This window comes from Streptomyces sp. NPDC012510, from assembly GCF_042955065.1.
Classification (GTDB): Bacteria; Actinomycetota; Actinomycetes; order Streptomycetales; family Streptomycetaceae; genus Streptomyces.
This window is the reverse complement of record NZ_JBIBEN010000004.1, coordinates 115344-230686: the sequence shown is the minus strand read 5'-3', so window position 1 is coordinate 230686 and position 115343 is coordinate 115344. Positions and strand designations below refer to the sequence as shown.

Sequence of the window (115343 nt, the reverse complement as noted above, 5' to 3'; positions counted from 1 at the left end):
TCCCGTGTCGCAGCGAGCCGGACAGAGCGGCTCAGGCACGTTTCACGTGAAACATGGGTCGTGGCAACAGAGGGGACACAGTGGTCCTCGGTGTATCCCAGGTGCGTACGGCAGGATGTGCGGCATGCCCAGTGCAGAGACGACGCGAGTGAGCGTGGACGAGCCGGAGCCGGTGCGGCCGACCAAGGAGGACGAGGTCGCTTCGACCGGCAGTGAGCTGATCGGCGGCCCGATCGGCCGACGTGCGCTGCTCGGTGCATCCTGGTGGACGCCGGTACGAGTCGTCGCACTCGTGGCGATCGGCATGTTCGCGCTCGGCATGGTGCAGAAGCTGCCTTGCTACGACGGTGCTTGGTTCTTCGGAGCCAGCTCCCAGTACACACACGCCTGCTACTCGGACATCCCGCATCTCTACCAGGGCCGTGGCTTCGCCGACGGGCTCGTGCCGTACTTCGACGAAATCCCCGGCGACATGCAGTACCTCGAGTACCCGGTGCTGACCGGTGTCTTTATGGAGGTTGCCGCCTGGCTCACGCCGGGCAGCGGCACCATCCAGGAGCAAGAGCAGTGGTACTGGATGGTCAACGCCGGGATGCTGATGGTGTGCGCGGCGGTCATCGCCGTCTGCTGCGCGCGGATCCACCGCCGGCGCCCCTGGGACGGCCTTCTGGTGGCCCTGGCGCCCGCCTTCGCGCTGACCGCCACCATCAACTGGGACCTCCTGGCCGTGGCCCTGCTGGCCGCCGCCATGCTGATGTGGTCTCGCCGACGTCCCCTCGCCTTCGGCGTGCTGATCGGGCTGGCCACGGCGGCCAAGTTCTATCCGTTCCTGGTGCTGGGACCGCTCTTCATCCTGTGCTGGCGGGCAGGTAAGTGGCGCGCGTACATGACCGCGCTGCTCGGCACCGTCGGCGCTTGGCTCGCGGTGAACCTTCCGGTGATGCTTCTGGCGCCGGACGGCTGGGCGAAGTTCTACCGCTTCAGTCAGGAGCGCGGCGTCGACTTCGGCTCGTTCTTCCTCGTCATCTCGCAGCGGGTGAACATCCAGATCACCCCCGAGACGGCGAACGCCTACGCGATGGTCGCGATGGTGCTCATCTGTGCAGGCATCGCCGCGCTCACGCTGACCGCCCCGCGCCGTCCGCGTTTCGCGCAACTCGCATTCCTGATCGTCGCGGCCTTCATCCTCACCAACAAGGTCTACTCACCGCAGTACGTTCTCTGGCTGATTCCCCTCGCCGCGCTGGCCAGGCCGCGCTGGCGGGACTTCCTGATCTGGCAGGCGTGCGAGGTCGCGTACTTTCTGGGGATCTGGATGTACCTCGCGTACACGACCAGTGGTGATGCCCATAAGGGCCTGCCCGCCGAGGGATACCAACTCGCCGTTATGGCCCACCTGTTGGGGACCCTCTATCTGTGTGTAGTCGTCGTGCGCGACATCTTCCTGCCGGAGCGGGACCCGGTGCGCCGGGCAGGTGACGACGATCCGTCCGGCGGGGTGCTCGACGGTGCGGAGGACGTCCATGTGTACGGGACGGCGGCCCACCCCCCGAGGCACGCGATGCACTTCGAGGGGCCACAGGTCGAGTGGGGAAGTCGTGGCCCGGAAGACAGTTCGCCCTGAGCGAACAGAGCGGGCGGGTGAGACGCGAATAGGCCGTACACGAGGTTCTCGTGTACGGCCTATTCGCGTCCGAAAAGCGGCGGTGGCCTCAGCGGTCGACTATCCGGTCGAACTGCGTGGTGGTGTGCCGCAGATGGGCCACCAGCTCCTCACCCACCTTCGGCTCCGGCGAGTCCGACGGCACGAAGAGGATCGACACCTGCATGTGCGGCGGCTCGGCGAACCACCGCTGCTTGCCGCCCCAGACGAACGGAGAAAGGTTCCGGTTGACCGTCGCAAGACCCGCTCGGGCGACGCCCTTGGCGCGCGGCATGACGCCGTGCATCGCCTTCGGGGCCTCCAGACCCACTCCGTGCGACGTACCGCCCGCCACGACCACCAGGAAGCCGTCCGAGGCCGCCTTCTGCTGTCGGTACCCGAAGCGGTCGCCCTTGGCGACGCGTGTCACGTCCAGCACGGCCCCCCGGTACTGGGTCGCCTCATGGTCGCCCAGCCACAGCCGGGTGCCGATGCGGGCCCGGAAGCGGGTCTGCGGGAACTGCTGCTGGAGGCGGACGAGTTCCTCCGCCTTGAGGTGGCTGACGAACATGGTGTGCAGGGGGAGGCGGGCCGCGCGCAGACGGTCCATCCAGCCGATGACCTCCTCGACGGCGTCGGAGCCGTCGGTGCGGTCCAGCGGCAGATGGATGGCGAAGCCTTCCAGGCGCACGTTCTCTATGGCCGCGTGGAGTTGCGGGAGCTCCTGCTCGCTCACGCCGTGCCGCTTCATCGAGGACATGACCTCGATGACGACTCGGGCGCCCACGAGGCCGTACACGCCGTCGACCGACGACACGGAGCGGATGACGCGGTCGGGCAGGGGTACGGGCTCTTCGGCGCGTCGGTAGGGCGTCAGCACCAGCAGGTCGCCGCTGAACCAGTCCTTGATCCGGGCGGCCTCGTACGTGGTGCCGACAGCGAGGACGTCCGACCCGAGGCGCGTGGCCTCTTCCGCCAGCTTCTCGTGCCCGAAGCCGTAGCCGTTGCCCTTGCAGACGGGGACGAGTCCCGGGAACTGCTCCTGAACGTGCTTGTGGTGTGCCCGCCAGCGCGCGGTGTCGATGTAGAGCGTGAGCGCCATGGCCGGTCCCGGAACCTTTCTGGTGGCTGCGGTGTATCAGAGGTATGGAAGCAAAAACGGGGGCGTCAGCGGCGCGACATGTAGATGTCGAGCGCCTTGTGAAGCAGTTTGTTCAGCGGGAAGTCCCACTCACCGAGGTATTCGGCGGCCTGGCCGCCCGTGCCCACCTTGAACTGGATCAGGCCGAAGAGGTGGTCCGTCTCGTCCAGCGAGTCGGAGATGCCACGCAGGTCGTAGACCGTTGCGCCGAGGGCGTAGGCGTCGCGCAGCATGCGCCACTGCATCGCGTTCGAGGGCCGGACCTCACGGCCGATGTTGTCCGAGGCGCCGTACGAGTACCAGACGTGCCCGCCCACGACCAGCATCGTCGCGGCGGACAGGTTCACGCCGTTGTGCCGAGCGAAGTAGAGCCGCATGCGGTTGGGATCCTCGGTGTTGAGGGCCGTCCACATGCGCTGGAAGTACGACAGAGGGCGCGGCCGGAAGCGGTCGCGCACGGCCGTGATCTCATACAGCCGCTGCCACTCCTCCAGGTCGTGGTAGCCGCCCTGGACGACCTCGACGCCGGCTTTCTCGGCCTTCTTGATGTTGCGCCGCCACAGCTGGTTGAAGTTTTTGTGCACCTCTTCCAGGGAGCGGTTGGCGAGCGGCACCTGGTAGACGTAGCGGGGCTGTACGTCACCGAAGCCGGCCCCGCCGTCCTCGCCCTGCTGCCAGCCCATGCGGCGCAACTTGTCGGCCACTTCGAAGGCGCGCGGCTCGATGAAGTCGGCCTCGATGTCGCGCAGTCGCTTCACGTCCGGGTTCTGGATGCCGGCCTTGATGGAGGTGGCCTCCCAGCGCCGGATGATCACCGGCGGACCCATCTTCACCGAGAAGGCGCCCTGGTGCTTCAGATGCGCGAGCATCGGCTCCAGCCAGTCGGTGAGGTTCGGCGCGAACCAGTTGATGACCGGGCCCTCGGGCAGGTAGGCGAGATAACGCTTGATCTTGGGCAGCTGGCGGTACAGCACCAGGCCGGCACCGACCATCTCGCCGGTCTTGTCGTCGAACCACCCGAGGTTCTCGGAGCGCCACTCGCCCTTGACGTCGGCCCAGGCCGGGACCTGCATGTGGCTAGCCGCGGGCAGGCTCTGGATGTACGCCAGATGCTGCTCTCGGCTGATCGTCCTCAGGGTCAGGCTCATTCGGGGCGCTCCTCGGGCTGGTGTGTCCCCATGGGTACAGGGGCTCCGGCTCTCGCGCCGAAGCCTACTGCGCCCTGCGGGCGCCCCGAATGGCCGTATGGAACCTGGAGCCCTGCCGGTACAGGGTCAGGACTTCAGGTGGTGTTATTCGGCCGTTTGGTCCGATGTGAGGCAGTGGACGGCGAGGGGCACGGTCCGCCGTCCATGCGGCCGGGGGTACGGAGTCAGCCGAGCAGACCGCCGAACAGGCCTCCGTGGGCCATGCCGAGGAAGAAGCCTACGGCTGCGGCACCGAGACCCACGATCAGACCGAAGCGTTCACGGGTCGTCTCCGAGATGAACTGCCCGTACGCGCCGGTCAGGATCCCCACCAAGCCCGTCCAGGAACTGAGCAGGTGCAGATGGTGGAACATCCCCGCGATGAAGGAGACGGCGCCGAGCACAAGCGTCACGGCCAGCAGCGTGTCCTGCACAGGATGGGGCTTGTTGTCGGTGGCGAGCAGAGAGCCGGAGATGTTGGGTCGCAATGTCTGTGCCATAGGGCACCTCCTGCGGAAGGCGGCGCATCGTAGCGCCATACACACCCGATGTGTACAGACTGACGGTCACCAGGACCGGATTTCAACCGGAAGCGGGTGTGCGGGTAGTCTTTGCCGTCTGCACTGGTGTCTGCCCAGGCCATGACAGGGCCCCTCAGCGGGAACCCCGATTGTCACTGGTGGCCGATACCGTTGCGTACGCATCACAACCCTCCTGCCACGGAACGACCGTGGCCGCTGAGTCCAAAGGAGGTGGGTTCTACATGCGTCACTACGAGGTGATGGTCATCCTCGACCCCGATCTGGAGGAGCGCGCTGTCGCCCCTCTGATCGAGAACTTCCTCTCCGTCGTCCGTGAGGGCAACGGGAAGGTCGAGAAGGTCGACACCTGGGGCCGTCGTCGTCTCTCGTACGAGATCAAGAAGAAGCCTGAGGGCATCTACTCGGTCATCGACCTGCAGGCCGAGCCTGCGGTCGTCAAGGAGCTCGACCGCCAGATGAACCTGAACGAGTCGGTCCTCCGGACCAAGGTCCTCCGTCCCGAGACCCACTGAGCTCTTCCGCTCAGCTGGTTCCGGGATCCGAGTAGCAGCACAAGCAGCCAGCAGCAAACCCGCCGAGAGGTTCCCCATGGCAGGCGAGACCGTCATCACGGTCGTCGGCAATCTTGTCGACGACCCCGAGCTGCGCTTCACCCCTTCCGGTGCGGCGGTCGCGAAGTTCCGTGTCGCGTCCACCCCTCGCACCTTCGACCGTCAGACCAATGAGTGGAAGGACGGCGAGAGCCTGTTCCTGACCTGCTCGGTCTGGCGTCAGGCGGCGGAGAACGTCGCCGAGTCGCTTCAGCGAGGCATGCGCGTCATCGTGCAGGGCCGGCTGAAGCAGCGGTCCTACGAGGACCGTGAGGGCGTCAAGCGCACGGTCTACGAGCTGGACGTCGAGGAAGTCGGCGCCAGCCTGCGCAGTGCCACGGCCAAGGTCACCAAGACCGCGGGTCGCGGTGGCCAGGGCGGTTACGGCGGAGGCGGCGGCGGTGGCGGCCAGGGTGGCGGCGGTTGGGGTGGAGGCCCCGGCGGCGGTCAGCAGGGCGGCGGCGCTCCCGCTGACGACCCGTGGGCCAGCGGCGCTCCCGCCGGTGGCAACCAGGGCGGTGGCGGTGGCGGCGGCTGGGGCGGAGGCTCCGGCGGCGGTGGCGGCTACTCGGACGAGCCTCCCTTCTAAGCCTCGTAGGGCCGGAACACCGGTCCTGGAGGTCGAGGGCGGGGCCGTACCCCACACTTCTTGATCACACAGGAGAAACACCATGGCGAAGCCGCCTGTGCGCAAGCCGAAGAAGAAGGTCTGCGCATTCTGCAAGGACAAGGTCACGTACGTGGACTACAAGGACACGAACATGCTGCGGAAGTTCATTTCCGACCGCGGCAAGATCCGTGCCCGCCGCGTGACCGGCAACTGCACGCAGCACCAGCGTGACGTCGCCACGGCCGTCAAGAACAGCCGTGAGATGGCGCTGCTGCCCTACACGTCCACCGCGCGCTAAGGGAGGGTGACCTACCAATGAAGATCATCCTCACCCACGAGGTCTCCGGCCTCGGCGCTGCCGGCGACGTCGTCGATGTCAAGGACGGCTACGCTCGCAACTACCTGATCCCGCGGAAGTTCGCTATCCGTTGGACCAAGGGCGGCGAGAAGGACGTCGAGCAGATCCGTCGCGCTCGCAAGATCCACGAGATCCAGACCATCGAGCAGGCCAACCAGGTCAAGGGTCAGCTGGAGGCCGTCAAGGTCCGTCTGGCTGTCCGCTCCGGCGACGCCGGTCGTCTCTTCGGTTCCGTCACCCCGGCCGACATCGCTTCCGCGATCAAGGCTTCCGGTGGCCCTGAGGTCGACAAGCGCCGCATCGAGCTGGCCGCTCCGATCAAGACGCTGGGCGCCCACGAGACGTCCGTGCGTCTGCACCCCGAGGTTGCCGCCAAGGTCAACATCGAGGTCGTCGCGGCCTAAGGGTCGCGCTCGCTGAAGCGGTATATGGGGCCGTACCCGATGAAGGGTGCGGCCCCATATGCGTTGCCGGATCCTTCGTCGACCGGTGGCGTGTGGGCAGGGGCGCCTGCCAAGCAGGTGTTTCACGTGAAACAGCGTGACCTGTCGATGTTTCACGTGAAACGCGGCGCTCGCGATTCAACCTTCTCGCGATCAGCGCGTCGCTCCGGTGACGAGCCAGAGGCCGGAGCGCGAACGCAACCACAGTGTCAGCAAGCGTGTCGTCATCATCAGCGTCATGGCGCCCCAGAGGGCGGTCAGACCGCCACCGAAGGTGGGTACGAGCAGCGCGGCGGGGATGAAGACCGCCAAGGTCAGCACCATGGCGCGGGCGAGGTAAGGACCGTCCCCCGCGCCCATCAGCACCCCGTCGAGCACGAAGACGATCCCGGAGATCGGCTGGGCCAGCGCCACCACGATGAGTGCGGGTAGCGCGGCTTCCTGGACTGTCGGGTCGCCGGTGAAGAGCGGGATGAACAGAGGGCGGGCGACGATCACCAGAAGTCCGAGTGCGGCACCTGTGGCGATCCCCCACTGCACCATGCGGCGACATGCCTCGCGGGCGCCGTGTGCGTCTCCCGCGCCGAGGTAGCGGCCGATGATGGCCTGCCCAGCGATGGCGATCGCGTCCAAAGCGAAGGCGAGCAGGCTCCAAAGCGAAAGGATGATCTGGTGCGCGGCGATGTCCTCGTCCCCGAGCCGGGCGGCCACGGCGGTGGCGATCATCAGAATCGCGCGGAGCGAGAGCGTACGGACCAGCAGAGGTACCCCGGCCTGAGCAGAGGCACGTATGCCAGCGGCGTCGGGGCGCAGTGAGGCGCCGTGCCTGCGCGCACCGCGGACGACGACCCAGAGGTACGCGACTGCCATGCCGATCTGGGCGATGACCGTTCCCCAGGCGGATCCGGCGATACCCAGGTCGGCGCCGTAGACAAGGCCTGCGTTCAGGGCGCCGTTGGTGACGAAGCCGGCTACGGCTACGTACAGAGGGGTCTTGGTGTCCTGGAGGCCTCGGAGCACACCGATGGCGGCGAGCACGACGAGCATGGCCGGGATACCGAGTGTCGAGATCCGCAGATAGGTCGTGGCATAAGGAGTGGCCGTGTCCGAGGCGCCGAAGAGGGCAACGAGACTGGGTGCCGCAGGGACGACGATGGTGACGACCGCGGCCCCGAGCAGCAGGGAGAGCCAGATGCCGTCCATGCCTTGGCGGATGGCGGCACGCAGATCGCCGGCTCCGACCCGTCGGGCCACGGCGGCCGTGGTGGCGTACGCCAGGAAGACGAAGACGCTCACGGCTGTGACGAGGAGGGCCGAGGCGACGCCGAGCCCGGCGAGTTGTGCGGTACCGAGGTGGCCGACGATGGCTGTGTCGACCATGAGGAAGAGAGGCTCGGCGACGAGTGCGCCGAAGGCCGGAACTGCCAGCGTGACGATCTCTCGATCGTGCCGTCGACGAGTGGCCTTGGGGGTCGCGGAAGCCTGTGTCATGACCACCAATCTAATCTTCCACAGGTAAGAGATGCAATCCGCCTGCACCTATTACAGTTCGCTTGATCGGACATGCTGTCGGGCGGTGATCGTGGCGATCTTGATCCAGTCGGGAAACTTTTTCTTCTGCACAGCCAGTGGACGGTAAAGCCGCAGCTCAATAGGGGTGCACCTGGCTGGGCGAGGTCTTGTTCACAGGCCTGTCCACCGAGTCGTGCACAGGTTTTGCAGGGTTCTCCACAGCATCTGGGCCGTCGTCCACATGGCCTGTGGATAACCGGATTGGCTGACGGTGCAGACGGGCCTACGGTGGTGCGGCGCCCGCTCCTTGGCAGAACACGGAAACCTCGCAAAACCGACGCGCCAGAACCGGAGACGGGCCTCTCATTTGTCAGTGTCGTGCCGTAGAAAAGAGAGGCACGGCGAGGTCCGCTCGGCGGACGGGAGGAGGTCGCCCGGTGAGCATTTCCGAGCCCCTGGACGACCCATGGGCCGACAGTGGGCCCAGTGATCGTCTGCCCTCCTCCCGTCGGCGCCCCGACAGTGGCCGGAGCAGGGACGAGCAGCACGACCGGGGCCGGGACAACGGGGAGTGGGACGGCGGAGGTTCGGCCTTCGAGCGGGTGCCACCACAGGACCTCGACGCCGAGCAGTCCGTTCTCGGCGGCATGCTGCTGTCCAAGGACGCCATCGCCGACGTGGTCGAGATCCTCAAGGGCCCCGACTTCTACAAGCCGGCGCACGAGACCATCTACCAGGCGATCCTCGACGTCTACGCCAAGGGCGAGCCCGCCGACCCCATCACCATCGCCGCCGAGCTCACCAAGCGCGGAGAGATCACCAAGGTCGGCGGTGCCTCCTATCTGCACACCCTCGTCCAGACCGTGCCCACGGCGGCGAACGCGGAGTACTACGCGGAGATCGTCCATGAGCGCGCCGTCCTGCGCCGCCTGGTGGAGGCCGGCACCCGCATCACCCAGATGGGATACGCGGCCGACGACGACGTGGATGAGATCGTCAACAGAGCTCAGGCCGAGATTTTCGCGGTCACCGAGCAGCGCACCACTGAGGACTATCTGCCGCTGGGCGACATCATGGAGGGCGCGCTCGACGAGATCGAGGCAATCGGTTCACGGTCGGGGGAGATGACCGGTGTGCCGACCGGCTTCACCGACCTCGACCAGCTCACCAACGGTCTGCACCCGGGCCAGATGATCATCATTGCGGCCCGTCCCGCCATGGGTAAGTCCACGCTGGCGCTGGACTTCGCGCGCGCCTGTTCGATCAAGCACAACATGCCGAGCGTGATCTTCTCGCTCGAAATGGGCCGCAACGAGATCGCGATGCGTCTGCTGTCAGCCGAGGCACGCGTGGCCCTGCACCACATGCGGTCCGGCACGATGACCGACGAGGACTGGACGCGCCTTGCCCGCCGCATGCCGGACGTCTCGGCCGCGCCGCTCTACATCGACGACTCCCCTAACCTGTCGATGATGGAGATCCGTGCCAAGTGCCGGCGCCTCAAGCAGCGCAATGACCTGAAGCTCGTCATCATCGACTATCTCCAGCTCATGCAGTCCGGAGGAAAGCGGTCCGAGAGCCGCCAGCAGGAAGTCTCGGACATGTCGCGAAACCTCAAGCTGCTGGCCAAGGAGCTGGAGCTGCCGGTGATCGCGCTGTCCCAACTCAACCGTGGTCCTGAGCAGCGTACGGACAAGAAACCCATGGTCTCCGACCTTCGCGAGTCGGGATCGATCGAGCAGGACGCGGACATGGTGATCCTGCTGCATCGCGAGGACGCGTACGAGAAGGAGTCGCCGCGCGCGGGTGAGGCCGACATCATCGTGGGCAAGCACCGTAACGGTCCGACGGCCACGATCACGGTCGCTTTCCAGGGCCACTACTCACGGTTCGTGGACATGGCACAGACCTGATCCGGAGGAACGTAGGGTCTCAAATTTCGCTGCACAGTCTCACGATCTGCTTCATATTGGCCGCACTTGTGAAGCGGCCGCGAGACAAGCGGGTCGGCGCGTCACTCTTTCGGGCTGCTTGGCTCCAAGCTCAGGCGTCTGCTCTCGACGGCGGGCAGCCTGGTCGTACGGACCATGCTTTGGGTGGGAGTACGTCGTGGGCATTGCTGCGGAATTCCTGGTCAGAGTGCGCCGCCATGATGGCGACGAGGCTGAGCAGTATGCCTGGCCCGCCGCTTCCAAGGAGAACGGGCGCGACACGACTCTGGCCCAGACCGGCCGCCGCACCATCCGCCTGGGACTGCGTCCGTTCACCATCGACGCGGAGGCCGGGCGACGGGAATGGCGGCAGATGCTGCTGGCCCTCGAACAGCGCGTCGTGCTCACCGACAAGCACCCCGGCATGCTCGCGGACGACCTGTCGGACTACCTCTTCGCCCGCAGCACCGGCCACATCGGTTCGCTGATGACGCTGAACAACCGCGGCTGCCAGCGGGCGGTCCGCACCGGCGCTGAACGGCTGGACCAGGAGCTGATGGACCAGGTGAAGAACGATGAAGCGTCCGAGGCAGCCCGCCTCGAACTTCAGGCCGCCCTGAAGAAGAAGCGGCTGACCAGCCGCCCGCGACCCCGGGCCGACGAGCCGCATGAGACCGCCGACCCGCACCCTTCCGATCCGGCTGCCTCCAATGCCCGGCGAGGCACTGCCTGCGTTCCGCGTAATTCAGCGTCCTAGAGTCACGAATCTGGGGTCTGACCTGCGCGGACATGAGTGAGGGCGCCTGAGAGGCATTTCTCTAGGCGCTGGTGTTCGTGCTGGTCAGCGGGGTGCGGGTTCGAGCGCGATGATCTGCTTCGGTGCGGGGATGTCGAGCTTGGCCAGCAGGTCGGTTTGGGGCTTGGTGAGGGCAGTGACCTGGCGGAACAGGCCGGTCGGGCCGGTGAACGTACCGAGGTGGAGCCGGTCGAGCTCGCGGCGGACGGTCGTCCAGGTCGCGTCGGCGGTGGTCTCGATGATGCGGATCAGCAGGAGGGCGAGCCAGCAGAGGACGACGTGTGCGCGTATGCGTTCCTCGAGCCGGTGATAGACGGGCCGCAGGTCGATGATCTGCTTCATGTCCCGCCAGCCCCGCTCGACTTCGAGGAGCTGCTTGTATCCGAGCGCGATGTCCTCGGCGGACAGGTCCGGGTCGGAGCATCGCAGCAGGTACTTGCCGTCGAGGTTCTCCTCGATCTTGATCTTCGCGGTGTCGATGCGGAGCTTGCCGGACGGGGTGGTGCGGAGGTAACGGTTGAGGCCGGGCTTGTCGGCGATCTTGCCGCGGAGTTCGCCACGTTTGAAGTCGCTGAGCTTGTCGGTGTCTTCGATCAGGGTCGTGAGCTGGGAGACGAGCTGTTCGCGTATGTGCTGGTCACGGGTGGCGGCTTCGGGGTTGTGGCAGATCACGAACCGTTCGGTGTCGGAGATCCGCACCTCCTTGACCCGCATGTTCTGGGCGATCTCGCCATAGCGGCCCTGGCGGGACAGGGCGGCCTTCACCTCCGGGCTGCCTGAGCGGAGTTTCTCGCCGACGATGTAGGCGTTGTCGCCCTGGCGGAGGTAGCGGCGGTTGCGTTCGCTGGAGAATCCCCGGTCGGTAACCCACACGATCTTGCTGAGGGTCCAGTCCCGCATGTCGTCCTTGACCTGCCGGATCAGCTTCTGGTCACCGGTGTTGCCGGGCCAGGACCAGACGCGGACCGGGATCCCGTCCCTCGTGACGGCCATCCCGATCACGATCTGCGGCAGGTCATCGCGGGAGTCCTTCGACTTGCCGAAGGTACGGAACCCGGCCTGATCCGCGCTCTCGCCGTCCTCTTCAGCGGGTGGGCGGCCGTCCGTCAGGAGGCGGTCCTTGTCGTCGCGAGCGACGGGTTCGTCGGCCTCCTCCAGTTCGAAGTAGGTGCTGGTGGTGTCGAAGAACAGCAGGTCGACCTCGAGGTTGAGGAGGTTCGCGACCTCGTCGAACACCCGCTTCTCCAGGTCGTCGGTCACCTCGTGGAGCCAGTCCATCGCCCGGTAGCAGGCGTCGTCGTCGATGGCCGGCAGGCCCTCGACATGCACGTCGTGCGTGACCCAGTCCGCGGCGGCCAGCTTGGACAACGGAGCCAGGGCCCGGTTCGCAACCAGGGAGAACAGCACCCGCTCGGTCATCGACATGTCCCGGCGCCGGCCCCGTTTGGGCTGCCCGACCTGCCCGACGATCCTGTCGATCCTCAGCCGCCGCCAGAGATGATCGAGGACATAGGTGCCGCCGAACGGGACCGACGAGACGAACTCCAGGTCACCCGCCGCCGTCGACGCCAGTGCCTCACCCGGCTCCAGCAGCCTCGATAGAGACGCGACCAGGCGCCTCACCGCGTCCCGGTCGAGGTCGTCCTCACGGCCGAACGTGAACAGGACCTTCGGGACCGCCCGGCCCTTCACCGGATCCCACTCGTTGTGGGCCAGGTGCAGGTACCGGACCGTGCCGGACTTGTTCTCCCGCTTCGTCGTCTTCACATACACGACTCCAGACCCTACGGAGCAACTCCAGGTCAGCGCAGGCGAATCCGCAGAATCGCGTCTCTAGGTGAATCTGCCCGCGTCACCAGCCTCCAGCCCACTGACCTGCACCTCCAGCCCGGTAGGGACTCCAGAGCCCCCGAATTACGCGGAACGCAGGCACTGGACTCCTGGCTGGAGGCGACAGCCAGGCGGGTGGACACCACACTCGGTGATGTCCTGCTGCCCTTCGGTTTCCCGGTCCGGCAGCGGGCCGGAAACCAGTTCCGGGGCATCCCGACGGACTGGACGATCTTCTGACGAGCGGTTGACTGCTGCCGTCGCCCACGCCACCGGGACGGCCCCGGAGGCGGTCACCGCCCTGACCCTGGCGCACTACGACGGACGGGCCCTGCAGATGAGTGCCGGAGGCCGGGCTGTGTCACGGCATGTCCTTTGGGGACGTGCCGGGGATCCCGGTTCTGCCCGGACTGCCTCCACTCCAGCGGTGGGCGCTGGCAGTTGTCCTGGAGGCTCGGTTTCTCCTTCGCCTGCACCCGGCACCGCCGACTGCTGGCGGACCGCTGCCCGCACTGCGGCCGGGTTCCGCGGCAGCGCCCCGGTTCAGGCCGGTCCGTCCCTCGTCCTGAACTCTGGGGCAATCCGCCGATCCGCTCTGGCGGCCCGGTTACGGCTGGCTGCGGCACCGATCTGACCCGTGCTGCGACGCTTCTCCTGCCTCCTGGCCATCCGGTTCTCATGGCGCAGGACCGGGTGATGGAGATCATCGACGGGCCGATGGCTGCCTTCGGCCCCTACCGGGCTGTCCCTCAGTCGGCACCGGCAGCGCCGGCCGATATCCGGGCCCTGGGCATCCGCGTCCTGAGCACGGGCCCTGGCCTCCGTCCTCGCAGCCCTGCTGCTGATCCCGGACAGCCGCACCTCCTTGGAGCAGGCCGCCGGGCTGGTCGGCGACGTCACCGACGGCATCGAGATCTCACCTCCTCCAGGAACTCGACGACCTTCCGCAATGGCCGGACATCGTCACCGCCCTGGACCGGCTCGCCGACCACCTCGACGCCAACGGCACCCCCATCGACTACGGCCGGCGCCGACTCCTGGACTACACCGGCCTGCTTCCCATGGCCGCTGGCTGGAGATCTGCCACCGCACCGGAACGCCGCCGGAGCACCGCCGGAGACCGGCCGGCGCGAACGCATCGCCCGCAGCCAGCTCTTCCGACGTCTCAGCGGCCTGCCTGCCGAGTCTGCCCCCGACGACCTGAGTGGGCTCGACAGCGCAAGGTTCCGGGCTACGTCCTTGCACTTCACCGCGCTTCAGACCCCCGAACTCGCACACGCCCTCCAGCAGGAAGCCCTCGAATTCCTCGCCTCGCACCACATCCACGACGAGCCCGTGACCTGGCAGCCTCCCACCACCTTGCTGGCGGGCCTCTCTCTTCCCGGACCCGACCCGGCGCATCGCCCTACCGCGCCTGCACCAGATCGTCCGAGAACGTCAGCACCCCGTTCAGCACGCCGCCCAGGTCCGAGGCACGACCGTCGAGGCCATCCGGCATGTCCTCGACGAACACCCAGCCCCCGCACCCCCGCTGACGAAGCACGCCGCCAGAGCCACCGGCCGCATCCGGCAACAAGCCCGGCAAACCGTGCCGGAAGAGCGCTTCACTCCATCTCCGCTCTCGCGGCGGAGCCAGCCACCCCACCGCCCTCCGCAGCCCCGAGTAGGCCGCATATGCCCCCGCCATCCCGTGTGACGCCCTGACCAGCACAAATGCCCTGCAGCAACTCGAACGCTTCGCTTCCGCCCTGCCCTACCCCACCGTCGCCGAAGCCGCCCGAGCGCTCGGCATGCACCAATCGACACCGACAACCCAGATCAACCGGCTCGAAAGGGACCTGGGTCGACCCCTGATCGAACGTGCTGAACGGGGCCGCAGGATGCGGCCCACTCCCTTTGGCAGGAAGGTGGCAGCGGCCACCAAGCGTCTCACCGACCCAGACTGACGGCCGCAACAAGACGGGCAGTCACTCGCCGAGAGTCCTTCCTCGGCGAGTGACGGGAAGAGAGCCATGGAGGCACAAGGTCACGAGATGATCGCGTCATGACTGAGATCGTCTTGATGTCCGACGCGAGAGTCACAGCCGTGCCTGTTCGCGAGTGTGGTGAACGGCTCGTCGATGTGCGACGGGACAACTCTCTGCTGGTCGATGAGCGAAAGTGGCAGGCCGCAGGCGCCTTCGCCTACCTGCGGCAAGGAGTGCTCGATCGACTCCTTAAGGCCCAGGCACAGCTGCCTCAAGGATTACGGTTGTTGTTCGTCGAGGGGTATCGCCTGCCGTCCCTGCAACGTCACTACTTCGACGAGTACGGAGATCAACTGCGGGCCGATCACCCGGACTGGTCCGTTGAGCAGGTACGTTCGGCAGCCAGCCGCTACGTGTCCCCGCCTGAGATCGCACCCCACAGCGCCGGCGCAGCCGTTGACTTGACGCTCGCAGACGCCGACGGCCGTGAACTTGACATGGGCACCCGCATGAACGCGACTCCTGAGGAGAGCGCGGGCGCCTGTTACATGCAGGCCGACAACATCAGCGACGAGGCCCGCTCCAATCGAGACATCCTGGGCATCGCGCTTACTGCTGCTGGCCTGGTCAACTACCCCACAGAGTGGTGGCACTGGTCATACGGAGACCGTTACTGGGCCTTGATGACAGGAGCGGATGCCGCCCACTACGGGCCCAAGGAGCTGGATTCGGCATGACCCGGGATCGGGTAGTTGAAGCGTTTGGTCTTGAAGCTGGGCAACTCGCGCGGGCGATGACCGAGGTTTCGGAGGCTGAGTGGCGTCTGCCGACGCGGTGTGAACCGTGGAAAGTATGCGACTTGCTGGCGCATGTTCGCGTGGTGATTGCCTGGCTTCCCAACATGCTGACCGCACCGGCGCCGACCCGTGCCGAGGTCTCGGCAGCGGAGTACTACCGGCCCGACGACCGATTCGCTCCGGAAACCAACGCGGCTCGGATCTCTCTGGCCCAGGCTCATGCGGCCGAGCAACTGAGTGGCACCGCGCTCGTCGAGGATTTCAAAGCCACTTGGCAGCGTGTGGACCGACTATGCCGGGCTGAGCCGGAAGGGCGTGTGGTTTGCACCAGGCATGGTGATCCGATGCTCCTGTCGGAGTTCCTGCTGACGCGAGTGGTTGAGGTTGCCCTGCATGGCTTGGATCTGGCCGACGCCTTGGGACGCGAGCCGTGGCTGACTTCCCAGGCCGCAGATCTGGTGCAGGATCTTCTGCTCGACCCGGATGGCGTGGCGGCACTGGAGAAGCTGGGCTGGGGGCAGCTTCTCTTCCTGCGCAAGGCGACCGGACGCGAGCCGATCACAAGGGAAGAAGCGCTTGACGTCGACCGCCTGGGCATCCGGTGGCTCGCACTGGGGTGAAAACGTCGTTGGAGTGGATCTGCAAAGGGCGTCGGGCCGGGGGACCGTGGCCGACGCCCGAGGAAATGACACGTCCGTGAGACGGAAGCCATGTCACCCAGCGTGAGACACCGTGAGAAGCACCAGGTCAGAGCGGTGGGCCGTGACACAGAATTCGAGACCCTACAGGAATGCGCTCGACGGGCCATGCCGGGCCCGATGAACTGGGCGCATGACAACACCTCAGGAAGAGCTGCTCCCCACCACCTGCCGGGCCCTGCTGCACCGTATCGCCGTCGCTCAGGCCGAGGGGCGGACGCCGTCGCTGGTCGCGGCGGTGGTCCGGGGCGGCGAGACTGTGTGGGACGGGGCGCGATCCTCGGTGGAGGGGCACGCGCCCGACTCGAACGTCCAGTACCGGATCGGTTCGATCACCAAGACCTTCACCGCCGTTCTGGTCCTGCGGCTGCGGGACGAGGGCCGACTGGACCTCGGCGACCCGTTGGAGAAGCATCTGCCGGGCACCGGCGCGGGGGAGGCGACCATCGCCGAACTGCTCGCCCACACGGGCGGACTGGCGGCCGAGTCACCGTCACCGTGGTGGGAACGCACCGCGGGTTCCCTGCGCCCGGAACTCGCCGACGTGCTCGGCGAGCAGCCCCACCGCCATCCCGTCGGTCGCCGCTTCCACTACTCCAACCCGGGTTTCACCCTGCTCGGCGCACTCGTCGAACAGTTGCGGGATGCTCCTTGGGAGGACGTCCTGCGCCGTGAGGTGCTCGAACCGCTCGGTCTGCACCGCACGACATGGAACCCGGAGGCACCACACGCCGGTGGCTGGGCGGTGCATCCCTGGGCCGATGTGATGTTGCCGGAGCAGGTGGAGGACCTGGGACGAATGGGCCCGGCGGGTCAACTCTGGTCCACGGCAGCTGACTTGGCGAGTTTCGCGGCCTTCCTGACCAAGGGGAACGACCGGGTGCTCAGCGCGGAGTCCGTCCTGGAGATGCGGACGCCGGCCGCGCCGGGGGAGGCCGCCGATGTGTCGGCCGGTGTGTCCTATGGGCTCGGGATGCAGCTACAGCACCGGGACGGCCGATTCCTCGTCGGCCACGGAGGTTCGGTCCCGGGCTTCCTCGCACAGCTCACCATCAGCGTCGAGGACGACGTGGCAGCCGTTGTGCTGACCAACTGCACCTCCGGGCCAGTGGTCTCGGACGTGGCCGCCGACCTCGTGCGCATCGTGGCGGAGGCGGAGCCCCGGATCCCCGAGCCATGGCGTCCGCTGCCCGAAGTGAACCGGTCGGTTCTGGAGTTGGCAGGGCCTTGGTACTGGGGGACGTACTGCTTCGTGTTGCGGCTGGTCGCCGACGGTGGTGTCTCGCTGGAGCCACTCTCCGCCACTCTGCGCAGCGCTCGTTTTCGACGCAACGAGGACGGGGGCTGGACTGGGCTCAACGGATACTTCGCCGGCGAGCTCCTACGTGCCGTACGAAGGCCCGACGGGAGCGTGAGTCACCTGGACCTCGGATCGTTCGTGTTCACGCGTCAGCCGTACGAGGAGGGGGCTCCGGTGCCGGGTGGAGTTGATCCCGAGGGATGGCGGGGGATGGTGTAGGCGTCGTTCTGGCGAGGAAGGGGCGCTCACGCGATGTTTCACGTGAAACAGGGCCCCACCCGTGTCATGGGGGCCGTTTTTCAGAGCGGCAGTTTGAAGCCCACGTGGGTGGCCTCGAAGCCGAGCCGTTCATAGAAGCGGTGGGCGTCGGTGCGCGTGGCGTCGGAGGTCAGCTGCACCAACTGGCAGCCCTGCCGCCGTGATGCGTCGATCGCCCACTCGACGAGCTGTGTGCCGAGACCGCTGCCGCGCTCATCGGCGTGGACGCGTACACCTTCGATGACCGAGCGGGTGGAGCCGCGCCTGGAGAGCCCCGGGATGATCGTCAGCTGCAGCGTGCCGACGACACGGCCTTCACGGACGGCAACCGCCAGGTGCTGGTTCGGATCGCCGCTGAGGCGCTCCAGAGCGGTGAGGTACGGGGCCAAATCCTGCGGCGACTCGCGCTGAGCCCCCAAAGGGTCGTCGGCCAGCATCGCGACGATCGCCGGGAGGTCTTCCTCGGTCGCCGGGCGAATGTAAAGGTCTCCCATGCCCGCACCCTACGCGGGGGCGTTCAGCGACTCCACGACGCGGATGTCTGTGTGTGGGGGGCAGTCCGGGGTTCTTCGCCGCCTTGTCCAGGGCTTCGCGCAGGGCGGCGTCATCGGTTCACGTGGCCGGCCTCGACGGCTCCTCCGTCACCTGGCTCCTCGTCCTCCGCGGCCCAGGCCATGAAGATCGGGGCCTTCAACCAAATGCCCTTGCGCTGGCCCTCGCATCGACAGCCAGGGGGTGCGCGACGAGCGTCGTCGGCACCGTCGTCGCGGGAGCGGTCGAGGCCGAGGAGCGGGCGGCCGTCCACCGCTGAAAGACCCGAGACGGCCGTCCACCGCTGATCGCTCAAGGCGGTCCGGATCTGCCGGTCCTGAGCCTCAGGTGGCCGCCACTGTCAGGGGGGCGAACCGCCGGGTCCAGTCGCCCGGAAGCTCAGGAGTTCCGTACGTCATCACCGAGTTGAAGGCGATGGATGCCAGGCCGCGTTCCTTCGCCCACGTCAGCAGTTCCGCATGGCGTACGTCGATGTCGGTACGCAAGGGTCGATCGGTGTGTGCGGCCAGAGAGGCGATGAGCGCCTTGGCCGTCTGGGTGTCACGGGCGATCAGCGGGCCGACGACATGAGTGTCCATGTTGGGCCAGGCGGCCGCGTATCCGGTGATCCGGTCGTTCTCCTCGGCCACGCGTAGTTGGTCGGCGAAGGCGGGGAGCCGGGTGAGGATGTGGGTGCGGTCCGTGCCGAAGACGTCATCGTCGAGTCGGAGGATGCTGGTGAGGTCCTCTGCCGTGGCGGGGCGGGTCAGGACGGCGGGATCATGTCCGGGCGTGAGGTGCCCGCGGACCATCTCCGCCCGCCCGGCGGTCTTGAAGCCCAGCTCCTCGTAGAGCGGACGTCCGTACGGAGTGGCGTGCAGGGTCAGCGGGGTCGCGCCCATCTCCGAGAGGACGTGGCGCATCAGGCGCCGACCCACGCCCTGGCGCGCGTGCCGCTCGGCCACCAGGACCATGCCGATCGCCGCCAGATCGGGGCGGTCGGCCGGGCCGTACTCGGTCACCACGCAGGCGGTGACGAGCCCGCCCTCAGGATCGTCGACTCCGTACCCCGTCCCGGCCGCGAGGAGCAGCCCCCACTTGTGCTCCTCACGAGGCCAGCCCCGATCCTCGGAAAGATCGGCGCAGGCGGTGCGATCGCGAGGCGTCAGACGGCGGATGGGCAGGGAGGCAGGGAAAGGTGTCGGCACGCGGGTCAGGCTGTCCGACACGAGCCCTTGCCGTCCACCGGTTTGCGGTCGGACGTACGTTCTTTGGCCGGCTCGTGCACAACCGCGCATCGCGTGGACAGATGTTTCACGTGAAACAGCCGTCTCCAGGCATAGGCGGGCAGGCGCGATAGTCTCGGCTCGCATGACGCGACTGCACCTGTTCGACTTGGACGGGATGCTGCTGCACGGTACGGCGGTCCCAGTGGAGATCTCGCGGCAGCTCGGCCTGGACCAGGAGATAACCACGCTCGAACGGGCCTTCGTGGCACGGCGCATCGACTCGCGTGGCTACGCACAGCACGTCCGTGAACTGTGGTCCGGGCTCACAGAGAGCCACGTCGACGCGGCCTTCGAAGGAGCGCCATGGCTACGGCGCATTCGGGTCACGTGGGCCGAGATCCGGGACCGAGGGGAGTACTGCGCCGTCATCTCGCTCTCGCCCTCGTTCTTCGTCGAGCGCCTCACGACGTGGGGTGTACACGCGGCATACGGTTCGCGTTTCCCCTGTGTGCCCTTAACCGAGCCCGTCGATCCGGCTGGGATCCTCACGCCGACGGCAAAGGTGGAGATAGCGGACCGGCTCTGCACGGAGTTCGGATTGACCCGCGCCGATTGCGTCGCATACGGCGACTCCCTCTCCGATGCGGAACTCTTCGGTACGGTACCGATCTCGGTCGCCGTGAATGCCGACCGGCATCTGATGGGGCTCGCCACTCACGCGTACACGGGGCGGGATCTGTGGGATGCCTATGAGTTGGTGCGCCACGCCCGGTAATCGCAGGAATTGATGATTCGCCCCCATTGAATTTGCGGTATGGCCAGGGGGTACTTGTGTGTGGCCCGCCTGCCGGTAGGGTCGAGTCCGGTTCGTGTCCGAAGCGAGATGCAGTCGTCTCATGGCGGGGGCGCGAACACAGCTCAATGCAGCCTAACCGGACAGGGAGATCGAGGACCTGCGTTTACCGTTACGAGGTGGGACGCCCGTGCGCTGTGGAACGCTGCCGTGAGTGCGGTTCACGTCACACTCCCACCTACTTGTCCGTACGGAGCGGGAACCCGGGTTGAATGTGGCCGCGTTGGTCGAGGGGGAACGAACGGGAAAAGCAAGGCCGTCCGCGGGGGAAAGCGCGCGACTTCCGAGTGGGGAAGCGCGCAGATCGACCGAATGACGCTTGAGGCGAGGCAGACCATGGACGCTCCGACCACCACGTCGGCCGGCAACGGTACTTCGGGTGACAGCGACGGAAGCGGCTGGTTCACGCCGCGCACTTCTCCGTCGTCCCCCGGCGGCGACAAGGAGCCCGAGGGCAACCGCCTCGCCGCCCTGCGGCCCATGGGCCGGCCCCAGAAGGCGTCGGACGAGCCGCGGCAGAACCAGGACAGCGCCGCGAGGCAGCGAATACAGACCCCTGCGGACCCTCCTCCCAGCGCCCCACCCCGCCCCCAGCCCGGCCCGACGGCGGCAGAACCCGGCTCGGAGCAGTCCGTCTTCGACGCCCGTATGCCCGTCCAACACGTCGACGGCGCGGCCGCCGCCTCTCCCGACGCGGTCCTCATCCGGCGGACGATGGCCGATATAGGGCCCGTCGCCGACAAGGTCACCTCGTACTTCTACGCGCTGCTCTTCGTCCAGCACCCCGAACTGCGCTCGATGTTCCCCCCGGCGATGGACGCCCAACGCGACCGCCTGCTCAAGGCGCTGCTGACCGCGGCCGAGCACATCGACAACACACCCGTCCTGGTCGACTACCTGCAGAACCTCGGTCGCGGTCACCGCAAGTACGGCACCCAGGCCGAGCACTACCCGGCCGTCGGCGAGTGCCTGATCGGCGCGCTGAGCAGGTATGCCAAGTCGAGCTGGGACGACGAGACCGAGGCGGCCTGGGTCCGGGCGTACACGACGATCTCCCAGGTGATGATCGACGCGGCGGCCGCCGATGAACTGCGCTCCCCTCCCTGGTGGCTCGCCGAGATCGTCTCGCACGAGCTGAGAACCCCGGACATAGCGGTCCTCACCGTCCGTCCGAATCAGCCCTATCCCTTTCTCGCCGGGCAGTACACGAGCCTGGAGACTCCCTGGTGGCCGCGGATCTGGCGGCACTACTCGTTCGCTTCGGCGCCCCGCTCGGACGGACTGTTGTCGTTCCATGTGAAGGCGATCACGGCGGGCTGGGTCTCCAACGCTCTCGTGCACCGTGCCCGACCCGGCGATGTGCTGCGCCTGGGCCCACCGGCCGGTTCGATGACCGTGGACCACACCAGTGCCGGCGGGCTGCTCTGCCTGGGCGGCGGCACCGGTATCGCTCCCATCAAGGCCATCGTCGAGGACGTCGCCGAACACGGACGGCACCGCCCGGTCGAGGTCTTCTACGGAGCCCGCACCGGTCAGGACCTCTACGATCTCGACACGCTGCTCCGGCTGCAGCAGAGCAATTCGTGGCTCGAGGTCCGCCCGGTCGTGGACCGGCACGGACTGCTCCAGCTGCCTGACGCCATTCGTGACCACGGGCCCTGGAACGAGTACGACGCCTACCTCTCGGGCCCGCCCGGCATGATCCGCAGCGGCGTGGACGCCTTGAAGGGCGCCGGCATCCCGACGGCGCGCATACGCCACGACTCGGTGGAGGAACTGGTGGCCGCCGGAGACTGACCGCCGAAGTCGTGCTGAGCGACAACCGGCGATGTCAGCCCAGGTCGGGTGCGTGCATCGCCCGTACTCCCTCGATGTTGCCGTCGAGATAGTGCCGCAGGGAGAGCGGGACGAGGTGTACGGAGGCGATGCCCACCCGGGTGAAGGGGATGCGCACGATCTCGTACTCGCCCAGAGGCTCCTCCACCTCAGGGCCGTGCCGCTTGGAGGGGTCCATGGACTCCAGACGGCAGACGAAGAAGTGCTGGACCTTCACACCGGTGGCGCCGCCGTCCTCGCCGATGTGTTCGACGGTGTCCACGAAACAGGGCACCACATCAGTGATCTTCGCGCCGAGTTCCTCGTGTACTTCGCGGTGGAGCGCGTCGACCACCGTCGTGTCCTCCGGCTCGACCCCGCCGCCCGGTGTGAGCCAGTAGGGATCGACGCCCGGCTTGGTCCGCTTGATGAGGATCAGGTCGTCGCCGTCGAGCAGGATGGCACGGGCGGTGCGCTTGACCACGGGTCGTACGGTCATGGGAGAAATGTGGCCCTGCATGTTCCACGTGAAACATCGCCGGAGCGAAGAAGGCTCAGGACCACTCCACAGCGGCCCTCAGCAGCCACTCGTGCGCTCGGGCGATGTGCGGCATGGCCAGCGTGCCGGTACGGACCACCAGGAAGTACGTTCGCAACGGAGGCACCGCCGGGTCGACAAGCGCGACGAGGTCACCGCGTTCCAGGGCGGAGGCGCACAGGTAACGGGGCAGTACGGCCAGGCCGGCGCCCGAAACGGCACAGGCGAGGACCGCGCGCAGGTCGGGGACGACCACGGTGCCGGAGGCGGCGGGCCGGGAGTCGAAGACCGATGCCCAGTAGCGAGCGATGAACGGCATTGACTCGTGTACCTCGACGACCGGAAGGTGCTCCAGGGCGTGCGCACCCTTGTGGCGCAGACCGCCGGGGCCGATCCGATGGGCCCAGCGCGGGGCGGCGACCAGGACGTGCTCCTCGTCGCACAAAGGAGTCGCGGTGAGCAGACCACCACGCGGCTGGGCGGTGGTGATGGCCAGGTCGTGGTGTCCTGCGGCGAGACCCTCCAGCGTCTCGTCGGCGTTCCCGAAGGAGACCCGCAGTGCCACGTGCCGACCGTCGTCCCCGGTCAGCTCGGTGAGGGCGGGCAGGGCTCGCTCGGCCGTGAACTCAGGATGACCGGCGAGATGCAGCGTCCGTGAGGAGGAATCGTCGTCGACACCGGTTTCGGCGATCTCCACCAGCGCGTCCAGGTGCGGCGCCGCCTTGTGGGCGAGCTCGTCGCCGATGGTCGTCGGGGTCACTCCCCGGGCCTGCCGCAGGAAGAGAGGGCGGCCCAGTTGCCGTTCGAGGGTGCGTATCTGCGAGGTGACGGCCGGCTGCGAAAGACCGAGCAGTGCGGCGGCGCGGGTGAAGGAACCGGCCCGGTGCACGGTCACGAAGGTTCGCAGTAAGGCCAGATCCATCGCCGCCCCTCCCCTCGCCATCCTGGAGCGCCCCACTATAAATAAGTCGATAGGTCCCTGTCGCTACCGTGATTGGACACTGACACAGAGTCAACTAGCCTTGGTCGCGCGGTTCTTCGCGCGTGGAACCGGGGACGGTCCGAGCCACGAGGGGGGAGGCTCGGACCGTCCGTTGTGCGTAGTCGAGTATCAGCCGGCGGTAACGGCGAGCGCCCGTAGTACGTCCGCCACCAGGTCGTCGGTGTCCTCCGCGCCGGCCGAGAACCGGATGAAGCCCTCCGGAACGGCGTCGCCGCCCCACCGACCGCGCCGCTCAGCGGTGGACCGCACCCCGCCGAAGCTCGTGGCGTCGTCCACCAGACGCAGCGCGTCGAGAAAGCGGTCGGCTCGCGCACGCGTGGGCAACGCGAACGACACCACGCACCCGTAGCGACGCATCTGCTGCGAGGCGATCTTGTGCGAAGGGTCGTCGGGCAGCCCCGGGTAGCGCAGCCCGGTCACCTCGGGGTGCCCCTGAAGCGCCTCGGCCACGGCCAGGGCGTTGGCATTCTGTCGGTCGACGCGAAGCTGGAGCGTGGCGAGCGAGCGGTGGGCGAGCCATGCCTCCATCGGACCCGGGATCGCCCCGACGATCTTGCGCCAGCCTCGTACACGCTCCATCAGTGAGGCGTCGCGTCCGACGACGTAACCGAGAAGAATGTCGCCGTGCCCCGTGAGCTGCTTGGTGCCGCTGGCCACGGCGAAGTCGGCACCCAGGCCCAGCGGCCGCTGCCCGAGCGGAGTCGCCAGGGTGTTGTCGACGGCTACGAGACAGCCTCGTGCGCGTGCCGCCTCGCTGAGCCGTCGTACGTCGCACACGTCGAGCCCCGGATTCGACGGTGTCTCCAGCCAGAGCAGTTTGGCGCCGTCGAGGGCGTCGAGCTGGGCATCACCGCTCGTCGGCGCGCTGCGTACCTCGATGCCGTACGAACGCAACTGCTCGCCCGCGAGGGGCAGTACGTTGTACCCGTCGCTCGGCAGCACCAGGACGTCGCCGGTGCGTAGCTGTGAGAAGAGGACGGCCGAGATGGCGGCCATCCCGGAGGAGAAGGTGATCGCCTCGGCGTCGTCCTGCCCAGGGGACTCCAGTTCGCCGATGGCCCTTTCCAGCAGGGTCCAGGTGGGGTTCTGGTCCCGTCCGTAGGCGTACGGGCCGGTGGGCTCGCCCGGCAGGTGGTAGTGGGCGGCGAAGACCGGCCCCGGCAGGGTCGGCTCGTGCTTGACGGGTTCGGGGAGCCCGGCCCGCACCGCGCGGGTACCGTCACCGGGGCCCGCGGCGAGGTTCTCCGTGCTCATGCGGCCCGTTCCTCCACCTTCTGGCGTACGGCGTCCAGCAGACCGGGGCTCGCCGCCTCCACGAGCTCCAGGCACTCCTCGAAGCCTTCCATGCCCCCGTAATACGGGTCCGGAACGTCCAGGTCGTCGCCTGCGGCGGGGTCGTAGGAGCGCAGGAGCCGTATCTTGTCGGCGTCCGTCGGGGTCGGGGCAAGGCGTCGCAGGGCCTTGAGGTGGCCCTCGTCGAGGGCGATCACGAGGTCGAGCCGGGAGAACCAGGAGACCTGGAACTGCCGGGCCGTGTGCATGCCGTCATAGCCGTTCGCCTCCAGAACGGAGACGGTGCGCGGATCGGCGGCGTCGCCCTCGTGCCACCCGCCGGTGCCGGCGCTGTCGACCTCGACCAGCCCGTCGAACCCGGCCTCCGCCAGGCGGGCGCGGAAGACCGACTCGGCCATCGGGGAGCGGCAGATGTTGCCGGTGCAGACGAAGCAGACTCGGTAGGTCATCGGACCCTCAGTCCCCGTCGGGCAGGACGAGGGAGAGCGCCCAGGAGACGATCGAGATGATCAGGCCGCCCAGCACGGCGGTCCAGAAGCCCTCCACGTGGAAGCTCAGGTTGAGCACGTCGGCCAGCCATGAGGTGAGCAGCAGCATCAGGGCGTTCACGACCAGGGTGAACAGGCCGAGCGTCAGTATGAACAACGGAAGGGTGAGCAGCTTCACCAGCGGCTTGACCACCGCGTTCACCAGGCCGAAGACGAGGGCGACCAGCAGCAGGGTGCCGACCTCCTTGCCCGTGCTGTCGCCGGTCAGTGTGATCTTGTCGAGCAGCCATACGGCGACTGCCAGCGCGCCCGCGTTGGCGATCGTCTTGACTAGGAAATTCATCATGTGTCTGATCGTGGCAGAAGCGATCGGTACGAGCACTGGGCAGGGGCGACTAAGTCGATGAAGGCATTCCGGTTGGATGAACTGGAGGCGGAGCGCGCCGCCAATGACGGTGCCTACCTGCAGTTCCTACGCGAGCGGAACATGTCGGTCGGGCTGTACGCGCTGGACGCCGGCGACTTCGATCCGCAGAAGCCGCACAGCCAGGACGAGGTGTACCTCGTCGTGAGCGGTCGCGCCTCGCTCACGATCGGCCTGGAGACCACCCAGGTGGCGCGCGGCAGTGTCGTGTACGTGCCAGCCGGGGTCGCCCACAAGTTCCACCACATCACCGAGGACCTGAGGGTCGTGGTGGTGTTCTCTCCGCCGGAGGGGTGAGGTCCGCCTCCGCGTTCCCTAGGGGAACGATCAGGGACGGACAAGGGGTACGAAACCCCCGGACGGCCCCTTCGCGGCCCTAGCATCGATGTCAGGACAGCAGTAGTGGCCCGGAAGCAGTGCCTCGATGGCGGGGCGACGGGTGGAGACACAAGGAGCAAGGGCGATGCGGGAGATCTTCGCGGGGATGCCGTGGTGGGTGAAATGGATCGCGGTGCCGGTCATCGCCCTGCTGGTGTTCGGAGGGCTGATAGTCAGCGTCGTCCAGTTCGTGGTGGGCCTGCTCTTCAAGGTGCTGGTCTTCGTGGCGCTGGTCGGCGGACTGATCTACGTCGTCAGGAAGTTCACCGCCGGCTCCTCGTCGCGCGGCGACTGGTGAGGCGTCAGCACCGCGCAACACCTGAGGCGCGTGTGGGTGAGGGCAGGTCAGGCCACGACGGTAAAAGGAACGTGAGGTTCCCTCGCCAGAGGGAAGTTTCCCGGCGGGGCCGTCTGCGAGCGGTGACAGGCGGCTAGAGTCCGGGCACTCGTCGCGGGCTCGGCCCCGCGGGCGGCACATCCCCCTCCCGTGTCCCCCGCACGGGCGGCCCTCCTCGCGCTTCGGGAGTGACCCTTGGCCACGGCTGACACCGCACCCGCAGAACCACTCTCCCCACCCGCCCGGCCTCGCTCCAGGTCGACCCAGAGCGCCGCTCCCCCCACCCAGCCAGGACCTCGATCGACCCCGACAGCCCCCGAGCAGTCCCGTGCCAGAACCGCCGAGACCCAGGCCTCGCCTCCACCGCCACGCAGGACGCCCTCGAAGTCCCCGGCGCCCCCCGTGCAGCCACGGACCTCGCCGGGCGAGGAGAACGGGCGATGCGCCGAGCCGCCCGACGCTCAGACGCGGCCGACGGCATCGCCGCCCCGGGCACAGACACAGGGGCTCGTCCGTCCCGTGCCGGCTCAGGGACATGCGCCGGGAAGAGGAGCGCGGATCCCGTCACCGGCGTCGCCGCCCGGGTCGGAGGCCGGCTCCGGCACGCTGATCGGCTCCGTACAGCGGGCCATGCGGCTGCTGGAGGCCGTTGCCGAGCGGGAACACGGAGCGCCCGCCAAACAGCTGGCGCGGGATGCCGGACTCGCCCTGCCGACGGCGTACCACCTGCTGCGCACGCTGGTGCACGAGGGCTACCTCCACAGGGAGAAGGGACTGTTCTTCCTCGGCGAGGCGGCCGAGCGGCTGAGCAGCAGCGGAGCGCAGCAGAAACGTCGCAGCACCGTGGGCGAGGTTCTGGCGCACTGGCGGGACGCCCTCGGCGCACCCGTCTACTTCGCGATCTACCGGGACGGCGAGATCGAGGTCATGTGCGTCGCCGACAGCCCGAGCGCGCCGGCGGTGGAGGAGTGGGCCGACTTTCGGGAGACCGGCCACGCACACGCCATCGGGCAGTGCCTGCTGTCCCAACTGAGCGACGAAGCACGCCGCGACCATCTGGACCGCTATCCGGTGCAGTCGATCACCCCGTACACGGTCCGTGACAACGAGACGCTGCTACGGCGCCTCGATCGGATCGGACGGATGGAACCGGTCGTCGAGCGGCAGGAGTACGCCCTGGGGACGGCCTGTGCGGCCATCCCGATCACGGTGGGGACCACTGCCGGGACCCTCGCCATCTCGCTGCCCTCGCACCAGGCCGACCGGCTGCTGCCGGCGGCCCATCAGTTGCAGACCGAGATCGGAAAGGTACTAGGGACACTCGCGATCTCTATCAGCATCTGAAAAATCACTCCTTGTGATCTCTCGTGTACTTTCAGCAAACTTCCAGGGGTGTCAGGCGGATGATTCCTGGCCAGTCGACGAACACGGCGGGGTAGGCGATGCGCGAGTCGGTACAGGCAGAGGTCATGATGAGCTTCCTCGTCTCGGAGGAGCTCTCCTTCCGCATCCCGGTGGAGCTGCGTTACGAGACCTGTGATCCCTACGCTGTGCGGCTGACCTTCCACCTGCCCGGCGACGCTCCGGTGACCTGGGCCTTCGGGCGGGAGCTGCTCATCGACGGGGTCGGACGGCCGTGCGGTGACGGGGACGTCCATATCGCGCCCGCGGACCCGGAGTCGTTCGGTGAGGTCCTGATCCGGCTTCAGGTGGGCACCGACCAGGCGATGTTCCGGGTCGGCACGGCGCCGCTGGTGGCCTTCCTGGACCGTACGGACAAGCTCGTGCCCCTGGGGCAGGAGCGTTCCCTCGCCGACTTCGACACGCTCCTCGACGAGGCGCTGGACCGCATCCTGGCCGAGGAACAGAGCGCCGGCTGAACCGTTACGGCGTCCGTCGCGACCTGTAATGCTTCAGCGCTTGCGGCGACGGCCCTTTCCTCCGCGCGCCGGAGCCGGAGCGGGAGCGGCCGCTGCTTCCAGGGCAGTGGGGCGGTCGGCCGAGACGACCAGGGCGGCCAGCGCGGTGGTCACCGGGACGGAGGCCACCAGACCGATCGAGCCGACCAGCGTGCGCACGATCTCCTCGGCGACCAGCTCGCTGTTGGCGACCGTGCCGACACTGCTCTGGGCGATCGAGAAGAGCAGCAGCAGCGGCAGCGCGGCACCGGCGTAGGCGAGGACGAGGGTGTTGACCACCGAGGCGATGTGGTCCCGGCCGATCCGGATGGCCGCGCGGTACAGCCCACGCCAACCCATCGCGGGATTCGCCGCGTGCAGTTCCCAGACCGCCGAGGTCTGGGTGACCGTGACGTCGTCGAGCACACCGAGCGAACCGATGATGACGCCCGCGAGCAGCAGACCGCTCATGTCGATCGACGGGTACAGCCCGTGGATCAGGCCGGTGTTGTCGTCCGTGTTGCCCGTCAGGCTGGCCCAGCCGATGAACCCCGAACCCAGCAGACCGATCAGCAGCAGCGAGATCAGCGTGCCGAGCACCGCCACGGATGTCCGGGCCGAGAGTCCATGGCACATGTAGAGCGCGATCAGCATGATGGCGCTCGCCCCGACCACCGCGACGACCAGGGGATTCGAGCCTTGCAGGATGGCCGGCAGGATGAAGAGGGTCAGCACCATGAAACTGATGGCCAGCGCGACCAGGGCCATGACACCGCGCAGCCGGCCCACCACCACGACAGCGAGCGCGAAGATCCCGGCGAGCAGCGCCATCGGGAGCTTCCGGTTCACATCGGTGACCGAGTACTGCAGGTCCTTGGGCGCGGCGGGCTCGTAAGCGACCACGACCTCCTGGCCCTGCTCCAACTGCCGTGACTGGTCGGGCTGCACGATCTCCGTGAACGTACGTCCCTTGTCCTTGCCGGTGTCGACCCGGACCGTGGCCTTCTTGCAGGTGCCGTTCGCCTGCTGCTGTGCGGCCGAGCCTTCGGCGGTGGACGTGTCGCCGGTCGGGGGGACGCCGGAGGCGTTCACCGACGAGCAGTCGACCGCATCGACCTTGGTCACAGTGGCCTGTTGCGTCTGCCGGTCGAAGCCCACCCCGGTGCGCTCGTGCGCCGGTGCGCCGCCGGGCCAGAGCACGACGAGGCCCACGACGACCGCGGTCGCGAAGGGGATCAGCACCGCGGCGATGACCTTGCGAAGATGCTGTGAGACGGGCGCGGCTGGGCCGTGGCTGTGGCTGTGCGAATGGCCGTGGCCGCCGTCGGAGCCATGGCCGCCGTCGGAGCCATGGCCGTGGCCGTTTCCTGGGCCATGGCCATGGGGCGGCTCGGAGGGTGGAGGCGGTGGCTGCTGCGTCGTGGTCACCGCCCGATCATCGCAAGAACGAGCGATGCCCACTGTTCACCGCGCCACATCTGCCGCTAGCGTGGGGGCACCTTTGCACACGCGGGAGCTCGGAGCACCGGGCTGAGAGGGCGCTGACCTCCGCAGACGCGATGTTTCACGTGGAACATCGTCGGGCGGAAATCGCTGCGTCGACCGCTGAACCTGTTACCGGGTAATGCCGGCGTAGGGAGTAGGTCTCATGACCATCGAGGACACACGCACGTCTGCCTCCGGCCGGACGGACGGGACATCTGCCGGGTCCGAGGGCGAAAAGAATCGGGGCGAACAGCCCCTGGAGGCCGGGAAGTCCATCGGCTGGCACAAGGCGTACATCGAGGGCTCACGCCCCGACGTACGGGTGCCGGTCCGCCAGGTGCACCTCACCAACGGGCAGTCCGTCACCTTGTACGACACCTCCGGCCCGTACACCGATCCGACAGCCGAGACCGACGTCAGGAGGGGGCTCCTCCCTCTTCGCGAGAACTGGATCGTCTCCCGGGGAGATACCGAGGAGTACGCGGGCCGTCCCGTGCGCCCCGAGGACGACGGCATCAAGCACACCTCGCCGCGCGGTGGACTGCGCAACCTCGACGCGGTGTTTCCGGGGCGGTCGCGTCGGCCGCGCCGCAGTCGTGACGGCCGAGCGGTGACCCAGCTCGCGTACGCACGACGCGGGGAGATCACCCCGGAGATGGAGTTCGTGGCCGTCCGGGAGAACGTCTCGTCGGAGGTCGTGCGCGAGGAGATCGCCGCGGGCCGGGCCGTACTGCCCGCCAACGTGAACCACCCGGAGATCGAGCCGATGATCATCGGCAAGCGGTTCCTGGTGAAGGTCAACGCCAACATCGGCAACTCCGCGGTCACCTCCTCCATCGAGGAGGAGGTCGAGAAGATGACCTGGGCGACCCGCTGGGGAGCGGACACGGTCATGGACCTGTCCACCGGCCGGAACATCCACACCACCCGTGAATGGGTGCTGCGCAACTCCCCCGTCCCCATCGGCACGGTGCCGCTCTATCAGGCACTGGAGAAGGTCGACGGCAAGGCCGAGGAACTGACCTGGGAGATCTACAAGGACACGGTGATCGAGCAGGCCGAGCAGGGCGTGGACTACATGACGGTCCACGCGGGCGTGCGCCTGGCGTATGTGCCGCTCACCGCGAACCGCAAGACCGGCATCGTCTCCCGCGGCGGATCGATCATGGCGGCCTGGTGTCTGGCACACCACAAGGAATCGTTCCTCTATGAGAACTTCGAGGAACTGTGCGAGATCCTCGCCGCCTACGACGTGACGTACTCCCTCGGCGACGGCCTCCGGCCGGGCTCCATCGCGGACGCCAACGACGAGGCGCAGTTCGCGGAGTTGCGCACCCTCGGGGAACTCAACACGATCGCCAAGCGTTTCCACGTACAGACCATGATCGAAGGCCCGGGACATGTTCCGATGCACAAGATCAAGGAGAACATCGATCTGCAGCAGGAGATCTGCGATGAGGCTCCGTTCTATACGCTCGGCCCGCTGACCACGGACGTCGCACCGGCGTACGACCACATCACCTCAGGCATAGGTGCCGCGATGATCGCGTGGTGGGGCACCGCGATGCTCTGCTACGTCACTCCCAAGGAGCACTTGGGACTGCCCAACCGTGACGACGTGAAGACCGGCGTCATCACCTACAAGATCGCGGCCCATGCGGCGGACATCGCCAAGGGGCACCCGGGCGCACAGGAGTGGGACGATGCGTTGTCGGACGCCCGCTTCGAGTTCCGCTGGGAGGACCAGTTCAATCTGGCCCTCGACCCCGACACCGCCCGTGAGTTCCACGACGAGACCCTCCCGGCCGAGCCGGCCAAGACGGCCCACTTCTGCTCCATGTGCGGCCCGAAGTTCTGCTCGATGAAGATCTCCCAGGACATCCGTCGTGAACACGGCGGTTCCCGGGCCGAGATCGAGGCGGGTATGGCCCAGAAGTCCAAGGAGTTCGCCGAGGCGGGAAACCGGGTCTACCTGCCGATGGCGGACTGAGGCGCACCGACGTGCGGGTCGGACACGGCGGACGTGGTCCGATCGCGGACGCAGGTCCCCCGTGCGCCAAGCGGTGCTCTTCCGGCCGGTTGCCGGGAGAGCCCGCCGCCACGGGGCAGCGGTGACCTGAGACCGGCTGGGCGAAGCGCTCGCCGCTGTGGGGCGGTCCGTTCCGGCCGGCGTGGGTGTGGCGCCGGGGCCGCCAGCCCGGTGGATGCCGGGGCGGCGGCCGGGGCCCGGCGTCATTCGGGCCGGTGCTCCGGGCCGCCGAAGTCCGGGCTCGTGAAGTCCGGGCTGGTGTAACTCGGGCGAGAGGCGGTGCCGCCGCTGTCCGGGCTGCTGCTGAAGCTGGGGCGGTTGTAACCGAGGTGCGGCATACGGCTGGGCGGTGCCGGTCGGTCGGACTCCTCCAGTGCCGCCGGGCCCGGGTTCGCGAGGGCGTCGCGGAGGAACGGCAGGATGCCACGCTCCAGAAGGGCTTCGCGCCAGGCCTCCCTGGCCCGGTTCACCTCGTCGTTCAACTTGCTGCGAGCACCGACGTCCAGGAGGGCGGTGGCGTTGTTGCGCAGCGCGGTGAGAAGCAGACCGACCGCGGCCACGAGGATCGCGGCCGCGGTGACGGCACCGAAGACCCACCCCGTGGTGAGGAGGGTCTCCGCGATCGCCCGCTCGGGGTCGAGCACCTTCATGACGTACCCCACGAGCAGGAAGAGCACGGCGGCGGTGCCGGCGAGGACGGGCGCGAGCACCGCGGCTATCGCACCGGCGCCCGCACCGGCCGCCTCGGTGACCTCGCCCATGGTGGCCGCGAAACCCACCGCGCTTCCGTCCGGTTCGCTGGAGCCGGTCGCCGTTCCATCGGGGGTGGATGGGCTGGCCGACGACGGGCTGCGGAAGTCGTCGCGGACCTTCACGTAGTACTGGTACTCGGTCGCCGCGGCGGCCGTGATGATCGCCGTGGCGTTGAGGGCCATGGTGCGCAGTTGTTCGGGGTTGAGCCGCCGCAGGCCAGCGGCGAATTCCGGGCGGTGTGGTGCGGAGCGCAGCGCCTCGCCGAGGATCCGCTCGTACTCCTGGCGGTCCTCACTGAGCAGGTGCTGCGGAACGCTGTTCATGTGCATCCCCCGATGCTCCGTAGGGCTTGTGGCTCGGCATGCTGACGAGCCGTCGGGCAGAAACGGAGGGGAGCCTGCTACGGATAAGCAGATGGTAGAGCGGTGACGGCAGGCGGTGACAGGGGGTTTGCGGAAATTGGCCCCTGGCCAGCGAAGTCTTCCGACGGAAGTCGCCTGCCCGTTGACGGCTCAGGTAGGCAGCGGAAGTTCCTGGACCAGCAGCTTTCCGGCCATGGTCACGCCGCCGTCCATGGCGACGGCGAGACCGTCCGCATAGACGTACGGTCCTTCGACCGAAGGTCCCGTGTCCTCCTCACCGTCCTCCGATCCGACCTCGCCCAGGAGGTACGGAATGGGGCTGTGACCATGGACGATGCGGGTGCCGCCGTAGACGTCGAGCAGAGAGCGCACGGCGTCGGCTCCGCCCTCGTCGCGGAAGGAGAAGCGCCGGGTGAACTTGCGGAAGAGGTCCCAGACCTCGTCCGCGTCATTGCGTGTGATCGTCTCGCGGATGGTGTCGTTGACGGCCTCGATGGAGTCGCCGTAGTCGCGGTAGGCGGTGGTGTCGGAGTGCACCAGGAGATGACCGTCGACCTCCTCCATGGCGTCGAGGCGGGCCATCCACTGGAGGTGGTGGTCCTGGAGGCGGTCCATGTCCGTCTTCTGGCCGCCGTTGAGGAGCCAGGCGGCCTGGAAGGTGGCGGTGCCCGCGCCGGAGTTGACGGGAGTGTCGCCGAAACGCTTGGCGCCGAGCAGCAGCAGCTCGTGGTTGCCCATGAGGGCCTTGCAGTAGCCGCCGGCCGCGGCCGCCTCGGCGGACAGGCGCATTACGAGGTCGATGACACCGATGCCGTCCGGACCGCGGTCGGTGAAGTCGCCGAGGAACCAGAGCCGGGCCGTGCCCGCCGACCAGTTGCCCGCGGCGTCGACGAGGCCCTTCTCGCGGAGCGCGGCAAGGAGCTCGTCGAGGTAGCCGTGAACGTCCCCGACGACGAAGAGCGGGCCGGGGCGGGCGGAGGGCTGCTCGGCCGCCACAGCGTCCGGGTCGACCACGACATGGACCGTGTCGCCCCGGTTGATCACTGGGAGGTCCCGCTGGGTCGGGGTGTACCCCTCCGGGTAGCCCTCCGGCTCCTCGGCGGGCCCGGAGGCCTCACCGGGGTGCGCGGTGTGTCCGTACGGACCGGCCTCGTGGACGTACGCGGGCACGCGGAAATCGCGCACCGTCGGCGTCCGCACCTCGGGTCCCTGACCGGCCCCCTGCGTCATCGACCCCTCCACCACCATCGCCCGCATCTGCACCGCATCGGACTGCCTGGTCGCAGCGGCCCGCGGTGTCGTGCGCCCATCATAGGAATGCGGATCGCGCCATGTGATGACCCAGGGGTGGTGAAATGGCGCAGGACCCCAGTCCACTGCGGTTTTCTCCCGAATTGGGCGGGGCTCTCCCCGCCCGATTCCCGTTCGGACCCTCAGCTCGGGCGTCAACCCACGTCAGGTGATCGTGGCGGGCTGACCGTCGTACGCGGTGGACGCCGCTCCGACGAGGTCCGCACGATCAGCTCCGTCGGTATCACCTGCTCGACCGGTTGGTCCGATTCGACCCCCTCGATGGCATCGATGAGGAGCTGGACCACCGCCGTGCCGATCCGGCGCGGCTTCAGCGAGAGCGTGGTGATCGGTGGCTCGGTCGTCGCGTACACGGCGGACTCGCTGCAGCAGACGAGCAGCAGGTCGTCGGGGACGCGCAGACCGTAGCGCCGGGCGGCGGCCAGTAGATCGGTGCCGTTGGGGTCGAAGAGACCGTAGACCGCGTCGGGGCGGTCCGGCCGTGCCAGCAGCCGGTCGGCGGCGACGGCTCCGGCGCACGGATCGTGCGCTGGATAGGCCTCGTACACCGGATCCTGGCCCACACGCTCGCACCAGCGCAGGTATGCGGTGGTGGAGAGGTGGGTGTACGTGTCCGTCGTCGTGCCCGTGAGGAGTCCGATCCGGCGGGCGCCCGCTTCGGCCAGATGGTCGAGGATGCCGAGGACCGCGGCCTCGTGGTCGTTGTCGACCCACGCGGTGACCGGGAGCGAGCCGGCCGGGCGACCGTCGGAGACCACCGGTAAACCCTGGCGGACGAGCTCGCTGACGACCGGATCGTGGTCGGAGGGGTCGATGACGACGGTGCCGTCCAGCGCCACGTTCGACCACACGTCGTGTCGTGAGGTCGCGGGGAGGATGACCAGGGCGTAGCCCCGGGCCAGCGCGGCCGAGGTGGCGGCCCGCGCCATTTCTGCGAAGTACGCGAACTCGGTGAAGGTGAAAGGTTCATCCCCGTACGTGGTCACGGTCAGGCCGATGAGGCCGGACTTGCCGGTTCTGAGGGTTCGGGCCGCCGCCGAGGGGCGGTAGCCAAGTCGGTCGGCGACCTCGCGTACATGGCGTCGGGTGGCGTCCGGGAGCCGGCCCTTGCCGTTGAGGGCGTCGGAGACGGTCGTGATGGAGACTCCGGCGGCGGCGGCCACGTCTCGGATGCCCGCCCGGCCCGACCGGCTGCCTCGGCGGGGCGTTTCCGCGCGGCTCACCTGGTGCTTCCCTGCTGCTGTCATGGCGAGCCGATAGTAGGGCTCATGCGGTGGGGTAGTGCGGACGCATATGCGCTCGTTGGCAGGCACGTTTCTGCAAGGCCGCTCCGGGTTAATTTCCTTGCATTGCAAGGGAGTTGGGCGATCCGAAGTCAGTACGTGACTTGTCGACGCCCATGGGCCTGCCAAGTCGCTCATGTTTCGAAGAGGTCTCAACTCACCTGCACGGGTGATGCGCGCCACGGCGCGAGCCACCGGCGCGTACGCCCACGAGTGGCGCGCCCCCTGATTCGTACACCTTCATGCGCTGATGCCCGTGAGTCGGCCGGACGGCAGGGGCGGTGGACGAGGCGAGGGCGGATGCGCACGCACGGGTGGACGTGGTTGTCCACAGGCCATTCGCAAGGGCGCCGAATCCTCCTAAGGTGAGAAGCATTACGTCGACGAGGAGGACTGCGGTGAGCGAGACGAGCCCCAAGCTGCGAGCGGAGCTGGAGGGTATCCCCACCTACAAGCCCGGCAAGCCGGCCGCGGCGGGCGGCCCGGTGGCGTACAAGCTGTCCTCCAACGAGAACCCCTATCCGCCGCTTCCCGGTGTGCTGGAGAGCGTGACCGGGGCGGCCGCGTCCTTCAACCGCTACCCGGACATGGCGTGCACGGGGCTGATGAGCGAGCTGTCGGAGCGCTTCGGGGTGCCGGTCACCGATCTGGCCACGGGCACCGGCTCGGTCGGCATCGCCCAGCAACTGCTGCAGGCGACCTCGGGACCGGGCGACGAGGTGATCTACGCCTGGCGGTCGTTCGAGGCGTATCCGATCATCACGCAGATCAGCGGGGCGACCTCCGTGCAGGTGCCGCTGACTCCGGGCGATGTGCACGACCTGGACGCCATGGCGGACGCGATCACCGACCGGACCCGGCTGATTTTCGTGTGCAACCCGAACAACCCCACGAGCACGGTCGTGCGCCGGGCTGAGCTGGAGCGGTTCCTCGACCGAGTGCCCGCCGATGTGCTGGTGGTGCTGGACGAGGCGTACCGGGAGTTCGTGCGGGATGCCGAGGTGCCGGACGGCGTCGAGTTCTACCGCGAGCGACCGAACGTCTGTGTGCTGCGCACCTTCTCCAAGGCGTACGGGCTCGCAGGGCTCCGAGTGGGATTCGCCATCGCCCAGGCACGCGTGGCGGCCGCCCTGCGCAAGACGGCCGTGCCGTTCGGTGTGAGCCAACTCGCACAGGACGCCGCCGTCGCCTCGTTGCGCGCCGAGGACGCGTTGCTCGGCCGGGTCGGCTCACTGGTCTGCGAGCGGAACCGGGTCGTCGAGGCACTGCGCGGCCAGGGCTGGACGGTGCCGGAAACGCAGGCGAACTTCGTGTGGCTGCGGCTGGGGGAGCGCACGGTCGACTTCGCCGGAGCGTGTGAGCAGGCCGGTGTCGTCGTTCGGCCGTTCCCGGGTGAGGGTGTGCGGATGACGATCGGTGAGAGCGAGGCGAACGACATCTTCCTGAAAGTGACGGAGGCGTTCCGCAAGGAGCTCTAGACAGCCTCTGACCAGGGGGCTCGGGGCTTGTCCCCGGGCCCCCTGCTGTGTTCTGTCCCACTCTTGTGTTTTTGGGACCCCCACCCTCATGCCTCGAACAGCCATGCGCCATAATTGCTTGTGAATGTGAACGCGTTCACAAGCTCGTCCCGGTTGTCCTGTGATGTACGTGACAAACGGGGCAAACTGCCGCAGTGCCACGGCATGTAAGGAGAAGACGTGGACCTCGCTCTGGCGCCGGAGACTCTGGCGCGATGGCAGTTCGGTATCACGACCGTCTACCACTTCCTCTTCGTCCCGCTCACGATCTCGCTCGCCGCGCTGACCGCCGGCCTGCAGACCGCCTGGGTGCGCTCGGGGAAGGAGAAGTACCTCAAGGCGACCAAGTTCTGGGGCAAGCTCTTCCTGATCAACATCGCGATGGGCGTCGTCACCGGCATCGTGCAGGAGTTCCAGTTCGGCATGAACTGGTCCGACTACTCGCGCTTCGTCGGCGATGTCTTCGGAGCCCCGCTGGCCTTCGAGGCGCTGATCGCCTTCTTCTTCGAGTCGACCTTCATCGGGCTGTGGATCTTCGGCTGGGACAAGCTCCCGCAGAAGATCCACCTCGCCTGCATATGGATGGTCTCCATCGGCACGATCCTGTCGGCCTACTTCATCCTCGCGGCCAACTCCTGGATGCAGCACCCCGTCGGGTACCGGATCAACGAGGCGAAGGGCCGGGCCGAGCTCACCGACTTCTGGCTCGTCCTGACCCAGAACACCGCGCTCACCCAGGTTTTTCACACCCTCTCCGCGGCCTTCCTCGCGGGCGGCGCCTTCATGGTGGGCATCGCCGCTTTCCATCTGGCCCGCAAGAAGCACATACCGGTGATGAAGACCTCGCTGCGTCTCGGCCTGGTCACCGTGGTGATCGCCGGCCTGCTCACCGCGATCAGCGGCGACCTGCTCGGCAAGGTCATGTTCAAGCAGCAGCCGATGAAGATGGCCGCCGCCGAGGCTCTGTGGGACGGCGAGGCGCCCGCACCGTTCTCCGTCTTCGCCTACGGCGACGTCGACCAGGGCCACAACAAGGTCGCCATCGAGGTCCCGGGCCTGCTGTCCTTCCTCGCCAACGACGACTTCGACTCGTACGTCCCCGGCATCAACGACGTCAACAAGGCCGAGCAGGAGAAGTACGGGCCCGGCGACTACCGGCCCAACATTCCCGTTGCCTACTGGGGCTTTCGATGGATGATCGGCTTCGGCATGGCGTCCGTAGCGATCGGCACGGTCGGCCTCTGGCTCACCCGCCGGAAGTTCCTGCTGCCGCGGCATCTGCGGGTCGGCGACGACGAGATGCCGCATCTCGTGCTGCTGCCGAAGAAGGCCCTGGGCCCGACCCTCACCAAGTGGTACTGGCGCATCGCGGTCCTGACTCTGGGCTTCCCGCTGATCGCCAGTTCCTGGGGCTGGATCTTCACCGAGATGGGCCGCCAGCCGTGGGTCGTCTACGGCGTGCTGCGCACCGAGGACGCGGTCTCCCCCGGTGTCTCCCAGGGAGAGATCCTCACCTCGATGATCGTCTTCACCACGCTCTACGCCATCCTCGCCGTTGTCGAGGTCAAGCTGCTCGTGAAGTACGTCAAGGCGGGTCCGCCCGAGCTGACGGAGGCCGACCTCAACCCGCCCACGAAGATCGGCGGCGACTCCCGTGACGCCGACAAGCCGATGGCCTTCTCGTACTAGGCCGCACCGGGCCAAGGGAGCACAGTCATGGAACTTCACGACGTCTGGTTCGTCCTCATCGCCGTCCTGTGGATCGGCTACTTCTTCCTGGAGGGCTTCGACTTCGGGGTCGGTGTCCTCACCAAGCTGCTGGCCCGCAACCGTCCGGAGAAGCGGGTCCTCATCAACACCATCGGGCCCGTCTGGGACGGCAACGAGGTGTGGCTGCTGTCGGCGGGCGGCGCGACTTTCGCCGCCTTCCCCGAGTGGTACGCCACCCTCTTCTCCGGCTTCTATCTGCCCCTGCTGCTCATCCTGGTCTGCCTGATCGTCCGAGGTGTCGCCTTCGAGTACCGGGTGAAGCGGCCCGAGGAGAGGTGGCAGCGCAACTGGGAGACGGCGATCTTCTGGACCTCGCTGCTCCCCGCCTTCCTTTGGGGTGTGGCCTTCGCCAACATCGTGCGCGGAGTGAAGATCGACCGGGACTTCGAGTACGTGGGCAACCTCACCGATCTGCTCAACCCGTACGCGCTCCTGGGTGGTTTGGTCACCCTGACGCTGTTCACCTTCCACGGGACGGTGTTCGTCGGGCTGAAGACCGTAGGCGACATCCGGGAGCGGGCGCGGAAGCTGGCGCTGGGTGTGGGCGCCGTGGCGGCCGCACTGGCGCTTCTCTTCCTGCTCTGGACGCAGATCGAGAAGGGGGACGGTGTCTCGCTGGTCGCGGCGGTCGTGGCCGTTGCCGCACTCATCACGGCCCTGGCGGCGGTCCGAGCAGGACGCGAGGGATGGGCGTTCGCCCTGTCGGGGATCACGATCGTGGCTGCCGTCGCGATGCTCTTCCTGACGCTCTTCCCGAACGTCATGCCGTCCTCGCTGAACGAGGACTGGAGCCTCACGGTCACCAACGCCTCGTCCAGCCCGTACACCCTGAAGATCATGACGTGGTGTGCGGCGATCGCCACGCCGGTCGTGATGCTCTACCAGGGGTGGACGTACTGGGTGTTCCGCAAGCGGATCGGTACCCAGCACCTCGCCGAGTCGACCCACTGAGTCCCGAAGGGGAGGTGCGTTTCACGATGTTTCACGTGAAACACACCTCCCCGTATCGAAGAGGCATGTTTCACGTGAAACATGTGCGCTGAGAAGAGGGTGTTTCACGTGAAACCGATCGACCCGCGACTGCTGCGGTACGCCCGCGCCACCCGACTCTTCCTGGTGGCGGTCGTCGGTCTGGGGGTGGTCGGGGCGGCGCTCGTCATCGCGCAGGCCATGCTCATCGCCGAAGTGGTGGTCGGTGCCTTCCAGCAGAGGATGCCGGTCGCTGAACTCCGCACTCCCCTGTTGTTTCTGACGGTCGTCGCGCTGGGCCGGGCGCTGGTTTCCTGGCTCACCGAGTTGGCCGCTCACCGCGCGAGCGCGGCGGTGAAGTCGGAGTTGCGGGGCCGGCTGCTGCAGCGGGCGGCCGCGCTGGGGCCCGGCTGGTTGAGCGGGCAGCGCACGGGCTCGCTGGTCGCCCTCGCCACCCGCGGGGTCGATGCTCTCGACGACTACTTCGCGCGCTATCTGCCGCAACTGGGCCTTGCCGTCGTCGTGCCCGTCGCGGTGCTCGCACGGATCGTCAGCGAGGACTGGGTGTCGGCGGCGATCATCGTCGGCACGTTGCCGTTGATCCCCGTGTTCATGGCGCTGATCGGCTGGGCCACTCGTGCGCAGATGGACCGTCAGTGGCGGCTGCTGTCCCAGCTTTCGGGGCATTTCCTCGATGTCGTCGCCGGGCTGCCGACGCTCAAGGTGTTCGGCCGGGCCAAGGCGCAGGCCGAGTCGATCAAGCGGATCACCGGCGAGTACCGGAAGGCGACCATGCGGACGCTGCGCATCGCGTTCCTGTCGTCCTTCGCGCTGGAACTGCTCGCGACGATCTCTGTCGCGCTGGTCGCGGTCACCATCGGGATGCGGCTGGTGCACGGCGAGATGGACCTGTACATCGGGCTGGTCATCCTCATCCTCGCCCCCGAGGCGTATCTGCCGGTCCGGCAGGTGGGTGCCCAGTTCCACGCGGCCGCCGAGGGGCTCGCAGCCGCCGAGGAGATCTTCGAGGTCCTGGAGACACCGCTCCCGGCTGCCGGCAACGGGCCTGTGCCGGCGGCCGGTGACCTTCGCTTCGACGGGGTGACGGTCCGCTATCCCGGGCGGTCCTACGACGCCGTCTCGAACGTGTCCTTCACGGTCGAACCCGGGGAGACGGTGGCCCTTGTCGGGCCGAGCGGAGTGGGTAAGTCCACGCTGCTGCACGTCCTGCTCGGGTTCACGGACATCACGGCGGGCGGGGTACGGGTCGGGGGAGCCGACCTCTCCTCGCTCGACCTGGACGAGTGGCGTTCACAGGTGGCCTGGGTGCCCCAGCGGCCGCATCTGTACGCCGGATCGATCGCCGAGAACCTCCGGCTGGCCCGTCCGGCAGCGGACGACGCGACGCTACGGAGGGCGCTTGCCGACGCGGGTGCGCTGGAGTTCGTGGACGCGCTGCCCGCCGGCGTCGAGACGGTCCTTGGTGAGGGAGGCGTCGGCCTCTCCGCCGGACAGCGGCAACGGCTCGCCCTTGCCCGGGCGTTCCTCGCCGACCGGCCCGTGCTGCTCCTCGACGAGCCGACGGCCTCGCTGGACGGCGAGACCGAGGCGGAGGTTGTAGAGGCGGTACGGCGGCTGGCGGTGGGTCGGACCGTGCTGCTGGTGGTGCACCGGCCGGCGCTGTTGGGGGTGGCCGATCGGGTGGTGCGGCTGGACGGGCGGACGGCTGGCGGGCTGCCCACCCAGAAGTCCCGACAGCGGGCGTCTGCGGGGTCGTTCGGGATCTACGAGGGAGCGGGAGAGGCAGCGTCTCAGAAAGAAGTCGGCGTGCCTGGGATGGCGACCGGTCGGGCCGTCGGTCCGGCGGCGGCCGAGGGGACTGCCGCCGGGCGGGCGTCCCTCGGTGCGGGTGCGGGTGCGGGTGCGGTTGGGGCCGGGGGCGGGGGCCTGGTACCTGGCTCCGACGAGTCGGCCCACGTCCCCCGGGGCGGTGTCCTCGGCCGTGTCCGTCATATGGCCGGGCCGCGTCGAGGGCGGCTCCTCCTCGCCCTGGTGCTCGGCGGCCTCGCGCTGGGCAGCGCCGTCGGGCTGATGGCGACCTCCGGGTGGTTGATCTCGCGGGCCTCGCAACAGCCTCCGGTCCTGTATCTGATGGTCGCGGTGACGGCGACGCGGGCCTTCGGGATCGGGCGGGCGGTGTTCCGGTACGCGGAGCGACTGGTGTCGCACGACACCGTGCTGCGGATGTTGGCGGATACCAGGGTGGCCGTCTACCGCCGCTTGGAGCGGCTGGCGCCCGCGGGGCTGCGGACGACCCGGCGGGGCGATCTGCTCTCCCGCCTGGTCGCCGATGTGGACGCCTTGCAGGACTACTGGGTGCGCTGGCTGCTGCCTGCCGGGGCCGCTGTGGCCGTGTCCGCCGCCTCGGTCGGGTTCACCGCCTGGCTGCTGCCCGAGGCGGGCGCCGTCCTCGCCGTGGGGCTGCTCGTCGCCGGGGCCGGAGTGCCGCTGCTCACCGGGGCCGTGGCGCGGCGCGCGGAGCATCGGCTGGCGCCTGCCCGGGGGGTGCTCGCCACGCGGGTCGCCGATCTGCTCACCGGCACCGCCGAGTTGACGGTCGCCGGTGCCCTGCCCGGCCGTACCGCCGAGGTACGGCACGCCGACCGCGTGCTCACCCGGATCGCTTCGCGAGCGGCCACCGCCACCGCACTGGGCGACGGGCTCACCGCGCTAGTCTCCGGGCTCACCGTCGCGGTCACCGCGCTCTTCGGTGCTCAGGCGGTCGTCGACGGGCGGCTGAGTGGTGTGGCCATGGCCGTGGTGGTCCTCACGCCCCTGGCCGCGTTCGAGGCGGTGCTGGGGATGCCGCTCGCCGTCCAGTTCCGCCAGCGGGTGCGCAGGAGCGCGGAGCGTGTGTACGAGGTGCTGGACGCTCCCGACCCCGTACGCGAACCGGGGGAGCCCGCCGAGGCACCGGTGTCGCCGTTCCCACTGCGGCTCCAAGGGCTCGGCGCGCGGTACGCCGGGCAGGACCGGGACGCGCTGTCCGGGCTGGATCTCACCCTCGACCAGGGGCGCAGGATCGCCGTGATCGGTGTCTCGGGGGCGGGCAAGACGACGCTCGCACAGGTGCTGTTGCGGTTCCTGGACGCGCGCGAGGGGACGTACACACTGGGCGGCGTGGACGCGTACGCGCTCGACGGCGACGACGTACGGCGGTTCGTCGGGCTGTGCGCCCAGGACGCGCACCTCTTCGACAGCTCGGTACGCGAGAACCTGTTGCTCGCCCGGAAGGACGCCGGCGAGGCGGAGCTGCGCGACGCGCTCGCGCGGGCGCGGCTGCTCGACTGGGCCGACGAACTGCCGGACGGGCTGGACACGCTGATCGGCGAGCACGGGGCGCGGCTCTCCGGCGGTCAGGGTCAGCGGCTCGCCCTCGCCCGGGCGTTGCTGGCCGACTTCCCGGTCCTGGTGCTCGACGAGCCCGCGGAACACCTCGACCTGCCGACCGCCGACGCCCTCACCGCCGACCTGCTGGCCGCGACAGAGGGCCGTACGACCCTGCTGATCACCCATCGGCTGACCGGCATCGAGGCCGTGGACGAGGTGATCGTGCTGGCGGAGGGACGCGTCGTACAGCGCGGCTCGTACGCCGAACTGACCGCAGTGGACGGCCCCTTGCGGACGATGGTGGACCGCGAGGCGGCAGGGGAGCTGCTCGCCGGGGTGTGAGCGGCACGGTGGCGGTCCGCGTGAAGCGTGCTGGTGACGTCCACAAGCCCTGCCGAACACCTCGCTGCCCGCCCCCTGTTCGGCCCAGTGCCTTGACCCGTCCGGGGCACGCCCTCCCCCGGCCGTACGACCCGAACAGGACCAGGGGCGTCGGGGCAGGCCACGATCTCTGGCATGCGCCTCTCTCGCCGACGTCGGCTGCTCGTCGTAGTGCCACTGTGTGTCGTGGCGCTGCTCGTGACCGGACCCACGGCGGCCGAGAGCGGCGGGGGTGGCGAGGGCGGTACTTCGACGGTGTCCGGTGGGGCCGGGATCAGCGCCCGGGTGACGCGGCTGTTCGAGGAGGCGGCGGTGGCGACACGGCGCTACGAGGCGGGGCGGAGGGTGGCGCAGACGCAGAAGGCGGAGGCGGAGCGGCTGGAGACGCTGCTCACGCGGGAGCGGAAACAGATGGCCGTGCTCAACGCCGGCCTGGGCCGGATCGCACGCGCCCAGTACCGCGAGGGCGGCGGAGTGCCGTACACCGCGCAGATGCTGCTCGCCGAGAATCCCGAGGAGTTGATGCGTGGTCAGCGGGCCGTCTGGCAGGCAGACCTGGCACTCAACAACGCCGTGGACAAGAGCCGCCGTGCCGAGGCGAGGCTCGCCGAGGACGAGGCGAAGGCCGCTACGGCCTGGCGGGCGCTGAATCGGCGGACCTCCGAGCTCGCCGAGATCAAGAAGGACATCCAGCAGAAGCTCGAAGAGGCGCAGTGGACGCTTCAGGGACAGGGCGACGCGGAGGTCGCGGCCGGTGCCTGCCGGGGAGCCGTCCGGCTGGACCAGCCGGACGGCGGCTCCAAGAGCCCATGGGTCCCGCCCGTGGAGACGTACGAACTCTCCGCGGGCTACGGCAGCGGTGGCGAGCGCTGGGCCAGTCGCCACACCGGGCAGGACTTCGCGGTGCCGATCGGCACACCCGTGCGGGCGGTCGGGGCGGGGCGGGTGGTGAAGGTGGCGTGCGGCGGTGCCTTCGGCATCGAGATCGTCGTCCAGCACTCGGACGGCTACTACACGCAGTACGCCCACCTCGCCGCTGTCACCGTCGACCAGGGCGACCGGGTGGGCCCGGGGCAGTGGATCGGCCAGGCGGGCACCACCGGCAACTCCACCGGACCGCACCTGCACTTCGAGGTACGGATCACGCCGGAGCTGGGGTCGAGCGTGGACCCCGTGCCGTGGCTGCGGAGGCACGGGGTGAAGCTGTAACGGGTTGTGGTGCGGGTGCGGGTTCGTAGGTGGATGCGGAGGCGGATGCGGCTACGGCCGTTCCGTCAGCAGCCGCTCGATCACGACCGCCACACCGTCCTCGTTGTTGGCGACGGTCCGGCCGGAGGCCGCCGCCACGACGTCCGGGTGCGCGTTGCCCATGGCGTACGACTGACCCGCCCAGGTGAGCATCTCGACGTCGTTCGGCATGTCACCGAAGGCGACGACCTCCTCGTGGGAGATGCCGCGCTCGGCGCAGCACAAGGCGAGCGTGCTGGCCTTGGAGACGCCCGGACCGCTGATCTCGAGCAGTGCGCTGGGGCTCGAGCGGGTGATGGTGGCGCGGTCCCCGACGGCGATGCGAGCCGTGGCGAGAAAGGCGTCGGGGTCGATCGAGGGGTGGTACGCCAGGATCTTCAGCACCGGCTCGTGGTCGGCGACCCCGCCCGGGGCCAGCAACTTCTCGGCGGGCGCGAGGGTGTCGGGGATTTCCATGTGGAGCTTCGGGTAGTCGGGCTCCTGGTTGAAGCTGTACGTCTGCTCAACCGCGTACACCGTGCCCGGTGCGGCTTCGCGCAGAAGGCGTACGGCGTCCAGCGCGTTCTCCCGCGCCAGCTCGCGGACCTTGACGAAGCGGTGGGCGCCGGGGCCGCCGTGCAGGTCGACCACGGCCGCCCCGTTACCGCAGATCGCGAGGCCGTGGCCGTGGACGTGTTCGCTGACGACGTCCATCCAGCGGGCCGGGCGCCCGGTGACGAAGAAGACCTCGATGCCGGCCTCCTCGGCGGCCGCGAGGGCGGCGACGGTACGGGGGGAGACCGACTTGTCATCGCGGAGCAGGGTGCCGTCGAGATCCGTGGCTATCAGCCGGGGCGGGACGGTCGGGGCCGGGGTCTCGGGCTGTCTCGTCGCTGAGGTCACGGATCCCATTGTCGCGCATAGGCGCGCACGGTCGTGCGGGCACCTGCACAAGTGAGTGATTACCGACCTTGCCGGGCTGCTGCCTGCGCTGTTGCAATCGCCCGCTCCCGCTCCCGCTCCCGAGCCCGCGCGCCGCGACCTGTGCCCGTGTCCCGCGCGACCCGTGCCCGTGTCCCGCGACCCGTCGGGTCCGCGTCTCACGCCAGCTGGGCGGGAGCCTCCATGGCGATCCGCTCGAAGACCTTCTCGTCCGCGGCGAAGTCCGAGTCCGGGATCGGCCAGTGAATCACCAGGTCGGTGAAGCCCAGCTCGGCGTGACGGCCCGCGAAGTCGACGAACGCGTCCAGCGACTCCATCGGCCGGCCGCGGTCCGGGGTGAAACCGGTGAGAAGGATCTTGTCGAGCCCGGCCGCGTCACGGCCGAGCGCGGCGGCCGTATCGGCCAGCCTCTCCACTTGTCCGCGAATGGCCTGAACCGACTCTTCGGGGGTGCCCGTCTCGTACAGCTTGGGCTCGCCGGTGGTCACCCATGCCTGCCCGTACCGTGCGGCCAGTCGCATACCGCGCGGCCCGGTGGCGGCCACGGCGAAGGGCAGCCGGGGGCGCTGGACGCAGCCGGGGATGTTCCGCGCCTCGTGGGCCGAGTAGTGGTCGCCCTCGTACGAGACGGAGTCCTCGGTGAGCAGCCGGTCGAGCAGGGGGACGAACTCGGCGAGCCGGTCGGCACGCTCGCGCGGCGTCCACGGCTCCTGGCCGAGCGCGGTGGCGTCGAAGCCGGTACCGCCCGCGCCGACGCCGAGGGTGATCCGGCCGTCGGAGATGTCGTCGAGGGAGATCAGTTCCTTGGCGAGGGTCACCGGGTGCCGGAAGTTCGGTGAGGTCACGAGCGTGCCGAGACGCATGTGGTTCGTGACGGCGGCCGCCGCGGTGAGGGTTGGTACGGCGCCGTACCACGGCCCGTCCCGGAAGGTCCGCCACGACAGGTGGTCGTAGGTGAACGCGGTGTGGAACCCGAGCTGCTCGGCCCGCTGCCATGTCGCGCGGCCGCCCTCGTGCCAGCGGAGGTAGGGCAGGATCACGGTGCTCAGACGCAGACTCATGCATCGAGCGTAAGCGCAGTCGGCGGATGGTCCGTACCCGTCTCGGCCGGTCCGTTCAGTGCGGTTCCGGGAACCGTACGTACTGGGGCGGCACCGCTTGGGTCAGCCACACGCCGTTGTCGCTGACGCGGAAGACGTGGCCGTCGCGGTGCATGGCGCCGGCGTCCACGGTGAGGACGACGGGGCGGCCACGGCGGGCGCCGACACGGGTGGCGGTTTCGCGGTCGGGGGAGAGATGGACGTCGTGCCGGTTCATGGCGCGCAGGCCCTCGGCCCGGATGGCGCCCAGAAAAGCGGTGACGGTCCCGTGGTAGAGGTGGGGCGGCGGGGTCGCCGACGGAAGGCCGAGGTCGACCTCGATGGTGTGGCCCTGGTTGGCGCGGATCCGGTCACCCGCGACCGCGAAGCGTCGCTTGTCGTTGGCCTCGACCACATGGTTGAGTTCCGCCCGGGTGAAGTGGAAGCCGTGGGAGGCGGCCGCCTCGATGAGAGTGTCGATGCTGACCCAGCCACCGTCGTCGAGCGTGAGCCCGATGCGCTCGGGCTGGTGTCGCAGGTGTTTCGAGAGGTACTTCGACACTCTCACCGTACGTCGTTCGTTCATCCCGCCAGCGTGCCCGGAGAGATACGTGTCACGCACTCGATTTTGCTCCGCATGTTTGATCCACAGCCAAGTGCGGTTATCCACAGGGGAATTGTAGATTCTGTGGACAACTTTCCCTTATATTCATGGTGTTTGGTCAATTTTATTACTTTTGTCTTCCGCTGTCCCGCACTGTTGCGCTGTTTCACGGTGTTTCGTTCCAGGCGCTCACAGCGGCGGCTTCAGCCGGGCCAGTGCGCGCAGCGCTCTCGGGGTGAACCGGGACATGAAGCGGCCGCTGTGCGCCTCCGGGGTGACGGGAACCACGGCCTGGTTGCGGACGACCGCGCGCAGGACGGCGTCGGCGACCTTCTCCGGCGGGTAGTTCCGCAGCCCGTACAGCCGTGCGGTTCTCCGCCGCCGTCGCTTCTCCTCCTCGGCGTCGACGCCGGCGAAGTGCGCGGTCGAGGTGATGTTGGTGTTGACGATGCCGGGGCAGATCGCCGACACGCCGATGCCCTTACCGGCGAACTCGGCGCGCAGACACTCGCTGAGCATCAGCACCGCCGCCTTGGACGTGCTGTAGGCGGGCAGCGACCTGGAGGGCAGATAGGCCGCCGCCGAAGCGGTGTTGACGATGTGGCCGCCCTGGCCGCGCTCGACCATCTGCTTCCCGAAGAGCCTGCAGCCGTGGATCACGCCCCACAGGTTGACGTCGAGGACCTTCCGCCAGTCCTCGGGGGTGGTGTCGAGAAAGGACCCCGCGAGGCCGATGCCCGCGTTGTTCACCAGTACGTCGACCACACCGTACTCACGGGCGACCTTCTCGGAGAGTTTCTCCATGGCCTGCTCGTCCGAGACGTCGACCGCCTCGGCCCAGGCCTCCGGGGCGCCGATCAGCCGGGACGACTCGGCGGTACGGGCCGCTCCTTCGGCGTCCACGTCGACGGCGATCACGCGCGCGCCGGCCTCGGCGAACGCGAAGGCGGTTGCCCGCCCGATACCACCGGCCGCACCGGTGACCAGCGCCAACTGCCCACCGAACCGGTCCGAGTACGTGCCGGTGGCCGCCGGTGCGGGTCGTCCGCCCTCGGTGGCCGTGACGAACTCGGTGATCCAGGCGGTCAGTTGATCGGGACGGGTGCGCGGGATCCAGTGCTTGGCGGCAAGTGTGCGGCGGGTCAGATGCGGAGCCCACGACTCCAGGTCGTCGTAGAGCCGTTCGGAGAGGAACCGGTCTTCCAAGGGCGTGATGAGCTGCACGGGCGCGTGCGCGTACGCGTCGTCGCGGGGGTGGGCCAGCCGGGCTCGCACGTTGTCCCGGTACAGCCACGCCCCGTGCGCGGCGTCCCTGGGCAGCGACGGGCTGGGGTAGTCGTCCTGGGACAGCTTCTCGGCCCGCCGGACCAGGCCGGGCCACTGCTTGCCGAGAGGGCCGCGCCAGGCGAGCTCGGGCAGTATGGGCGTGTTCAGGAGGTACACGTACCAGGATCTGGTGCCCTGGCCGAGGAGCTGACCGATCCGGCGCGGGGTCGGGCGCTTCACCCGCCTCTTGATCCAGTGCCCCATATGGTCGAGGGAGGGGCCTGACATCGAGGTGAAGGAGGCGATGCGCCCCTTGGTGCGCTCGACCGTCACGAACTCCCAGCCCTGCACCGAACCCCAGTCGTGCCCCACGAGATGCACGGGCCGGTCGGGGCTGACCGCGTCCACGACCGCGAGGAAGTCGTCCGTCAGCTTCTCGAGCGTGAACCCGCCGCGCAAGGGTTTCGGTGCCGTCGACCCACCGTGGCCGCGTACGTCGTACAGCACCACGTGGAAGCGCTCGGCGAGCCGTAGGGCGACCTCGGACCATACCTCTTTGGAGTCGGGGTAGCCGTGCACGAGCAGCACGGTCGGCTGCTCTTTGTCGCCCAGCTCGGCCACGCACAACTCGACTCCGTCCGCACGCACTCGACGCTCCCGAGCGTCGTCGAGCGTCTCCGCTCCCGTCATCTCTCCCCCTCCGCTCAGTAGCCGACGCCGCGCTCCCCAGCCGGTGGCGCTGCGTCCTCGCCGCCTCGCGCTCCGTGGCATCCCCGCAGGTCAGCCTTGGCCCCGGCCCTTCGGCGCAGGGGTCATGCCACTGCCCACCCGGTCTGCGTCGATTACTCTCCGTATTCATTCCGTGACACTGACGAATGTGACAGTGATGGCCGGCTGCGTCAATAGGGGTGTGCTGAGGCTGTGGATAACAGCCCGGCCGGAGAATCGGGCACGGAACGGCGACGCCGGTCGTTCACCCTCATGACTGCCGCTGCCGCTGCCGCTGCCGCTGCCGCTGCCGCAAGGCTCGGCTCCGGCTCCGGATCCGGATCCTCGCGTTGTTCGACCTGAGGGCGACCCCTAGGGGGACCGGCGAGTGATGCCCCCTACGGGCCCGTACGACTCGAGAGTGAGACGGATACAGCTCTGTGGGGTGACGACCGCGAAGGCTCTCGCCCCTAATGTCTAGATCGTGACTGTGATCGCGACCGAAAGCCTGAGCAAGCGGTTCCCGAGGGTGACCGCTCTTGACCGGCTCTCCGTGGACATCGGACCCGGTGTGACGGGACTAGTCGGGGCCAATGGCGCCGGCAAGTCCACACTGATCAAGATCCTGCTGGGTCTGTCCCCCGCCTCGGAAGGCCGTGCCCATGTGCTCGGTCTCGACGTGGCCTCGGAGGGCGCCGCCATCCGCGAACGGGTGGGGTACATGCCGGAGCACGACTGCCTGCCGCCCGACGTCTCGGCCACCGAGTTCGTCGTGCACATGGCCCGCATGTCCGGACTCCCGCCGACCGCCGCGCGCGAGCGCACCGCGGACACCCTGCGCCACGTCGGCCTGTACGAGGAGCGGTACCGCCCCATGGGCGGCTACTCCACGGGCATGAAGCAGCGGGTGAAGCTCGCGCAGGCCCTGGTGCACGATCCGCAGCTGGTCTTCCTGGACGAGCCGACCAACGGCCTGGACCCGGTCGGCAGGGACGAGATGCTCGGCCTGATCCGCCGCATCCACACCGACTTCGGCATCTCGGTCCTGGTCACCTCCCACCTGCTCGGCGAGTTGGAACGCACCTGCGACCACGTCGTCGTGGTCGACGGCGGCAAACTCCTGCGGTCCAGCTCCACCAGGGACTTCACCCAGAGCACGGCAACCCTCGCGATCGAGGTCACCGACAGCGATGACCACCCCGACGGCACCGGCGCGTTGCGCGAGGCGCTCCACGCGCGCGGTGTGACCGTCTCCGACGGCAGCGGGCTGCCGGGCGCCGGGCACATCCTCCTGCTCACCGCCCAGGGCGAGGAGACCTACGACCTGGTCCGCGACGTCGTCGCCGACCTGGGCCTCGGCCTCGTCCGCATGGAGCAGCGCAGGCACCACATCGCCGAGGTCTTCACGGACAACGACGAACAGACGGGCAGCCGCGGCGCCCAGGACGCACGGAAGGAGGCGGTCGGCCATGGCGGTTGAGCAGCACGGTGCACAGGCACCGGCCCTCACCGGTGGACAGCCCGCGCGCGCGGGCGAACAGAGCCGCATCCACAACATCGGATACCGCTCCTACGACGGTCCCCGTCTGGGGCGCGCCTACGCCCGCCGCTCGTTGTTCTCGCAGTCCCTGCGCGGTGCCTACGGGCTGGGCCGCTCGGCCAAGTCCAAGGTGCTGCCCATGCTGCTCTTCGCGGTGATGTGCGTACCGGCGGCCATCATGGTGGCGGTCTCCGTCGCCACCCAGGCCAAGGACCTGCCCATCAAGTACACGGACTACGCGGTCATCATGCAGGCCGTCATCGGCCTGTACGTCGCCTCCCAGGCACCGCAGTCCGTCTCGCGGGACCTGCGCTTCAAGACCGTCCCGCTGTACTTCTCGCGCCCGATCGAGACGGCCGACTACGTCCGCGCCAAGTTCGCGGCGCTGACCTCGGCACTCTTCATCCTCACAGCGGTGCCCCTGGTCGTGCTGTATGTGGGCGCGCTGCTGGCCGAGCTCGACTTCACCGACCAGACCAAGGGATTCGCGCAGGGACTGGTGTCCGTGGCACTGCTGTCGCTCCTCTTCGCCGGCATCGGCCTCGTGATCTCGGCGGTCACCCCGCGCCGCGGCTTCGGCATCGCGGCCGTCATCGCCGTCCTGACCATCTCCTACGGGGCCGTGTCCGTCGTCCAGGCCATCGCCGACGCACAGTCCAGCTCCGACGTGGTGCCCTGGCTCGGCCTCTTCTCGCCCATCACGCTGATAGACGGCGTGCAGACCGCCTTCCTGAGCGCCACGTCCGCCTTCCCCGGCGGACACGGCCCATCCAGCGGGCAGGGAGTCGTCTACCTCCTCGTCGTCCTGGGTCTCATCGCCGGCTCCTACGGCCTGCTGATGCGCCGCTATCGAAAGGTCGGGCTGTGACCACCCTCAACATCGACCACGTCTCACGCTGGTTCGGCAACGTGGTGGCCGTCAACGACGTCACGATGACGATCGGCCCCGGGGTCACCGGCCTGCTCGGCCCGAACGGCGCCGGCAAGTCCACCCTCATCAACATGATGGGCGGCTTCCTCGCCCCCTCCACGGGCTCCGTCACCCTCGACGGCAAGCCGGTGTGGCGCAACGAGCAGATCTACAAGCACATCGGCATCGTCCCCGAACGCGAGGCGATGTACGACTTCCTCACGGGCCGCGAATTCGTCGTCGCCAACGCCGAGTTGCACGGCCTCGGGGCGAAGGCCGCCCAGCGGGCGCTTGCCACGGTGGAGATGGAGTACGCGCAGGACCGCAAGATCTCGACGTACTCCAAGGGCATGCGCCAGCGCGTGAAGATGGCGTCGGCGCTGGTCCACGAGCCGTCCCTGCTCCTGCTGGACGAGCCGTTCAACGGCATGGACCCGCGCCAGCGCATGCAGCTCATGGACCTGCTGCGGCGTATGGGCGACGAGGGCCGCACGGTGCTGTTCTCGTCCCACATCCTCGAAGAGGTCGAGCAGTTGGCGGCCCACATCGAGGTGATCGTCGCCGGACGGCACGCGGCGAGCGGGGACTTCCGGCGCATCCGCCGCCTGATGACGGACCGCCCGCACCGCTATCTGGTGCGCTCCAGCGACGATCGTGCCCTGGCCGCCGCGCTGATCGCCGACCCGTCGACCGCCGGGATCGAAGTGGACCTGGCCGAGGGGGCGTTGCGTATCCAGGCCGTCGACTTCGGCCGGTTCACCACCCTTCTGCCGAGGGTGGCCCGGGACCACGGCATCCGTCTGCTCACGGTCTCACCGTCGGACGAGTCCCTCGAGTCCGTCTTCTCGTATCTCGTCGCGGCGTAGGAGGCCGAAGATGTACGACCCCACAGTCGCCCGGCTCACCTACCGGGCCCTGCTCGGCCGCCGCCGGGCCCTCATCCTCAGCGCACTGCCCGCCCTGCTGATCGTGCTGTCCGTGGCGGTCCGCTCCCTGAGCGGTGCCGACGACCAGGTGGCCGCGGACCTGCTAGGAGGGTTCGCGCTCGCCACCATGGTCCCGATCATCGGAGTCATCGCGGGAACGGGCGCGATCGGGCCGGAGATCGACGACGGCTCGGTGGTGTATCTGCTGGCCAAGCCGGTGAAGAGGCCGACGATCATCTTCACCAAGCTGATCGTGGCGATCGCGGTGACCATGGCGTTCTCGGCCGTACCGACACTGATCGCGGGTCTGATCCTCAACGGCAACGGGCAGCAGATCGCGGTCGCCTACACGGTGGCGGCGCTGGTCGCCTCGATCGCGTACGCGGCGATCTTCCTGCTCCTCGGGACGGTCACCCGGCACGCGGTCGTCTTCGGACTGGTGTACGCGCTCGTCTGGGAGACCCTCTTCGGCTCCCTGGTGGACGGTGCGCGCACGCTCAGCGTCCAGCAGTGGGCGCTGGCCGTGGCCCAGAAGGTCACCGACGGAGGTCTCGTGACCTCCGACGTGGGGCTGCCGACCGCGGTGATTCTGCTGACCGTCGTCACGGCCGGCGCGACCTGGTACGCGGGACAGAAGTTGCGGACGCTGAAGCTGGCCGGCGAGGAGTGACGGAACCCTCCGGGGCGCCCGCCCCGGAGGCCCACCCCCTCTTGATCTTGACGGTGGCTTCACGCATGCCAAGCCACACTGGGCGAAGCGGAAGGTGGGACAGCGGCCAGGAAGGACCGGCCTGGAGGCAGGAGGAGCGGGGATGGCAGCGGAGAGGTCGCCCGAGGGCGGCGAGGGGGAGAGCGCGGCAACCGACAGCACGGCCGGGACCGGGGCGGCTGCCGAACCCTCGGGGGAGGCGGGCGTCGGGGCCGGTGGTGCGGCGGCCTGGGACGACATCGTCCTGGACGACGACTTCATACGGTCCGCCGAGACGGCCGAGCCGTCGGCGCGGGCACGGATGCTCGCGGCGCGCTGGCGGAAGCAGGCTCCCGACCCGCAGCCGTGGCGGTCGGACGAGCCGCCCGCCGGATGGTTTTTCAGCAAGGCGCGACGACGCAAGTGGCGCCGCCGGTAACTCCCCCGCACGGCGGGTCCGGCGGGCGGGGGATATTGGGTGGCGGCCAACTCGTCCGCCGGGCACAGTGGTTGATGTCCAGGCCGCCGGGTCGAGCCGGCGCCACGTTCTGGGAGAGGAGCGCGGCGATGCCGTCCTTCAGGCGCGGTACGTCGAGTTCCCGGCAGGGCAGCCCGCGGCGGGCTCCGGAGTAGTTACCCCTCCGTCGAGTCCGTCCCCCTCAGGGGGAGCTGCCCGGGGCGGCCGCTTCGAGCGCGCGAATCGCTTCGCGTGGGTCGCCCACCCGGAGGATTGGCCGAGTGGTAAGGCACCGGCTTGCTAAGCCGTGGTCGGGTTCTGCCCGCGCACGTTCGATCCGTGCATCCTCCGCCGTTTCGCTGTCGCTGTGACGTGGCCGTGTACGTGGGCTCGCGCTTGTAGAGGGCTTCCCGTGGCCGGACTGCCCGACCGCGGGCCCCTGTTGGCACAGCTCGGCGAGGTTTGAGCTGGCCGGGGCGGAGTTTCGCTCACCGGCCCTTGCGGGGTGCCGCTGCGCCCACCCGTGCACCCGTGCCGCCCCAGCGGCACGACCGCCCGCAGCTACGCAGAGCGCCGGCGAGCAGTCGCTGGACCGTCGAGCGAGCGGTCTAGGACCTCAGGCTGTCAGTGAGCGGTCCAGGACCTCAGGCTGTCAGCGAGCGGTCCAGGACCTCAGGCCGACAACAGGCGTTCCAGTACCTCGGCGATGCCGTCGTCCTCGTTGGAGGAGGTCACTTCGTCGGCGACGGCCTTCAGAGTGGGGTGGGCGTTGGCCATGGCTACACCGTGGGTTGCCCAGGAGAACATGGGGATGTCGTTGGGCATGTCGCCGAAGGCGATGGTGTCGGCGCGCTTGGCGCCGAGGCGGCGGGCGGCGAGGGAGAGGCCGGTGGCCTTGGTGAGACCGAGGGGGAGGAGTTCGACGATGCCCTCGCCGGCCATGGCGACCGTGACGAAGCCACCGGCGGCCTGACGGGAGGCTTCTGCGAGTTCGTCGGAAGTCAGGGTGGGGTGCTGTATGTAGATCTTGTTCAGCGGGGCCGCCCACAGGTCGGACACGTCCGTGAGCGGAATGGTGGGGAGCGAGCCGTGCAGGGTGTAGCCGGTGCCCACCAGGATCTCGCCGTCCAGGCCCGCACGGCTGGCGGCCAGGTGCAGGGCACCGACCTCCGCCTCGATCTTGGCGAGGGCCACCGCGGCGAGTTGCCGGTCCAGGGTGACGGCCGTGAGCAGACGGTGCTCTCCGGCGTCGTAGACCTGAGCGCCCTGACCGCAGACCGCCAGTCCCCGGTAGCCGAGGTCGTCGAGGATGTGGCGGGTCCAGGGGACGGCCCGGCCGGTGACGACGATGTGGGCGGCGCCCACCGCGGTGGCCGCGGTGAGCGCCTCACGTGTGCGGCGGGAGACCGACTCGTCGGAGCGCAGGAGCGTTCCGTCGAGGTCGGTCGCGATCAGTTTGTACGGGAAACCTGAGGAAGTCCTGACCCTCTCGGGAGAGCCGGCGGGATCCTCGGTGGCGGCCGCCTCGCTCACTTGGCTACCGGCTCCAGCACCTCGCGGCCACCCAGGTACGGGCGCAGTACCTCGGGGACGCGGACGGAGCCGTCGGCCTGCTGGTGGTTCTCCAGGATCGCGACGATGGTGCGCGGGACGGCGCACAGCGTGCCGTTCAGCGTGGCCAGCGGCTTGACCTGCTTGCCGTCACGGACGCGGATCTGCAGGCGGCGGGACTGGAACTCCGTGCAGTCGGAGGTCGAGGTCAGTTCGCGGTACTTGCCCTGGGTGGGGATCCACGCCTCGCAGTCGAACTTGCGCGAGGCCGAGGAGCCGAGGTCGGCGGAGGCGACATCGATCACCCTGAAGGGCAGTTCGAGCGATGTCAGCCACTGCTTCTCCCAGTCCAGGAGACGTTGGTGCTCGGCCTGCGAGTCCTCCGGCGCGACGTACGAGAACATCTCGACCTTGTCGAACTGGTGGACGCGGAAGATGCCCCGGGTGTCCTTGCCGTGCGAACCGGCCTCGCGGCGGAAACACGGGGAGAAGCCCGCGTAGCGCAGGGGGAGACGGTCGGCGTCGAGGATCTCGTCCATGTGGTAGGCCGCCAGCGCGACCTCCGAGGTACCGACCAGGTACAGGTCGTCCTTGTCGAGGTGGTAGACGTCCTGGGCGGCCTGGCCGAGGAAGCCCGTGCCGGCCATCGACTGCGGGCGGACCAGCGCCGGGGTCAGCATCGGGGTGAAGCCGGCCGCCGTGGCCTGGGCCATCGCCGCGTTGACCAAGGCGAGTTCCAGGAGGGCGCCGACGCCCGTCAGGAAGTAGAAGCGCGAGCCGGAGACTTTGGCGCCGCGCTCGGTGTCGATGGCGCCGAGGAGCGTGCCGAGCTCCAGGTGGTCCTTCGGTGTGAAGCCCTCGGCGGTGAAGTCACGGATCTCGCCGTGCGTCTCCAGCGTGACGAAGTCCTCCTCGCCGCCGACGGGGACGTCGGGGTGGACGAGGTTGCCGAGCTGGAGGAGGAGCTCCTGGGTCTCGGTGTCGGCCGCGTCGCGCTCGGCGTCGGCGACCTTGACATCGGCCGCGAGCTGGCTCGCCCTCTTCAACAGCTCGGCCTTCTCGTCACCCGAGGCCTTGGGGATCAGCTTGCCGAGCGACTTCTGTTCGGCACGGAGCTCGTCGAAGCGGACGCCGGACGACCTGCGCCGCTCGTCGGCAGACAGAAGGGCGTCGACGAGCGCGACGTCCTCTCCACGGGCGCGCTGGGACGCGCGCACACGGTCGGGGTCCTCACGGAGCAGGCGAAGGTCAATCACCCCTCAAGGCTACCGGTGCGTGGTTCCGGCACACGACTTGAATTCGCGGTACGCCGGTTATCGGATGTTTGGAGAGGAATGTCGATCGGGTCGACAGGCTCCGACAGGACCGCCGAGAGTCAATGAATTTCGTCATGTCCCCTGAAAGGAGGCGGGCCCATGAGGCCTGGTTGACTCGACTCCCTTGCGCCGTAAGGGACTTGGGGATCGGCTGTCCACAGGGATCCGTGGTGTCGCAGAGTTATCCACAGGCTGTGTGAAAGATCTGTGGATGACCAAGAAGATCATGGGGGGCGGTGGGCGCCGATCTGAGGATTCCCGACCCAAACCACCTTCACGCCCACGTTCGAGTGGATTGGCGAGGATTTGGGTCGCTCTAAAGGATTGACCTGAGGAAACGCATGGACGAAGGGTGACCTACGGGGTTGGGGCGCAAGGAGTCCAGTGAAGGGGATTTGTCGACCGAGTGGTGCGATGTTGTCGACTTATCCCCAGGTCGAGAAGCCATCCTGTGGATAACTTCTGTGGACAAAGAAAATAAGCAGGTAGCACCGGAAGCGGGCTGCCCTAGAAGCGGCCGTCCTGGCAGCGCGCCACCCAGTCCGCCGCCGCCACGAACTCCGTGTCCGAGGTACCCGGCAGGGTGGGACGAATCTCCGCCGTGCCGGCGTCCGCGCGCGGGTACGAACCGAGGAAACGCACCTGGAGGCAGACCCGCTTGAGGCCCATCAGTGCCTCGGCCACCCGGCGGTCGGAGATATGGCCCTCGGCATCGATGGCGAAGCAGTAGTTGCCGATGCCCTCGCCGGTCGGGCGGGACTGCAGCAGCATGAGGTTGACGCCCCGCACGGCGAACTCGCCTAGCAGGTCGCGCAGTCCCCCAGGGTGATCGTCGCGCTGCCAGATGACGACGGAGGTCTTGTCCACGCCGGTCGGCGCGGCGGGCCGGGCCGGGCGGCCGACCAGGACGAACCGGGTCTGAGCGTTCTCCGCGTCGTGGATCTCGGTCTCCAGCGCCTCCAGGCCGTACCGCGAGGCCGCGAACTCACCGGCGAAGGCGGCGTCGTAGCGGCCCTCCTGGACGAGGCGGGCACCGTCGGCGTTCGAGGCGGCGGACTCCCAGACGACGTCCGGCGGGAGATTGGCCTTCATCCAGTTGCGGACCTGCGGCTGGGCGGCCGGGTGCGCGGTGACCGTCTTGATCTCCGAGAGCTTGGTGCCCGGCCGGACAAGCAGCGCGAAGGTGATCGAGAGGAGCACCTCGCGGTAGATCATCAAGGGGGCGCCCGCGACCAGCTCGTCGAGCGTGGTCGTAATGCCGCCCTCCACGGAATTCTCGATCGGGACGAACGCGGCCTCGGCCTCGCCGCTGCGGACGGCGTCGAGCGCGGCGGGCACGGACACCATCGGGACGAGCTCACGGGTCGCGGACTCCGGCAGCGTGCGCAGAGCGACCTCGGTGAAGGTGCCCTCGGGGCCGAGGTACACGTAGCTGGCTGGCATGGACTCACCCTAATGGGCCTCACGGTCCCGAGATGCACGGATCCGGCACCGGCGGCGCGCACCCGCCGTCGCTCGCCGACACACACCACACCCGCTCCTCGGCCGACGGCGGCCGAGGAGCGGCTAGCCCTCGAGCAACGCCTGCCCCACGTACTCCCCCTCCGCCGCGCCCCCCGGTACCGCGAAGAGGCCGCTCGACTCGTGGCGGATGAACTTGGAGAGGGCGTCGCCCCGGTCGAGTTTGCGTTGGACCGTGACGAAGCCCCGGAGGGGATCGGCCTGCCAGCAGACGAAGAGCAGGCCGGCGTCGGGGACACCCTTCGCGTCGATGCCGTCGTGGAAGGAGAAGGGACGGCGGAGCATGGCCGCGCCGCCGTTCTGGTCGGGGCGGCTGATACGGGCGTGCGCGTTGATCGGGACCAGCAGGTTGCCCTGGGAGTCGGTCTTCTCCAGGTCCATCGGGGTCGTCTCCGTCGCCTTCTCCCCTCCGCTCAGCGGCGCGCCGTCGGACTTGCGGCGCCCGATTACGTCCTCCTGCTGCTTGAGCGAGAGCTGCTCCCAGTCGTCGAGGAGCATGCGGACACGGCGTACGACGGCGTAGGAGCCGTTCGCCATCCACTCCGGATCGCCCGAGGTGTCCGGTGAGGCGGACGCGGGGACGAAGATCCGCTCGTCGAAGTCGGACTCGGTCGGCTTCGGGTTGCGAGTGCCGTCGACCTGGCCCATCAGGTTCCGTGCCGTCATGGGGTGGGCCGTGGCGCCCGGCGAACGGTTGAAGCCGTTCATCTGCCAGCGCACCCGGGCCGCTCCGCCCGCGTCCTTCTGGATCGCGCGCAAGGCGTGGAAGGCGACGAGCGCGTCGTCGGCGCCGATCTGCACCCACAGGTCGCCGTTGCTGCGTGTTCTGTCGAGCTGGTCCGAGGAGAAGTCGGGCAACGGGTCCAGGGAGTCCGGGCGGCGGCTCTCCAGACCGGTACGGGCGAAGAAGCTGTGCCCGAAGCCGAAGGTGACCGTCAACGACGACGGTCCCGCGTCGAGGGCGATCCCCGTGTCGTCCTGGGCCGCGGCCTCGCCCGCCATCAGCCGACGGGCCGTGTCCGACCAGCGGCGCAGCAGGGCGGCGGCCTCCTTGCGGCCCGCCCCGGCGGCCAGGTCGAACGCGACGAGATGGCCGCGCGCCTGCAAGGGCGTGGTGATTCCCGGCTGATGTTTCACGTGAAACGCCACCTCCTCCGCGCCCACGGAGGACAGGGGAGTGACCTGGTCGTCCGAGGACGAGGGAGACGAGGCGGAGGACGCGGTCGCGTAGCCGGCAGTCGCGCCTGCCGCGCCCAGGACCAGGCCGGTTGCACCGGCGGTGCCGAGCAGACGGCGCCGGGAGATCGTTCCGTCCGAGGAGTCCCCGGGCAGGGCATCGCCCTCTCGCCGAGGCTTGGACGGCTTGGACGGCTTGGACGGCTTCGACGGCTTCGACGGCTCCGGCCCGGACGGCTCCGACGGCTCCGGCCCGGACGGGGTGGATGGGTCGGTCGGCTCGGACGGCGACGGTGAGTCATACGTGGTCGCTCGCCGTCGCGCGGCGGTGGCAGCGTGGTCGCCGCCGCCCCGCGCCCCTTCGGGGGTGGCGGAGCCGCCTTTGGCAAGGTTCTGGTCAGCCATGGTTGTGTATCAGCCGATCTGCGCGTTCTTGCTGACGGTCACCTGGTCGATGTCAGATGTCCGTACGGTGAGTTCGATCTTCCAGTCGCCCGCCATGGGGATCTGTACGCCGTCCGCCGTCCAGTGGCCGGTGGTGACGCGGTCGGGGACGACGGGCAGGGGGCCGATCTTCTCCTCCTCCTGGGTGAAGGCGACCTTCACCTCGGGGACGTCGAAGGGCCTGCCGTCAGGGCCCTGGACGTAGACGTGCATCTCGTTGGCGCCCACGCGTGCGGGGTCGATCTGCAGCCGGGCCACGCCCTGGCCGTTCTTGCCGCCCGTGTCGAACGACATGTCCAGGGCCAGCGCCCCCGAGGTCTCGTCCTCCTGCGTCGCGGCCGCGGTGGCCGCCTTGGCCTCCTCCACCGTGCGACCCGGCTCGGTGGCCGTCAGCACGGTCGTGACGGCGAGCAGTACGACGGCGACGCCCGCCTCCGCGAGCACCGACCGGCGTAGACCCGTACGGCCCGGATCGGCGTTCCGCAGCCGCTTCTCGCGCGCGTTCGCCATCGCCGCCCGCTGTCGGGCGAGCTGAGCGGCCCGCTCGCCTCCACCGCCCGGGACCGACACGGCCGTCGGCTCCTTCTCCGGCGTGGCGGCCCTGTCCGCCGCGGCCGGTGTCTCCGCTAGCCGCGTGGTCCACCGGCGGGAGATCCACGCGATGCCGACGAGTACGGCGACCAGGCCGATCTTCACAAGGAGCAGCTGCCCGTACGAGGTGCCGGTCAGCGCGGACCAGGTGCCGACCTGGCGCCACGACTGGTAGATCCCGGTGGCGGTCAGGACGAGCACGCTGCCGAACGCGACCCGCGAGAACCGTCGTACGGCCGCGGTCTCGATCTGTGCCTCGACCGGCGCCCGGAACAGGGCGACGAGCAGTGCCGCCAGGCCGCCCAGCCAGGCGGCGACCGCCAGCAGATGCAGGACGTCCAGGGGCATGGAGATGCCCGTCTGGATGCCGGTGGAGGCGTGCTCGGCCATCGCCCAGCTCGCGGCGAGACCGGCGGAGACCACGCTCCCGCCGACGGCCAGCCCGAAGGTGAGATCCCGTCGGTGGGAGTCGTGGTCCTCGTCGTCTGTGCCGGCCTCGTCGTCCGCGTCGTCTGTGTCGGCCTCAGCATCTGTGTCGGCCTCAACGCCCTCGTCTGCCTCAGCGGCTGCGCGGGCCTCGGAGTGCTCCCCCTGGGTCTCCCCGACCTCATCGGTCTCCCCGACCTCCCCGATCTCCTCGGCCCGTCGCGCGTACGCTCCGAACAGCACCGCGATGAACAGTGCCGCCGCGGCGAGCAGCAGCAGGCGGGAGACGAGGGCCGCCCCCGTCTTCGTCTGCAGGACCTGACCGAGGAGGTCCAGGTCGAAGACGTCGCCGAGTCTGCCGGATCCGGTGTAGGAACCGCGCAGGAGCAGCAGGGCGAGGGTGGCGGTGGTCAGCGTGAGCCAGCCGGAGACCACGAGCCGCTGAACGGGCCGCACCCCCGCACCGCGCTGCCAGCAGGCCAGCACGAAGGTCGCACCGCCGACCAGCAGGATGAACCCGGCGTACGAGAGATACCGCCCGAACCCGTAGAGGGCGCCGACGACCCCGCCGCCGGCCTCCTGCTCGGGGAGCGCGACCGTCGTCTTGGACGGCGCCCCCACGGAGAAGGTGAAGGCGCCGGAGACGGGGTGGCTGTCCGCCGAGACGACCTGGTAGGTGACGGTGAAGGTGCCGTCGGGCAGCCCGGAGTGCAGTGCGACCCCGTAGCTGGTGCCGCCCAGGTCGGTGACCTCGCCGGTGTCGGCCTCCTTGCCCTTGGGGTCGTACACGCGCACCGAGCCGTCGGACATCGCGACCTTCTCGGAGAACGTGAGCGACACCTGGGACGGGGCCTCCTGGACCACCGATCCCTGCTGAGGGTCGCTGCCGGTCAGCGCGGCGTGCGCGGAGACGGGCGTGGCACCGGTGAGCAGCGCTCCGACGGTGGCGAACAACAGCAACAGCAACGGCCTCAACCGGCTCAACGGTGCTACCTCCCTCACTGCCCGCTGGCCGGCTGGTACGTCGCCGACTTCACGGGCATCTCGACCGTGATGGTCTTGGACTCGGTGAAGTTCAACCGCAGGGACACCGTCTCGCCTTCCTTCGGCTTGTGCCTCAGGTTCTCGAACATCAGATGGTCTCCGCCGCTCCTGAGCACCAGTTCGCCGCCCGCGGGGACCTTCAGGCCCGCGACCTCCCGCATCGACTGCCCGGTCGTCTCGTGGACGGTGACGTCCTGGGCGATGTCGCTGGTGACGGAGGTGAGCTCGTCCGCCGTACCGCCGTCGTTCTCGATGACGAGAAAACCGGCGGCCATGGAGTCCGTGACGGGCTGGGGCATGTAGGCCGACTTCACGGACAGTTTGGCGGCGGACGAGGAGGAGGTGGAAGAGGAGGAGGAAGCCGACGAGCCGCAGCCGGCCAGGACGAGCGCGGCGGCGGTGATCAGGACGGGGCCGGCGAGTGGCCTCACGGCTTCTCGCCCTTGAGCAGCTTCGGCAGGTCCTTCTCGTAGTCCTGCACGCTCGCGTTGTCGTCGTACAGCACATAGCCCCCGTCGGTCTTCGGAGAGAACGCGATGACCTGGGTGCCGTGTTCGGAGACGGTCTTGCCGTTCTTGTCCTTGGTCGGCGGGTTGATGGAGATGCCGAGGGTGCGGGCGCCGGCCTGGATCTCGTCGAAATCTCCGGTCAGGCCGACGATCTCGGAGTCGATGCCCTTGAGCCACTTGCCGAGTTCCGCCGGGGTGTCCCGCTCGGGATCGGTGGTGACGAAGACCAGGCGGAGGTCGGCCAGCTCGGACTTCGCCAGCTTCTTCGCCACCTCCTTCTTGGCGACCGCGATGTTGTTCATGGTCAGCGGGCAGACGTCGGGGCAGTTGGTGTAGCCGAAGTAGATCAGCGTCGGCTTGCCCTTGGTCTCCTTGCGGAGGTCGTACGACTTGCCGTCGGTGTCGGTGAGAACCAGGTCCGGCTTGGTGAAGGGCCGGTCGAGGACCGTGGCCGGCTTGCGCGGGCCGGTGTCGGAGACCTCGGCGACCGATGTGGTGGAGTCGTCGCCGGTGCCGCAGGCGGAGAGGGTGAGGACGGCCGCGAGGAGCAGGGCGCCGGCCGCGAACGTCTTCTTCGTGTTCGTGCGCATAGAAAAATGTCCCAGATGTTCGAGTTCCGGCGCGCACGGGGGCGTACGCCGTCGCAGACAGCCGGTGTGTACGGGCCGAGTGCGCGCCGGGAAAGGTAGGTGAGGAGCCCCGGGTCAGGCGTTCGTGCGCCGGCGGCCGGCGAGGACGCCGTACGCGACGCCCGCGACGCCGATGACGATGCCGACGACGCCGAGCACCCGGGCGGTGGTGTCGCTGCTGTCGGACGCTGCGGAGGTCTCGTTCGAGGCGGCCTCGGCGTCCCCGCCCGTGTCCTCCGACTTGTCGGAGGCGGTGGAGGACGAGCCGGACGAGCCGTGGTGGTCGTCGGACGCGGCGGACAGCGCGAGCACCGGCGCCGGGTTATCGGGCTCCTCCTGGCCCTTCTGCGGGACCTCGATCCAGCGGACGACCTCCTTGTTGGAGTACGTCTGCAGGGCCTTGAAGACCAGTTCGTCGGTGTTCTCGGGGAGCTGGCCGATGGAGACCGGGAACTTCTGGAAGAAGCCCGTCCCGATGCCGTCGCCGGTCGCGGTCCAGGTGATCTTGGAGACGGCCTCGTCGATCTGCTCGCCGTGCAGTTCGAGCGGTTTGTCGAGCTTGGCCTTGGTGACCTCGATCTTCCAGCCGGGGACGGCCTCCGGCTGGGCGGAGGCGAGCGGGTGGTCGGTCGGGAAGTTGACCTCGAGCTTGGTGGTGGTGGCGTCGTCGCGCTCGTTGGGGACCTTGAAGTTGACGGTCGCGTACCCGCCCTTGGCCGCCGCGCCCTCCGCCGCGACGCTGACGTGCGCGGAGGCGGGGCCGGAGAGGAGGAGGACGGCGGAACCGGCGAGGGCGCCGACGGCGGCGATACGAGAAGTCTTCATGACTGGTGAACACTCCACAATGAGTGAGGGAGACGAGAGACAGAGGGATGCGCGCGCCGGGATCCGTAGCGGAACGGCCGGGACCGGAAGCGGACGGCCAGGACCGGAAGTGAGCGGTCGGAACCGGAAGCGGAACGGCCAGGGCCGGGAGCGGAACGGATGCGCGCGAGCCGACGTGCCCGTACGGCGGCTTCCTCCCCCAGCGCTGTGCGGAGTGGGTGGGTACGCGTCGTGTCAGGCGACGAGGGCGAGGACGGGCGCGGCGGTCGGCGGGCCCCGGCGGATGAGCGTGTGCTGGAGCGCGGTCGTCCGCGGGGCCGTGGGCGGCGCGCACACGGCGCGCGGGGCGCTTGACACGGTCTTGGGCGTGCCCTGGAGCCCGGACCGCAGGGCCCGCGCCAGCGCGAGCGCTCCGCGCAGGGTCCGTACGAGCGGCTCGTGGGCCGACAGCCGGACGAGGCGCAGCAGTGCGAGGTCGCCGTGGCGGAGGACCCAGCCGGCGGCGACGGCCGCGAGCACATGGCCGAGCAGCATGGGCAGGGACGGCAGTACGGCGGAGGAGCCCGCCGCGGTCGTCATGGCGTCCGCCGGGTGGTGGGTGACGTGTGTGCCGCTGACGCCGGCGTCGATGAGGATCCGCCGGGCCTGCGCGGGGCTGAGGGCCGCCGCGGTGGTGCTGCACACGAAGCGGGCGGCGCGCTCGACGAGCGCGGCGTCCAGGGCCTCGGCGGTGCGTGACGCGACCGCCGTCCCGTGCTGGCCCAGCCCGAACAGGGTGTGCAGCAGGGTCTGGCCCACCGCCAGCATCGCCACGATGCCCGGCAGTGAGCGTTCCCGTCCGGCCAGGGCGGCCGCGACGGCGAAGACACCGGTGAACCCGACGCCCAGGCTCCACAGCGGGATCGTCGCGCACGAGGCGAGCGCGTGACCGGCCCCGGCCAGCACGACGCAGACCGCGGCGAACACCGCGGCCCGCAGGAGCCGGAGATCGCCTCCGGCACGGGGGCGGCGCGGAGTGCCTGGGCGGCGTGGGGCGCGTGGGTGGGGGGCAGTCATGGCGGGCCCATCATCGCACCGGGGCGCTCCGCTGGGGGCGGCGGGTTCACGACGGGAGGTACGGGGAGGAGAGGGCCGGTGTTCAGGGGGGCGGGGTGGAGTGCGGTGAGGGTTTGGGATGGGGTGCGGCCGGGGTGTGGGGTGGGGCACGGTACGGGTTTGGGGTGGGGCGCGGATGGCGGGTGCGGGTGGTGGGTGGCTTGTCGCGCAGTTCCCCGCGCCCCTCAAAGGACGCGCTGTTCCCCGCGCTGAAGGACGCGCCCTGCCTCGTGCCGACGAATGAGAGCGCGCCGCGCCCTGCCCGAACCCTCGGCGCGCTGGAAGGACGGGTGTTCACCCAGCCGGTGAAGGACGTGGGGATGCCCCCGCGAGGCTGCGTGTCCGTGCCGGAGGCGGGCGGTCGGGTTGCCGCCCCCGCAAAGGCTCCCGCGCCACTTGCAAAGCGCCCCGCGACCCCCGCGAGGAAGGTCGCGGCTCGGTGGCCGTGTGCATGGGGTGTGCGGGAGTGAAGGGGGATTCGGATGGGTTTGGTTCGCATACACCGGTTGTGAGGTGGGCGCATCCGCCGTATGGGCGGAGAGACGGCTTTCCGGTGATTGCGTGGTGTCCTCGGCGGCAATACGTAACGGTATGTCGAGCCGCGGCCGGGAGGCTGGAGCATGAGCATCTGGTGGTCACTCCATTTGCGGCGTGAGGCTGCGAGCGTGCCGCTGGCCCGGCGGCTGCTGATGGGCACGATGGAGACGGCGGGCGTCGACCCGGACGTCTCCTACGACCTCTCCATCGCCCTCAGCGAGGCCTGTGCCAACGCCGTGGAGCACGGCGGTGCCTTCGCGGCGGGCGGCACCTCCGAGGCCTACCGGGTCACCGCCTATCTCGACGGCGAGAAGTGCCGTATCGAGGTCGCCGACTCCGGGCCCGGCTTCCCTCACCGGCAGCCCGTCCGTCCCGCCCACACCGACGCCGAGAACGGCCGCGGTCTCTGTCTCATCCGCGAACTCGCCGACCACGTCCACATCGGCAACAAACCGGGCCGCGGCGGCGCGATCGTCAGCTTCGACAAGATCCTGAAGTGGCGCGAGGACGCTCCCCTGGTGGCCGTGTAACGCGTCGGACCCCTTCCGTACGCCACCGCCGCCCCTCCACCGCCGCCCCTCCACCTCGGGCCCTCTACCTCCGGCGCCTCCATCTTCGCGCCTTCGCGCCTTCGCGCCTTCGCGCCTTCGCGCCTTCGCGCCTTCGCGCCTTCGCGCATCCGCCCACCCCCACCCGCCCCTCAAATCTGGTGCGGCTCCAGATCCCGCCCCACCCGCTGCCAGGTACGGACCAGCGCGGTGACCTGGTTGGTGCCGCCCAGCAGCCGGGACAGCCGGGTCACCACCTTGCCGTGGAGTTGCGCGGCCTCCTCCGCGCGGCCGGTGTCCCGCAGGGTGATCGCGAGGTTGCCCGTGCCCACCAGTACGTCGGGGTGGTCCGGGCCGAACCGTCGGCGCAGCCCTTCCACGGCGTGCCGCTCCCAGTGCTCGGCGCGATCGTGGAGGCCGAGGTCGCCGTAGGCGTTGGCCAGGTTGAGGCCGGCGGACAGGACGGCCGGGTGGTCGTCGCCGAGGGTCGCCTCCAGACCGTCGCGGGCGTGGCGGCTCAGCTCCTCGGCCTTCTCCGCGTCCCCCAGGACCCGGTGGTACATCGCGAGGTTGTTGAAGCAGTACATGGTGAACGGGTGTTCGGTACCGAATGAGTCCCGGTACCCGTCCAGCACCTCCTCGACCTGGCGGACCGCCCGCGCGGCACCGTCGTCGGGGTCGGTGACGAAGTAGTCCGCGGCGAGGTTGAGCCCGCAGGCCAGCACCTCGGGGATGGTGCTTCCGTAGCGGTCGTGGTAGCGGGCGTAGGTCTTCCAGGTCTCCTCCGTGATGCGCAGCGCCTCGATGGTGCGGCCCGCCTTGCGCAGTGAGACCGCGAGGCTCTTGTCGGCCTGCAGCACCTCCGGAACCCCGGGGCTGAACACCTGTTTCCACCCTTCACAGACCTCGCGCAGCCACTCGGCGGAGGTGCGGTAGTCGCCGAGGTCGCGCAGGTCGCGCGCGTGGTGCCCCTTGGTGGCGAGGGTGTACGGATGGGTCGGGCCCAGCAGCGCGGTACGGCGGCGGACGGTGTCCTCGTCGAGCCGGCGGGCGGCCTCGCTGTCACCGGCCAGCCGGAGGTCGATGGCGAGGTTGTTGGCGGCGGAGAGCGTCCGCGGATGGTCCTCGCCGAAGATCTCGGCGAACCCCTGGTGGATGCGGGTGTCCAGCTCCAGGGCCTCCTTGAAGCGGCCCAGTGCCCGGTAGTCGGCCGCGACGCTGCCGGAGGCGATGAGGATGCTCGGGTGGTCCTCGCCGAACAGTCGGCGCCGGCCGTCCCGCGTGCTCTCGTCCATGGCGACGGCGGCCTGGTAGTCGCCCTGGGCACGCAGCACGTTCGCCAGCTGGAAGCGGAGATTGAGGATCTGTTCGTCGTCCCGGTCCCCGAACTCGGTCGTCCACAGCTCGTGGAGTTGCGTGGCCAGGGTGCGCGCGGCGTGCAGTTCCCCGCGCCTGCCCAGGTAGCGGACGCGGTCCACCATGAGTTGACGTGGCTCTTCCTTGGTGCACTCACGGATCCCCGAGGGCGTCAGGTGCGGCCAGATGACCTCAAGGCCGGGCCACTGCCAGGGATCGTCGACGGCGCCCTCGCTCGGCCGCGCGGCGGCGAGGATCCGGTGCACCTCGTGCATGGTCTCGATGTACCGCCGGTCGTCCAGGCTGTCGCGGACCGCCGCCTGGACCAGGCGGTGCACCTGGATCGAGTTGTCGGCCGAGTCGACCTTGGCGAGCGCGAAGCGGTTCAGGGCCTGGGTGACACGGCCGAGCATGTAGCGGGCGCGCAGATCACGGTCGTACGGGAGCAGCGCCTCGATCATCGCGTCACTGCTGATCAGGGACATCGAGATGGGCTCGGCGGCGAAGAAGGCGCACAGTTCCAGCAGCCGGGCGGCCGCCGGGGACTCCTCGCGCAGCCGGGCGATGGAGATGTTCCAGGTGGCGCCGACGGAGGACGGGTACTCCACCGCGTCCACGGCCTCCTGCACCGACAGCACCCGCGTGGACTGCTCCCGCAGCTGCTCGATGTATTCGTGCACCGGGGTGGCCGTCGCCTCCAGCCAGGCCGCCGCGACCTCCACGGCGAGGGGCAGGTCGCCCAGCGCGTCGGCGACCCGGTCGGCGTCGCTCTCCCGCAGTCCGGGCACCCGGCGGCACAGGTGCTCCACGCTCTCCTCGCGGGTGAAGACCTCCATCTCCATCGACTGGGCCAGCGTCGAGGTGGGACGTGCCCGCGTGGTGACCAGGATGTGGCCGTAGACGCGGTCGGGCAGGGGCACGGAGTGCTCCGGGAACAGGTGCACCGCCTTGTCCAGGTCGGGGACGTTGTCGAAGATCAGCAGCCAGCGCTCGCACGGGTCTCCCTGGCTGAGGGCCGCCATGGCCGCCTCCGCCGCCTCCGCGACGTCGCTGCCGACGGGCAGGCTCAGTTCCTGGGCGAGGGCGGCCAGCTTCGGCAGGACCAGGTCCGGCTGTTCGGCGTCGATCCACCACACCAGGTCGTAGTCCGCCTTGAACCGGTGGGCGTACTCGCGGGCGAGCTGGGACTTGCCCACCCCGCCCAGGCCGTGCAGCACCTGCGGCAGCCGCTCACCGGAGCGGCCGCTGACCAGGCGCTCACGCAGCCGGTCGAGGATGGGGGAGCGACCGGTGAACCACGGATAGCGGGGCTGGACGTTGGAGATCCGCGTGCCGGTGTTGGGGAAGCGCGCGGTGCCGTCGGGCGGTGCGGGCAGGGCGTCCGGGTGGTCGAGGCCGGTCAGCAGCGTGGTGTACGCCCGCTCCTCGTCCAGTCGGCTGAGGTCGACGGTGCCCCGGCCCGACTGGGGCAGGCTGAGGCGTACGTCGTCGACGCGCACGGCCACCGGCCGGTTGCGGGGCTTGCGGCCCCCGGCACGTACGGCGTCCTCCCAGGCCTGGCGGGCCCGCCGGGAGTTGAGGAAGGCGTGGGAGACCACGGCGAGCAGCCGTTCCGAGCCGTCGGCCGCGTCCTCCGCGCCGGAGTCGGCCCCGGCCCCGTCGTCGTCGGACGGCAGCTCGTCGGCGTCCTGGGGCAGCGCCCGGACGTCCATGGGCGCCACCTCGAACCCGGCGTCCCGCAGCACCGACTCCAGCCAGTCCACCCACATCCGGTCCTCGGAGACGTAGTACAGCACCAGCCGGGAGACCGGCAGCGGGCGCCGCCGGGTGTAGGCGGCCTTGTACCGGGCCCGCTTCTCCTCACCGATCGGGGGCAGCCGGGTGACCCGGCCCTCGGTGACGACGGAGGTGACACGTTCGCAGGCGCTGAGCATGGAGTTGGCCGTCTTCGGCGGGTCACCGAAGGCCGCCAGGATCTCCTCGTAGGCGTAGTACGGCTGGTAGAGCACCTCCATCGACGACCAGTAGTCGGTCAGTCGTTCGCCCTCCAGACCGGCCGGCAGTCCGGTGAAGCGCTCCCTGGCCAGTGCCCGTCCTGCGTCGAGTTTGTCCTTCTCGCCGAGGTCGATGCGCATGGCGAGCGGCAGTATCCGGATGCCCTTGTGGCCGAACCGCTCCCTGATGTCCTGGGCGACGGCGGCGGCGCCCTCGATGCTCTGGCCGCTGAGGGTGTAGCAGACGACCAGGGTGTGGGGCATCTGCACGGTGCAGATGTCGGCGAGGTCGCTGAGTCCGGTACGGCTGTCGATCAGGGTGAAGTCGTAGTGGCGCCGCATGTCGGAGCGCATCGCCTCGAAGAACTGGCCGCCGCCGTAACTGGCGTAGAACAGCTCCCAGTCCAGGTTGCCGACCAGCGGGTAGTCGCCGTGCCGACGTCCGGCGGCCAGGAAGTCCAGGCTGCCGCCCGCGGGGAAGGCCCAGTCGAGGGTGAGCGCGTGCGGCCGGACCCGGGCGTGCCGACGGTGCCAGTCGGGAGCGCGGCCCTCCAGGTCGCGCAACGCCTGCCGCCGGTACTCGTCGATGATGTTGATCAGCCCCGGTGTCGCGCGGAGCATCGCCGGGTTGAGAAAGGGGTGGAAGAACTTGTGGAGGCCGGGCGCCTCCAGGTCCCAGTCGACGGCCAGCACACGGTGTCCGTTGGCGGCCAGGATCCACGCCACGTTCGCGAGCGTCATCGTCCGCCCGGTGCCGCCCTTGTACGAGTAGAACGTGATCACCGTGCCGTTGCGGTTCTCCGTCATGCGCCTGCCGTCCTCCGCCCTCGCCGACCTGCCTTGCCGTACTTCGGTGCGCCCCGGTGACACCGGGCACTAGCCGCCCAGGTCCGCCGGGCCCCTCACCCGTGGGGGCGGGATGCGGGGTCCCGCCGGCGGATAGGTGCGCGCGTGCGCCTCGTAGGAGGCGACGGCCTGCTTCACGGCCGTCTGCAGTTCGTTGCCGAAGGCGTCCAGGGTGCGGATGCCGCCGTTGAGGGTCCGGTGGCCGCTGCCCTCGGTCGTCCGCGGGGCCAGGGCCCTTTCTGTGAGCGCCGTCAGTCTCTTGTCCCGCGCCGCCCCGGTGTCCTCGTCGCACCGTGGGATCATCACGCTGATCCACGGCCGCTGCTCCTCGCACAGCCGTTCCACCAGCTCCCGGCCCTTGGCCGAGCTCAGCGCCCACCGGTCGAGCAGGAGCAGTCCGGGTGCCCGGGGCGGGCCGGGGCCGAGCAGCCGGTCGGCGTCCTTCTCGAAGTCCCCGATGTTCACCTTGTAGTCCATGGTGCGCACCAGGTCGGCCGCGTGTTCCCCGAGCGGCCGGGTCGAGGCCGGGTGGTACGGGTTCCAGTCGCGCGGCAGGGGGCCGTAGCAGTCGGGTTCGCGGCCCGGCGGCAGCTCGGAGCGGGTGCACGCCAGGACCGTGATGTCGAACTCCGGAGGATGCCCCGAGGCGCCGAACGCGCTGGGCAGTGACTCGTACTCGTCGTACACCTGCCCCTCGTCCAGCTCGGTCACCTTGGCCACGTGCACGATCTGCTTGGCCAGCCGGTACAGGGCCCGCTCGTACTCGTCGCGGAGGTAGCGGAGTTTGGTGAGCCCGTAGAACCCCTCCTCCGCGTAGTCCTGGCCGAAGGACACATGGTTGAACTGCAGGTCCTTGGCCGTGTGCGGCAGTTGGGCGGGTTCCACGGGCACCCATAACGCGGGGATGATGGCGTGCTCCCGGGCCGCGCCACCGCGTGCCCGGTGGCTGATCTGCCGCTGGGAGAAGGCCCACCACTCCCGTCCGCACTGCTCGCTGATGAAGTAGCGCGGCGAGTACAACGGCACGAACACCTTGCAACGCGCGAGGTTCTCCGACAGCTCGTCCGTCCAGCGGGTGCCGACCGCCATGCCCTGGTCGAGGAAGCCGGCCCGCGCGCCACGCGGCAGATCGGTCATCTGCATGATGTGCGCGCACAGCCCGTCATAGAGCTTTTTCACCCATATGTTCGGATCGGTGTCACCGGCGTCATTGCGCGGGGTGTGCGCGTAACTGAGGAAGAAATAAGGGCTCCCGCCGCCCCTGGCCGCATCTCCTCGCACCCATGCCCCCCGATGCCCGGTGACTTTCCTCAGTGTAGGAAGGTGGCAGGGGCACGAGGAATATGACGAACGGGCCCAATGTCCCGGCGCCCGCCGACCGTGCCCCACCCTCGATCAAGAAACTAGAACAACGAAGCGGACGCGCTACGGCGCTTCGCTCCCGTACGGCCGCACGGTCCGCCGGTGCTCTTCCGCCGCCCGCCGGGCCGCACGCAGGGCGTCCGCGCTCACCGTGTCCCCGGCCAGCGCCTCCCGCAGCCGCGCGACGAACCGCTCCCCGTCCCCGGTCAGCGCCGCCGACTCCGCCAGCGTCCGCGCCGCCCGATCCGTCTGGTCCCGCCACCGCGAGAACCGTGCCTCCGCTTCGTGCCCGCCCCCGCCCCGCCACCGGGCCCGCCAGAAGTCGACCACCGCGAGATGGGCGTACGTCCCCTGCAGCAAGCCCTCCAGGGGGCGCGGGTCGGGCCGCCAGGGCGCGTAGAACAGCGTCTCGCAGGCGGGATCGTGCAGGTCGACCAGGTCCAGCACGGCCCCCAGTTTCACGTGCTGGAACTCGTGGACGAGCAGCAGCGCCAACGTCTCCGCAGTGGTGGGGCGGGCGATGGCCACCGCGCCGAATGCGTCCCGGGCGGCCGAGCTGATGTCGGCGTGCTCGGGGGAGGGGAGCAGCGGGGTGATCAGCCGGAGACCGGCGGCGATTCCCGGGGCGTACCCGGGCAGTTCGCGGCGGATCCAGGCCCAGGCCGCGCTCAGACCGGCCCGCCACGCCTCGGCCTCGTCCTCGGTGAGCCGGGGGTGCGCCGGATGGCCGTGGCAGTCCCGCCAGGGGTCGGTGTCCTCCAGGGTGACCGACCAGCCGTCCAGCTCGAACCGCCGACTCCCCCGCCAGGCGGAGCCCTCGGACCCATCCCCGGTCATCGTGTTCGTGGTGTACGCGGGGCCCGTCCCGGTCATCGTGTACGTCCGGTCGCCCGCGTGGACGGTGAAGCCGTCGGCGTCCGTGCGTATCACCGCCCGCTCGACGCCCGGTTCCAGCGTCAGCGTCCCGAGCGTGGGCAGGCGCAGCAGCCCGTCCCGGACCGGGACCACGACCGTCGCCGGGCGCCCGGCGCGCAGCGCGGCGGCCGCGGCGATCTCCGCGACCCCGCGCATCGCCGTCCCGGCCGCCTCCGCGTCGCCGGCGAGGGAGCGCAGGGCCCACGGCCGCACATAGGGGTGGGTCAGGACCTCGTCCACGGCCTCGGGGGCCTCGCCGTCGAGGCCGGTCAGCGTCTCCCAGGCGTCCTCCCCCTCCGGGGTGTGCGTCGTCTCGTGCCACACATGGCCCAGCAACTCGCGTGCCAGGGAGAGCTGGTGGCGGGCGAGCAGCCGCACGGTGGTGGACGTGCCGCGACCGGTGGCGAGTTCGGCCAGGTGGTGCTCGGCGAGCGCGGGCCGGACGGACTGGTCGGTCATATGACGGTCCCGGAGGTCGGTGATGAGGGACAGCAGGTCGGAGCAGTACACGGACGGGTTGAGGAATCCGCTGCCGTCGGACCGGTACCGGTGGGCGTAGAGGCCGCCGCCGCAGGAGCGCACCACCGGACAGGCACGGCACTGCGCGGCCAGGCCGTCGAGGCCCTGCTGCCGGGCCACGATGCCCGGATGTGCGGCCACCTCGTCCAGGGAGTGGGCGAAGACGTCCAGACCGGTGGCGGGGGCACCCTCGTGCGCGGTCTTCAGGGAGTCGGCCTGCTCGAAGGTCCCGTCGGTCTCGATCACGGCGAGGTCGGCCGGGGCCAGCCCCAGGGACTCCGTCAGGCTGCCCTCGCCGCGCAGCGTCCGCAGGACCGAGTCGAACACCCGGACGTCCATGGGGCGGCCGGCGGCGGTCCAGCGGTCGTGGACGGCCAGCAGCCAGCGCGCGTACGCCGTGCCGTCGGTGTCCTCGGCCGGGCGCGGGGGCGGCTCGTCCCAGGTGGCGTGCGGGAGGAGGAAGTCGACGCGGGGCGGGGCGAGTTCGGCGAGCGCGTCATGGACCGCCACGGGGTCGTTGCGGAGGTCGACGGTGCAGAGGATGCCCGCGAAAAGGTGCCGGTGGCGAGGACGGTTGAGCAGGGCGACGGCCTTGAGGACCCGGTCGTGGCTGCTGCGCCCGTCGGCGTAACGGCGATGCAGGTCGTTCGCGGCGCGGTCGCCGTCCAGCGAGACACCGACCTTGATGCCGAACTCCGCGAAGAGGTCCAGGAACCGCTCGTCGAGGGTGACGGCGTTGGTGTGGATCCGCAGGTCCAGCTCGCACACCCCGCTGAGGGCGGTGGTCAGTTCCTCGGCCGCCCTGCGCAGGCGGGTCCGGCCGGCCAGGAGGGGCTCGCCGCCGTGCAGGACGACGTGCACGGTGTCCAGCTCATGGATCTTCGCGTGCTCGGCGACGCGTTCCGCCGTGGCGCGCAGGACGTCGTCCGACACCACCAGGGGCCGACCGCGCCAGCTCTGGTCCGCGTGTTCGTACACGTAGCAGTGGTCGCAGGCGAGATCGCAGCGACTGTGCATCTTCAGCACGAACTGGCGCAGCGGCAGCGGCGGTCGGCCCATGGCGGTCATGCGGTGTCGGCGAGCGTCAGACGGAGGACTGGAAAGCCGCGACCGCGACCCTTCCCGGACCCCGTCGTTCGACGCCGTTCGATACGGCGCGGGTCAGAGCGGGCGACAGCGCGCCGTTGCTCTGCGCCGCCAACCGCACCAAGGACACCCGCTCCGGACCGTCGGCGGCCGTAGTCCCTGCCTCTGCGGCCGTGGGGTCGAGGGATGCGTTCATGGGGACCTCATCAATCTGTGCGTGGAAACTGACGGGGTTGCGGAGTCGTGCGGCTCAATGAAGCAGATGCCGACAGGAATTGCTCACTCAGGCACCGACCGCAGAAGAAGTTATCGGCCGATGGGACGTACGGCGCCGAATGTTCGGTCAACCGCTGATCGCGACCAGAACATAGCCGACGCCGAGGAGTGCTTCGGACGGCAACACAAGCCTCGTCCGCAATCGGGTCGGCAAACGTGAGAACCGTCTCATCGCCCACTACGACTCCGGCGGTCGGACCTCACACGCGATCACCCGGCGCCGCGCCCTCGCGGTGACCGGAGGGACGGTCGCCGCCGGCGGTCTGGCCGTCGCCGGGTACCCGTCGGCGTTCGCGGACGAGACGACGAACACCACCGAGACGACGAACACCACCGAGGCGTCGGCCACGGCGTAGGCCACGAGCACCGGTGACGCGCGCATGACGCTGAAGGCGAACGCCGCCGAAGGGCCCTCAGAAGCACGGGCGCGGCCCCGGCATTCAGGGGCGCGGGGAACTGCGCGACCAGCCCCCCCCAACCCACCCGCGGACGACAACGGCCGGGCACATCACCCGCACCCGGCCACCGCTCCGCTGTCAGCCTTGGGCACCCTTCAAAGAGGCCATCCACGCCTCCACCTCGGCGGAGCGCCGAGGCAGCGCGGCGCTCAGGTTCCGGTTGCCCTCCTCCGTCACCAGGATGTCGTCCTCGATCCGGACCCCGATCCCCCGGTACTCTTCCGGCACCGTGAGATCGTCGGCCTGGAAGTAGAGGCCGGGCTCGACGGTCAGCACCATCCCCGGCTCCAGCGTCCCGTCGACGTACGACTCCACGCGCGCGGCGGCGCAGTCATGGACGTCCATGCCGAGCATGTGTCCGGTGCCGTGCAGCGTCCACCGGCGCTGGAGCCCCAGTTCCAGCACCCGCTCCACCGGCCCCTCGACGAGCCCCCACTCCACCAGCCGTTCGGCCAGCACGCGCTGCGCGGCGTCATGGAAGTCGCGGTACTTGCCGCCCGGCCGCACGGCGGCGATGCCGGCCTCCTGGGCGTCGTACACGGCGTCGTAGATCTTCTTCTGGATCTCGGTGTACGCGCCGTTGATCGGCAGGGTGCGGGTGACGTCGGCGGTGTAGTACGTGTGCGTCTCCACGCCCGCGTCGAGCAGCAGCAGATCGCCGGAGCGCACCAGGCCGTCGTTGCGGACCCAGTGCAGCGTGGTCGCGTGCGGGCCAGCCGCGCAGATGGAGCCGTAGCCGATGTCGTTGCCCTCGACCCGGGCGCGCAGGAAGAACGTTCCTTCGATGTAGCGTTCCGACGTGGCCTCGGCCTTGTCCAGCACACGGACGACGTCCTCGAACCCGCGCACGGTCGAGTCGACCGCCTTCTGCAGCTCCCCGATCTCGAACTCGTCCTTGACCAGCCGCGCCTCGGACAGGAAGACCCGCAGCTCCTCGTCGCGCTCGGCGGTGACCTTGTCGGTGAGCGCCGCCTCGACACCGGCGTCGTACCCGCGGACGACCCGGACCGGGCCGGTGGCCTCGCGCAGCTTGTCGGGGAGTCCGCGCACGTCGGCGGCGGGGATGCCGTACAGCCGCGCCGCCTCGGTGAGCGAGTGCCGCCGCCCGACCCACAGTTCGCCCTGCCCCGAGAGCCAGAACTCGCCGTTCTCCCGGTCGGAGCGCGGCAGCAGGTAGATGGTCGCCTCGTGGCCCTCGCCCGTGGGCTCCAGGACCAGCACACCGTCCTCGGTCTGGTTGCCGGTGAGGTACGCGTATTCGACCGAGGCCCGGAAGGGGTACTCGGTGTCGTTCGAACGGGTCTTCAGGTTGCCCGAGGGGATCACCAGTCGGTCGCCGGGGAAGCGCGCGGAGAGCGCGGCGCGGCGGGCGGCGGTCTCGGCGGCCTGGGGGATCGGCTCCAGACCGTGCAGCTCGGTGTCCGCCCAGCCCGACTTCATGTTCTCGGCCAGCTCGTCGGAGACGCCCGGGTACAGGCTGTTCTTCCGCTGCTTGATCGGCTCCTCGGCTTCGGTCGCCTCGGTCTCCGGGGTCGCCGGTTCGAGCTCGTCCGCCACGGTCATCCTCCTAGGTACGGCACTGGACCCCGCCCATCGTACGGTCGTACCCGAAGCCGCCCAGGGGCCCGATCCGGCCCTCCCCCTGGTCACCGAAGTCTTGTGGGGAAGGGGCCGCGCCGGCCTACTCGAACCGTGCCGCCAGCAGGACCACGTCCTCCGTGCCGACGGTCTCGTCCAGGTCGTCCGGCAGGACCGTGCGGAGGATGTGGTCGGCGAGGGCGCCGGGGTCGGCGCGCAGGGCACGGGGGGCTCCGGCGGCGGCCGCGTGGAGGCGGGCGAAGGCGCGGTCGACGGGCTCGCCGGTGCGCTGGAGGAGTCCGTCGGTGTAGAGCAGGACGGTCTCTCCCGAACCGGCGACCAGCTCGACGCTCGGGGCCTCCCAGCAGGCGAGCATGCCGAGCGGAGCCGACAGGGACGTCTCCACGAACTCGGTGCGCCGCTCGCCGATCACCAGCGGTGGGCTGTGTCCGGCCCCGGCCAGTGTGATCTTGCGGAGCGCGGGCTCGACGTAGGCGAAGAGCGCGGTCGCGGAGCGGGCCGGCTCGGTCAGCCGCAACAGCAGTTCCAAATCGGAGAGCACGGCGACGGGGTCCTCGCCCTCCATCACGGCGTACGCCCGCAGCGAGGCCCGCAGCCGCCCCATCGCGGCGACCGCGCTGGGCCCGGAACCGGTCACCGACCCGACCGCGAGGCCGAGCGCGGCGTCGGGCAGCGGCAGCGCGTCGTACCAGTCGCCCCCGCCGCGCGGTCCGGTGCGGTGCCGCGCGGCGAGCTGGACACCGGCGACCCGGGGCAGCCGCGAGGGGAGCAGTTCCTCGGCGATGGTCGTCATGGAGGCGCGGGTGCGCTCGACCTCGACGAGCCGCGTCAGGTGCTCGGCGGCGTACCGCGTGTACAGCCCGACGAGGTGCCGCTGCCGCTCCACCGGTTCCGCGGGCTCGTCGTACAGCCAGACGACGGCACCGAGCCGGCCGGCGGCTTCGGTGGACAGCGGGAGCGCGTAGCTCGCCCCGTAGCCGAGCCGGGCGGCGACCTCGCGGTGGCGGGGGTCGAGTCCGTCCTCGGCGAACAGGTCGGGCTGGGCGATCTCGCCGTCACCGCCCGGCAGTCCGTCGAGGATGCGCCCGTACGGCAGGGAACTGCGCGGCACGGTCTCGATGTGCCCCAGGTCCGCGCGGCCGAGGCCGAGGCCGATGGTGGTGTCCGGGCCGAGTCCGTCGCCCGGTTCCAGGACGACGAGACCCCGGCGGGCGCCGACGAGGGCGGCTCCGGCGTGCAGGGTCTCCTTCAGGGCGCTGTCGAGCGAGCCCGTTCGCGCCAGCCGTTCGGTGAGTTCGTGCAGCGTCGTGAGGTCCGAGACCCAGCCCGCGAGCCTGTCCTGCAGAACGGTGGTGGGGGCGGTGGCCTGTCCTGCGGCGGGAGCGGACGGCGGGGCGCCCGGGGCTGCGGGCGCGGGCGCGACAGTGTGTGCGGGGGAGGGAACCGTTGGATCGATTCCAGCCACTTTCGGAGGGTGAGGGGCGTTCATGGTGTCCGGCTTTCCGACCGGTGCGTATTGCTCAAAAGCATCGCAAACCCCCATGTCATTCTGCGCCGCTAGCAGTGTCTCCACATGTACACGCACTCGTGAGGGGATGTCCAGCATTGTCCTGCCGGGATATCTGGTGTCCAGGAGGTGCTGTTGGACTCCCGCCCCTTCCATGTCCAGTCCATCGGAAAAAGCAAAATTGGCTAAAAAGTGTTGTGGTGAACGGTGTATTGAGGTCGACTGGCCTTGTTCAACAGAGCGTCACAGCGGTCGTGATGGGTACGTACTCGGTGAAGACCAGGGGCGGCGCGAGCCACCCGGAACCTGGCGACGGACCCGGGCGTCCTATCCACCGACGACCGAGCCCCATCCTCCCGTGGCGGAGGCGGCGAGCACACGCGAGACGGCAAAACGCCAGGCGCCGCCACCCCTACGCCATGCCCATGCTTTTGACAGACGCAAGTCGACGCAAGCGATGGACGCGGACGTAACCGAGTTCGGCCCACAGGGGTTCCCCTTGTCCGCGACAGGGGTGTGATGCGCAAGCAGGTACGCACAGTGAAGTGAACGACACATGTTGTGATGTGACCCACGGTGTTGCCATGCGTGCAACGGAAAGGACGAGCGCTCATGCGCGAGATCCCCGGAAGGCGACGCAGGCTCCTGTCCAAGCGCAACGGCGGGAGGCCCGAGCTACTTGAGCAGGCCCTGACGTTCGCTACGGAATGGCAGTGGCCCGTGCTCCCGGGCGTGGCTCCGGACCCGCAGGGGCGTGCCCGCTGCGGCTGCCCGGACCCGGAGTGCGTGGTGCCGGGCGCTCACCCCTTCGATCCCGGCCTGCTCGCCGCCACCACGGACGAGCGCATGGTCCGCTGGTGGTGGACCAACCGTCCCACGGCGCCGATCGTGCTGGCCACCGGAGGCAGCGCCCCGTGCGCGGTGAGCCTGCCGGCCCTCGCCGCCTCCCGCGCCCTCGCCGCGCTCGACCGCACCGGCATGCGCCTCGGCCCCGTGGTCGCGGCCCCGCACCGCTGGGCGATCCTCGTCAAGCCGTACTCCATGGAACAGCTGGGCGAGCTGCTCTACGCCAAGGACTTCGTGCCCGGCTCCCTCCGCTTCCACGGCGAGGGCGGCTATCTGGCCCTGCCCCCCTCCGAGACCGGTCACGGCCTGATCCGCTGGGAGCGGGCCCCGCTGCCCGGTTCGGCCGCGCCCTGGGTGCCCGACGTCGAGGCGGTCGTGGACGCCGTCGTCGACGCCCTCACTCGTACGGGTGTGAGCGCGCCCGAGTTCTGAGTCCGCCCGGCGCGCGGGGGCCGGGTACCCCCGCTCGGTCGTTATCTTCCGCATATGCAGCGTCTTCCCGGGGGCCACGGGGCCCCGTCGCCGCGCGGCCGCCACAGCGCTCCCCCATCCCGGAGCCCTCGCTCACCCAGGTCGGCGGACGACGGTCCGGATCCACGCCGGCTCCGCCTCGCGGGACTGACCGCCGCGGTGGCGGTCGCACTGGGCCTTCCCCTCGCCGCGTCCGCCGGCCCCCTCGACGAGGTACGGACCTCCGGACGCGTCCTCCCCTCCGATCGTGCTCCGGTCTACGAGCCCGACCGGGCCTCCGAACCGGACCGCACCTCCGAACCGGAGGCGGGCGGGACGGATGTGAAGGCGCACGGGGTGGACGAGAAGGCGGACGGTGCCGACGCTGCGACCGGTGCCGGCACGCCCTCCGGTGCCGGCACCCCCTCCCGTGGCGACGGGCCCTCCGGTGCCAACACGCCCTCCCGTGGCGACGCGGCGGACGGCTCCGCGCGCCCGTCCGGCAAGCCGCTCGGCCTCGGACTCGCCACCGCCGCCCGCTGCGGCCCCGAACTCACCTCCCCCGACGGCATCGAGGCGCAGACCTGTGTCCTCACCCAGGGTGAGGAGACCTGGGCCCGCACGTACTACCGCAACGCGACCGGGCGTGAGCTGAGTGCGGTCCTCAGCATGATGGCGCCCGATGGGCGCACCGTGCGGATGCGCTGCGCTGTGAGCGCGCACGACGAGCCGGGGGCGTGCGAGACGCCGAGGGAGCGTACGCGGGGCGGCATGGGGGCGTACACGGCCGTGGCGGAGTTCGCGGCGCCCGACGGCAGTGGTCCTCTGTTGCTGCGGTCGGGGAGCAACTCGGGGCGCTAGTCGGCGCGTTGACGCCCAGCGGGGATCCGTACAGCGCGGACGCTCCGGAGCCGGGGCATGAGAAGACCCGGTTGCTGGCGACGGGGGATGCACCAGCAACCGGGCTAATGGAACCGTAACAAGAGATCGGCGCTTCGCAAATTCGATCTCGGCTATTCGGACACGAATTTGCCTGTCACGTAGGGGAGTTGTGACAGGAGTCACCACATCTCGAACGCACTCGATCAGCCGGCCCGTCCGGTCGGCTCGGGGGCGTTCATCAGCTCAGCGTGACCTGCCGGTTGGTGAGTCCGCCCCGTGCCCGGCGCTCGTCCGGGGTGAGCGGGGACGCGTCGGCCAGGGCGGTCGCGAGCCGCTCGGCGAACTCGGCCGCCGGCTTCTCGATGTCGTCCGCGCCGACCCCGCTGGGGAGGTCCCAGACCGGCACGGTGAGGCCGTGAGCACGGAAGGAGCCCACCAGCCGGGTGCCCTCGCCGAGGCTGGAGCGCCCCGCCGCGTGCAGCCGGGCGAGAGCGTCCAGAAGCCGCTCCTCGGCGTGCGGCATGACCCAGCGCAGGTGGTTCTTCTCCGGGGTCTCGCACCAATACGCCGCATCGACGCCGGCGAGCTTCACGGTCGGGATGGCCGCGGAGTTGGCACGCTCCAGGGAGGCGGTGACGTCCGGAGTGGCGTTCTCCGTGTCCGGAACCCAGAACTCGAAGCCGGTGTGCACGACTGGCTCGAACTCACCTTCGGGGTCGAGCAGTTCCTGCAGACGCGGACCGTCGGCGGGGGCGCGCCGGCCCTGAACCGGAGTGCCCGGCTCGGCGACGAGGGCGCGCCGGAGGGTGTCGGCGAGGTCGCGGCTGATGTCGCCGGACGACGTGTCGTTCTGCAGGCCGAGCAGCACCGAGCCGTCGTCGCGGCGCAGCGCGGGCCACGCCATCGGCAGGACGGTGGCGAGCGTGACCGACGGGACGCCCTCGGGCAGCGAGTCCTTCAGCTTCAGCTCGACGGTGGCGGCGGGCACCAGCTCGCGCAGTGCGACCCAGTCGCACTCGCCCGGCAGTCCCTCGAAGGGGCGCTGCACCAGCTCGGTCACCGCCTGGGCGGCGGCCCGGCCGTGACAGGCCTTGTACCGGCGGCCGCTGCCGCAGGGGCACTGCTCGCGCGCGCCGACAACCGGAACCTGCCCATCAGCCCCGACGGCGCTGCCTCCACCGGTGGTCTGCGGGCGCTTGGCCTTGGTCTGGGGTCGCTTCTTGGCCATCGTGGGTGTCTCCCGATCACGGCTCGTCTCGTACCTGCGCGAGCCTAGCCGCTCGTACGACGCCCGACGGGACCCTGTGGACAACGCACCGAGTCGTCCCTGAAGCGGTGGTTCAGGCCATGTTGTGCGCGCCTGGCCGCCGACTCGGTCGGGTTGGTGGCCAGCCGGTGTTTCCGGTCGTGTCTGTGCCTGGTCCCGGTCGTGTCCGCGCCTGCTCGCGGTCGGGCGGTCGGTCCGACGCTCGGTCCGATGCTCGGTCCCCTCGGTGTCGGCGCTTTTTCCCGTCCGCAGGCCGATGCTTGCTCGCGGTCGGTTCGGTCAGGCGGGCCACCGCCGTGCGGGCCGAGGCGGCCGGTCAGTCCATGTCCTCGAACGCGTCCGCGAAGTCCAGATCGGGGAGGGCGGGGACTGACGGGGCGACGACGCGGGTCGTGAAATCGTCCCGACGGTGGGCGCGGCGGACGTCGTCCTGGACCACGACCCACACCGTGACCTCACCGTGGGCGTCGTCGCGCACACCCCAGTCGTCGGCCAGTGCCGTGACGATGTTCAGCCCGCGGCCGCCGTGTGCGGTGACCGAGGGCGTGGAAGGAACCGGGCGGGTCGGACCACCGCCGTCCGTCACCTCGACCGTGAGCCGACCCGAGGGGTCAACGCGCCAGGAGCAGCGCACATCGCCGTCACCGGCCAACGCGTCGCCCAACGGCCTGCCGTGTTTGCAGGCATTGCTGAGTAGTTCGGAAAGGATCAGTAGGGCGTCGTCGATGACCGATTCCGTCACCCCACCGTTGCGCAACTGATCACGCATACGGTGCCTTGCTGCCCCCACGCCCGCAGGGCCATGGGGTACGGCCATGCTCGACGACGTGGGCACCTCCTGTGCCACCACCAACGCCACCCCCGAGACCTCCTTCGCCCCACGCCACGGTGTGGATGCCCCATGGGACTGGACTGGAAACCGGCCAAGACCCGTGCTCTGGCGCACTCGAGACGATCGAATACGGTTCGAACGCGCCGGTGCACTCCATGTAATCGCCTGGCTGAATTTCGCCCTGGATATCCCGACTTGTTCCCTGGCGTGGTCCGGCCGGCTTGGCGGAATTCTTACCTCCGTCAAGAGCCGTGCGGCGGCGAGGGGGCGTGGCGGAGTGCTCGCAGATGTGAACAGCGGCGTGTTCGAAGCGGTGCGGGGCGTCCTGTCGGGAGTTGTCGAATCGGTGTGTGCGGAGTTGTCGGGGGCCGTGCGTTCAGGCGCGGCCGAGCTGGCTCAGGACCTCGCGGGGGCGGTTGGTGATGATGGCGTCGACCCCCAGATCGACACAGAGATCGACATCCTGGGGCTCGTTGACGGTCCACACGTGCACCCGGTGGTCGGCCTGCTTCAGGCGTTCGATGTAGGCGGGGTGGTTGCGCACGATCCTGATGGAGGGACCCGCGATCCGGACACCGGACGGCAGCCGTCCGTCGCGCAGCCGGGGTGAGACGAACTGCATCAGGTAGACCGTCGGCAGCGTCGGGGACGCGGCCCGGACGCGGTGCAGGGAACGTGCCGAGAAGCTCATGATCCGTACCGGCGAGTCGGTGTCCGATTCCGGCGCGTCCAGGCCGAACCGCTTCAACAGGACCAGCAGTCGCTCCTCGACCTGGCCGGCCCAGCGTGTGGGGTGCTTGGTCTCGATGGCCAGTTCCACCCGGCGTCCCGCGTCGGCGACGAGTTCGAGCAGCCGTTCGAGGGTCAGGACGGAGGTGTCCGCCCGGTCCTCGGGCGTGACCTCCCAGTCGGGGGCCTCGTCGCCGTTCTTCCAGGAGCCGAAGTCCAGGGCGGCCAGATCAGCGAGCTCCAGGGCGGAGACCGCGCCGCGGCCGTTCGACGTACGGTTGACTCGGCGGTCGTGGACACAGACGAGGTGGCCGTCCGCCGTCAGCCGCACATCGCATTCGAGGGCGTCGGCCCCGTCCTCGATCGCCTTCTTGTACGCGGCAAGGGTGTGCTCGGGGGCTGCCTCGGAGGCCCCCCGGTGGGCGACGACCTGAATCGGGAGTTGTCGTGCGTGGGTCACCGCGTCATGGTGCCACCGTGGCGGGGTACGCGTGGGGCGGTGACCCTGGACGACCGAGCTCGAACGGACAGTACACGCCATTAGTCCTATAGATCCTATATAAAGGATGGTCCCGGACCCACAGACACCGCTTATGGTGCCCTGACGGCTCGTGGGAAAAGCTGACCCCATACAAAAATCCGCACAGCGTTCTGTGCGATCAAGAACAGTCGACCGCCACCAGGTGAAGCCGTGTATCGAGGAGAAAAGCTGTGAGCACCGAGAACGAGGGCACCGCGGTACCCCCGGCCCCGTCCGCACCTCCCGTGCCGGTGGAATCTCCCGCTGCCTCCGCGCCGGCCCCGGCGCACGAGCCGAGCGCGGCACCGGCCGAGCCTCCCACCCAGGCGACCCCGGCCACGACCACCGCCGAGAGCGCGCCGACGGCCCAGCTTCCACCGGTCCCGCCGACGGCGCCGGAGCCGGGCGCGACCGCCGTACAGCCGCAGGTGCCGCACGCGCCCCCGGCCGAGCAGGCGACGACGCAGCAGCCGACGACGCAGCAGGCGGCGGCTCCGCAGCAGCAGCCTGAAATGGTGTCCGCAGGGGCGCCCGCATACGCGACGGCAGCGGGCCACGGGCATGCTCAGGCACAGGTCGGTCAGGGGTACGACATGGGACCGGCGGCCGGCGCGGGTTACGCGCAGGCGACCGGTGGTGCAGCCCCCGGCGGGCCGGGTGGACCGGTTGGGTCCTCCGCGCCCGACGCCGCCTGGCCGCCTCCCGCCCCGCCCGGCGTCCCGTCGTACGCGGACAACGGTGGCGGCGGGGCGTACGCGGACGGAGGGGGCGCGTACGGAGACATGGGCGCGGCCGGAGGGGGCGCGTACGGAGACATGGGCGCGGCCGGAGGCGCCGGTGGCCACGGTGGCACCGGCGGTGGCCACGGTGGTGGCGGCTGGGGGTCCTCGTGGCAGCAGACGCAGCAGCCGGCTCCGAAGCCGGGCAACAAGCGGGGCGGCCTGATCGCCTCCATCCTCGTGGCCGCGCTGGTCGCGGGCGGAGTCGGCGGCGGCATCGGCTACACACTGGCCGACCGCAACGACAACTCCTCGGGCTCCACCACCGTCTCGGCCTCGCAGAACGGCGGTGACGTCAAGCGTGCGGCCGGTACGGTCGCCGCCGTGGCCTCCGCCGCACTGCCGAGCACGGTCACCATCGAGGCGTCGGGCAACGACGGCGAGGGCGGCACGGGCACCGGCTTCGTCTTCGACAAGGAAGGCCACATCGTCACCAACAACCACGTGGTGGCGGAGGCCGTCGACGGCGGCAAGGTGACGGCGACCTTCCCGACCGGCAAGAAGTACGACGCCGAGGTCGTCGGCCACGCCCAGGGTTACGACGTGGCGGTCATCAAGCTGAAGAACGCCCCCTCGAACCTCCGGCCGCTCACGCTCGGCGACTCCGACAAGGTGGCCGTCGGCGACTCGACGATTGCGATCGGCGCGCCCTTCGGCCTGTCGAACACGGTGACGACGGGCATCATCAGCGCCAAGAACCGCCCGGTCGCCTCCAGCGACGGCTCCTCCGGCAGCAAGGCCTCCTATATGAGCGCCCTGCAGACCGACGCGTCGATCAACCCGGGCAACTCCGGAGGCCCCCTCCTCGACGCACGGGGCAATGTCATCGGCATCAACTCCGCCATCCAGTCCGCCAGCAACGGCAGCTTCGGCTCCGGCCAGGCGGGCTCCATCGGCCTCGGCTTCGCCATCCCGATCAACCAGGCCAAGAACGTGGCCCAGCAGCTGATCAGGACGGGCAAGCCGGTGTACCCGGTGATCGGCGCCTCGGTCTCCCTGGAAGAGGGCACGGGCGGTGCGACGATCAGCCAGCCACGCGAGGGCGGCGCGGACCCCATCACCCCGGGCGGTCCCGCCGACAAGGCAGGTCTTGAGCCCGGTGACGTGATCACCAAGCTCGACGACCACGTCATCGACAGCGGCCCCACCCTCATCGGCGAGATCTGGACCCACCTCCCCGGCGACGAGGTCACGCTCACCTACACCCGCGACGGCAAGACCCACACGGCGGAAGTGACCCTGGGCGAACGCGAGGGCGACAGCTGACCGTTCCTCTGTTCCACGGCCTTGTTCCACGGCCCCGCGCCGCGGTACCCCTGTTTCGGGCGCCGCGACGCGGGGCCGTGGACACGGGACCGACCGCAGCGCGATCGTGAACTAAGTCGCATCCCCGGGGTTCAGGTTGCGGGTGGGGGTAGTGCGCGTGTTCGGATGAACCGATGCGCAACCCCCACCGTATTGATGCGCCCCACCGCTCCGACGTCCCCTCCGATGCGCCCCCCGACCCCCACGAGAACCCTCACGAGAACCTCTACGAAAACCCCTACGACGAACTCGGGGCCCTTGATGACGGCCCGTTGGAGGACAGCCCGCTGGAGGAGTTCTTCGGCGAGGCCGCCGCTGAGCAGCGGGCTGAGCGCAAGGCCGAGCCGGAGGCGGAGCCCGAGTGGACGCCGCCCGTCCACCGGCGGGGCGGACGGCGGAAACGGGGCCGTTTCGCCGGGTTGCCGCTCGCCGTGAAGGCGGTGGTCGGCCTGGTCGTGCTCGCCTCCTTCCTCGCCCTCGCCGACCGCTGGGCGCTGCTGTACGCCGAGCGCAGGGCCGCGGACACCCTCAAGGACCGGCTGAACCTGGCCGCCGCACCCGAGGTGGAGATCGGCGGCTTCCCCTTCCTCACCCAACTCGTCGACAAACGACTGGACTCGGTGCGGCTGACCGTGCCCGACGTGGCGGCCGACCGGGTGTCACTGGCGAAGGTGGCGGCCACCGCCCACGACATACGACTGGAGGCCGACGGCCTCACCTCCTTACGCGGCGCCCGCGTCCCCCGTCTCGACGGCGACGTCCTGCTCTCCTTCGCCGACCTCAACCGCGAACTCGGCGCGTCCCAGGTGACGTTCACCGGCGACGGACGCGATCGGGTCCGCGCCCACGGCACCCTGCCGGTCGCCGGGCACGATCTGCGGCTGCGCGCCGAGGCCACGATCCAGCGGCAGGGCGCGCGGGGCATCGCCACCGAGATCGGCGGCATGCGCCTGGACATCGGTGACCTCGCCACCTACCGCCCGGGCACCCGTGCCTCGGACGGCCTGCACCTGACGCCGAAGGCGTCCGCCGACCTCGCCCGTGAGACCCGTAAGGCCAAGGCACTGCTGTCGGTGCCGGCGATCGTACGGCGCATGGGTGTGCCCGAGACGACCGTGCGCGAGGCCCTGAGCGACGACGGCAAGCTCGCCGAACTGACCGGCTCCCCGCGCTTCGCCCGCCAGGCCCAGGACCTCAACCTCATCGACCTGGCCCTGGACAACCCCGAGGTCCTGCGCGGCCTGGGCCTCGACCCCGACCTCCTCGACGCCCTGTCCCGGCTCACCCACCCCGTCCTGGCCGAACGGCTGTCCCTGTCCTTCGAGTTGCCGGAACCGGAGCGCGGTGACGTGCGGCTGCGGGACGTCCGTGTGGAGGACGACGGGATCCGGGTCCGACTGACGGGTTCGGGCCTGACCGTGGGCAGTCCGTGACCGGGCGTCCTCTTACTGCGATCTTGATGAAATTTGGTGTGCAGATGTGTTGACCCCTGTTTGAGACCTCTCTTAGTTTGCGGGAGCCACAGAGTCGCCGACCTGTATGTGGGGTCTGCGGACTCACCTGCGCAGAAGGGGACTTCGTGCCAGCAAAGAACCATCGCGGGACAGCTTGCCTGGGGGCGTTCCTGGCCGGTGTCACGGCGTTCGGCGGCGCTCTCGCCGCCCCCGCGTCCGCAGCCACCGCTTACCGCCCCGCCACACCACCGCCGGTCAGCGACTTCCGCGGGGTCAACTGGGCCGACCCGCGCGACAACTACGCCGACGACGCGGTCGTGCCCTCGGGCCTGTCCACCTCGGACAGCTACGCCACGACCTACGCCAAGTCCCGCGCGATCATCGGTGGCTTCGCCAAGCTCGGCGCCAACACGGTCCGCCTCCCGGTGAACCCGACCTCCGTGAACGGCTCCTTCTGGAAGTCGTACCGGGGCGCGATCGACGCCGCCACGGCCAAGGGCTTCAAGGTCATCCTGGGGTACTGGGAGGCCGACAACGCCAAGGACGGCAAGATCGACGACCAGGCCTCCTGGGACCGGATGTGGGCGCGGATCACCTCCGCCTACGCGGGAAACCCCAAGGTGTACTTCGAGCCGATGAACGAGCCGTTCGGCTACACCTCCCAGGAGTGGCGCGACGTGGCCGCCCGCTGGGTGAGGACGCACCGCTTCGTACCGCGCGACCGCATCCTCGTCGGCGGCATCAAGTACAGCGAGGACGTCAAGCCCGTCTGCGCCGACAGCCGACTCGACGGCACCCGGATCGCGCTGCACAACTACGGTTTCTGGCACACCGACTGGACCAGCGTCGAGCAGTGGAAGGCCGACTTCAAGGAGCGCATCGGCGACTGCGCCTCACGCACCATCCTCGACGAGTTCGGCGCCTCCATGACCACAGGCCTGGACTACAACGGCCCGGTCAACGGCTCCAACGAGATCGCCTACATCCAGGCCGCGACCGACACCATTCGTGAGCTCGGCCTCGGCTCGGTCTACTGGCCCGGCCTGCGCAACGGCGACACCTACTCCCTCACCACCCTCCAGGGCACGGGCACCAGCCTCACCCTGAAGGTGAACAACCAGAGCGGCCTCGACCGCCTGCACTGGGCCTGGAAGCAGTAACCCCCCGCGGGCGTGGCCCCACGGGGCCACGCCCCCACCGCCCGCCCACTGCCGGTACGCTGTACCCGCTCCGTCCCAGGTGGTTGGGGCGCAGGTGGGTTGCCCGAGCGGCCTAAGGGAACGGTCTTGAAAACCGTCGTGGCGCGAGTCACCGTGGGTTCAAATCCCACACCCACCGCAGGTGAAAGGCCCTGACCAGGCAACTGGTCGGGGCCGTTTCTGCGTCTCGTGGCCGTCGGTGTTCGCTTCCTTCGCTGTCGTTCCTGCTCTGCCGGGCCCCGGAAGGAGTGTCGTTGCCCGTTGGGGCATGATGACCCAGCCGGTCGCACCTGTGGCCCGCGGAAGCTGCTGGGGGTGGCGTGTGTCGCGTTCCTGTCGGGCTCTGTTGGGCCTCGTTCCGGCGGTGTTCGTCCTCGCCTCCTGTGGGTTTCCGCCCGTGCCCGACGGTGAGGCGACCGAGCTGCGGCGATCCCAGATGGTGACCACCTGGACGGACGACGAGGGCGGCACCCTGACGCTGAAGCCGGATGGGACGTTCGCCGCCCATGACGTCTGTGGTGACTATGACGTCGATCCGTACGCGCCGGAGAACGAGCCGAGGTCGGGATCGGGCACGTGGGACCAGGACGACTGGGACGGCCAGACCAGCCTCAGCGTGTCGTTCGACACCGGTGACGTGCGCTCTCGCTATGAGGCTCTGCGGCACGGAAAGGTTCTGAAGCTCTGGACCTATGTCGGAGACCCCGACAGCCCTCACCCCCTCTGTGTCCTGACCAACCGGTCGCGTTGACCCCTCTGGGGAATGTGCTGGTCAGGTGGCGCGTCACGGTTGCGGGTCGCCCCTTCGCCGTGTGCACGAGATGCGGGCGCCGGGAGGGGCGCTGATTCTGGAGGGGACGGCGAACAGCGGAAGGAGCCGCCATGTCTGTGATGGACAAGCTCAAGCGGATGCTGAAGGGCCATGAGGAGCAGGCCGGGAAGGGCGTCGACAAGACCGGCGACTATGTCGATGACAGGACGCGGGGCAAGTACAGCGGCCAGGTCGACACGGCCCAGGAGAGGCTCAGGCAGCAGATGGGCTCGGAACAGACAGGGCGGACGACCGATCCCGGCCGCGAGGAACCGCCGCGGTAGGGAGACCGAGAGTGCTTCTCAGCGGCCGGTACCCCGGAAAGTCGGGTGCCGGTCGTCGTTTCTGCGGCGGTGCGGCCGTGCGACGGTGAGACGGTGCGGCGGTGCGGAGTTTGTGGCGGTGCGGCGGTGCGGCGGTGCGGCGGTGCGGAGCTTCCGGTGGCCAGGCCCGCGCCTCATGTTTCCCGCCCCGCCATCCGTGCCGCTGAAGCCACCGTCGATCTTGCCTCCCGTTCTGTCAGGCCTGTGCGTACGGCCGCCTCGATCAGGGCGTTGGTCAGGTCGGGACCGAGGCCGTTGTCGTAGGCCCGGCAGGCGGCCCAGAACAGGCGGGTGTTTCGTTGGCCTTCCTGGGCGGTCAGGACGAAGTGCACCAAGCCGTGGCCGTGGCTGCGCCCCTGGTCAGCGCTCGTGCGGGAGGTGGTGGTGCGCGGGGGTGGCAGCAGCAGGCGGAGGAGGGCCGGTGGGCAGGGGGCCGCTGGGAGGTGGGACGTACCGGGGGCCGTGGTGTAGGTGCCGTGGTCGGTGCGGGAGCCGGGGCCGACCAGGTAGCCGCCGGCGCCGCGGATGTCGATGCCGGGGGCGAGGCGGCTCGCGGAGTTGGGGACCACGACGTCGGGTGGGCCGGTGAGCCAGAGGTGCCGGCCGCCGCTGGGGGTGAGGACCACGATGGTCTCGGGGATCGTGAACAGGTGGCGGAGGGCCAGTTCTCGGAGGGCGGCCGAGGAGTCCGTACCGGTTTTCGTGTCGAGGTCGACACCGATCAGATGGTGGGGGTGGAGGCCGCAGGCGATGCCGTAGCCGGTGGCCCAGGGGGCGGCGGCGAAGAGTTCGCGGATGCGGCGGGGGTCGGTGGAGGCGTCGTGGACACCGTGGCCGAAGCGGCCGCATTCGCCGTGGCAGGGAGGAGGGGACGGATCGTCCCGGTGGGGGGAGCGCAGGGCCGGGAGCTTCGAGCGGGACAGGGGGATCACCGCCAGTCCGCGTTCGGCGGCGGAGAGGGCGTGTGCCAGGGCCAGGGTGGTGGCATGCCGGTCCAAGGTGGCCATGCTTCCATGTTCGTACTTGTGTTCGATAAAGGGAAGGGGCTTCGAGGGGGTGTTCCGGCCATGTGGCGGATCCACGGTGAGTGTGCGCGTACGTGCCCCGCGACCTTGACAGGCGGGGTGAGAGTTCCTTCAATCTGACGGACAGTCAGATATTTCGTTAGGGGGCTGGGGCATGGCGGTCGACGACCTGTCCGTACGGCTCAAGGTCTACGAGGGGCGCGCGGCCGTCCTCGGCGGCAGGGGCAAGGATCCCGTCAACTCGCCCATGATCCGGCACTGGTGCGAGGCCATGGGCGACACCAACCCCGCGTACACCGGGCCGGACGCCGTCGCCCCGCCCACCATGCTGCAGGTGTGGACGATGGGCGGGCTGAGCGGGCACGAGACCCGCGCGCCGGCGTACGACGAACTCCTCGCGCTGCTCGACGGCGCCGGGTACACCTCGGTCGTCGCCACCGACTGCGAGCAGGTGTACCTGCGGGCGCTGAGGCCGGGGGACGAGATCATGTTCGACTCGGTCATCGAGTCGGTGTCGGCGCGGAAGACCACCAAGCTCGGGACCGGGTACTTCGTGACGACGCGCATGGACGTGCGCGTCGGGGACGAGCTCGCCGGCACCCACCGCTTCCGGATCCTCAAGTACGCGCCGGCGCACGCCTCCGGGGAAGGCGAGCGCCGGCGCCGAGAGCACGCCCAACCCGACGAACAGCCCCGCTCCCCACAGCAGCCTCACCCCCGAGAACGACCTCGCCGCCCTCGCCCCGTCGTCAACCGCGACAACGCCGGGTTCTGGGAGGGCGTCGCCCGGCACCGGCTGCTCATCCAGCGCTGCGCCGACTGCTCCACGCTCCGCCTGCCCTGGCTGCCGGGCTGCAACGCGTGCGGTTCGCCCGAGTGGGACACGGTCGAGGCGTGTGGCGACGGCACCGTGTACTCGTACGTCGTCATGCACCACCCGCCCTTCCCCGCGTTCGATCCGCCGTACGCCGTCGGGCTGATCGAGCTGGCGGAAGGGGTGCGCTTCGTCAGCAACGTCATCGGGGTGCCGTACGACAAGGTGCGGATCGGGATGCCCGTACGGCTCGCGTTCGTCCGTTGTGACGAGGAGTCGGAGCTGCCGGTGTTCCGCGCGGAGGGGGAGGTGGTCGAGGCATGAGGGCCGGGGAGGCGTTGCCGCCGCTGGAGATCGAGATCACGCGGACGCTCGTCGTCGCGGGCGCCATCGCCTCGCGCGACTACCAGGACGTGCACCACGACCCGGAGTCGGCGCGTCGACGGGGGTCGCCGGATGTCTTCATGAACATCCTGACGACGAACGGGCTGGTGGGGCGGTACGTCACCGACCACTTCGGGCCGACCGCCGTCCTCCGCGAGGTGGCCGTCCGGCTCGGCGCGCCCAACTACCCGGGTGACACGATGGTGTTGACCGGCACGGTCGAGGCGACCGACGGCCGCACGGCCACGGTCAGGGTCATCGGCGAGAACGGCATCGGCCGACACGTCACCGGCACGGTCACGCTCACCCTCCCGGCGGGTGTCCAGGAGCGGGGGGCGGCCACCGGAGGGGCGGGTTCCGCGGCGCGGACAGCGGCCTCCGGAGGGGCGGGTGTCCAGGAGCGGACAACGCCTCCCGGAGGGGCGGGTGTCCCGGAACGGGCAGCGGCCTCCGAGGGAAAGGGGGCCACGGAATGAGCGTACGGGCCAAGGACCGGCTCGGTGGTCGCGCGGCCGTCGTCGGGATCGGGGCGACCGACTTCTCCAAGGACTCGGGGCGCAGTGAGCTGCGGCTGGCCGTGGAGGCGGTGCGAGCGGCGCTCGACGACGCGGGGCTGGCGCCGGCGGACGTGGACGGCATGGTGACGTTCACGATGGACACCAGCCCGGAGATCACGGTCGCGCAGGCGGCCGGCATCGGGGAGCTGTCCTTCTTCTCCCGCGTCCACTACGGCGGCGGCGCCGCGTGCGCGACCGTGCAGCAGGCGGCGCTCGCCGTCGCGACGGGCCTGGCGGAGGTCGTGGTCTGCTACCGGGCCTTCAACGAGCGGTCAGGGCGGCGGTTCGGGGCGGGTGTGCGGCACCGGGAGCCGACGGCGGAGGGCGTGGCGTTGGGCTGGACGCTGCCGTTCGGACTGCTCACTCCCGCCTCGTGGGTCGCGATGGCGGCGCAGCGCTATCTGTACGCGTACGGGCTGACCCCGGAGGCGTTCGGGCACGTGGCCGTGGTCGACCGCAAGCACGCGGCGACGAACCCGGCGGCGTACTTCCACGGCCGCCCCCTCACCCTCGCCGAGCACGCGGCCTCGCGCTGGATCGTCGAGCCGCTGCGGCTGCTGGACTGCTGCCAGGAGACGGACGGCGGCCAGGCGCTCGTCGTCACCTCCGTGGAGCGCGCGCGGGACCTGCCGAGGCCGCCCGCCGTGGTCGTGGCGGCCGCCCAGGGCGCGGGCCGGGCGCAGCAGCAGATGACCGGCTTCTACGACAGCGATCTCACCGGGCTGCCGGAGATGGGTGTCGTCGCCCGGCAGCTCCGGCGCACTTGCGGGCTGGGCCCCGACGACATCGACGTGGGCATCCTGTACGACCACTTCACGCCGTTCGTGCTGATGCAGCTGGAGGAGTTCGGGTTCTGCGGGCCGGGGGAGGCGGCGGACTTCGTCGCCGAGGAACGGCTGGCGCTCAACACGCACGGCGGGCAGCTCGGCGAGGCGTATCTGCACGGGATGAACGGCATCGCGGAGGCCGTACGACAGCTGCGGGGCACCGCGGTGAACCAGGTTCCGGGGGCGGAACGGGTCCTGGTCACCGCGGGGACGGGGGTGCCGACCTCGGGGTTGGTACTGGGGACGGAGGGGTGAGCGGGGGCCGGTGAGGCGGCCGAGGGAGGGTGGGGACGTGCCCCGGCCTCGGCTTCGTACGGCGTGGGGAGGTGGTTCTCAGGGGTACACCCTCAGTACCTGGGGGCCGTTCATCCACCTCCAGTAGGTGGGGCTCGCCCCACTCCTACAACCTGAGGGGGACTTGTCTTAGGGACCTGCGGCCGATCCGCAGGGCCGGGCCCGCTCCTAGCTTGGAGCCATGACCACACCCGTCTGCACCAGCGCTTCGAAGGCCGCTGCACCAGTGACGCGGACCGTGTCGACCCCGGCCCTGTCGACGTCGGCCCTGTCGACGTCGGCCCTGACGTCCTCGACCCGGCCGACTCCGGCCCGGGCGACTCCGGCCCGGGCCGCCCTGTCGAGCCTGACGAACCTGTCGTACCCGTCGTTCTCGGCGTATGTGAAGGCCCGCCAGCCGGTGCTGCTGCGGACCGCCCGGTCGCTGACCGCGAACCCGTGCGACGCCGAGGACCTGCTGCAGACCGCGCTGGCCAAGACGTATGTCGCCTGGGAGCGCATCGAGGATCACCGGGCCCTCGACGGCTATGTGCGTCGCGCCCTGCTGAACACCCGTACGTCCCAGTGGCGCAAGCGCAAGGTGGACGAGTTCGCGTGCGACGAGCTGCCCGAGCCCGAAGGGGTCCAGAGCGTCGATCCGGCCGAGCAGCAGGCCCTGCACGACGCGATGTGGAGGGCGATCATGAAGCTGCCGGCCCGGCAGCGGGCGATGGTCGTCCTCAGGTACTACGAGGACCTGAGCGAGGTCCAGACGGCCGAGGTCCTGGGCGTCTCCGTCGGTACGGTGAAGTCGGCGGTATCGCGAGCGCTGGGCAAGCTGCGCGAGGATCCCGAGCTGGAACCCGTGCGGTGACTCGCTCGTTGCCCGGCATGAGGCATCCACCCCAGGCCGGCTGAGGCTCTTCGTCCGGTCCCGGAGCGATGCCGAGGTCCCGGCTGGAGGTTCGCCTGGTTACTCTCTCTGATCGATCATCCTGTCCCCTAGTGACATACCAACCGGTATGTGAGCAGAATCAGCGCAACCGTTACCACCGCGTAGGCAGAGCCGCCCCGGGAGGACGCCGTGCTGAGCACCATGCAGGACGTACCGCTGTTGATCTCCAGGATCCTGACCCATGGGTCGAGCATCCACGGGACGTCGCAGGTGATCACCTGGACCGGCGAGGGCGAGCCCCACCGTCGCTCCTACGCCGAGATCGGCGCCCGTGCCGCGCAGTTGGCCCACTCCCTGCGCGAGGACCTCGGGGTCGACGGCGACGAACGGGTCGCGACCCTCATGTGGAACAACTCTGAGCATGTCGAGGCGTACTTCGCCATCCCTGCCATGGGTGCCGTTCTCCACACCCTCAACCTGCGGCTGCCCCCCGAGCAGCTGGCCTGGATCGTCAACCACGCCGCCGACCGGGTGATCATCGCCAACGGTTCGCTGCTCCCCCTCCTCGCGCCGCTCCTCCCGCACCTCAAGCCGGTGGAGCACGTCGTCGTGGCCGGGCCCGGCGACCGGTCGCTGCTCGCCGGAACGAGCGTCCAGGTGCACGAGTACGAGGACCTGATCGCCGGCAAGCCCACCACCTACGACTGGCCCGAGCTGGACGAGCGCGCCGCCGCGGCCATGTGCTACACCTCCGGCACCACCGGCGACCCCAAGGGCGTCGTCTACTCCCACCGCTCGATCTATCTCCACTCCATGCAGGTGAACATGGCCCAGTCCATGGGCCTGACGGACGCGGACCTCTCGCTCGTCGTCGTCCCGCAGTTCCACGTCAACGCCTGGGGCCTGCCGCACGCGACCTTCATGACCGGCGTCAACATGCTGATGCCGGACCGGTTCCTGCAGCCCGCACCGCTCGCCGAGATGATCGAGACGCAGAAGCCGACGCACGCCGCCGCCGTCCCCACCATCTGGCAGGGGCTGCTCGCCGAGCTGACCGCCCGGCCGCGTGACGTCGGCTCGCTCACCCAGGTGACCATCGGCGGCTCGGCCTGCCCGCCCTCCCTCATGGAGGCGTTCGACAAGCTGGGCATGCACGTCTGCCACGCCTGGGGCATGACGGAGACCTCGCCGCTGGGCACGATCGCCCGGCCGCCGGCCCATGTCGAGGCCGGCTCGGAGGAGGAGCTCGCCTACCGCCTCACCCAGGGCCGCTTCCCGGCCTCCGTCGAGGCCCGCCTCACCGGTCCCGGCGGTGAACGCCTGCCCTGGGACGGCGAGTCCGCCGGTGAGCTGGAGGTCCGGGGCCCCTGGATCGCGGGTGCGTACTTCGGCGGTCAGGGCGCCGAACCCGTCCGCCCCGACGACAAGTTCAGCGAGGACGGCTGGCTGAAGACGGGCGACGTCGGCACCATCAGCCCCGACGGCTACCTCACCCTCACCGACCGCGCCAAGGACGTCATCAAATCCGGCGGCGAGTGGATTTCCTCGGTCGAGCTGGAGAACGCCCTCATGGCCCACCCGGACGTCGCCGAGGCCGCCGTCGTCGCCGTACCGGACGAGAAGTGGGGCGAACGCCCCCTCGCCACCGTCGTCCTGAAGGAGGGCGCGACCACCGACTTCGCCGCTCTCCGCTCCTTCCTCGCCGACGAGGGGCACATCGCCAAGTGGCAGCTCCCCGAGCGCTGGACGATCATCGAGGCGGTGCCCAAGACGAGCGTCGGCAAATTCGATAAAAAGGTGCTGCGCAGGCAGTACGCCGAGGGCGCGCTGGACGTGACGCAGATCTAGAGCCTGTTGAGGTGAGTGCAGCAGTCGGGGCGGTGTTTCACGTGAAACACCGCCCCGACCGCTGTCCGCAGGCTCAGTTCGTGCCGACTCGTGCCAGCAGGTCCACGATCCGTGTCTGTACATCGGGGCTCGTCGAGCGCTCCGCGAGGAAGAGGACCGTCTCCCCCGAGGCCAGACGCGGGAGTTCGGACGGGTCGACGGCGGCCGTGTAGACGACGAGGGGCGTGCGGTTCAACTGGCCGTTAGTCCGCAGCCAGTCGACGATTCCGGCCTGGCGGCGGTGCACCTGCAGCAGATCCATCACCACGAGGTTGGGCCGCATCTGCGCGGCCAGCGTGACGGCGTCCGCGTCGGACGCGGCCCGCGCGACCTGCATGCCGCGCCGTTCCAGCGTCGCGGTCAGGGCGAGCGCGATCTCCGCGTGCTCCTCGATCAGCAGGACGCGCGGCGGATGCTGCTCGGAGTCGCGCGGCGCCAGCGCCTTCAGCAGGATGGCCGGGTCGGCGCCGTACGCCGCCTCCCGTGTCGCCTGGCCGAGCCCCGCCGTCACCAGGACCGGCACCTCGGCGGCCACGGCGGCCTGGCGCAGCGACTGGAGTGCCGTGCGGGTGATGGGCCCGGTCAGCGGGTCGACGAACAGGGCGGCCGGGTACGCGGCGATCTGGGCGTTCACGTCCTCGCGGGAGTTCACGATGACGGGCCGGTAGCCCCGGTCGCTCAGTGCCTGGTGCGTCGTCGCGTCCGGCGCGGGCCACACCAGCAGTCGGCGCGGGTTGTCCAGCGGCTCCGGCGGCAACTCGTCGTCCATCGGCTGCGGCTGCGGCTGGTCGGGCACCTCCACGGCGCCGCCGGGTCCGTCCAACGGCTCGGGCCCTTCGTCCGCGTTCTCGTCGGGTGCCCCTATGGCGTACGACCGGCCAGCACCCTCCGTACGGCCCACCAGCCGCGACTGCCCGGCGAGGGACGGTTGCGGCGGCAGCGGAACCTGCCCGGCGAGCGAGGGCTGCGGCGGCAGCGGGGCCTGTCCGGTCGCCTGCTGCGCCGCCTGAGCCACCGTCTGCTGCGACGGGGCCGTCTGCCCGGGGGGCGGGGTCTGGCCGCTGCCGGTGCCGTTGGCCGGCGTGGACTGCGGGTGCGGACGTGCGCCCGACTCCGGCCGGTCGGCGTTCGCCTGGGGCGGCGTCCCGAGCTTGCGGCGCCTGCCGGAACCACCGGGCTGCTGCGGAGTGGGCGTCGCTCCGGTCTGCGGCTGCCCCTGGGGGACACCCTGACGGGCGAACGGCACACCCTGACCGAGCGTCCGCACGCTGATCGCCCGCCCTTGGGTCGAGTTGGGGTCGACGGGGGAGGGACCGGGGACTGCGGCGGGAGCGGCGGGAGCAGTGGGAGCGGCGGGCGTCGCCGGAGCCGCAGCCTCGGCCGGCAAGGGCTGTGCGGCGCGCGGCTGCTGTTGCACGGCGACCTCCGGCGGCAGCGGGGTGCCGGAGGAGGGGGTGGCCTGCGGGGGCAGCGCCGCCTGGGGAGCCGCTACGGGAATGCCGGCGCCGGAGGTCGCCTGGGCTTGGTGGGGGTCCGGCCAGGACTGGGCCTGCGGTGACGGCGGCTGTGGCGCGCCGGGGGCGGCACCCTGAGCGGGGACGGGCTGCGGGGCACCGGGCACGGGCTGGGCGGCGCCTTGAGCCGCCGGTGCGCCCTGGACTCCGGGTACGGCCACGGGCCGACCGGGGCCGCCGGCCGGCGCGGGCGCGGGCTGCGGGCCATCGGGGGCGCCTTGGGGCGGTACTGCGGTGGCCTGCGCGACCTGCGCGGCATGTGTCTGCTGAGCGGCAGCCTGTGCGACGGCAGCCTGAGCGGCGACCTGTCCGGCGGCAGCCTGAGCGGCAAGGGCTTGCCCGGCGACGGCCTGCCCAGACTGGCCCTGCCCGGCGCCGGCCGCCTGAGCCGGGCCTCCCGGGGCCCCTTGCGGAGCGACGGGCTGCGCGACCGCTCCCGGCACGGCCCCGCCGGGAGCGGCTACCGCCGCCTGAGCGGGAACGGGCCGGCCGGGGGCAGCGACGGCGGCCTGCGGGGGCACCGGATGCGGGCCACCCGGAACACCCTGGGCGGGCACGGGCTGTGCGGCACGCACTGGGACACCCTGCCCGGGCCCCGGCTGTCCCGGCCCTCCCTGAGGGGGGACTCCCTGCGCGGGAGCACCCTGGCCCGGTGCCCCTTGCGCGGGCGCCACCACGGTGACGCCGTCACCCTGCTGCGGAGCGGGCTGCCGTACCGCGCGGCGGCGGCCGGTCGGCGTGGGCACCGGATGCGGCTGCGGCGGGGTGTGGTCGTCGGCCGGGTCGCGCAGCGCGGCGTCATGGCGTCCGTCGTCCACACCACCGGCAGGGTCACCCGACCCCGGCCCTGCGGCGGGCACTTGGCCCACACCAGGGACCTGACCGGCGCTGTGGGCCTGACCGGCACCGGCGGCCTGAGGAGCGACGGCTCCCTGGCCGGCGCCGCCCCCCTGGTCCACCCCGTCTGCCTGCCCCGTACCCGGCGCGGCGCCGCCGCCCGGCGCCCCCGCGCCACCCTGGGCGACCTGCTCGGCCCCGGCAACCTGCTGTCCAACTCCGGTTGCGGGCACCGGCCCTCCGGCGGGCACGACTCCGCCGGCGGGCACGACTCCCCCGGCGGGGACGACTCCTCCAACGGGCACGGCACCCCCGGCGGGCACAGGCTGTCCGGCGGGAACCGGTCCACCGTGCGGAACCGGTCCACCGTGCGGAACCGGTCCACCCACGGGCATCGGCCCCCCGGCCGAAGCGCCCGCGCTCGCCCCCTGGCCGCCTTCGTCCTCGTACTCCTCCTCCTCGCCCTGCCCGGCCACGGCAGGCGCGCCGGATCCGACAGGCACAGGCACAGGCACAGGCACAGGCACAGGCACAGGCACAGGCATGGGCGCGGGCATCGGCATCGCGCCGGGCGCACCCTGCCCCGGGGGCGCCTGCACAGGTCCGAGCCCGGCCGACTGGCCGTACTCGGGTCCCCGGTCGGCCTCGGCCGGCGGCAGGGCGAAGACGGTTCGCGCGCCCGGCTCGGGTGCGGTGGCGCGCTCCTCGGCCTGGGCGAGGGCGCGACGACGGCGCCCGGTGGGTTGCTGGGTACCGGGCGCCTCGCCGTCGCCACCGGCGGCGCCGTCGGCGGTGGACTCGGTGACCGGGCTCGGCCCTGCGGGCAGCGCCGGCGGCAACGCGTTCTGCGCGGGCTCCCGGCGTGCGCGCCGCCCACTGGGCGCGGGCACACCCTGGGGCGGTACGGTCCCGCCCAGCCCGTTGGCGGCAGCTGCGGCACCCGCCGCGTGCTCGGCCGCCGTGACGACCGCGCCCTCGGCGGCCACGGGCTCACCGGCGGCCTCCGCCGAAGCGGCAGCCCGCCCACGTCGCCGTCCGGTACCCCCGGCGCCTTCGGCCTCCGCACCTTGAGCGGCCACCGAACCCTCAGCGGCCCCGGCCGCAGCGTCCTCCGCCCGTCGCCTGCGCCGCCCGGTGGGTGCGGCGGCCTCCGCCTCATGGCCCTCGGGGACGTCCTCGCTGTCGAGGAAGGCGTCCACCGACGACCGCCGCGCACGTCGCCGCCCGCCTCCACCGGCGGCCTGCTCGGGCAGGGACACCTCGGCACCGGTCGCCACGGACCCGGGCCCGGCGTCGGACCCGGTGTCGATCACAGCGGCGGGCAGCGCCTGCGCGGCCACGGCCCCGGCACCGCCACCCAGCGGCACCTCCAGCACATAGGCGCTGCCGCTCATCCCCGGCACCTCGACCGTCTGGAGCACACCGCCGTGCGCCCGCACGATCCCCTGGACGATCGGCTGGTGCACCGGGTCTCCCCCGGCGTACGGTCCGCGGACCTCGATCCGGACGACCTCACCGCGCTGCGCGGCCGCCACCACGACGGTGTTGTCCATGTAGCCGCCGGCGGACATGGGGGCGTTGCCCGTCGCGTCGACCCCCGCCACGTCAGCGACGAGGTGCGCGAGCGCGGTCGCGAGCCGCGCCTGGTCCACCTCGGCCTCGATGGGCGGCGCGTGCACCGCGAACTGCACCCGCCCCGGCCCGACCAGCTCCACGGCCCCGTCGACACCGGCCGCCACGACCGCGTCGAGCATCACGGCCGTACGCACGAGGTCGTCCTCGCCCGCGTCGATCCGCTGGTAGCCGAGCACGTTGTCGATGAGGGTCGTGATCCGCGAGTACCCGGCGGTCAGGTGGTGCAGCACCTGGTTGGCCTCGGGCCACAGCTGCCCGGCGTCGTCGGCGGCGAGCGTGCCCAGCTCACTGCGGAGCTGGTCCAGCGGGCCGCGCAGCGAGGTGCCCAGCACGGCGAGCAACTGCTCGTGCCGCGCGGCCAGCGCCTCGTACCGGTCCTTCTCCCGCTCCCCGAGCGCCGCGTACCGCTCGTCCCCGGCGGCGAGTTCCTCGGCGTGCTTCTCGGTCAGCTCGGCCAGCTCGGCGGTGTGCTTCTCGCGCACACCCTCCAGCTCCTCGGCGTGCTCCTCGGCGAGCCGCTCCAGCTCCTCCGCGTGCGCCTCGGCCTCGGCGTCCTTCTCCTCGGCGAGCTTGTCGTACGGCCGCCGGTCGGTGAACGTCATCACGGCACCGACGAGCTGGTCCCCGTCGCGCACCGGCGCGGTCGTGAGGTCGACCGACACCTTCTCGCCGTTCTTCGACCACAGCACCTGCCCGCGCACCCGGTGCTTGCGCCCGGACCGCAGCGTGTCCGCGAGCGGCGACTCGGTGTACGGGAAGGGGGAGCCGTCCTCGCGCGAGTGCAGCACGAGTGTGTGCAGCTCACGCCCTCCCAGGTCACTGGCCCGATAACCCAGTATCTGAGCGGCGGCCGGATTGACGAGGACGATCCGTCCGTCCGTGTCGGTGCCGACCACGCCCTCGGACGCGGCCCGCAGGATCATCTCGGTCTGCCGTTGCGAACGCGCGAGTTCGGCCTCGGTGTCGACGGTGCCCGACAGATCCCTTACGACCAGCATGAGCAGCTCGTCGTTGGCGTAGCCGTAACCGTCGTACGCCTGCTGGCCGTTCTCCAGATTCGCGCTTGTGACCTCGACCGGGAACTCGCTGCCGTCGGTCCGGCGGGCGATCATGCGGGTCGGCTTGGTGCGGCCCGTGGGGTCCATGGTGTCGGGCCGCCGCATGGATCCGGGGATGAGCCGGGAGTCGAACTCCGGCAGCAGATCGAGCAGCCCCCGTCCCACGAGGGCGGTCCCAGGGGCCTCGAAGGCCTCCAGCGCGATCGTGTTGGCGTTGACGACGGTGCCGTTGGCGTTGACCAGCACCAACGCGTCGGGCAGCGCGTCCAGTATGGCTGCGAGGCGAGCAGCGCCTCGGGATGGCCTGCTGCTCACGAGACGCTTCCTCCCTGTTACCGCACCTAGCCGACCGCGCGGGCCATGGCCATCTTGCCAACCGGCCCGCGACGTGTCACGCGAGGGAGTCTACGGGCAGAGGTTGCGCTCGCGACGCCGGATGAGAGGGAGGTCGCACGCCGAACATAGGGAGATGCCGTGACCGTGCGGGCGGTGATGCCGTGACCGTGTGTTTTGCCGGACGGAAGTGTCGGCGGCACATATGTACGGGCTGTGCACCCCTTCCGGAGCCGCCGGTGTCCGCGCTCGTCGAGTGGCTCGTTTCCGCCGTTCCGCCGTTCCCGTCCAGAGGGTTCTTCCGCCGGCTCCTCACACCGGGGTTCCAGCGGGACGCGGGGCCCCCGGCCCCTACGCGCGGAGGTCCGGCAGTACGGGCACCAGTGCGTCCCAGCGGGCGATCTCGCAGCCGTTCCGCCGGTCGAAACGGGCGTCGACACGGCGCCCGGCCCAGGTCCCGGTGACATACGCGGTGGCCGGACCGCCGTACTGCATCGTGCACACGGTGCCGGGCCGGACCTGCGCGAAGGGGTCCTCGCCCCACACGGTCCGCCGGTCGAGCCGCCCGCATGCCTTCCGCGCGTCCGGGTGGCTGCCCCCTTGCGGATGGCACCGCAACTCGAACGCCCCGTCCGCCCCGCCGCCGGCATGCCGCACCGTGACGGTCAGCCGGTCACCGGAGCCGGGAGCCGGCGTGGGCAGCGCGGTACGCGACAACCCCTCGTTGGCGTACGCGTCCGGCGCCACCGGCGCGAGCGGGCCGGCGGCGACCGCGGCGAGCGAGGCGAGGGCGCCGCCGAGGAACAGCCGGGCCGACGCGGCCGGCCTCCTCTGGAAGGCGACGGCCTGACGGGGCGAGGCACCGGCTTCGCGAGGCGAGGCGGCGGCCGGGCCGGGGCCGGGGGCGGGGGCGGGGGCGAGGGCTGGGACAGGGCCGGGGCCGGGGAGGGGAGAGCTTTGCGACATGACCTGACTAACGCCACGCCCGGCCCGCGGTTGCGGCACACCGCCCCACCCCGACCGCATCCATCCCGCGTATCCCGCGTCCACCCCGTCCACCCCGCGGCCACTCCGCCCCGGACCTCCGTCCACCTGCCCCGCACCGCTCCCGACGTGCCATACGGCTTTGCCCCGCGGCCTCTCCGCCTAGTACCGTGGGAGGCGATTGGTGACAGCCCACTCGGCTGTGTCATCATCTGCACGCACCACTCGCGCTCGCGCGGGAGGTTGTGCTGGAGGCGTCGCCTAGTCCGGTCTATGGCGCCGCACTGCTAATGCGGTTTGGGGTTTACGCTCCATCGAGGGTTCAAATCCCTCCGCCTCCGCGCTTGATCACCGAAGCCCCGGTCCATCCGACCGGGGCTTCGTCGTTCCCACCTCTGCTCCGCCCTCTGCTCCGCCATCGCTCCGCAGGCGTCCCACAGGCCGTTTTCGCAGGTCACAAGGGGTTTGGTAAACGGATTTCACATGACGACGGCAGTCATGTAATGTTCTTCCTGTCGCCGCGAGCGGGCCGAAAGGGCCAGGAGCGGCGGGAAAACAGAACAAGCACTCGTAGCTTAACGGATAGAGCATCTGACTACGGATCAGAAGGTTGCAGGTTCGAATCCTGCCGAGTGCACACAGGCCGAGGGCCCCGGAGAGATCCGGGGCCCTCGGTGTTTGGCGCATACTGGTCGCAATGACAAAGCCAGGTGCACCGAAGCGCTATCTGCCCACCAGTCCCTTCAAAGCCCCCGTCGCGCCACCGCTCAAGGAGTTCGCCGTGGGCGACCAGGTGACGCACGACATGTACGGCCTCGGCCGGGTGATCGGCATCGAGGACGGCATCGCGGCGCTCGTCGACTTCGGGTCGGCGCAGCAGCGGATCCTTAGTCCGTACACCAAGATGAGCAAGCTGTAGTTCCGCTGTGCCCGATCACGGCACACCAGGCGCCTCGACGGCCCTGTACCGAATGGGAGACCTCTCATCGAACTGACCTCGCTGTTCTCCGCCCCGGAAGGGGCGCCCCGCAACGCGACCACGACATCGCCGCCGCCGACGACGACGCCCTTCCAGGCCCCGGACTTCGGGGCGGAGGACGCCTTCCTGCCGGAGGACGAGTACGAGCCCGTCCCGGGCATGGAGGCGGCACGGCGCAGGGCCGGCTAGCCCCGGCGGTGGGGGGCGATACCGCCGGATCACTCCGTCCGCACGAGTTTTCGCCGGCACAGCGCGTGTCAGTGGTGCCCTCTAAGGTCGTGAGGGATGGCACGCGTGTGGAGATGTACGGGGCTGCGGTGGCGCGGGGACGGGCCGCTGCTGTGCTGGGAAGGCGGGCGGCGGAGCGCTCTGCCTCAGGGGAAGGCGGTCGCGTTCGGGGTGGTGGGTGAGGGCCGGCGGATCTGCGTCGGGGCTCGGGGGAACGCCTGTCCGGTGCGGACGGGGGTGTCCGGTCGGAGTACCGGGGCTCGCTGTGAGGAGTGTGCGCGGCTTGACCGGGCGCATTCCGTGGCCGCCGACACGATCGCCGACGATCCACGGCCGTACCACGTGTACCTCGCCTGGTTCGGGCCCGGGATGGTGAAGGTGGGGATCACGGCCGTCGAGCGAGGGTCGGCGCGGCTGCTGGAGCAGGGGGCGGTCTGTTTCGCCTGGCTCGGGCGAGGGCCGTTGATGGCCGCCCGGCGGGCGGAGGAGATGCTGCGGGCCGCGCTCAAGGTGCCCGATCGCATTCCGTACGCGGAGAAGAGGGTCGTACGGGCTGGTCTGCCGACCGTCGAGGAGCGGTTCGCGGAGCTGGACGTGCTGCATGGGCGGGCCCTGTCGCTCGACACGTGGCCCGAGTCCTTGGAGCCGGTGCCGTTCCAAGCCGTCGATCACTTCGGGGTGTTCGGGCTCGACGGGCTGCCGGCCGCCGACGGTGTGGTGAGTGAGTTGGTCGCGGGCGGGGCCGTGGGTGGTGAGGTGCTCGCCGTCGCCGGGCCCGATCTGCATCTGGCCACCGGCCGGGGAGTCTTCGTTCTCGACACACGGCTCATGACCGGGTGGGAACTGACCGCTCCGGCCGGCGAGGAGGCTCGTGACGTGATCACCGTCCCCGTACGGGAGTTGAAGAGCGAAGGGGGCGGGGGCGTGCAGGACGGGCTGTTCTGAAGCGCTGGGAGGGCGAGATGCTGAGGGGGCGGAGGGGCCGAGGGGGCGAGGGCCGAGGGGGCGAGGGGCAGTGGGGGCTAGGAGAGAGTGCGAAGCATGACGTCGCTCGCGTAAGGGTGGGGTCAGATCATGGTCGTACTCAGGGATCGGCGCGGGCCGTGAAGCTGTGCGGTTCGGGTGAGGCGGCCTTGGGAAGGCCGTGGGCACGGTCAGGAAACCGCTGGTCGACGGGGCCCTTGTCCGAGAAGTCGGGGATGCACCCAGGCACAGCCTGAGAGGCGCCTGTGCGTTTCTCAGAGAAATCACAGGTTGTGGAAAGGGTGTTCTCAGAGGGCCCCGACAACGTGTCCAGCATGACCACGACCTCGCCCCAGGGGCGCACCGAACTGCTGAGGCCGGACGGGAGCCCCGTCCGAGTGCTTGTGGTGGACGACGAGCTGTCGATCACCGAACTGCTGTCCATGGCCCTTCGCTATGAGGGATGGCAGATCCGGAGTGCGGGGGACGGTACGGGTGCCATCCAGGCCGCCCGGGACTTCCGCCCCGACGCCGTCGTCCTCGACATGATGCTGCCGGACATGGACGGACTGACCGTCCTCGGGCGGCTGCGGCGCGATCTGCCGGATGTGCCGGTGCTCTTCCTCACCGCGAAGGACGCGGTCGAGGACCGGATCGCCGGGCTCACCGCCGGCGGTGACGACTACGTCACCAAGCCGTTCAGCCTCGAAGAGGTCGTCGCCCGGCTGCGCGGGCTCATCCGCCGGTCCGGCGCCGCCGACCGCCGCTCCGACTCGGTGCTCGTCGTCGGTGACCTCATGCTCGACGAGGACAGCCACGAGGTGTCGCGCGGTGGGGCGAACATCCACCTCACCGCCACCGAGTTCGAACTGCTGCGGTTCCTGATGCGGAACCCGCGGCGCGTGCTCAGCAAGGCGCAGATCCTCGACCGGGTCTGGTCGTACGACTTCGGTGGGCAGGCCAATGTGGTCGAGCTCTACATCTCGTACCTGCGGCGGAAGATCGACGCCGGGCGCGAGCCGATGATCCACACCCGGCGTGGGGCCGGCTATCTGATCAAGCCCGCCGTGTCGTGAGCGGGCGACGACGGACGCGTACGCAGAGGCAGCCGAGGCTGAGACCGACGCTGAGGCTGAGGCCGAGGCTGAGGCTGAGGCGAGGACAGCCGCGCACACTGCGTACGCGGCTCGTCGTCTCCGCGGTGGCGTTGATCGCGGTGGTGTGTGCGGTGATCGGGACGGTGACGACGGTCGCGCTGAGCGAGCACCTGAACGAACAGCTCAACACCCAGCTGAAAGAGGTCGCCAAGCGCGCCGCAGGCCCACCGAACGGGAGCGTTCCCGGTGGCGCCGACAACCCGCCGCCGGGTGGCCCCTTCGGGTTCGTGACCAAGGGCGGCACCGAGGTGAACACCGTCGTCGCCCAGGTCGGGACCGACGGTGGAATCACCGATGCCGTGGTGGCCAAGGAGAAGACCTCCGACAGCGACGGCTTCGAGGGCATGATCACCGACGCGCTCAACGCCGAACAGGAAGCCGCCCTCGGCGCCGTGTCGAGGACCGGTATCTCCACCGTGGACCTCCCCGGCCTCGGTGAATACCGGGTCACCTATGTCGAGGGCAGCAGAGGGGACTTCTACGTCGCCCTCCCCACCAAGTCCGTCACCACCACCCTCAACACCCTCATCCTCGTGGAACTCAGCGTCACCGGCGCCGGTCTCGTCGCCGCCGGGATCGCCGGATCCATGCTGGTCGGGGTCGCTCTGCGGCCCTTGCGCAAGGTGGCCGGCACCGCGACCCGGGTCTCCGAACTGCCGCTGCACACCGGTGAGGTGACGCTCAACGAGCGGGTGCCGGCGTCCGAGACCGATCCGCACACCGAGGTCGGCCAGGTCGGCGCCGCGCTCAACAGGATGCTCGACCACATCCACAGTGCGCTGCACTCGCGGCAGGAGAGCGAGACACGCGTACGGCAGTTCGTCGCGGACGCCAGTCATGAGCTGAGGACGCCGCTCGCGTCCATCCGTGGCTATGCCGAGCTGACCCGGCGCGGTCGGGAGGAGATCGGGCCCGACACCCGGCACGCGCTCGGGCGGATCGAGTCCGAGTCAGGGCGTATGACCATGCTGGTCGAGGACCTGTTGCTGCTGGCGCGGCTCGACGCCGGGCGGCCGTTGCAGTTCGAGCGGACCGACCTCATCCCCCTCGTCGTGGACACGGTCAGCGACGCGCGGGTCGCCGGGCGGAGCCACAACTGGCGGCTGGATCTGCCGGACGTGCCGGCGCTCGTGTCGGCCGACGCGGCACGGCTCCAGCAGGTCCTCGTCAATCTGCTGGCGAACGCGCGTACGCACACGCCGCCCGGTACGACCGTCACCGCACGGGTGCAGCGGCGTGGGCCGTGGATCTGTGTCGACGTCGAGGACGACGGACAGGGCATCCCGGCGGATCTACTGCCGCACGTGTTCGAGCGGTTCGCGCGAGGGGACTCGTCGCGGTCCCGGGCGTCCGGGTCGACCGGGCTGGGGCTCGCCATCGTGCAGGCCGTGGCCGACGCGCACGGCGGTGCCGTGACCGTCGACAGCGTGCCCGGCAGGACCGTGTTCACGGTGCATCTGCCGACCCTCGGCCGTGAGGCGCCGCTGCTCGACGACGCAGCGAACTGGCAGCTCGACGACGTCCACGACGACGAGTTCGAGGGACACGACATGGTGACCGACGCGACGAACCGGCCGGCGGACTCACAGGCACACCACAGTGTGAGCACACGGGCATAACAGAGCGGCTCGCGAATGTGGCGGGCATGCGAACCGACTCTTCTTCCGGCACCCTGCCGGCGCGGGAGCACCTCCCGGCCGGAAACGCCGGTACGCCTGTCCTGGACGTGGTGATCCCCGTCCACAACGAGGAGAAGGACCTCCAGCCGTGCGTCCTCAGACTGCACGAGCACCTCGCGCACACGTTCCCGTACGCCTTCCGCATCACGATCGCGGACAACGCGTCCACGGACACGACCCCGCAGGTGGCGCGGCGGCTGGAGGCGGATCTCCCCGAGGTCACGTCCCTCCGGCTGGAACAGAAGGGGCGGGGCCGGGCGCTCAGGACGGTGTGGTCCGCGTCCGACGCGCCGGTCCTCGCCTACATGGACGTGGACCTGTCCACCGACCTGAACGCCCTGCTGCCGCTGGTGGCCCCGCTGATCTCCGGCCACTCCGACCTTGCGATCGGCTCCCGGCTCGCCCGGTCCTCGCGGGTGGTGCGTGGCCCCAAGCGGGAGTTCATCAGCCGCGTCTACAACCTGATCCTGCGCGGTTCGCTGCAGGCCCGTTTCTCGGACGCGCAGTGCGGGTTCAAGGCGATACGTCGGGATGTGGCCCAGGTGCTGCTGCCGCTCGTCGAGGACACCGGCTGGTTCTTCGACACCGAGATGCTGGTACTGGCCGAGCGGGCCGGGCTCAGGATTCATGAAGTGCCGGTGGACTGGGTCGACGACCCGGACTCGACCGTCCACATCGTGAAGACGGCCACCGACGACCTCAAGGGTGTCTGGCGGGTGGGGAGGGCGCTGGCCACCGGGTCCCTCGCACTGGACCGGCTCGCCCGGCCCTTCGGGGACGATCCCCGGGACCGCGAGATCCAGGACGTGCCCCGCGGCCTCGCCCGCCAGCTCCTCGGCTTCTGTGTCGTGGGCGGCCTTTCCACCCTGTTCTATCTGCTGCTCTACAGCGGCTTCCGGACGTTCTCGGGGTCGCAGACCGCCAACGCGCTCGCGCTGCTGGTCTCGGCGCTCGCCAACACGGCGGCCAACCGGCGCCTGACCTTCGGCGTCCGGGGCCGGGGCAACGTCATCAAGCACCAGGCCCAGGGTCTGGTCGTGTTCGGCATCGGCCTGGCCCTCACCAGCGGCTCACTGGTCACCCTCGGCGCGGCGACCAACGACCCCGCGCACTCCACGGAACTGGCGGTGCTCATCGCCGCCAACCTCGCGGCGACGGTGCTGCGGTTCCTGCTCTTCCGGGCATGGGTGTTCCCCGACCGGCGTGACGGCTCGCCCGCCGGGGGCTTCCCGGCCGAGGGCTTCCCCGCCGCGGGACCCCCTACCGAGGGCTTCCCTGTCGGGGGTTCGACCGTCGTCGCCCCGCACCACCCGGCTTCGCGGCAGGCGACCGTACCTGCGGGGCAGCCCGGCCCGTGCGGCCACCAGGACCGGTTCCAGCCGACGTACACCACGACCCCGTTCCGCGCCGGAGAAGCCGCGGACCGCCCCCGGGGGGAGCCGACCATGCAGATGCGGCCGGTGCGCCCGCACGATCAGAATTCGAGGAACACACGATGACCACGCATTTCGAGACGACGAGCCGGCCGGGAGGCCCCGGTCCCGGTCCTGGTCCCGGTCCTGGTCCCGGTCCTGGCCCCGACCGGGGATCGCAGCCCACCCCGACCGCCGTACAGGAAGCCGTACAGGAACCGGTGGTTCCGGGGCCGCCCGCCGAGCCCCCGGCCCCCGGCTCGGGTGAGCCCGGGCTGCCCTTCGCGAGGCGCCTGTGGAGAGGCAGGCCCGAGGACAACCGCTGGATCCGCCCCGGATTCCTGCTCACGCTCCTCCTCATCGGCGGCCTCTACACCTGGAGCCTCACGGCCTCCGGATACGCCAACTCCTTCTACTCGGCGGCCGTACAGGCGGGCAGCCAGTCCTGGAAGGCCCTCTTCTTCGGCTCGTTGGACTCGTCCAACGCCATCACCGTCGACAAGCCCCCGGCCTCACTGTGGCCGATGGCGCTGTCGGTCCGGCTCTTCGGCCTCAACTCCTTCGCGATCCTGTTCCCGCAGGTGTTGATGGCCGTCGCCACCGCCGGGGTGCTGTGGGCGGCCGTACGCCGTCGTTCCGGCCCCGCGGCCGGCTTCATCACCATGGCGGTGTTCGCGCTCACGCCCGTCGCCGCGCTGATGTTCCGCTTCAACAACCCGGACGCGGCCCTCGCGCTGCTGATGGCCGCCGCGGTCTACTGCACACAGCGCGCCATGGAGAAGGCGCGGACGAAGTGGCTGGTCTGGGCGGGCGTCGCCATCGGCCTCGCCTTCCTGGTCAAGACCCTCCAGGCGTTCCTGATCCTGCCGGTCCTCGCGCTCGTGTACGTCGTCTTCGCGCCGGCCCCGGTGAAGAAGCGGATCGGCCAGGTGCTGCTCGCCGGGCTCGTGATGGTCGTTTCCGGCGGCTGGTGGGTCGCGATCGTCGAGCTGTGGCCGGCGTCCTCCCGCCCCTACGTCGGCGGCTCGCAGACCAACTCCTTCCTCGAACTGACCTTCGGCTACAACGGTCTCGGCCGCCTCAACGGCGAGGAGACCGGCAGCGTCGGAGGTGGCGGCGTCGGAGGTCGCGGCGGCGGTGGCGGCGGTGGTGGCAACTGGGGCGAGACCGGCTGGGACCGGATGTTCAGCTCCTCCATCGGCGGCCAGATCTCCTGGCTGATCCCGGCCGCGCTGATCCTGCTGGGCGCCGCGGTCTTCGCCACGCGCAAGCTCAAGCGCACGGACACCACCCGTGCGGCCTTCCTCCTCTGGGGCGGCTCGCTGCTGATCACCATGGTGGTCTTCAGCTTCATGCAGGGCATCTTCCACGAGTACTACACCGTGGCCATCGCCCCCTACATCGCGCCGCTGACCGGCATGGGCGCGGCTCTGCTCTGGGACCGGCGGTCCAAGCTCTGGGCGTCGATCACCATGGCCGCCGCCATGACGGCCACCGCGGTCTGGGGCTACGTCCTGCTCAACCGCTCCTCCGACTACCTGCCCTGGCTGAAGTGGGCCGTGCTCGTCGGCGGTCTGGTCGCCGCGCTCGGCCTGGTCTTCGTGGCCAAGCTGGGCCGTCGACTGGCCCTGGCAGTCGTCGGCCTGAGCCTTGTCACGGCGGTGGCGGGCCCGACGGCGTACACCCTCACCACCCTCAACGAGGGGCACACGGGTTCGATCGTGACGGCCGGTCCGTCGACCCGCGGGGGGATGGGCGGCGGCCCCGGCGGTGGCGGCATGGGCGGCGGTCCCAGTGGCGGTATGCCGGGCCAGAACAGCCGGCAGGGCAACGGCCAGAACCAGCAGGGCGGCCAGAACGGCCAGAACGGCCAGAACGGCGACGGTCAGATGGGCCAGCCCCCGACCGGCGGCTTCGGCGGCGGCCAGAACAACCCGCAGGGACAGCAGAACCAGCAGGGTCAGGGCAACGGCCAGACCCAGAACGGTGACGGCGGTCGAACGGGTGGCGGCGGTGGCGGCATGGGCGGTCTGCTCAACGGCGCCTCCGTCAGCGACGAGGTCAGGGAACTGCTGGAGAAGGACGCCGGTGACTACACCTGGCCGGCCGCCGCGATCGGCGCCCAGAACGCGGCGAGCTACCAACTCTCCACCGGTGACCCGGTCATGGCGATCGGTGGCTTCAACGGCACCGACCCGTCACCGACCCTCGCGGAGTTCAAGGAGTACGTGGCGGACGGCGAGATCCACTACTTCATCTCCGGCGGAACCGGCGGCGGCATGGGCGGCGGCCCCGGCGGTGGCGGCATGGGCGGCAGCGGAACCTCCTCGCAGATCAGCTCCTGGATCCAGGAGAACTTCGAATCGGTGACGGTCGACGGCACGACGTTCTACGACCTGACGCAGCCGAAGTAGCCAAGGCGGCGGTGGGAGCGGGGCGGTGGCCCGGGGGTGCGGACACATCCCCGGGTCACCGCCTCTTTCGTACGGGCCGACGTCGGCTTTCGTGCCCGCTGACGTCGGCTCTCGTACGTCGGCGGATGGCGCGGATGGCGCGGATGGCGCGGAGGGGGCGGCCGGGGTCAGGTGCGGCCGGGGCAGGTGCGGCAGCCGGGGCAGAGGTTCTCGATGCGGCGGCCGGCCGCCGAGCTGGACGTGACGGCGATGTCGGTCTACTGGTACGTGGACACCAAGGACGACCTGCTGGAACAAGCGCTCGACCAGGCGTTCGACGAGATGCGGTTGCCCCCGGCCGACTCCGACGAGGACTGGCGGGACCAACTGCGCACGCTGGCCGAGCAGTACCGGTCGGTCCTGGTCCGCCACCCCTGGGTGTCGCGCCTCGCGGGCACCTTCCTCAACATCGGCCCGCACGCGCTGGACTTCTCGCTCGCCGTGCAGCGCGTGATCCGCCGCACCGGGCTGCCCGCGCGCGGCCGGGCAGGGGCCATCTCGGCGGTCTCCCAGTTCGTGTACGGCTTCGGCACCATCGAGGGCCACTTCGTCCAGCGCTGCGCCGACGCCGGGATGACCCAGGATGAGTACTTCCGCCAGGCCATTGGCTGACTACTCCCCGGCCGCCAGGCGAGCCGGGAAGCCACCCGTCGCCACCGGGCCCCACTTCACCGGAGTGACCCGGATGATCGATTTGCCCTGCTTGACCATGGCCGCCCGGTACTCGTCCCAGTCCGGGTGGTCGCCGGAGATGTTGCGGAAGTACTCCACCAGGGGCTCGACCGAGTCCGGTGAGTCGATGACCTCGGCGGTGCCGTCGATCTGGACCCAGGGGCCGTCCCAGTCGTCGCTCAGTACGAGGACGCTCACCCGCTCGTCGCGCTTGGCGTTCCGCGTCTTGGCCCGCTCGGGGTAGGTGGAGATCACGATCCGGCCCGAGTCGTCGACGCCGCAGGTCAGCGGCGACGCCTGAGGGCCACCGTCGGTCCGCCGGGTGATCAGGAGCGCCCGGTGCCGGGGACGTACGAAGTCGAGCAGCTCTTCGAGGGAGACCGTGGTGTTGCTCGCGATGTTCCGTGCCATGGCGGTCAGCGTAGGCCCTCACCCGGCCGCGAGCCTGACCCTGTCATGCGTACCCACGCGGTCGGGCCGATGCGGCGGACGGCAGCGGCGGGAGGAGGAACCGCGCCCCGACCGGTCGGCGCTCACACACGCGGCAGCGTCCCTCCCGGCACCGCCCGCATCACTGCACCGCCTGCACTGCCTGCACTGCCTGCACTGCCTGTACTGCCTGCACGTCCAGCTCCACCTTCAGCGTCGTACCGATGGCCGCGATGCCCGCCTGCATCACCTGGTTGTAGTTCATGGCGAAGTCCTCCCGGCGGAGTTCGGCGGTGGCCCGGAAGGCGGCCCGGGTGCCGCCCCAGGGATCCGCGGCCGTGCCCAGGTAGGCGAGGTCCAGGTCGACCGGGCGTACGACGCCGTGCATGCCCAGCTCGCCGTGGACGGTCCAGCGGTCGGGGCCTGCGGGGGCCAGGCCCGTCGAGACGTAGGTGATCTCGGGGTGGCGTTCGACGTCCAGGAAGTCCGGGGACCGCAGATGCTCATCCCGCGCCGCGTTCCCCGTGTCGATCGAGGCCGCCCGGATCACTGCCTCCACCCGCGACTTGGTGCCCTCGTCCGGTGCCGGGGCGATCTCGACCGACCCCGAGAAGTCGGTGAAGCGGCCGCGGACGCTGGAGATGCCCAGGTGCTGGGCCACGGCGGCGACGGAGGAGTGCGCGGGGTCGATGGTCCAGGGGCCGGGCGGGGGCAGTTCCGTGCCGCTCTGCCGGGCCAGGACCACGGTGCCGATCTCTGCGCGGCTGCTCGCCGTCACCAGGGCGCTGGAGGCGATCGGGGCGTAGCCGACCGCCGTGACGATCACGGTGTACGCGCCGGGGGCGAGCGGTGTGGGGTCGTGCACGTGCCCTTCGGCGTCCGACTCGGCCCGCAACACCTGCGTACCGCTCATGTTGGTCACCGTGACGACCGCGTGCGACACGGCCCATCCGTCCCGGGTGCGGATCCTCGCGGTCAGTCCCATGTCCTTCCAACTCCTCAGCATGCGGCCGGCCGGTGGAGCCTCGGGGGGAGAGGCGGCCCCACCGGCCGGTGGTTCAGGGGTTCCCTGCTCACTCGCCGGGGTGGGCGAGTTCGATGTCGTGGTCGTCGACTCCGGGGCCGCCGACCGTCAGGGCCGTGGCCACGGGCGGGTACCCGGTGGCGATGACCGTGTACTCCCCGCCGCCCAGGTCGGTGAAGGCGTACGCCCCGTCCGCGCCGGTGGTGGCCGTGCCGACCACGTTGCCCGCCGCGTCCACGAGGGTCACGCGAGCGTCGGCCAACGGCCCGCCCGGCGCCCGTACGACCCCCCGGAGCCGGGCCCCGGCCTCCAGGTCGATCTCGATCCGGGTGACGCCCGTGCCGCCGATCTCGACGGGCAGGGCGCGCGGCCGGTACCCGGCGGCGTTCACCGCGACGGTGACCGGGCCCGGCACCAGCTCGCCGAAGCCGAACTCGCCCTGCTCACCGGTGGTCCCGCCGGCCAGTACGTCGCCCCGCACATCGGTCACCACGACCATGGCGTCCCGCACGGGCGACCCTGCTCCGCCTGCCCGCACCACACCGCTCAGCCCGCTCGTCCCGCTCAGCAGGATGTCGTACGCGACCGGCTCGCCGTTCACGACCACCGTGGACGCCTGCGGCTGGAAGCCGTCGGCCGCCGCGATCAGGACGTACGACCCGGCGCCGGGCGCGTCCACCGCGTAGGTGCCCGCGGCGCCCGCGACCGAACGGCCGAGCTGGCGCCCGCCGAGCGAGATGAGGGTCACGGCGGCCCGGGGTACGGGCACGCCCTCGGCCCCACGGACATGACCCCGTACGGGAATGCCACCGCCACCGTCACTGCCACCGCTGCCCGGTGCCGGGGGGGAGGCCGGCGCCGACGAGGTCTCCGGCACGTCCGCCTCCCAGTCGTTCGCCGTGGCCTCGGCCTCTGTCGAGTTGGTCGCTGTCGACTTGGTCTCTGTGGACCTGGTCTGCGTCGACTTGGTCTGCGTGGACTTGGTTCCTGTCGGCTGCGCCTCGGCTGCCTGGACGAGCGCCCCACTGGTCCGCAGCGGAACCTCCTTGATGAAGAAGGAGAAGACGAGCGCGAGGACGGCGAAGGGGGCGGCGTAGAGGAAGACGTCGCCGATGCCGTGACCGTAGGAGCTCTCGATGACCGTGCGGATCGGCGCGGGCAGCGCGTCGAGGTCGGGGATCTCACCGTGGCCCATGGAGGAGCTCTTGACGCCGAGGTCGGCGAGGCCCTCCTCGGCGTAGTGGGTGATCCGGTGACTCAGGACCGCGCCCAGCGCCGAGACGCCGATCGCGCCGCCGAGGGAGCGGAAGAAGGTGACGGTCGAGCTGGCGGCGCCCAGGTCGCCAGGGGCCACCTGGTTCTGGGTGCACAGCACCAGGTTCTGCATCATCATGCCGACGCCAAGCCCGAGCAGCGCCATGAAGATCGCCACATGCCAGTACTCGGTGTCGTACCGCAGGGTGCCCAGCAGTCCGAGGCCCGAGGTCACCAGCACACCGCCGGCGAGCAGCCACGCCTTCCAGCGGCCGGTGCGGGTGATGACCTGGCCGGACACGGTCGAGGAGACGAACAGGCCGCCGATCATCGGGATGGTGAGGACGCCGGACATGGTCGGCGACTTGTCGCGGGCCAGTTGGAAGTACTGGCTGAAGAAGATGGTGCCCGCGAACATCGCGACACCGACGAAGAGCGAGGCCAGCGAGGCCAGGGCGATCGTCCGGTTGCGGAACAGCCGCAGCGGGATGATCGGCTCGCTCGCCCTCGACTCGACGAGGAGGAACAGGCCGAGCAGGGCCACCGTGCCGCCGACC

91 protein-coding genes, 4 tRNA genes, 2 pseudogenes and 1 riboswitch (1 of these 98 only partly in view) are annotated in these 115343 nt (G+C 70.0%); of the genes and pseudogenes, 52 read left to right on the top strand and 45 right to left on the bottom strand.

Annotated elements, in window-relative coordinates; genetic code table 11:
- Positions 1–124 precede the first annotated feature (124 nt).
- Positions 125–1624 carry a glycosyltransferase 87 family protein gene (locus ACFY9I_RS08865; protein ID WP_390998542.1) on the top strand — a complete coding sequence of 500 codons (1500 nt, stop codon included), beginning with the start codon at positions 125–127 and terminating at the stop codon, positions 1622–1624.
- Positions 1625–1712: 88 nt separating this feature from the next.
- On the opposite strand, the gene ACFY9I_RS08860 is transcribed toward ACFY9I_RS08865, so the two are convergent.
- The 3 genes from ACFY9I_RS08860 to ACFY9I_RS08850 all read right to left on the bottom strand — a co-directional run bounded on the left by ACFY9I_RS08860 (position 1713) and on the right by ACFY9I_RS08850 (position 4470).
- On the bottom strand, positions 1713–2744 hold the full coding sequence (locus ACFY9I_RS08860) for an alanine racemase (protein ID WP_390998539.1): 1032 nt from the start codon (positions 2742–2744) through the stop codon (positions 1713–1715).
- A gap of 65 nt (positions 2745–2809) precedes the next feature.
- Positions 2810–3931 (bottom strand): peptidoglycan bridge formation glycyltransferase FemX, encoded by a 1122-nt coding sequence (femX, locus tag ACFY9I_RS08855; protein WP_390998536.1) that lies wholly within the window; start codon positions 3929–3931, stop codon positions 2810–2812.
- A gap of 224 nt (positions 3932–4155) precedes the next feature.
- On the bottom strand, positions 4156–4470 hold the full coding sequence (locus ACFY9I_RS08850; RefSeq protein ID WP_390998533.1) for a hypothetical protein: 315 nt from the start codon (positions 4468–4470) through the stop codon (positions 4156–4158).
- Positions 4471–4733: 263 nt separating this feature from the next.
- Between ACFY9I_RS08850 and rpsF the strand changes: the two genes are divergently transcribed.
- The 4 genes from rpsF (at position 4734) to rplI (ending at position 6474) form a co-directional block, all read left to right on the top strand.
- Entirely contained in the window at positions 4734–5024 is a 291-nt protein-coding gene (gene rpsF, locus ACFY9I_RS08845) for a 30S ribosomal protein S6 (RefSeq protein ID WP_005482942.1), read from the top strand.
- A 76-nt stretch (positions 5025–5100) separates the two neighbouring features.
- Complete coding sequence (locus tag ACFY9I_RS08840; protein ID WP_390998530.1) at positions 5101–5691, top strand: single-stranded DNA-binding protein; 591 nt, start codon at positions 5101–5103, stop codon at positions 5689–5691.
- Positions 5692–5773: 82 nt separating this feature from the next.
- Positions 5774–6010, top strand: coding sequence for a 30S ribosomal protein S18 (rpsR, locus tag ACFY9I_RS08835; protein WP_003949403.1), 237 nt, complete (start codon positions 5774–5776; stop codon positions 6008–6010).
- Between the two features lie 17 nt (positions 6011–6027).
- Positions 6028–6474, top strand: a complete 447-nt coding sequence (rplI, locus tag ACFY9I_RS08830; protein WP_009336067.1) for a 50S ribosomal protein L9 — start codon at positions 6028–6030, stop codon at positions 6472–6474.
- A 192-nt stretch (positions 6475–6666) separates the two neighbouring features.
- On the opposite strand, the gene ACFY9I_RS08825 is transcribed toward rplI, so the two are convergent.
- Positions 6667–8013: an MATE family efflux transporter gene (locus ACFY9I_RS08825; protein ID WP_390998527.1), complete on the bottom strand. Its 1347-nt coding sequence runs from the start codon at positions 8011–8013 to the stop codon at positions 6667–6669.
- A 449-nt stretch (positions 8014–8462) separates the two neighbouring features.
- Here ACFY9I_RS08825 and dnaB point away from each other — a divergent pair, with 449 nt between their 5' ends.
- Together dnaB and ACFY9I_RS08815 are read left to right on the top strand one after the other, a co-directional pair.
- Positions 8463–9938 carry a replicative DNA helicase gene (gene dnaB, locus ACFY9I_RS08820; RefSeq protein ID WP_390998524.1) on the top strand — a complete coding sequence of 492 codons (1476 nt, stop codon included), beginning with the start codon at positions 8463–8465 and terminating at the stop codon, positions 9936–9938.
- A gap of 196 nt (positions 9939–10134) precedes the next feature.
- Positions 10135–10713, top strand: a complete 579-nt coding sequence (locus ACFY9I_RS08815; protein ID WP_390998522.1) for a hypothetical protein — start codon at positions 10135–10137, stop codon at positions 10711–10713.
- Positions 10714–10797: 84 nt separating this feature from the next.
- On the opposite strand, the gene ACFY9I_RS08810 is transcribed toward ACFY9I_RS08815, so the two are convergent.
- Positions 10798–12519, bottom strand: coding sequence for an IS1634 family transposase (locus ACFY9I_RS08810; protein ID WP_390998520.1), 1722 nt, complete (start codon positions 12517–12519; stop codon positions 10798–10800).
- A 1748-nt stretch (positions 12520–14267) separates the two neighbouring features.
- On the opposite strand from ACFY9I_RS08810, the gene ACFY9I_RS08805 reads away from it, so the two are divergent.
- The 4 genes from ACFY9I_RS08805 to ACFY9I_RS08790 all read left to right on the top strand — a co-directional run bounded on the left by ACFY9I_RS08805 (position 14268) and on the right by ACFY9I_RS08790 (position 17563).
- Positions 14268–14528 (top strand): LysR family transcriptional regulator, encoded by a 261-nt coding sequence (locus ACFY9I_RS08805; RefSeq protein WP_390999154.1) that lies wholly within the window; start codon positions 14268–14270, stop codon positions 14526–14528.
- 98 nt (positions 14529–14626) lie between these two features.
- Positions 14627–15286, top strand: coding sequence for a M15 family metallopeptidase (locus ACFY9I_RS08800; protein ID WP_390998517.1), 660 nt, complete (start codon positions 14627–14629; stop codon positions 15284–15286).
- The gene (locus ACFY9I_RS08795; RefSeq protein ID WP_390998515.1) at positions 15283–15966 is read left to right on the top strand and encodes a maleylpyruvate isomerase N-terminal domain-containing protein; all 684 of its coding nucleotides are present in this window, start codon (positions 15283–15285) and stop codon (positions 15964–15966) included. The genes ACFY9I_RS08800 and ACFY9I_RS08795 overlap by 4 nt, the downstream gene beginning before the upstream one ends.
- Positions 15967–16177: 211 nt before the next feature.
- On the top strand, positions 16178–17563 hold the full coding sequence (locus ACFY9I_RS08790) for a serine hydrolase (RefSeq protein ID WP_390998513.1): 1386 nt from the start codon (positions 16178–16180) through the stop codon (positions 17561–17563).
- Between the two features lie 80 nt (positions 17564–17643).
- On the opposite strand, the gene ACFY9I_RS08785 is transcribed toward ACFY9I_RS08790, so the two are convergent.
- Together ACFY9I_RS08785 and ACFY9I_RS08780 are read right to left on the bottom strand one after the other, a co-directional pair.
- Positions 17644–18096 (bottom strand): GNAT family N-acetyltransferase, encoded by a 453-nt coding sequence (locus ACFY9I_RS08785; protein WP_390998511.1) that lies wholly within the window; start codon positions 18094–18096, stop codon positions 17644–17646.
- Positions 18097–18477: 381 nt separating this feature from the next.
- A complete protein-coding gene (locus ACFY9I_RS08780; RefSeq protein WP_390998509.1) occupies positions 18478–19341 on the bottom strand; it encodes a GNAT family N-acetyltransferase in 864 nt (287 codons plus the stop codon).
- Positions 19342–19504: 163 nt separating this feature from the next.
- On the opposite strand from ACFY9I_RS08780, the gene ACFY9I_RS08775 reads away from it, so the two are divergent.
- Entirely contained in the window at positions 19505–20137 is a 633-nt protein-coding gene (locus ACFY9I_RS08775; protein WP_390998507.1) for a haloacid dehalogenase-like hydrolase, read from the top strand.
- Between the two features lie 414 nt (positions 20138–20551).
- Positions 20552–22012, top strand: coding sequence for a globin domain-containing protein (locus ACFY9I_RS08770; RefSeq protein ID WP_390998504.1), 1461 nt, complete (start codon positions 20552–20554; stop codon positions 22010–22012).
- A 34-nt stretch (positions 22013–22046) separates the two neighbouring features.
- Here ACFY9I_RS08770 and ACFY9I_RS08765 read toward each other — a convergent pair whose 3' ends face one another.
- The 5 genes from ACFY9I_RS08765 to ACFY9I_RS08745 form a co-directional block, all read right to left on the bottom strand.
- Positions 22047–22529 (bottom strand): NUDIX domain-containing protein, encoded by a 483-nt coding sequence (locus tag ACFY9I_RS08765; protein ID WP_390998501.1) that lies wholly within the window; start codon positions 22527–22529, stop codon positions 22047–22049.
- Between the two features lie 55 nt (positions 22530–22584).
- Positions 22585–23490: a LysR substrate-binding domain-containing protein gene (locus ACFY9I_RS08760; RefSeq protein ID WP_390998499.1), complete on the bottom strand. Its 906-nt coding sequence runs from the start codon at positions 23488–23490 to the stop codon at positions 22585–22587.
- A gap of 189 nt (positions 23491–23679) precedes the next feature.
- Positions 23680–24825 (bottom strand): cystathionine gamma-lyase, encoded by a 1146-nt coding sequence (locus ACFY9I_RS08755; protein ID WP_390998496.1) that lies wholly within the window; start codon positions 24823–24825, stop codon positions 23680–23682.
- Positions 24822–25313: a low molecular weight protein-tyrosine-phosphatase gene (locus ACFY9I_RS08750; protein ID WP_390998493.1), complete on the bottom strand. Its 492-nt coding sequence runs from the start codon at positions 25311–25313 to the stop codon at positions 24822–24824. Before ACFY9I_RS08750 ends, ACFY9I_RS08755 begins: the two co-directional genes overlap by 4 nt.
- A gap of 7 nt (positions 25314–25320) precedes the next feature.
- A complete protein-coding gene (locus ACFY9I_RS08745) occupies positions 25321–25698 on the bottom strand; it encodes a phage holin family protein (RefSeq protein WP_390998490.1) in 378 nt (125 codons plus the stop codon).
- A gap of 57 nt (positions 25699–25755) precedes the next feature.
- Here ACFY9I_RS08745 and ACFY9I_RS08740 point away from each other — a divergent pair, with 57 nt between their 5' ends.
- From ACFY9I_RS08740 to ACFY9I_RS08725, 4 genes are all read left to right on the top strand, one after another.
- The gene (locus tag ACFY9I_RS08740; protein ID WP_390998488.1) at positions 25756–26073 is read left to right on the top strand and encodes a cupin domain-containing protein; all 318 of its coding nucleotides are present in this window, start codon (positions 25756–25758) and stop codon (positions 26071–26073) included.
- 166 nt (positions 26074–26239) lie between these two features.
- Positions 26240–26452, top strand: coding sequence for a DUF5326 family protein (locus ACFY9I_RS08735; protein WP_390998486.1), 213 nt, complete (start codon positions 26240–26242; stop codon positions 26450–26452).
- Between the two features lie 645 nt (positions 26453–27097).
- Positions 27098–27835 (top strand): IclR family transcriptional regulator C-terminal domain-containing protein, encoded by a 738-nt coding sequence (locus tag ACFY9I_RS08730; protein WP_390999153.1) that lies wholly within the window; start codon positions 27098–27100, stop codon positions 27833–27835.
- Positions 27836–27933: 98 nt separating this feature from the next.
- Positions 27934–28371, top strand: coding sequence for an SsgA family sporulation/cell division regulator (locus ACFY9I_RS08725; RefSeq protein WP_152170141.1), 438 nt, complete (start codon positions 27934–27936; stop codon positions 28369–28371).
- Between the two features lie 33 nt (positions 28372–28404).
- On the opposite strand, the gene ACFY9I_RS08720 is transcribed toward ACFY9I_RS08725, so the two are convergent.
- Positions 28405–29817, bottom strand: a complete 1413-nt coding sequence (locus ACFY9I_RS08720) for a YibE/F family protein (protein ID WP_390998484.1) — start codon at positions 29815–29817, stop codon at positions 28405–28407.
- 71 nt (positions 29818–29888) lie between these two features.
- Positions 29889–30045: riboswitch (TPP riboswitch) on the top strand.
- Between ACFY9I_RS08720 and thiC the strand changes: the two genes are divergently transcribed.
- Complete coding sequence (gene thiC / locus ACFY9I_RS08715) at positions 30038–31864, top strand: phosphomethylpyrimidine synthase ThiC (RefSeq protein WP_390998481.1); 1827 nt, start codon at positions 30038–30040, stop codon at positions 31862–31864. It overlaps the preceding riboswitch by 8 nt.
- Positions 31865–32106: 242 nt before the next feature.
- Here the strand turns inward: thiC and ACFY9I_RS08710 are convergent, their stop codons facing one another.
- The 3 genes from ACFY9I_RS08710 to ACFY9I_RS08700 all read right to left on the bottom strand — a co-directional run bounded on the left by ACFY9I_RS08710 (position 32107) and on the right by ACFY9I_RS08700 (position 35576).
- Entirely contained in the window at positions 32107–32985 is an 879-nt protein-coding gene (locus ACFY9I_RS08710; RefSeq protein ID WP_390998479.1) for a hypothetical protein, read from the bottom strand.
- Positions 32986–33168: 183 nt separating this feature from the next.
- Positions 33169–34263, bottom strand: coding sequence for a metallophosphoesterase (locus tag ACFY9I_RS08705; RefSeq protein ID WP_390999152.1), 1095 nt, complete (start codon positions 34261–34263; stop codon positions 33169–33171).
- A 200-nt stretch (positions 34264–34463) separates the two neighbouring features.
- The gene (locus ACFY9I_RS08700; RefSeq protein WP_390998476.1) at positions 34464–35576 is read right to left on the bottom strand and encodes a substrate-binding domain-containing protein; all 1113 of its coding nucleotides are present in this window, start codon (positions 35574–35576) and stop codon (positions 34464–34466) included.
- 434 nt (positions 35577–36010) lie between these two features.
- On the opposite strand from ACFY9I_RS08700, the gene hisC reads away from it, so the two are divergent.
- From hisC to ACFY9I_RS08675, 5 genes are all read left to right on the top strand, one after another.
- A complete protein-coding gene (hisC, locus tag ACFY9I_RS08695) occupies positions 36011–37090 on the top strand; it encodes a histidinol-phosphate transaminase (protein WP_390998473.1) in 1080 nt (359 codons plus the stop codon).
- A 219-nt stretch (positions 37091–37309) separates the two neighbouring features.
- Positions 37310–38818, top strand: a complete 1509-nt coding sequence (locus tag ACFY9I_RS08690; RefSeq protein WP_390998471.1) for a cytochrome ubiquinol oxidase subunit I — start codon at positions 37310–37312, stop codon at positions 38816–38818.
- A 27-nt stretch (positions 38819–38845) separates the two neighbouring features.
- Positions 38846–39850 (top strand): cytochrome d ubiquinol oxidase subunit II, encoded by a 1005-nt coding sequence (gene cydB, locus ACFY9I_RS08685; protein ID WP_390998469.1) that lies wholly within the window; start codon positions 38846–38848, stop codon positions 39848–39850.
- 99 nt (positions 39851–39949) lie between these two features.
- Complete coding sequence (gene cydD, locus ACFY9I_RS08680; RefSeq protein WP_390998466.1) at positions 39950–43600, top strand: thiol reductant ABC exporter subunit CydD; 3651 nt, start codon at positions 39950–39952, stop codon at positions 43598–43600.
- Positions 43601–43774: 174 nt separating this feature from the next.
- Entirely contained in the window at positions 43775–44848 is a 1074-nt protein-coding gene (locus ACFY9I_RS08675) for a peptidoglycan DD-metalloendopeptidase family protein (protein ID WP_390998465.1), read from the top strand.
- A gap of 51 nt (positions 44849–44899) precedes the next feature.
- Here ACFY9I_RS08675 and ACFY9I_RS08670 read toward each other — a convergent pair whose 3' ends face one another.
- The 4 genes from ACFY9I_RS08670 to ACFY9I_RS08655 all read right to left on the bottom strand — a co-directional run bounded on the left by ACFY9I_RS08670 (position 44900) and on the right by ACFY9I_RS08655 (position 49447).
- Complete coding sequence (locus ACFY9I_RS08670) at positions 44900–45769, bottom strand: Cof-type HAD-IIB family hydrolase (RefSeq protein WP_390998462.1); 870 nt, start codon at positions 45767–45769, stop codon at positions 44900–44902.
- 197 nt (positions 45770–45966) lie between these two features.
- Positions 45967–46869, bottom strand: a complete 903-nt coding sequence (locus tag ACFY9I_RS08665; protein ID WP_390998461.1) for an LLM class flavin-dependent oxidoreductase — start codon at positions 46867–46869, stop codon at positions 45967–45969.
- A gap of 55 nt (positions 46870–46924) precedes the next feature.
- Positions 46925–47473, bottom strand: coding sequence for an RNA 2'-phosphotransferase (locus tag ACFY9I_RS08660; protein WP_390998459.1), 549 nt, complete (start codon positions 47471–47473; stop codon positions 46925–46927).
- 207 nt (positions 47474–47680) lie between these two features.
- The gene (locus ACFY9I_RS08655) at positions 47681–49447 is read right to left on the bottom strand and encodes an SDR family oxidoreductase (protein ID WP_390998456.1); all 1767 of its coding nucleotides are present in this window, start codon (positions 49445–49447) and stop codon (positions 47681–47683) included.
- Between the two features lie 508 nt (positions 49448–49955).
- On the opposite strand from ACFY9I_RS08655, the gene ACFY9I_RS08650 reads away from it, so the two are divergent.
- The 6 genes from ACFY9I_RS08650 to ACFY9I_RS08625 all read left to right on the top strand — a co-directional run bounded on the left by ACFY9I_RS08650 (position 49956) and on the right by ACFY9I_RS08625 (position 54337).
- Positions 49956–50945, top strand: a complete 990-nt coding sequence (locus ACFY9I_RS08650; RefSeq protein WP_390999150.1) for an ATP-binding cassette domain-containing protein — start codon at positions 49956–49958, stop codon at positions 50943–50945.
- Complete coding sequence (locus ACFY9I_RS08645; protein WP_390998454.1) at positions 50935–51873, top strand: ABC transporter permease subunit; 939 nt, start codon at positions 50935–50937, stop codon at positions 51871–51873. Before ACFY9I_RS08650 ends, ACFY9I_RS08645 begins: the two co-directional genes overlap by 11 nt.
- Complete coding sequence (locus tag ACFY9I_RS08640; RefSeq protein WP_257565646.1) at positions 51870–52781, top strand: ABC transporter ATP-binding protein; 912 nt, start codon at positions 51870–51872, stop codon at positions 52779–52781. Before ACFY9I_RS08645 ends, ACFY9I_RS08640 begins: the two co-directional genes overlap by 4 nt.
- Before the next feature lie 10 nt (positions 52782–52791).
- Positions 52792–53511: an ABC transporter permease subunit gene (locus ACFY9I_RS08635; RefSeq protein WP_390998450.1), complete on the top strand. Its 720-nt coding sequence runs from the start codon at positions 52792–52794 to the stop codon at positions 53509–53511.
- A 277-nt stretch (positions 53512–53788) separates the two neighbouring features.
- The gene (locus tag ACFY9I_RS08630) at positions 53789–53968 is read left to right on the top strand and encodes a hypothetical protein (RefSeq protein WP_390999148.1); all 180 of its coding nucleotides are present in this window, start codon (positions 53789–53791) and stop codon (positions 53966–53968) included.
- 285 nt (positions 53969–54253) lie between these two features.
- A tRNA-Ser gene (locus ACFY9I_RS08625) sits at positions 54254–54337 on the top strand.
- A 321-nt stretch (positions 54338–54658) separates the two neighbouring features.
- Here the strand turns inward: ACFY9I_RS08625 and ACFY9I_RS08620 are convergent.
- The 9 genes from ACFY9I_RS08620 to ACFY9I_RS08580 all read right to left on the bottom strand — a co-directional run bounded on the left by ACFY9I_RS08620 (position 54659) and on the right by ACFY9I_RS08580 (position 65074).
- A complete protein-coding gene (locus tag ACFY9I_RS08620; protein WP_390998448.1) occupies positions 54659–55519 on the bottom strand; it encodes an HAD-IIB family hydrolase in 861 nt (286 codons plus the stop codon).
- The gene (gene serS, locus ACFY9I_RS08615) at positions 55516–56793 is read right to left on the bottom strand and encodes a serine--tRNA ligase (protein ID WP_390998445.1); all 1278 of its coding nucleotides are present in this window, start codon (positions 56791–56793) and stop codon (positions 55516–55518) included. Before serS ends, ACFY9I_RS08620 begins: the two co-directional genes overlap by 4 nt.
- Before the next feature lie 567 nt (positions 56794–57360).
- Entirely contained in the window at positions 57361–58296 is a 936-nt protein-coding gene (gene pheA / locus ACFY9I_RS08610) for a prephenate dehydratase (RefSeq protein WP_390998443.1), read from the bottom strand.
- A gap of 123 nt (positions 58297–58419) precedes the next feature.
- Positions 58420–59955 carry an iron uptake transporter deferrochelatase/peroxidase subunit gene (gene efeB, locus ACFY9I_RS08605; protein WP_390998440.1) on the bottom strand — a complete coding sequence of 512 codons (1536 nt, stop codon included), beginning with the start codon at positions 59953–59955 and terminating at the stop codon, positions 58420–58422.
- Between the two features lie 9 nt (positions 59956–59964).
- A complete protein-coding gene (locus tag ACFY9I_RS08600; protein ID WP_390998438.1) occupies positions 59965–61995 on the bottom strand; it encodes a copper resistance protein CopC in 2031 nt (676 codons plus the stop codon).
- A 14-nt stretch (positions 61996–62009) separates the two neighbouring features.
- The gene (locus tag ACFY9I_RS08595) at positions 62010–62486 is read right to left on the bottom strand and encodes a copper chaperone PCu(A)C (RefSeq protein WP_390998435.1); all 477 of its coding nucleotides are present in this window, start codon (positions 62484–62486) and stop codon (positions 62010–62012) included.
- On the bottom strand, positions 62483–63154 hold the full coding sequence (locus ACFY9I_RS08590; protein ID WP_390998433.1) for an SCO family protein: 672 nt from the start codon (positions 63152–63154) through the stop codon (positions 62483–62485). Before ACFY9I_RS08590 ends, ACFY9I_RS08595 begins: the two co-directional genes overlap by 4 nt.
- Positions 63155–63268: 114 nt before the next feature.
- Complete coding sequence (locus tag ACFY9I_RS08585) at positions 63269–64018, bottom strand: DUF1775 domain-containing protein (RefSeq protein ID WP_390998430.1); 750 nt, start codon at positions 64016–64018, stop codon at positions 63269–63271.
- Between the two features lie 234 nt (positions 64019–64252).
- The gene (locus tag ACFY9I_RS08580; protein WP_390998428.1) at positions 64253–65074 is read right to left on the bottom strand and encodes a hypothetical protein; all 822 of its coding nucleotides are present in this window, start codon (positions 65072–65074) and stop codon (positions 64253–64255) included.
- 659 nt (positions 65075–65733) lie between these two features.
- Here ACFY9I_RS08580 and ACFY9I_RS08575 point away from each other — a divergent pair.
- Positions 65734–66180 (top strand): ATP-binding protein, encoded by a 447-nt coding sequence (locus ACFY9I_RS08575; protein WP_390998425.1) that lies wholly within the window; start codon positions 65734–65736, stop codon positions 66178–66180.
- A 170-nt stretch (positions 66181–66350) separates the two neighbouring features.
- Here the strand turns inward: ACFY9I_RS08575 and fxsT are convergent, their stop codons facing one another.
- The 7 genes from fxsT to ACFY9I_RS08540 form a co-directional block, all read right to left on the bottom strand.
- Complete coding sequence (fxsT, locus tag ACFY9I_RS08570) at positions 66351–70355, bottom strand: FxSxx-COOH system tetratricopeptide repeat protein (protein ID WP_390998423.1); 4005 nt, start codon at positions 70353–70355, stop codon at positions 66351–66353.
- Between the two features lie 69 nt (positions 70356–70424).
- Positions 70425–71675 (bottom strand): TIR-like protein FxsC, encoded by a 1251-nt coding sequence (locus ACFY9I_RS08565; protein ID WP_390998422.1) that lies wholly within the window; start codon positions 71673–71675, stop codon positions 70425–70427.
- A gap of 144 nt (positions 71676–71819) precedes the next feature.
- The gene (locus ACFY9I_RS08560; RefSeq protein ID WP_390998419.1) at positions 71820–74258 is read right to left on the bottom strand and encodes an FxsB family cyclophane-forming radical SAM/SPASM peptide maturase; all 2439 of its coding nucleotides are present in this window, start codon (positions 74256–74258) and stop codon (positions 71820–71822) included.
- A gap of 16 nt (positions 74259–74274) precedes the next feature.
- On the bottom strand, positions 74275–74472 hold the full coding sequence (gene fxsA, locus ACFY9I_RS08555) for an FxSxx-COOH cyclophane-containing RiPP peptide (RefSeq protein ID WP_390998416.1): 198 nt from the start codon (positions 74470–74472) through the stop codon (positions 74275–74277).
- A 258-nt stretch (positions 74473–74730) separates the two neighbouring features.
- Complete coding sequence (locus tag ACFY9I_RS08550) at positions 74731–74934, bottom strand: hypothetical protein (protein ID WP_390998413.1); 204 nt, start codon at positions 74932–74934, stop codon at positions 74731–74733.
- Positions 74935–75088: 154 nt separating this feature from the next.
- Positions 75089–76573 (bottom strand): aminopeptidase P N-terminal domain-containing protein, encoded by a 1485-nt coding sequence (locus tag ACFY9I_RS08545; protein WP_390998410.1) that lies wholly within the window; start codon positions 76571–76573, stop codon positions 75089–75091.
- A gap of 118 nt (positions 76574–76691) precedes the next feature.
- Positions 76692–78215 (bottom strand): SpoIIE family protein phosphatase, encoded by a 1524-nt coding sequence (locus ACFY9I_RS08540; RefSeq protein ID WP_390999146.1) that lies wholly within the window; start codon positions 78213–78215, stop codon positions 76692–76694.
- A 513-nt stretch (positions 78216–78728) separates the two neighbouring features.
- Here ACFY9I_RS08540 and ACFY9I_RS08535 point away from each other — a divergent pair.
- Together ACFY9I_RS08535 and ACFY9I_RS08530 are read left to right on the top strand one after the other, a co-directional pair.
- Complete coding sequence (locus tag ACFY9I_RS08535; RefSeq protein ID WP_390998408.1) at positions 78729–79394, top strand: bifunctional DNA primase/polymerase; 666 nt, start codon at positions 78729–78731, stop codon at positions 79392–79394.
- A gap of 198 nt (positions 79395–79592) precedes the next feature.
- Entirely contained in the window at positions 79593–80273 is a 681-nt protein-coding gene (locus ACFY9I_RS08530) for a hypothetical protein (protein WP_390998406.1), read from the top strand.
- Between the two features lie 259 nt (positions 80274–80532).
- Here ACFY9I_RS08530 and ACFY9I_RS08525 read toward each other — a convergent pair whose 3' ends face one another.
- The 3 genes from ACFY9I_RS08525 to ACFY9I_RS08515 form a co-directional block, all read right to left on the bottom strand.
- Positions 80533–81522 (bottom strand): DUF5926 family protein, encoded by a 990-nt coding sequence (locus ACFY9I_RS08525; RefSeq protein WP_390998404.1) that lies wholly within the window; start codon positions 81520–81522, stop codon positions 80533–80535.
- Positions 81523–81877: 355 nt separating this feature from the next.
- Positions 81878–82420 carry an ATP-binding protein gene (locus ACFY9I_RS08520; RefSeq protein WP_390998402.1) on the bottom strand — a complete coding sequence of 181 codons (543 nt, stop codon included), beginning with the start codon at positions 82418–82420 and terminating at the stop codon, positions 81878–81880.
- A gap of 349 nt (positions 82421–82769) precedes the next feature.
- Positions 82770–83582 (bottom strand): glycerophosphodiester phosphodiesterase family protein, encoded by an 813-nt coding sequence (locus ACFY9I_RS08515; RefSeq protein ID WP_390998400.1) that lies wholly within the window; start codon positions 83580–83582, stop codon positions 82770–82772.
- A 251-nt stretch (positions 83583–83833) separates the two neighbouring features.
- Here ACFY9I_RS08515 and ACFY9I_RS08510 point away from each other — a divergent pair, with 251 nt between their 5' ends.
- The 6 genes from ACFY9I_RS08510 (at position 83834) to ACFY9I_RS08485 (ending at position 89474) form a co-directional block, all read left to right on the top strand.
- Positions 83834–85687 (top strand): trypsin-like peptidase domain-containing protein, encoded by a 1854-nt coding sequence (locus ACFY9I_RS08510; RefSeq protein WP_390998397.1) that lies wholly within the window; start codon positions 83834–83836, stop codon positions 85685–85687.
- Positions 85688–85860: 173 nt separating this feature from the next.
- Positions 85861–87159: an LmeA family phospholipid-binding protein gene (locus ACFY9I_RS08505; protein WP_390998394.1), complete on the top strand. Its 1299-nt coding sequence runs from the start codon at positions 85861–85863 to the stop codon at positions 87157–87159.
- A gap of 146 nt (positions 87160–87305) precedes the next feature.
- Positions 87306–88340, top strand: a complete 1035-nt coding sequence (locus tag ACFY9I_RS08500) for a cellulase family glycosylhydrolase (protein ID WP_390998391.1) — start codon at positions 87306–87308, stop codon at positions 88338–88340.
- 93 nt (positions 88341–88433) lie between these two features.
- Positions 88434–88518 (top strand) — tRNA-Ser (locus ACFY9I_RS08495).
- Between the two features lie 258 nt (positions 88519–88776).
- Complete coding sequence (locus ACFY9I_RS08490; protein WP_390998389.1) at positions 88777–89130, top strand: hypothetical protein; 354 nt, start codon at positions 88777–88779, stop codon at positions 89128–89130.
- A gap of 131 nt (positions 89131–89261) precedes the next feature.
- Positions 89262–89474 carry an Rv0909 family putative TA system antitoxin gene (locus tag ACFY9I_RS08485; RefSeq protein ID WP_390998386.1) on the top strand — a complete coding sequence of 71 codons (213 nt, stop codon included), beginning with the start codon at positions 89262–89264 and terminating at the stop codon, positions 89472–89474.
- 173 nt (positions 89475–89647) lie between these two features.
- Here ACFY9I_RS08485 and ACFY9I_RS08480 read toward each other — a convergent pair whose 3' ends face one another.
- Positions 89648–90520 carry a bifunctional DNA primase/polymerase gene (locus ACFY9I_RS08480; RefSeq protein WP_390998383.1) on the bottom strand — a complete coding sequence of 291 codons (873 nt, stop codon included), beginning with the start codon at positions 90518–90520 and terminating at the stop codon, positions 89648–89650.
- Between the two features lie 172 nt (positions 90521–90692).
- Between ACFY9I_RS08480 and ACFY9I_RS08475 the strand changes: the two genes are divergently transcribed.
- From ACFY9I_RS08475 to ACFY9I_RS08455, 5 genes and pseudogenes are all read left to right on the top strand, one after another.
- Positions 90693–91676 carry an OB-fold domain-containing protein gene (locus ACFY9I_RS08475; protein ID WP_390998380.1) on the top strand — a complete coding sequence of 328 codons (984 nt, stop codon included), beginning with the start codon at positions 90693–90695 and terminating at the stop codon, positions 91674–91676.
- Positions 91673–92056 (top strand): annotated as a pseudogene (locus ACFY9I_RS08470) (MaoC family dehydratase); the annotation flags it as partial. The gene ACFY9I_RS08475 and the pseudogene ACFY9I_RS08470, both read left to right, overlap by 4 nt.
- Positions 92057–92208: 152 nt before the next feature.
- Positions 92209–93375, top strand: a complete 1167-nt coding sequence (locus tag ACFY9I_RS08465; RefSeq protein WP_390998374.1) for a lipid-transfer protein — start codon at positions 92209–92211, stop codon at positions 93373–93375.
- 220 nt (positions 93376–93595) lie between these two features.
- The gene (locus tag ACFY9I_RS08460) at positions 93596–94267 is read left to right on the top strand and encodes a SigE family RNA polymerase sigma factor (protein ID WP_390998372.1); all 672 of its coding nucleotides are present in this window, start codon (positions 93596–93598) and stop codon (positions 94265–94267) included.
- A 210-nt stretch (positions 94268–94477) separates the two neighbouring features.
- Positions 94478–96136, top strand: a complete 1659-nt coding sequence (locus ACFY9I_RS08455; protein WP_390998369.1) for a long-chain-fatty-acid--CoA ligase — start codon at positions 94478–94480, stop codon at positions 96134–96136.
- Between the two features lie 73 nt (positions 96137–96209).
- On the opposite strand, the gene ACFY9I_RS08450 is transcribed toward ACFY9I_RS08455, so the two are convergent.
- Both ACFY9I_RS08450 and ACFY9I_RS08445 read right to left on the bottom strand, forming a co-directional pair.
- On the bottom strand, positions 96210–101534 hold the full coding sequence (locus ACFY9I_RS08450; RefSeq protein ID WP_390998366.1) for a PAS domain-containing protein: 5325 nt from the start codon (positions 101532–101534) through the stop codon (positions 96210–96212).
- 369 nt (positions 101535–101903) lie between these two features.
- Positions 101904–102518, bottom strand: a complete 615-nt coding sequence (locus tag ACFY9I_RS08445; RefSeq protein ID WP_390998363.1) for an SSI family serine proteinase inhibitor — start codon at positions 102516–102518, stop codon at positions 101904–101906.
- Between the two features lie 268 nt (positions 102519–102786).
- Here ACFY9I_RS08445 and ACFY9I_RS08440 point away from each other — a divergent pair.
- From ACFY9I_RS08440 to ACFY9I_RS08400, 9 genes and pseudogenes are all read left to right on the top strand, one after another.
- A tRNA-Ser gene (locus ACFY9I_RS08440) sits at positions 102787–102877 on the top strand.
- A gap of 223 nt (positions 102878–103100) precedes the next feature.
- Positions 103101–103173 (top strand) — tRNA-Arg (locus ACFY9I_RS08435).
- 60 nt (positions 103174–103233) lie between these two features.
- On the top strand, positions 103234–103455 hold the full coding sequence (locus ACFY9I_RS08430) for a hypothetical protein (RefSeq protein ID WP_390998360.1): 222 nt from the start codon (positions 103234–103236) through the stop codon (positions 103453–103455).
- A 345-nt stretch (positions 103456–103800) separates the two neighbouring features.
- Positions 103801–104688 (top strand): DUF2797 domain-containing protein, encoded by an 888-nt coding sequence (locus ACFY9I_RS08425; RefSeq protein ID WP_390998357.1) that lies wholly within the window; start codon positions 103801–103803, stop codon positions 104686–104688.
- Positions 104689–105041: 353 nt separating this feature from the next.
- A complete protein-coding gene (locus tag ACFY9I_RS08420; protein WP_390998354.1) occupies positions 105042–105782 on the top strand; it encodes a response regulator in 741 nt (246 codons plus the stop codon).
- Positions 105779–107482, top strand: a complete 1704-nt coding sequence (locus tag ACFY9I_RS08415) for an ATP-binding protein (protein ID WP_390998351.1) — start codon at positions 105779–105781, stop codon at positions 107480–107482. Before ACFY9I_RS08420 ends, ACFY9I_RS08415 begins: the two co-directional genes overlap by 4 nt.
- A 26-nt stretch (positions 107483–107508) precedes the next feature.
- Positions 107509–109041 carry a glycosyltransferase gene (locus ACFY9I_RS08410; protein ID WP_390998348.1) on the top strand — a complete coding sequence of 511 codons (1533 nt, stop codon included), beginning with the start codon at positions 107509–107511 and terminating at the stop codon, positions 109039–109041.
- A complete protein-coding gene (locus ACFY9I_RS08405; RefSeq protein ID WP_390998345.1) occupies positions 109038–111368 on the top strand; it encodes a glycosyltransferase family 39 protein in 2331 nt (776 codons plus the stop codon). The genes ACFY9I_RS08410 and ACFY9I_RS08405 overlap by 4 nt, the downstream gene beginning before the upstream one ends.
- A 171-nt stretch (positions 111369–111539) precedes the next feature.
- Positions 111540–112013, top strand: a pseudogene (locus ACFY9I_RS08400) (TetR/AcrR family transcriptional regulator); the annotation flags it as partial.
- Between the two features lie 6 nt (positions 112014–112019).
- On the opposite strand, the gene ACFY9I_RS08395 reads toward ACFY9I_RS08400, so the two are convergent.
- From ACFY9I_RS08395 to ACFY9I_RS08385, 3 genes are all read right to left on the bottom strand, one after another.
- The gene (locus ACFY9I_RS08395; RefSeq protein WP_390998342.1) at positions 112020–112490 is read right to left on the bottom strand and encodes a TIGR03618 family F420-dependent PPOX class oxidoreductase; all 471 of its coding nucleotides are present in this window, start codon (positions 112488–112490) and stop codon (positions 112020–112022) included.
- 160 nt (positions 112491–112650) lie between these two features.
- Positions 112651–113493: a YceI family protein gene (locus ACFY9I_RS08390; protein WP_390998340.1), complete on the bottom strand. Its 843-nt coding sequence runs from the start codon at positions 113491–113493 to the stop codon at positions 112651–112653.
- Between the two features lie 88 nt (positions 113494–113581).
- Positions 113582–115343 carry the 3' portion of an MFS transporter gene (locus tag ACFY9I_RS08385; protein ID WP_390998337.1) on the bottom strand. It continues 791 nt past the right edge of the window, so 1762 of the gene's 2553 nt are visible here — the last part of the coding sequence; the start codon falls outside the window, past its right edge; its stop codon occupies positions 113582–113584.

What these genes read in the sequence shown, in the direction of transcription:
- ACFY9I_RS08865 (WP_390998542.1), top strand. Translation starts at nt 125, where the DNA reads ATGCCCAGTGCAGAGACGACGCGAGTGAGCGTGGACGAGCCGGAGCCG.
- ACFY9I_RS08860 (WP_390998539.1), bottom strand. Translation starts at nt 2,744, where the DNA reads ATGGCGCTCACGCTCTACATCGACACCGCGCGCTGGCGGGCACACCAC.
- femX (WP_390998536.1), bottom strand. Translation starts at nt 3,931, where the DNA reads ATGAGCCTGACCCTGAGGACGATCAGCCGAGAGCAGCATCTGGCGTAC.
- ACFY9I_RS08850 (WP_390998533.1), bottom strand. Translation starts at nt 4,470, where the DNA reads ATGGCACAGACATTGCGACCCAACATCTCCGGCTCTCTGCTCGCCACC.
- rpsF (WP_005482942.1), top strand. Translation starts at nt 4,734, where the DNA reads ATGCGTCACTACGAGGTGATGGTCATCCTCGACCCCGATCTGGAGGAG.
- ACFY9I_RS08840 (WP_390998530.1), top strand. Translation starts at nt 5,101, where the DNA reads ATGGCAGGCGAGACCGTCATCACGGTCGTCGGCAATCTTGTCGACGAC.
- rpsR (WP_003949403.1), top strand. Translation starts at nt 5,774, where the DNA reads ATGGCGAAGCCGCCTGTGCGCAAGCCGAAGAAGAAGGTCTGCGCATTC.
- rplI (WP_009336067.1), top strand. Translation starts at nt 6,028, where the DNA reads ATGAAGATCATCCTCACCCACGAGGTCTCCGGCCTCGGCGCTGCCGGC.
- ACFY9I_RS08800 (WP_390998517.1), top strand. Translation starts at nt 14,627, where the DNA reads ATGACTGAGATCGTCTTGATGTCCGACGCGAGAGTCACAGCCGTGCCT.
- ACFY9I_RS08795 (WP_390998515.1), top strand. Translation starts at nt 15,283, where the DNA reads ATGACCCGGGATCGGGTAGTTGAAGCGTTTGGTCTTGAAGCTGGGCAA.
- ACFY9I_RS08790 (WP_390998513.1), top strand. Translation starts at nt 16,178, where the DNA reads ATGACAACACCTCAGGAAGAGCTGCTCCCCACCACCTGCCGGGCCCTG.
- ACFY9I_RS08785 (WP_390998511.1), bottom strand. Translation starts at nt 18,096, where the DNA reads ATGGGAGACCTTTACATTCGCCCGGCGACCGAGGAAGACCTCCCGGCG.
- ACFY9I_RS08775 (WP_390998507.1), top strand. Translation starts at nt 19,505, where the DNA reads ATGACGCGACTGCACCTGTTCGACTTGGACGGGATGCTGCTGCACGGT.
- ACFY9I_RS08770 (WP_390998504.1), top strand. Translation starts at nt 20,552, where the DNA reads ATGGACGCTCCGACCACCACGTCGGCCGGCAACGGTACTTCGGGTGAC.
- ACFY9I_RS08765 (WP_390998501.1), bottom strand. Translation starts at nt 22,529, where the DNA reads ATGACCGTACGACCCGTGGTCAAGCGCACCGCCCGTGCCATCCTGCTC.
- ACFY9I_RS08760 (WP_390998499.1), bottom strand. Translation starts at nt 23,490, where the DNA reads ATGGATCTGGCCTTACTGCGAACCTTCGTGACCGTGCACCGGGCCGGT.
- ACFY9I_RS08755 (WP_390998496.1), bottom strand. Translation starts at nt 24,825, where the DNA reads ATGAGCACGGAGAACCTCGCCGCGGGCCCCGGTGACGGTACCCGCGCG.
- ACFY9I_RS08750 (WP_390998493.1), bottom strand. Translation starts at nt 25,313, where the DNA reads ATGACCTACCGAGTCTGCTTCGTCTGCACCGGCAACATCTGCCGCTCC.
- ACFY9I_RS08745 (WP_390998490.1), bottom strand. Translation starts at nt 25,698, where the DNA reads ATGATGAATTTCCTAGTCAAGACGATCGCCAACGCGGGCGCGCTGGCA.
- ACFY9I_RS08740 (WP_390998488.1), top strand. Translation starts at nt 25,756, where the DNA reads ATGAAGGCATTCCGGTTGGATGAACTGGAGGCGGAGCGCGCCGCCAAT.
- ACFY9I_RS08735 (WP_390998486.1), top strand. Translation starts at nt 26,240, where the DNA reads ATGCGGGAGATCTTCGCGGGGATGCCGTGGTGGGTGAAATGGATCGCG.
- ACFY9I_RS08725 (WP_152170141.1), top strand. Translation starts at nt 27,934, where the DNA reads ATGCGCGAGTCGGTACAGGCAGAGGTCATGATGAGCTTCCTCGTCTCG.
- thiC (WP_390998481.1), top strand. Translation starts at nt 30,038, where the DNA reads ATGACCATCGAGGACACACGCACGTCTGCCTCCGGCCGGACGGACGGG.
- ACFY9I_RS08710 (WP_390998479.1), bottom strand. Translation starts at nt 32,985, where the DNA reads ATGCACATGAACAGCGTTCCGCAGCACCTGCTCAGTGAGGACCGCCAG.
- ACFY9I_RS08700 (WP_390998476.1), bottom strand. Translation starts at nt 35,576, where the DNA reads ATGACAGCAGCAGGGAAGCACCAGGTGAGCCGCGCGGAAACGCCCCGC.
- cydB (WP_390998469.1), top strand. Translation starts at nt 38,846, where the DNA reads ATGGAACTTCACGACGTCTGGTTCGTCCTCATCGCCGTCCTGTGGATC.
- ACFY9I_RS08675 (WP_390998465.1), top strand. Translation starts at nt 43,775, where the DNA reads ATGCGCCTCTCTCGCCGACGTCGGCTGCTCGTCGTAGTGCCACTGTGT.
- ACFY9I_RS08665 (WP_390998461.1), bottom strand. Translation starts at nt 46,869, where the DNA reads ATGAGTCTGCGTCTGAGCACCGTGATCCTGCCCTACCTCCGCTGGCAC.
- ACFY9I_RS08660 (WP_390998459.1), bottom strand. Translation starts at nt 47,473, where the DNA reads ATGAACGAACGACGTACGGTGAGAGTGTCGAAGTACCTCTCGAAACAC.
- ACFY9I_RS08655 (WP_390998456.1), bottom strand. Translation starts at nt 49,447, where the DNA reads ATGACGGGAGCGGAGACGCTCGACGACGCTCGGGAGCGTCGAGTGCGT.
- ACFY9I_RS08645 (WP_390998454.1), top strand. Translation starts at nt 50,935, where the DNA reads ATGGCGGTTGAGCAGCACGGTGCACAGGCACCGGCCCTCACCGGTGGA.
- ACFY9I_RS08635 (WP_390998450.1), top strand. Translation starts at nt 52,792, where the DNA reads ATGTACGACCCCACAGTCGCCCGGCTCACCTACCGGGCCCTGCTCGGC.
- pheA (WP_390998443.1), bottom strand. Translation starts at nt 58,296, where the DNA reads ATGCCAGCCAGCTACGTGTACCTCGGCCCCGAGGGCACCTTCACCGAG.
- efeB (WP_390998440.1), bottom strand. Translation starts at nt 59,955, where the DNA reads ATGGCTGACCAGAACCTTGCCAAAGGCGGCTCCGCCACCCCCGAAGGG.
- ACFY9I_RS08590 (WP_390998433.1), bottom strand. Translation starts at nt 63,154, where the DNA reads ATGCGCACGAACACGAAGAAGACGTTCGCGGCCGGCGCCCTGCTCCTC.
- ACFY9I_RS08585 (WP_390998430.1), bottom strand. Translation starts at nt 64,018, where the DNA reads ATGAAGACTTCTCGTATCGCCGCCGTCGGCGCCCTCGCCGGTTCCGCC.
- ACFY9I_RS08580 (WP_390998428.1), bottom strand. Translation starts at nt 65,074, where the DNA reads ATGACTGCCCCCCACCCACGCGCCCCACGCCGCCCAGGCACTCCGCGC.
- ACFY9I_RS08575 (WP_390998425.1), top strand. Translation starts at nt 65,734, where the DNA reads ATGAGCATCTGGTGGTCACTCCATTTGCGGCGTGAGGCTGCGAGCGTG.
- fxsT (WP_390998423.1), bottom strand. Translation starts at nt 70,355, where the DNA reads ATGACGGAGAACCGCAACGGCACGGTGATCACGTTCTACTCGTACAAG.
- ACFY9I_RS08560 (WP_390998419.1), bottom strand. Translation starts at nt 74,258, where the DNA reads ATGACCGCCATGGGCCGACCGCCGCTGCCGCTGCGCCAGTTCGTGCTG.
- fxsA (WP_390998416.1), bottom strand. Translation starts at nt 74,472, where the DNA reads ATGAACGCATCCCTCGACCCCACGGCCGCAGAGGCAGGGACTACGGCC.
- ACFY9I_RS08550 (WP_390998413.1), bottom strand. Translation starts at nt 74,934, where the DNA reads ATGCGCGCGTCACCGGTGCTCGTGGCCTACGCCGTGGCCGACGCCTCG.
- ACFY9I_RS08545 (WP_390998410.1), bottom strand. Translation starts at nt 76,573, where the DNA reads ATGACCGTGGCGGACGAGCTCGAACCGGCGACCCCGGAGACCGAGGCG.
- ACFY9I_RS08540 (WP_390999146.1), bottom strand. Translation starts at nt 78,215, where the DNA reads ATGCTGGACATCCCCTCACGAGTGCGTGTACATGTGGAGACACTGCTA.
- ACFY9I_RS08535 (WP_390998408.1), top strand. Translation starts at nt 78,729, where the DNA reads ATGCGCGAGATCCCCGGAAGGCGACGCAGGCTCCTGTCCAAGCGCAAC.
- ACFY9I_RS08525 (WP_390998404.1), bottom strand. Translation starts at nt 81,522, where the DNA reads ATGGCCAAGAAGCGACCCCAGACCAAGGCCAAGCGCCCGCAGACCACC.
- ACFY9I_RS08505 (WP_390998394.1), top strand. Translation starts at nt 85,861, where the DNA reads ATGCGCAACCCCCACCGTATTGATGCGCCCCACCGCTCCGACGTCCCC.
- ACFY9I_RS08485 (WP_390998386.1), top strand. Translation starts at nt 89,262, where the DNA reads ATGTCTGTGATGGACAAGCTCAAGCGGATGCTGAAGGGCCATGAGGAG.
- ACFY9I_RS08480 (WP_390998383.1), bottom strand. Translation starts at nt 90,520, where the DNA reads ATGGCCACCTTGGACCGGCATGCCACCACCCTGGCCCTGGCACACGCC.
- ACFY9I_RS08475 (WP_390998380.1), top strand. Translation starts at nt 90,693, where the DNA reads ATGGCGGTCGACGACCTGTCCGTACGGCTCAAGGTCTACGAGGGGCGC.
- ACFY9I_RS08465 (WP_390998374.1), top strand. Translation starts at nt 92,209, where the DNA reads ATGAGCGTACGGGCCAAGGACCGGCTCGGTGGTCGCGCGGCCGTCGTC.
- ACFY9I_RS08460 (WP_390998372.1), top strand. Translation starts at nt 93,596, where the DNA reads ATGACCACACCCGTCTGCACCAGCGCTTCGAAGGCCGCTGCACCAGTG.
- ACFY9I_RS08445 (WP_390998363.1), bottom strand. Translation starts at nt 102,518, where the DNA reads ATGTCGCAAAGCTCTCCCCTCCCCGGCCCCGGCCCTGTCCCAGCCCTC.
- ACFY9I_RS08430 (WP_390998360.1), top strand. Translation starts at nt 103,234, where the DNA reads ATGACAAAGCCAGGTGCACCGAAGCGCTATCTGCCCACCAGTCCCTTC.
- ACFY9I_RS08425 (WP_390998357.1), top strand. Translation starts at nt 103,801, where the DNA reads ATGGCACGCGTGTGGAGATGTACGGGGCTGCGGTGGCGCGGGGACGGG.
- ACFY9I_RS08420 (WP_390998354.1), top strand. Translation starts at nt 105,042, where the DNA reads ATGACCACGACCTCGCCCCAGGGGCGCACCGAACTGCTGAGGCCGGAC.
- ACFY9I_RS08410 (WP_390998348.1), top strand. Translation starts at nt 107,509, where the DNA reads ATGCGAACCGACTCTTCTTCCGGCACCCTGCCGGCGCGGGAGCACCTC.
- ACFY9I_RS08405 (WP_390998345.1), top strand. Translation starts at nt 109,038, where the DNA reads ATGACCACGCATTTCGAGACGACGAGCCGGCCGGGAGGCCCCGGTCCC.
- ACFY9I_RS08395 (WP_390998342.1), bottom strand. Translation starts at nt 112,490, where the DNA reads ATGGCACGGAACATCGCGAGCAACACCACGGTCTCCCTCGAAGAGCTG.
- ACFY9I_RS08390 (WP_390998340.1), bottom strand. Translation starts at nt 113,493, where the DNA reads ATGGGACTGACCGCGAGGATCCGCACCCGGGACGGATGGGCCGTGTCG.